This window comes from Marinomonas sp. 63XJN7_7_ISO-PGPR-S23-202, assembly GCF_056173505.1.
This window is the reverse complement of record NZ_CM149677.1, coordinates 2,277,572-2,392,914: the sequence shown is the minus strand read 5'-3', so window position 1 is coordinate 2,392,914 and position 115,343 is coordinate 2,277,572. Positions and strand designations below refer to the sequence as shown.

Genomic DNA, 115,343 nt, shown 5'->3' with positions numbered 1-115,343 from the left:
TGGCAAGCTACCAATAAAATTGGTATCAATACCCTCTTGATTCAAAGTGGGTATGGAACCAGCAGCTAGCAGCACATCTATGTCTCCTGCAATAAATTGTGTCGCTAACTCCCCCCCTATGCCTGTAATCAAATCAATTGACATACCAGGGAATTGCCTTTGAAGTTCTGGCAATACTGAGTCGAGGACTGTTGCCGTCCAAGCAATTCCAACCCCGAGCCTCAATCTACCAGGCGTGCCTGATTTAAGTCTCGTAATATCCTCTAAAGCAAGCCGCTGGCCATGCTTCATCGCATCAGAATAATGATACAGAACCTCACCAGCTTTGGTTGGAATAACACCACGAGGTTGACGAAGAAATAACTCGGTATCCAATTCCTCCTCTAATTGTCGGATACTCATACTCAAAGCAGGTTGAGATATTCCAAACAATTCAGCTGCATGCTTTATATTTCCACTTTCATACACAGCCATGAAATGAAGTAGCCTACGGTTCATCAAAGTCACACTCATATATCAATCTTTCTTATATATAGTTAAATATATTATATTTTTACTTATTCCTACTCCATTGTACAGTCGGACTAGGAGGTACAATCATGCGTACAATATTTGTTCTATTCGACAGTCTTAATAAAAGCGCTATTGGCGCATATGGTGGAACTTCGGTAAAAACCCCGAATTTTGACCGATTCGCCAAAAAGGCGATGACATTTGATCGTCATTACGCAGGATCACTTCCGTGCATGCCTGCACGACGTGATATGCATACAGGACGATTAAACTTCACTCATAGAAGCTGGGGGCCTCTTGAGCCTTTTGATAACTCTTTCGCAGAAATATTGAAAAGCCATGAAATATACACTCACATGGTTAGCGACCACCTTCATTATTTCGAAGACGGTGGCGCAGGATTTCACACAAGATTTAATACTTGGGACTTCATTCGTGGACAGGAGTACGATCCCTGGATCCCCATGGTTAAGCCCCCTCTCGACAGATTTAAGGCAAAGTATGATCAACGCCACTATCCAATGACTCGAGATAGCAAGCGTTTCCAGTCAATGATCAACCGAGAAATGATTAGAGACGAAGACGAGTTTCCATGTCCTAAATGCTTCAAATCCGGATTCGAGTTCTTAGATCTAAATAAAGACGCCGATGATTGGCTATTGATGCTGGAGTGCTTTGACCCACATGAGCCATTTCACGCACCAGAGCGATTTAAAGAAGCTTATGATTGCAATAAAGGCCTTGTGCTCGATTGGCCTCACTATGAACGAGTTGTCGAAAACCCTGAAGATATCGAAATCATACGTGCTAACTATGCAGCATTAGTGGCTATGTGCGACGACTATTTTGGTCAATTGCTAGACTACCTCGACAGATATGATATGTGGAAGGATACGGCCATTGTCCTTAGTACAGATCATGGTTTCCTACTTTCTGAACATGGCTGGTGGGGGAAAATGAGAATGCCATACTACGAAGAGGTTAGCCATCTTCCTCTCATGATTCATGATCCCCGTTATCCAGAAGCAGCAGGTAAACGAACCAATGCCTTAACTCAAACGGCGGACTTAATGCCGACCATGTTAGGCTTTCATGGTGCCGAAGTCCCAAGAGAGATTCGCTCACGCGATTTATCTGAAATATTAGCGAACCCTTCCGACCATGGCCGTGACGTGGCTGTTTTCGGAGTATTCGGTGGGCCCTTAGGCATTACTGATGGCACCCATGTGCTGTATTATTATCCTCTAGACTGGCGTGCAGCTGGCTTGAAAGAATATACCTTGGCTCCCCACCATATGTCTGGAGCTTTCTCCATTAATGAGCTGAAAACAGCGACACTGACTGATGGTTTTGATTTTACAAAAGGCATACCCATTTTATCGATTGAAGCCTTACCTGAAGCCCCTAGAGTCCCTATGAACGATGGTAAGGGGTTTGATGATGTGGGTACAAAACTGTACAACTTATCCGTTGACCCAAAGCAACAAAACCCAATCGAAGACGAGGGCATAACGATTCTGCTTTTAAACAAAGCCATGGATGTCCTTATTGATCACGATACTCCCATCGAAGTGTATCACTGGTATGGTCTTGAGAATTTCTATAAAAACAAAAAAGGAAATGACTAATGAAAATACTCAACAAAATCGCGACAGTTGTTGGAGCTGTCTTATTCACTGGATATGCAATGGCAGGCTATCCAGATCGTAATATAGAAAATATTTATCCATGGGCCCCCGGCGCTACAATGGCGGCTAGTCAAGTAATAGCAGATGCTATGGGAAAGAAGCTTGGTGTGAATATTTCAGTTGTATCTACACCGGGGGCTGGTGGCATTAAGGCATTCGAAACGGCCATGGCAAAGCCAGCAGATGGCTATACGATTATTGATGGCTATGTCGCGCCATTAGTACTTAAACCCATGCAAGGAAGTGTGAAGTGGAAATATACAGACTTCACGCCTCTTTGGTCAGCCACTTCTAACTCGTTTGCTGTTGCTGTTAGGAAAGACGACCCACGTTTTTCGACAATAAATGCGCTGCTTAAATATGCTGCCTCTCACCCTGGTGAACTTCGCTACTCTCCGGGGACTTACAGTGGCCTACCTCATATGGTAATGGCAAAAGTGATGCAGCAAAATCACGCACTAGCGCAAGTAGTACCCTACCCTGAAATCGACACTGCTGTTCGAGACCTTCGGGGAGGAATACTCGACTTTATTGTTATTAACCCCGGTGTTTATAAAATAAACAAAGCTGATGTCAAAATACTCACCGTTCTTTCCACTCTCAAGCGTTCATCAGATACTTATGACGGTGCACCTCTAATTGGGGATTCTGGTATAGATATGGGCATGACCAATCTATCACCTATGGGATGGAATTGGTGGCTTGTTCGCAAGAATACCCCAAAAAATATTGTTACTAAGTTACGCAAAGCCATGGGAGCAGTCGTCAATGACCCCGCAATCCAAGCTAAACTTCTCGATATGGGGTACGTGCCCACCCTATTCTCTCCGGCACAATATTCTGACATTGTCTCCTCAGTAACAAAACAACTTCAAAGCAGCATCAATGCAATAAAATGGGAAAAGACTCAATTATCTAAATTATCTAAATGATTCACCTAGGCGGTCCTAGAATATAGGACCGCATAATTATAATAAAAAGGAGCTAAAAATGAGTCGTATAAAAGCCAATTTTTATGATTGGTTAGTGGGTTCTTTGTTCTTACTCGTACCAATAGTCATATTCTGGCAGAAGGCCACCTCGCTAAAAGCACAGGGGGTAACAACAGGCGGCCCCATGAACAATGCCGCCATGTTTCCAAGTATCATTGCTTGGTTAATGTTGGGATTAGCACTAATCAATCTTTCGGTCGTGTTTTTCAAACATTCACCTAAGCTTTCCTACCCACATACGAAGACGACTAAACTGGCATTACTGTTTACTGCCATTTTTATAGTCTACATAGGATTGCTTCCAACTTTGGGATACCACTTATTAACCCCGATCGCGATTGCTATTCAGCTTAAGATTCTTGGATGTCGCACAAGCTCATCCATACTTGGCGGTCTTTCAATGTCCCTCATTGTGGCAGGAGTATTTCAGGGATTACTGAATGTCATTCTTCCTGTCGGAATTCTAAATTTTACTATTTTTGGCTGATACGATGATTGATATTCTGCTCCAAGGAGCTCCTTTAGTTTTTACATGGGAGTCATTATCTCTCATAACCGCAGGCATTATTGCTGGATTATTTATTGGTGTTCTCCCAGGGCTTGGCCCTCTTATGGGGATTGTATTAATGCTACCTGTAGCTTTTCATCTTCCCCCAATAGCAGCAATGGGAATGCTAATATCTATATATGTAGGAGGATCAGCAGGCGGCTCAATATCTGCCATTTTATTGCGCATTCCGGGAACACCTCTTGCAGCCGCTACTCTTTTTGATGGCTACCCAATGGCCCAAAAAGGACGTGCCCAAGATGCCATTGGCCTATCAATTACCGCTTCGTCACTGGGTGGAATATTAGCAGGATTTATTCTTATATTCTTCTCGCCAATTCTTGCTAAGTTTGCTCTGCGTTTTGGCCCCCCAGAATATGCCGCAATGGCAATGTTGGGCCTTTTGACTATCGCAATTGTTTCAGAGGGGTCTACCATTAAAGGATTGCTAGCTGGTGCATTAGGCCTTGCTATATCGACGATGGGTACAGATCAATTCACTGATGCATACAGATTTACTTTTAATAATATTAACCTAACAAGCGGGCCGCATATAGTACCCGTTGTCGTTGGTCTGTTTGCCCTATCTGAAGTATTCTTCCAAATTGAAAGTGGAAAGCTGCTGGATCGTCCCGAAATTCAAAAGCTAAAAATCTCTTTCCATGCTCTTAGGATGATATTTAGCCACAAAGTAAATTTAATTCGCTCATCGTTAATTGGTACTTTTTTAGGTGCCATTCCTGGGGCGGGAGGTGATGTAAGCGCATTCGTTTCCTATGCAGTAGCGCGCCGAACTGCAAAACCTGAAGAAGGATATGGTGAGGGAGCTGAAGGGGGTGTAGTCGCAACAGAATCCGCCAATAATGGCTGCTGTGGTGGCGCTTTGATACCGTCTATGTCATTAGGCATACCTGGCGATGCATCTACAGCCGTGCTTCTCGCGGCACTTTTCCTATTGGGCTTTTATCCAGGTCCTGAGCTTTTCAGAAGCCACGAGGATATTGCAGGAGGCATTTTCCTAGCCTACTTCCTTGGAAACATCATTTTGCTAATTGTCGGGATTATATTAGTCCCTTACTTTGGCAGTGTTCTTAAAGTTCCAAAAGCTTGGCTTTTACCTGCTGTTTTATTGCTATCAACGATGGGGACTTACGCATTACAAAATTCAACGTTTGACCTTTGGGTTATGTTAGTATTTGGGGTAATTGGATACCTACTGCGTCAGTCGAGATTCCCATTGTCGCCCATCATTATAGGTATCATTTTAGGTCCAGTCTTGGAGAATAATTTCCGACGAACACTGTTAATATCTAGGGATGGCCTAAGCATATTTATAGATAGACCTATCAGCGCTTCGATCCTTGCGATCATTGGACTTATCATTATCTATGCTATCTATTCCAAGGTAAGGTCTAAAGGTCGCACTCAAATAATGGGGTAAAAACCGACTATGTGATGGTAATCATTCCTCAATAATGGCGTTTTCAACCTAAAACGCCATTTTATTTTCTCGCTTTGGCGCACCTCGTTGTGCAAACGATAGGGCTGTTTCAATGCCCCTTAATAAAGACCAGCAATTTTAGGGGTATCATTCAATTGTCTTTGCGTGTTCGGTAATCTTTTTGGCAGGAAAGCCTTTCATTAAATCCGATGCGTTTATTACTGTTCCCGTCATAGTAAAATTTTCTATTTAAATTTTAAAAATACAAACCTAGAGGGTTTGTAGCAAATAGATTGAAGACAAGATTCTTAACCTATTAGACTTAACCTTATGCTTGCTCAGCAACTATCAAGGGTTATTCCCCAAAGACACGTTGATTAGTCGCAGACAGCTACTAAAAGGCTTCTCCTCGAAAGCGAGTGTAGCGGAAATTGAAAAGGCTTTTAACGTTATTGATCCAATGGTGTATGCCCTTCTTATTGGTTGCGTTTGATACTGCCTTAACCAAACACAAAATGGACGTCATGGTGTTCGAATGGACACCACTTGGAAGAAAAATGCCAGAGTATGATCCCATGGAAACCTTGTTGGCAATGATGGTGGAGAGCTCTTTATACGAGCGTGTCTTGTCTGGCTTTCGAGTGGTTTCTTAGCCATTCGGGACACACTTTCTGTGGATGGAACCCTAAACAAAATGCAGCACAAAAATAAGCATGTCTTATGATAAGAAGAATTCAGTTTGAAAGGTGTGTCAGCTAGGTTCCTAGCTGACACAGACCGATAACAATCAGTTCATGTCTGGCTCAAATAAACCGCGTTTCATATAAAACTTGACCCAAACCGCAGCGATAAGGCTAATTACCAGCAATATCCCACCGGTAATGCTATAAACCAGTTTCGTCATTTCCGGGGAAGGAGAATTGTTTAAAGCAATATAAACCATAGCCACAATCCCAAGAATCTGAGGAATTGGGAAGAATGGTGTTTTATAAGGACGATGTAGATTTGGAAGACGACGACGCAACACCATGACATCAATGTGCGCCACAATGTAGGCCAATAACCAGCTCGTTGTCGCAGCAATAACAAGGGTGATTAGTGAATTAATGGAAAAAGACAAAAATGGAATCGCAATTAATACTGCCATTAGCACAATGCCTACCCATGGTGCACCAAAACGGTTAGACGCTTTCAACTGTGGGAAAGCCTGTTTTTGATGGGCCATACCATGTAACATTCTAGGAATAGAAGCCAGAACGGTGTTCATCGTACTGCAGGTTGCCGTTAAGGCCATAATAGTCGCAATGATCATACCGCCTTTACCAAACACAGCGTCCACATAGTTCAGGTATGGAATAGGCGCCGTCGTTAATGTTTCCACATTGACATAAAAACTTGCGCCATACACAAAGAGTAGAAAAATAGTAAAGATGAAAAATAATGACCCATGCATCGCTCTTGGAATATTTTTTGATGGATTTTCGACTTCATTGATCATGGGACAGATAAACTCAACCCCAACCATTAGCCACATAGCCAGTGCAACAAAACCAATAAAACTGCCGTTTATAACCCCAGCAAAACTCCAATCAACATGAGTGCCTGATAGTATCGGATGTGGTTGGCTAATGCCCGTCGCCGCAGACAAACCGACCGTAATCAATGCAAAAACCAAAACAAAAGCCAGTAAGTTTTGTACCTTCGCAAAGATGTCAGCACCCACTAGATTCGTCACACATAGAACCACCAAAATAATCATAGGTACGACTTTAGGCGGAAATACTCCGGGGAAAACCTGATCTAACACACCATCGACCAGAAACATTTCAACCGGAACTGCTAAGAAAGCCACAACGACGTAACCTGCAAATACAGACACAATGGCAGGGAAATGGCCAATCGCCTTTTGCGTGTAAGTTGCCAACGTTCCTTCCTGTGGAAACATAAGCGACAGCTCAGAGAAACTCATGGCATTAAACTGCGCAATAATCAATGCGGTGACCATCGCCGCAATAAATGCCATACCGCCTAAACCAATTCCTTGTGTTGAAGAAATCATTGCTCCTTGAACAATCACAAGCCCAATACAAATTGCCATCATCGTTGGCAAATTCATCTTTTTAATGGGCTTTATGTTGCTTGTTGCGTCCACTTTCGTGTGTGCTGTATCGCTCATCTTATTATTCCTATCTTTTTTATTAGAAACGACCAAACCGGTAAGGACTTAGATCGACAATGGGTAATTAGAGATCAGATGCTCTCCAGCAATAACTACATTCGGGCTATTTAACAAAGACAAAGCCAAGCAGAATAACCTCACTGGATAGTAGAACGTCTTTCTTAGGGTGGATTCCGAAAGTCTAGAACCAGTACACTTGTCTATTTTTTTGGTCATTCTATATAGGAAGCAAAATATGAAAATGTCCCTTTAGTGACATTTTTCTTTTGAGATAGGACGATCTTAGAAAATAAAAAAGCGCCTTAGAGGCGAAGGCGCTTATAAACAAACATAATAATGGAAGGCGGACGTTAGTTTGTCTCGATCACTCTAAAGACGGCTATTGCCGTACACAAACGAGCCATTTTCAACAGAGGCTTGCGGGCCAGGAACTGCCTCTCCCGTTTGTGGTGAGATAGGAAAAATAGCATTGATCTGCCCCGTACCAGAGCTACCAAAGTAGGGCGTCACCACTTCTACTTTTTGATCATAATCCGACCAACCTAATGCCCCCAATAACATGGCGGTATCATGCATAAATCCTTCACCGTGACCTTTTGCGGCGTATTCAGGCAGCATCTCGCAGAATGTTTTCCACTCTGCGTTTTCCCACATTTCAACGACGCGATGATCCAAAGTTTCCAAAAATGGACTCCACACTTTGGTGGAAAAATCTGGGGCTTGGCCATTTTGCGCAAAACGGTGAGAAAGCGAACCGCTAGCGAGGATCGCCACCGTACCATCGTAGTGCTTTTCGATCGCTTCACGAATCGCCCACCCCAAACGAGCCGAGTCATTGAGATAATGCACCGTTAGCAACGCCGATACAGAGACGGCTTTAAAGTGACGGTCTTCATTCATGTATCGCATTGGCACTAATGTTCCGTACTCAGGTGCCAAGGTGGTTGCATCATGGGCTAAGGTTTCCACCCCTTGCTCATTACATACTTGAGCAATGATACGACCCAACTCAGGGTTACCATCTAACTCATACGGCATATTATTGATAAAGTGGGGTAACTCGTTGCTCGTGTACACACCTTCCCAGTGCGGAGCACAATTAATGTGATAATTGGCATTAACCAACCAGTGCGTATCAAACACGACAATGGTATCGACACCCAATTCTCGACAACGTTTCGATATCTCGTAATGCCCGTCAATAGCGGCTTGTCGAAATCCTTTTTTAGGACCATCAAGCTCTGAAAGATACATAGAGGGAACATGCGTTATTTTTGCAGCAAGGGCTAATTTACCCATACATTTTCTCCGCTTTTTATCATAATTATCGATACAAAATTTCAGGTAACACAAGCGCAATGGAACTGACAAATACGATCAACCCCAAGCGAACCATGTCTGCACACCAAAATGGCGTTATACCTTTAAAAATTGTCCCTGCTTTTACATTGTCTAGCACGGCACTGAGAACAAATACATTCATGCCCACAGGCGGTGTAATCAGACTAATTTCCGTTACCACCACCACAACAATGCCAAACCAAACTAAGTCAAAACCTAAGCTTTGTACTAAGGGGTAAAAAATAGGCACGGTTAATAAAATCATTGAAAGGCTTTCGAAGACCATGCCTAAAACGAGATAAATACCGACTATAATCAGAATAACGCCCATTGGCGGTAAATGAAGACTTTTCACAAACGCTAAAAGCTCATCCGGCAACCCAGCCATGGTAATAAAGTCTGAAAAGATCAACGCGCCAATTAGCACGGTGAATAGCATAGCGGTTGTTCTTCCCGTATCAATTAACGCATGAAAAAGGGCCGACCAGCTAAGAGAGCGGCGCATAACGGCAATCAAGAATGCTCCGCCCGCACCAATCCCGGCGGCTTCAGTCGGTGTAAACACCCCAAGATAGATGCCTCCCATCACGATACAGAACAACAAAAGGACGCCCCAGACATTTCGCATGGCGGCAAGACGTTCGGAGAAATTGGCTTTTTCTGCACTAGGGCCGTATTCAGGATGCCTCCAGACAACATAACGAACCGCGGCAAGATAGAGCAAAATGCCTAACAAGCCGGGAAGAAAACCCGCCGCAAACAGCTCACGGATACTGGTTTCCGTTAATAAGCCGTAGATCAATAAGATCACGCTTGGTGGAATCAAGATACCTAACGTAGAACCCGCCGCGATTGAAGCGCTCGCCAAACCGTCTTGGTAGCCATATTTTCTCATCGAGGGCATCGCTACTTTTGCCATGGTGGCCGAGGTTGCTAAACTGGAACCACAGATAGCGGAAAAACCGCCACAAGCAACAATCGTTGCCATCGATAGACCGCCCTTTCGATGTCCTAGAAAAGCATTCGAAGCGCGATAAAGTTCACCAGATAAATTTGCCTTGGTGACGAAATTCCCCATCAGGATAAATAAGGGAATCACAGACAAACTGTACTCTTGGGAAGTGTCGACAATTCGGTTGGCGGCCAATGCAATCGGACCTGTCCAACGAAAATCAAATACATTATCCCACCCCAGTCCTTGTAGGTAAGCAAACCCTGTGATTCCCACCAATCCCATCGCAAAAGCAATTGGCACCCTAAAGACGAGAATTAATAGAAGAAGAATGGAAAAGCCGACTAAAGAATCCAGCATTACGCAGCCTCCTTCTTACGGCAAAATAAGCTTGTGATTGCTTTATAGATCAATATTGCTGCGGTTAAATACATCATGATGGCAATAAATTGAACGAAGTAAGAGACAGGAATAAGAAGAAATTCTGTTACCACGCCGCGACGCAACGAACGTAGTGCTTGGAACCAAATGCGATCCGCCACAAAAATACAGCCAATACCGATAGATAAGCTCATAATGAAAGAACAAGCATTGGCAAACCAATCGGGCAAAACGCGATCTAGAATATCTACCACCACATGCGCCCCCGTCAAAGTGACGACGGGAATTTGACAGAAAACAATGATACCTAACGCCAGCTCCGTTAACTCTGTTGTGCCATTAATAGAGTTACTGAATACATAGCGCCCTATCACATCGCTACACGTCAACACCATAAGTGCAAATAACATAACGGCAGACACGGCTTCAAGGAGAAAGGCCAGCCATTTGGCCAGCCCTAAATCTCCATGATGCTGGTTCACTGCCGTCGTGAGCCATTCATAAGGAGAGCGATACATCGATTACTCCTTATGTTTTGCCGCATATTGCATAGCGGTTTCACGCAAATAAGATAAAGCGGCATCGCCATTAAAGCCTTTTTTATCCACCTTTTTAACCCACGCTGCCGCTACATCATCAATGCGCTGATTCACTTCTTTAGCGAGTGTTGAGTTTGGCTTCACAACGTGAATATTCACACCTGCCTCACGTGCGCTTTGTAATCCCGCAACATCGCCCGCATCCCATGCTTTACCGGCTAAAACAGACAAGACTTCGCCTGATGCTTTGTTAATCGCCTCTTGATCTTGTTGACTCAAATCATCAAAAACATCAGGATTCATGAACATAGAAAAACTGCCCATGTACAAACCATTAGGGAACAGAGTGAGGTCTTTCGTCACCTCTGCCAATCGTAAAGTTTTCATTTCACCGACAGGCAAAAATGCGCCATCAATCACGCCCTGCTGCATCATTTCATAGACTTTAGTGGCTGGCGCACCTACTGGTGTGATATGAAATCGCTCGGCGAGCTGACTTTGTACACCGCCACCGATGCGAATTTTCTTATTTTCTAAATCTTTAATATCATTGATCGGAAAATTAGAGTAGATCTGCCCTGGTCCATGAGTGAAAAGTGCCAATAATTTAAGCCCATCAAATTCATGGGATTTAGCAAAGTATTTTTGATAGGTTTTCCAAAGGGCATAAGAAGCGGCTTCTGCATTCGTTCCAAGCCCTGGTTGTTCAACCACTTGCGGCAATTCAAATCGTCCTGGCACATAGCCATGATAGCTATAACTGGCGTCTACAATGCCATCCTCAACCAGGTTCCACATTGTTTTTGGATGCCCCATACCATAAACAATTTCAACCTTAAGCCGTCCATTCGTCGCTTTGCTAATTGCTTTGCCCCATTCAGGGATAACAACAGCATTCATTGGGTTTGTTGGAGGAAGCCAGCTCGCAACCCGAATGGTCTGAGCAAAAAGATTTGTCGCAAAAAGCAGGGTAACGCAGGTCGTTAATAGGTGTTTCAATTTCATCACAATCTTCCTTTTTTATATTTATGAGTGTCTCGAGTGTGTTTTTGATGACATTACTTAAAAAGCGGATGTATATTGTTTTTATTGAATTTAAGCACGGGGTCCAATTCCGTTAATTCAAATGATATTTGGCAATAGCTGGTATCAGTAATAGGTGCCATAAAGTCGCATAAAATCTTAAAAACATTTTCTGCCACCTCTTGCTTGAGCTCCTGACTTCGACCGTGACCTATTTTGAGATTTAGATTTAACAGGGAGAATTCCTCTCGACCATCTGCCACTCGGAAATGGTCAAGTCGAATCGCACGACTTCTCACCCCGCCAATAGGAAATTGCCCCGTTGATATCACATAATCGTGAAACGCTTTGAACATGGGTTGAAAGTCAATTTTCTCTTCAAGATTGGCTGAGTATTCAATAATAAAATGCGGCATAACGTTTCTCTCTAAACGAAAAAAAGCAGAGAGAACCTCGCCTCTCTGCATGATAATAGTGTCCTAGACACCCCATTTTGGAATGTGATGACTGCCCATACTGATACAGACGTTTTTAGGTTCACAGAAGACTTCGAAACTGTAATCTCCCCCTTCTCGCCCTGTGCCAGACGCTTTCATACCACCAAATGGGGTTCGAAGATCTCGCACGTTTTGGCTGTTAACAAACATCATGCCCGCTTCTACTTGACGCGCAATGCGGTGTACTTTGCTGACATCTTGAGTCCATAAGTAAGAAGCAAGTCCGTAATCATTGTCATTGGCCATCTTCACAACGTCTGCTTCATCTTTGAATGGGATGATCACAGCAACAGGGCCAAAGATTTCTTCTCGGGCAATTCGCATGCTATTGGTGACATCACGGAAGGCGGTTGGACGTACAAAGTGGCCACCTTTAAGATGCTCTGGAAGCTCATCAAGTGGTTTATCAGGGCCCCCTGCAATGAGCTTGGCGCCCTCTTCAATGCCCAACTTGATATAGCCAGTGACCTTTTCCCAATGCGCTTTAGAGATCAATGAGCCCACTTGGGTTTGCATATCGTTTGGATCACCAACTTTAATTTTGGCGGCACGAGCAGCGAAATCATCACAGAACTTGTCGTAAATAGTTTCTTGAACAAACAAACGAGAACCGGCTGTACAGCGTTCACCGTTAATGGAGAAAATGCCGAATACGGCGGCATCTAAAGCACGCTCATAATCGCAATCATCGAAAATCATCACGGGGGATTTACCACCCAGCTCCATGGAGAATTTCTTCAGACCGGCATTCGCAATGATGTGTTTACCCGTTGCCGTGCCGCCAGTAAAAGAAATGGCATTGACGCTTGGGTCCTTAATCAAAGCGTTCCCTGTTGTCCCACCAAAACCATGAACCACATTAAATACGCCCGCAGGAACCCCGGCTTCAAGGGCAATTTTGCCTAAGAAGTCCGTTGTCAAAGGAGACAATTCAGACTGCTTTATAACCGCCGTATTCCCCAATGCAAGACAAGGTGCCGTTTTCCAGGTTCCGGTCATAAAAGGAACGTTCCACGGTGAAATCAAAGCACATACACCAGTTGGCTGGTACAAACTGTAATTCAGCATTTGGTCATCCATTGGATAGGTATGACCGTTCATTTGACGAGACTTCTCGGCAAAGAAATAGAAATTGTTAGACGCTCGTGGCACAAGTGCGTTGCGAGTTTGATAGAGAGGCAACCCCGTATCAGCGGTCTCTAAAGCAGACAATTCATCGACATTCTGAGCAATTAAATCCCCCATTTTTTCAATGATTTTAGAACGCTTAGCAACGGGCATGTTGGCCCAAGCTGGAAACGCAGCTTTTGCAGCGGCAACCGCTTCTGCGACTTGTGTATCGGACGCATGGGCCACTTCGGCAAGCACTTCTCCCGTCGCAGGGTTAAAGGTTTGAAACGTCTCCTTACTTTCAACCCATTTCCCGTTTATCAAATTCTTCATCATTTTTATTCTTCTCCAAGTAAGAAATCGAGTATTTTTTGACTCAACTTAATTAACATGTTAAATAAATTAAACGTAATGACCTTGGAGTGTCAAGTCACTGTGTCAGGAAAAGACAAATAAAGTGCAGTAATTTCCAAAATGGCTTTCAGTGAACGAGAGATGAAATATTGACCTTTGAATAAGACGGATTTATCAAAAGAGGTCCCCTAACAAGAACTTATAATAAGGGCATGAAAAAAATGGTAACGTTAAACTTATACCAATCATTACCGAGCCTGATAGAAAGCATTGGTCAAGAACACTTCTATGACCAAGTTGCCCACTCTATCCAAACCCTTGATGTCATTGATGAGATTAAAATTGTCAGTTACTCGAAAGCGGACAAGCCCGTTCTTCTTGGCGAGTGTCCCATGTCCAAACTGGACAAGATCTATTGCGAATCGGCGTATCTGTTGGACCCAGTTTACGACTTGGTTTGCCAAAAAAACCACAAAGAGATGGTCACTCTCGACAGCCTAGTAACACAGGAGTTTTATCAATCAGCCTACTATGACAGTTTTTACCAACAACTCGGCTGGCAGAATGAGACGAATATCGTGATTGGCACTCAAGATGGTAGAAGCATATGCATTGCGTATTCCACAAACGACAACCACCGAGCACAAAAAGTGGCTTCTGACGAGCTAACCCACACCCTAAACCCAATAAAAACGGCGATTCAAACGCACGAGCGCATTCGCTCAAGCAAGGTCACGGACAAAAAATTAACACTGTCTAAGCCTCAACCTGACTCAAATTTATCCAATTTAACCAAGAGAGAAAAAGAAATCGTTGGGTTTATCTTAGATGGTTTATCTTCCAGCAAGATTGCCAGTAAATGTTTTGTCTCTGAAGGAACCGTCAAGAATCATAGGAAGAATATATACCGCAAGCTCGGTATCAAATCCCAAGCAGAACTCTTCCATCATTTTATCGCTTAAAGTGACCCTCAATGAAGTCAATCCAAAAAATGATCAATAGCCGGATTCTCTTGGAAGCAAAGCGCTTGTTAACATACACAAATAAAAACCTGAAAGAAACTTTTTATACTCTGGGTAACGCTAGTGACCTAATTTGATTCAGAGATTGCTGTAAGTCAACGTTAGTTTCATTTTATAAGAAAGCAGATTGAAGACGCGTTAAAAACATCATTTACTTAACATGTTAATAAAAATAATATTGTTAGGAGATTTTATGGGAAAGTTAAGCATCGCAGCCAAAGTAACTCACGTTCCAACCATGTTGCTCTCTGAACAACCTGGTCGGTTAGAGGGATGTCGACAAGAAGCCATCAATGGCCACAAAGAGATAGCACGTAGAGCGAAGGAAGCCGGTGTCGATACTATTGTTGTCCTTGACACTCATTGGCTCGTCAATGCAGGACATCATATTAATGCAAATCGCCATTACGAGGGAGTCTACACCAGCCATGAATTCCCTCATTTCATTCAAGACCTTGCCTATTCCTATGATGGCAACCCAGAATTGGGCGATCTGATTGCCAATACCGCAACAGAGAAAGGCGTCCATATGATTTCTCATCAAGTAGAAACCTTGGATCTCGAATACGGCACCTTGGTTCCTATGCGCTACATGAACGAGGACAAACATTTCAAAGTTCTTTCGATCGCGGCGTGGTGCACAGTGCATTCCTTAGAAGAATCGCGCCTCATTGGAGAAGCCATTCGCGAGGCAATCGAAAGCAGTGACAATAACGTCATGCTGATTGCTTCTGGCTCTTTATCCCATCAAATATGGGAAAACCATCTTTATGAGCAAAACAATGGCACGTTTACCATTTCGCGGGAGTTCCATCGCCAAGTGGATTTGCGAGTATTGGATCTTTGGCAATCCGGCGAGACACAAACCTTTCTAGATATGCTGCCCGAATACGCTAAATTTTGCTGCGGCGAAGGCGGCATGCATGATACGGCAATGCTCTTTGGCGCCTTAGGTTGGAAAGATTATCAAGGTAAAGCTGAAATTATCACTAACTACTTCCCAAGTTCTGGTACCGGACAAGCAAATGTCCTTTTCCCAATCGAGTGAGACTATGCAACATAAAACAATCATCAAACACACATTAAGCACAACAGCAGCACTACAACTTTGTAGTGTTGCCGTCCAGCATGCAGAAACACTGGGCATTGATATCTGTATAACAGTCGTTTGCCCTTCTGGTAACGTGTTAGCAAGCGCTGCCATGAACCATGCGCCAAGTATTTCCTACGACGTTTCCCGCAAAAAAGCCATTACTGCGGCCTCCTTTAAGATCCCAACAAAGGACTGGCAAACCCGCCTAGCCGATAAAAACAACACGCTTTTCGCACTGCAAAGTGAACCGAATTTCACGTTTTTAGGTGGCGGGTTGCCGATTACGATCGAGGGCAATCTAGTCGGAGCCATTGGCATTTCAGGCGGCAGCGAATTGCAAGATATTGATTGCACGACCAGCGCCATAAACAGCCTTTTCTAAGCGTCTTTATTGGCAGAGATATCGGCATCGAATACTGCCGATGCCGCTATTCTAGGCACAATACAAATAAAAGCGCCTGATGATCACATCAGGCGCTTTCAGTCGATTACTCAGAATTCGGATACAGTTGCGTTATTTAGAACGGTTTACCACTTTACGTAGTGTATTCTCGAGTAAACCTTCCATACCAAACTCTACGCCAATACCGGATCCTTTGTTTCCACCAAATGGCACATGAGGCAACACTTCCGCATGATTATTTACCCACACAGTCCCCGAATCCAGCTGATTCACAACCCATTCCAGCTCAGGAGATTCCTCTCCCCATACCGATCCACCTAGAGCAAACTCTTTATGAATAGCGTGTTTCATCACTTCTTCAAGATCATCGTAAGGAATAACCGGAAGAACGGGGCCAAACTGCTCATCGCATACCACATCAATATCATGGCGCGATGTTTTGATAATCGTCGGTGCGATGAAATAGCCGTTCAAACCTGGTGGAAGCTCTGTCGCAATTACTTCTGCACCAGAAGCTTGTGCGCTTGCAATCATGGCTTTCACTTTCTCGTATTGTGTTTGATTCTGAACTGGGCCGAACGTCACGCCTTCTTTCATGCCCTCGCCAACGACTTGGCTAGCAGCAATCTTAGTTAGCGCATCACACAATGCATCGTACTTAGAGCGATGAACATACAGGCGTTTCAAACAAGCACAAGTTTGACCCATATTGATAAATGAAGACATAAAGATCTTCTCGGCCAATTTATCGATATCGGCGTTTTCCAACACAATGCCTGCGTCATTACCACCAAGCTCTAAAGTTACCTTTTTAAGATCATTCGCTACCAAAGAAGCAATACGCTTACCGACTGGAGTCGAGCCAGTAAACACGATTTTTTTCACATCTGGGTGAGTAACTAAAGGTTCACCCATGCCACCTTCCCCCACAAACGCTTGCACCAAGTTTGGTACAGTATGTTCATTGATGATTTCTGCTAAGCGAATGGTGTTGATAGGCGTTAATGACGAAGGCTTAATGACAACACTGTTCCCTGCTTTGATGGCAGGAATAACATGCCAAATGGCAATCATTAAAGGCCAGTTCCATGGTGTGATAGAAGCCACAACACCAATCGGTGTACGGCGCACCTCTACATGTCTTACGTCACTGTCTTCAATGACTTCTGGGGCTAAATTCAGGTCAGCATTGTAACGAGTCCAAGCCACCGCACCACCTACTTCAAATTGCGCTAATGAAAGCGGCTTACCTTGTTCTGAGGTAATGATTTCAGCAAGTTCTGCACTATTTTCTTCAAGCGCCGCCGCGACTTTATGTAACGCAGCAGATCTCTCCTCATGAGTTTTTTGGCTCCAAACTGAAAATGCAGTCTTTGACTTTTCAATGATGCTATCTAGCTCTTCGACGCTGGAAGCTTCAACACTCTTATAGATTTGTTTTGTGGCTGGGTTAATAACATCAAGGCTCATGAAAACTCCGCTTATTTTTATATTAAAGTTAAAAAAACTAAATGAATACAAGCCCATAAACCATGTCCCTAAAGGGATATTTTATGGCTTTTTAAAACAATAGGATTTCATGAGCTAAGTAAACTCATTATCGTCGTCTCTTATTTTAAAAAGTAACGTTTGGCATTTTTCAGGAATCAAAAACAAGACATTCTAGAAAAGTCCTAAGTTTTGCTCAAAAATAACATTCATAAAAATGTGTGTTCGCCTAATACTGACTCCTATCAGAACAAAAACAAGACAAGGCCAAACTTATGAAACGTGCGAACCCTTTATTAAAAGACCTTCAAGCAGTTCTTCCAGAAATTGCCAAAAATGCGATTAAAACAGAAGAACTAAGAAAAGTACCCGCTGAAAATATCGAACTTTTGAAAAAGATTGGTTTACATAAAGCTTTTCTACCTAAAGCTTATGGCGGTTACGAAATCTCCTTACCTGAATTTGGCGATTGCATTGCCGCTCTTGCTGGCGCCTGTTGCAGTACCGCTTGGGCATTCAGCTTGCTTTGCACCCACAACCATCAACTAGCTATGTTTCCAAAACAACTTCAAGACGAAGTCTGGAAAAACACACCTGATGCCGTTGCCTGCAGCAGTATCGCGCCATTTGGTCACTATGAAGAAGCCGATGGCGGTATCATTTTTAATGGTGACATGAAGTGGAGTAGCGGTTGTGACCACGCACAATGGGCCATTGTGGGCTTTTTAAGAGATAATGCTGAAGGCACAAAAGACTATTGTTTTGCGGTTATTCCAGAATCAGATTACACCATCGATGACGATTGGCACTCCATGGCAATGAAAGGGTCTGGTACGAAAACACTACAGATCAAAGACGCCTTTGTACCCGAACACCGTATTCAAAAAGCCAAAGACATGATGGAAGGTAAATCCGCTGGATATGGCTTGTATCCTGACAGTAACATCTTCTACGCACCATACCGCCCTTACTTCGCCTCAGGTTTTGCTGCGATGGCGCTTGGCACGGCAGAAAGAATGTTAGAAGTTTATAAAGAAGTGACGGCTAACCGAGTACGCGCTTATACCGGCGCTAAAGTGAATGCCGCGATCCCCGCCATCCTTCGCACAGGTGAATCGACTCATCAAATTCTAGCGGCTCGCGCCTTCTTAGAAAAAACTTGGGAAGAACATGCCGAGCATGCCGAAGCACATCGCTATCCAGACCGTCAAACATTAGCGCACTGGAGAACAAACCAGGCCTATGCGGTTAAAATGTGTATCGAAGCCGTTGATCGCATGTTTAGTGCAATCGGTGCCAACAACTGGTTACTAGACAAAGAAGCACAGCGAATATTCCGTGATTGTCATATGTGTGGCGCTCATGCTTATACCGATTACGATGTTTGTGCGCAAATTATTGGTCGTGAGGTTATGGGGTTAGAGCCAGATCCAACTCTACTTTAATAACTACCTACTTTAGTAATTAGGCACACAATATCGAGATACAAGTGTTTAGCCATGATGACTCATGGCTAAACAGAATAGGTATAAATAAGAATAAGAGAGAATTCTATGAACTTCGACCCTAAAGAATTCCGTCGCTGCCTTGGTAATTTTGCCACAGGTGTTACGGTCATTACCGCAAAATCTCCTGACGGTACGAAAGTTGGTGTAACCGCTAACAGCTTTAACTCCGTGTCTCTTGATCCACCATTGGTATTGTGGAGTATCGTTAAAACATCAAGCAGCTATGCCGTATTTGAAAAATCCGATCATTTTACTGTCAATATTTTAGCCGCAGATCAAGTTGATTTATCCAACAATTTTGCGAAACCAAGCGACGATAAATTTGCCCATGTTGAAACTCATCCTGGTGTCGGTGGTGCCCCACTACTCACTAATACGGCGGCCAATTTTCAATGTGAAAAATACCAAGTCGTCGATGGCGGTGATCACTGGATTATGATTGGTAAAGTCGTTGCGTTTGAAAACCATGGTCGTGCGCCATTACTTTATGTTCAGGGTAGCTATGCTGGTGCGATTCCTTTTACCGGCGCCAAAACACCTGCTCTGAATGTGGCATCGGATAAAACATTGGCTCGTTTGCACGACAGTGCTATCTATCTTATGCATAAAGTGCTGCAGAAGGTTCAAGAGAACTATCTACCAAAGCAGTCTGCAACAGGCCTCAGTACCAGCGAAGCTCGATTGCTACTTGTCTTAAGTGATACCACAGGCGTCACCTTAGATGACTTAAGCAATCTGGTGACTATTCCATCCGTGGATGTGACTGATGGCGTTGAAAGCCTAAAAGGTTTTGGCTTGATCAACCATGATTTATCACTGACTGAAAAAGGTCAGGAAATGTCTGAGCGATTATGGGCCATCTCCAATCAGCAACAAGCAGACATCTTTGCAAACTTTAAAGAAGATGAATTAGCCAGTTTTAAGCAGCAACTACAACATTTGCTAAAACAATTGGCTTAATTAACGTCGATTCGTAGTTTTTAAGGTCAAAGATAAAAAATCCCCTCGTGGGATTTTTTTATGCATGTATAATAACTTTTATTTAACACGTTAAGTTATTAGTTGTCTCAATGATTCCCATCCCCTATTTCATTTTGTTAGCGATGTGCAGCCCTATTGCACTTAATGCCATTTTACCTGCTTTACCAGACATTGCTCAGCAACTGGGCATTGACTCATCAACGGTACAATTAAATTACTCCCTCTATCTCGCTGCTCTTGCCCTAGGTCAGTTGTCAGTAGGGGCTGTGATTGCCAGGCTCGGAAACCGATCTACCATACTTTTAGGCATATCTTTCTTTGTTGTCGGTGGGTTAATCGCATTGGTAACCGAGCACTTATTTTTTATGCTATTAGGTCGGATTCTGCAAGGCATTGGCGGCGCGTTTACTCTCTCGATGTCGAGAGCATTACTGGTAGCCAGTTCAGGGGGAAAACTCGCTTCGCAGAAAATGGGCTATGTGGTCATGGCCATCGCGTTATCACAAGGCATTGGCCCATTAATTGGTAGCTCATTAAATACCCATATAGGCTGGCAAGCTATTTTTGCCTTTTCAGCCATTCAAGGGGCTATTTTACTCTTGCTTAGCCTCAAACTGATCAAACCAGAACCCCAAAGGCCTCCAAAGCTGCCATTGAAAATGATGCTCAGTCATTATATGAGCCTCATTCGTCAGCCCGCGTTTAACCGTTACGCCATGGCGAATACTCTTATCGCACTTTGTTTTTATCTGTTCATCAGTGCCTCGCCCTATCTAACCAAAGACTTAAGCAAAAACAGCCTAGCGTATGGCTATTGGTTTATGCTGGTATCTGGAGCCTTTATGCTAGGCGGATACCTAAGTACATTATTAAATAGACGACTTTCGTTGGATAAATCAATTCTCGTTGGAAATAGCTTCTGTATTCTTGGAGCGGTCGCCTTATTAGTACTGCAAATAAGCTTACCAATGAGTTTTGCAACACTCTTTTTGCCCATGTCTATCATTACACTGGGCCGAGGCATAAGCCAACCCAGTTACCAAAGTGCCGCAATAGGAACGGCCAATAAATTATCAGGCATGGCAGCAGGATTACTTGGGTTTCTGCAATTAAGTTTCGGGGCGATCTTTGCTCAAATTGTTCCTTTAATGATTGACCTGCACCCCCATACGATTGCCTTTGCCATCTTAGCTTGTACACTTTTAGCAACCGCTACCCACAGAAACATCCAAACAATGAAATAACAACGTCTTTGTGCACTAACATTTATTTATAAAGCGTATTGGGTATTATCAAAATCATATTTTAGGAATTATCGAGATTACATGAAAAGATTAGAAGACTCCCTGACACTGCAATTATTAAGAGCACGTGAATCATCCATGACCTTTTTTAGACCAGTATTGCAAAAGGCAGGTTTTACAGAACAGCAATGGCGAGTCTTACGCGTGTTAAATGATCATGAAGAGTTAGAAGTCAAACAACTGGCACAACTATGCTGTATTCTTAGCCCAAGTTTGACACGCATTATTACTCGCTTTGAAGAGGATGGCTTCTTGATACGCAAAAAATCGCCGACTGATCAGCGAATTTCCCTGCTGTCACTAACACCTATGGCCAATAAGGTCGTCAAAGAGTTCCGTCCAGAAGTAGATGCAGCATATCAGCGTGTCATCGAAAAGCTAGGTGAAGACAAACTAAAAGAACTTAGCCGACTGTTGAGCGATATTATTGCTTTGGAAAGCTAAAAAAGCAGACATTCAAACACCATAAAACAGGCTGTTTTCTCAGCCTGTTTTTACAAAATATTGGCAAGCGCAGTAGTCGTGCAACAGTCTCAGCTTATAAGTTCTTTGCCAACAAACGATAACTGTCTAAACGATCTGCTTGGCTATGTGTTACAGTAACGAGGGAAATCTCATCGGTGTTAAATGTCTCGGCAAGGGATTCCATTTCATTCCAACATTGTTCTGGTGTGCCAATCGTATAACTGGCTTCAATTCGGTCAAACAAGGCTTGATGAGAGGCTGGCATCCCGCGATATCTATCACGAACTTGGGCTGGCGTTAAAAAGTCCTCCCGCTCACCTATATGCGTGGCAAATTTACGATACACAGCGGTTCCTGCTCGGAGTTTCGCTTCCTCTTCTGTTTCCGCACAAATACAAGCAATCGCCAACATTCTTTGCAATGGACGCTCATGCCCAGCCTGTTGCCACGCTTTCTGATGCGCGTCAAAAATACGCGGATGACAATTTTCAGAGTCAATAAATCGAGCCAAAGCCAAATGATAGCCCAGCTTTCCAGCCAGCTCAGCACTGCCGCCACTTGATCCAAGCATCCATAAATCTGGTACATCGCGCACTTCAGGCATCACATGTATCGAGCTAAAAGGGTGAGCCTCTTTAAAAGAGCCATGAATAAAACTTTCTAGCAATGCCGCTTGTTCGGCATAAAACTGACCATTCGACACTTTATTCGGAAAGGCTAAAGCAGCGGATGTCATAGCCGAACCACCGGGAGCACGACCAACACCAAGGTCAATACGCCCTGGAAAAAGTGATGCCAACATAGAAAAGCATTCCGCCACTTTTAATGGACTATAGTTAGATAGCATCACACCGCCACTACCGACTTTGATACGCTTTGTTATACTGGCCAAATGAGCAACTAAGATTTCAGGGCAAGGGTTAGCAAAATGGACACTATCATGATGTTCTGCTACCCAATAACGGTGATAATTCCATTCATCACAATGTTTTGCTAACTCAACCGTTAACAAAGGAGCGTCTTTTTTATGATGCGAACCATGCACTGGGGTTTGATCAACAACCGATAATCTTATATTCATAGGGTATTCTCTTTATCGAAGTAAATTAGTTAACATGTTAACCTATTTACTTTGATTGATGAAGATTTGATAATAGCAATGTGATTAGTACAAGAATAACTTACTTAGAGATCGTTTCATCATGTCGCAAGCGAAGCCAAGACGAGGTTTGCACAGCGACCGTGCAAAGATCTCACTTTATTTAATTACCAAATATATAGGTGATACTCATGTTAAAGGATATGTCCCTTCTTAAGTCTCGTTGTTTAGTCAATGGCGAGTGGGTTGAAGCAAAAGCAAAAACCACCCACCCTGTTACCAACCCAGCGACAGGTGAAACCATTGTCGAGATTCCTCACCTTTCTCCTGAAGAAATCCCTGCGGTGATCGAAGCTTCTAAAATCGCCCAAAAGAAATGGGCCGCTTTACCAGCTAAAGAACGTTCGGCCGTTTTGCGCCGTTGGTTTACGTTAATCATTGAAAACACCGACGACTTAGCGTTGCTGATGACATCTGAGCAAGGCAAACCTCTAGCGGAAGCCAAAGGTGAAATTGCCTATGCGGCCTCCTTCATTGAATGGTTCGCAGAAGAAGCCAAACGTCTCTATGGCGATACCATTCCGGCACCACGAGCGGATCAACGAATTACCGTTATTCGTCAGCCGATTGGTGTTACGGCGGCCATTACGCCTTGGAACTTTCCAGCGGCCATGATCACACGTAAAGCCGCTCCAGCTTTGGCAGCAGGTTGTTCGATGATTGTTCGCCCTGCTGATTTAACCCCACTTACTGCGTTAGCGCTGGCGGAATTGGCGCAACGTGCTGGAATCCCAGCGGGTGTATTCCAAGTTGTCACAGGCTCTGCAAGCAAAATTGGTAAAGTATTAACTGACAGTCATGTTGTCAGCAAACTGTCTTTTACCGGTTCTACTGAAGTTGGTCGTTTATTAATGGCGCAATGTGCAGACACCATCAAAAAAGTGTCTCTTGAATTAGGTGGCAATGCCCCCTTCATCGTTTTTGACGATGCCGACTTGGATAAAGCCGTTGAAGGCGCAATGGCCTCTAAATATCGTAATGCGGGTCAAACTTGTGTGTGTGCAAACCGTATTCTGGTTCAACGAAGTGTGTATGATGCCTTTGCAGCCAAACTGACTGAAAAGGTAAAAGCCCTAAAAGTGGGTAATGGCACCGAAGCAGGGACAGAGATTGGCCCGATGATTGAAGAAAAAGCCATTTTAAAAGTCGAAGAGCACATCAAAGACGCCGTTAGCAAAGGCGCAACCTTGGTTCATGGTGGGAAGCGTCTAGGTGGCTTATTTATTGAGCCTGCCATTTTGACAGGTGTAACACCTGACATGAATGTCGCTCAAGAAGAAACCTTTGGCCCTCTTGCTCCGCTTTTCCCATTTGATACAGAAGAAGAAGCCATTGCGATGGCCAATGACACTATCTTTGGCTTAGCAGCCTATTTCTACACACGAGACCATGCGCGTATGATTCGCGTATCCGAAGGACTTGAGTATGGCATGGTTGGTCATAACACCGGCCTGATCTCCAATGAAGTCGCCCCTTTCGGTGGTGTGAAGCAATCAGGCTTAGGTCGAGAAGGTTCAAAATATGGTATCGAAGACTATTTAGAGATGAAATACATCTGCAGTTCGATTACATAACAGTATTTCCGACTCTGTGAATTTTTGTCACTCCTCGGGCACTTTTAAGGAAGCACGCCCGAGGAGTTTATTGACAATGACATTTGTATAGAGGGTTTATTCAGTAACCACACACGAATCGTTATACTTTATTGAGAGTGCAATACAAACTTTAGAATAGCAAAACACCCCGATAGGTCTTAAAATTTTCGTATCTGTTTTTAGCAAAAGATAGATTAGCTTTTTTTCAACGATTATTCCTTAAAAGAATATATAATATGATCCATTTTATGACGCAGAATAAACTCATTTAATTCGGTGATTGAAAGTTTTTCTTTTAGCAAAATGGGGGGATAATGCGCTTTCACGTTAAGCTCTTTCAGCCCCATTCCTGTCATAGACCGAATGCTTGATATAGCACTCATTTTATTAAGGCCAAACGAGGTATACCATAAATCAAACCCCTCTCCTTTCGGCATACCTTCAGAAAGAGCAATATCAATGTACATCAACGGACTGTATTCTACTGGCTGCAGCACGACTTGTTCAAAACCTTCCGGTACAGCACGTTTCAACTTATCATCATTCATATCAATCTCAACTTCGAGTAATCATACTATATTAGGAATTAGGAAAAACATGACGAACAAAGGTGGAATGCCCCTCCTTGTTCTGGTCATTGTGTAGGGAAAGACATCATCACAGGCACGGCACATAGTGACAGTCCAAAACTACCACTTCGATGTTAAAAAACAAATATCAAGAACGCAATTACACCTCATTACACGAGATGAACCATCACTTGGGGAAACATCGGCTCGGCCTTGAAGTTCGATCGGGATATCGTTTTTTTCCTGTTATGTTGCTTAGGGAATGGCGTTTTATGCCAGCCCAGAGACCTCCCAGATCCAAGGAAAGGCAAAAATCAGATTGAAACCAAGTATCAAAAATAAGCGCAAAGACTTAGGTTGGATCATTAAGTATTACTTTAAGGTTATGAAGTTGATTAAACGGCAGCTCAGTTCATCTTCCCCATCTGCAGAAAAATTAATAGTAAGTTGTTTTTCGTCCTCACAATAAGCAAATGTTATATCATCGCTTGCGATACCAGCTTGTCTACCTATTTTCTTTCCTTGCGTACTTTTTAGTGCATTATCTGGCAATTGTTCTTTTTCTAATATTTTTATCTTAAGATCTTTCCCTTTGTTACCCACACAAACAAGCTTAAGGTCATCATAATCAGACACGAAGGCTTCAGATAGGGTTAACGATGATGCCTGAGGTGAGATTGTTCCGACTTTAATTTCGCTTTCTTGCAATGAACTGGAAAACCAAAATCCATCTAAACTTTATAGTGTTGACGCTTTCTCTAAAACATCTTTAACTGTAGTTGATGCGTTTACTTCGATAGTAAGTATGCCATCGGTAGCAGACACACTCATTTGACCAGAATTGACCACACTGACTTTTACTTTGGGATTTGATTCCACGCCGTGGTAAAACACATTCAGAACATCTGTATTCGTACTGCCGACTTCACCTTGTAAACTGGTAGAAAAATAAGGAAGACTACTGAATTCTGTTTTCGCAAATACTACGACAGAGTCATTTTCACCTACATTAGGAGCAGCGGATAACTCAAAGCCATCTTTATTATCGTGGGCTTTCCAAGCAGCAGTAACCTCTGAGATCGGCGTTGTATTATTAGGCATTGTCACCATCAATGTGTCGCTATTGACTGCAAACATAACCTGAGCACCAGTATCAATAATAACTTCAAAACTCTTATTCACTTCGTTTTTAATTTTATCATCACTATAAGTCACTTTAAATTGTGAAGTAATGAGAGTTTGAGCAGGAATAGTTACTGTGGACGCATCAGCCAGATCAAGCACCGTGCTGAGTGAGGTATTTAAATAGGGTATAATCCACACCGTATTTTAAATTCTCACTCACTTGCTTTCTAAAAGATTTAAATCCATTGCAAGTAGTATCGGAAATAATAAAACGATTTTACATTTTCAAGCAATGAGTTAAGGCTTCTCTGTATACTTCGGCATTATTAGTATTCTTAAAACAATAAGCCACATCCGTTAGTACCAACAGAGTAATATCTGGATTGGTTTCTAAACTCGTTATCGCGGCGTTATAAGTACTAAAATAAGAATCCACATTGCTATTCACCTTTTTACTAGCAACTAGAGACACGATATAAAAAGGACCACCACTATTATTAAAATACATCTGCATATTGTAATACATGATCTGGCTTAGCTTATTTTTAACTAACTTCGCGATGATAAATTTCTGTTCATCATTATTAATAGTGATGTTTACTTTTTAGCAGATGCGGTGCCGAATAATTTAGCGTATTTCAATAAATTATTAACTTTAATGGATGTTGAAATCACTTTATTATTTTTTCCTCTTCTGGAATTTCTTTTGTCATTCCAATAAAAGCGTGAACTGCGATTATCAACCCAGCTAGAGACATGGGAAAGATTATTTCTTCTTATACATATACACCAGAGGTGGTATAGATCATATACATTACAATACTATTAAATGATATTTAATACCTTACAACTCATATAAAAACATACCCCATATAAAATCAAAAATTCAAAGAGCCGTAAGATAAAATAAATCCACCCTATTTATTTAAATATATAAAAAACACCTATAGCAAAGACAAGAAAACCTTTGACATATACATTTTAAAAAAACCTCTTCAAAAAACACAAAAATCTTTGACAAATACATTTTCATAAAAATCAATACAAAAAAATCATGTAAAAATATTCATAATAAGCACAAAACAACCAATAACACATTGTTTTTAAAAGAAAATATTTAGTGTAATCTTGTGTAATTGAAAGTTATAACTTATTGAATTATCCTAAAAAAACTCGTATTAACCATTATAGAAGGGCATTATTTTGAAAAAGATACTCATTCTTGAAACTGATAAAAAATGGAAAGAAGATTTGACAAAATTAAGCAATCATTATGATGTTTTTTTTCAAAAAAATTATGATTCTTTTCATCTTGAGTTCAATTATGAACCTGAAATAATAATATTAAACCTTCTTAATATACCCAGAGAAGAAATAATAAAAAAAACATTGGACCTGAAATCAAAAGTCAAAAATTCTAAACTGTTAGCTTGGATTAAAAATGATGATAAATTCAAGAAAATCATTTATGAAATTGGTATTAATGACTATCTTTCTTATCCAATAATTCATGATGAAATCGTAAAAAGGATAGAGTATGCATCATTAGAAAAGATCAAAAAAGACCACCAAGAAAAGAGAAAAAATCTTGCAGAAAAAATAAAAGATTATTTAGATGAAAACATGAAAAATGAAATATCCCTAAAAGAGATATCAAAAAAAATGCTGAGTAACAGAAGTAAAATAAGCGATGAATTTAAAAAATCATATAACATGGCCATTTTTAGCTATTTATATGAAATAAGGATTAATGAAGCGGCAAAACTGTTAAAAGAAACCGATTTATCTATTAATGAAATATCTAATGAGGTGGGCTATTTCAATGCTAATAATTTCTCAACGGCTTTTAAGCGAAGCTTTAAAGTATCACCTGCAAAATACAGATATAGAGTTAAAGAAAAGATAATAAAATAAGATAAAGTCGATTAAAATGGTTATGAATAATAAAAACGCTATAGATATATTAAAAATCAACTAAAAAGGCATGAAGAAATAAAATTAAAGCCCTATCACTGTACTGCAGGAAAATTAACCATAGGAGTAGGTAGAAATATAGAAGATATCGGCCTAAGCGAACTAGAAGTTGAGTTTTACTAGGAAATGATATTGATCGCATAACAGAAGAGCTCGTCTCTCACATCCCATTTTTTTCAAATTTAAATGATACAAGGAAAATTGTTTTAATCAATATGGCCTTTAATTTAGGATTACCACGTTTTTTAAAATTTAAAAAATGCTTAATGTTATTGAGGCGGGTAATTTTCAAAAAGCAGCCGACGAAATGCTAAACTCAAGGTGGGCAAATCAAGTACACAATCGAGCCAACGAGCTTGCTACCATAATGCGAGAAGGGAAAATATCAGATTTATAGATATTTAGCAGTGAAATGGTGGGGATTAGGTGGCATCTCCACCAGCCGCACCTCGGCACACAAGTCCACCGCTGTGGCTGCTTCCTTCCGGACCTGACCAGATTAACGGTTTATTGTTGCGAGGGGACCAGCAGAGACACCATAAAGGAGGCTTGTTGACCTTGGGGCGAGATTATACGCATCTAATCTGAGATATCAACACGCTTTTTTAACTTTTTCAAACGCTTAGGCTTTCCTTTCATCAAATAGATGTTTTGGTCCACTCGCCCTTCTCTGCCCTCTACGTCCCTTACTAACTTCACCCTCGACTCCCTGCTAACGAAGAAAAGGCGCTTAATGGGTAAAATGCACTTTCTATCCATGCTCTTAGAAGGCTTGTCTATAGTCGCAAACTCACTGTTTACGGTATTCTTTGCGTATTTGCTGTAATATATGCGCCATTATGAATAAAGGAGTGGCTACTTGAAGCTATTTGTTAACAACCTGACTCAGGTCGATCTATCCTATTTTGATGCCCAACGTGGCCTTTTAGGTGAAAGCTGGCAAACAGACGTCGTGCTAACAGGTAAATTAAACGACGAGAGCATGATTTGCGATTTCAGCATCGTTAAAAAGCAAATTAAAAAATGGTTGGACGAGCATATCGATCATATGCTGGCGATTCCACTGAGTCATCCCAATGCACACCTGACGGATATGACTCAAGACCGAGTGTCCTTTCAATTTGATCACGACGATGGAAGCCGTTTTCGCTGCGATGCCCCCGCACAAGCCATTTGCGCCCTCCCCATGGAGAGTATCACGCCGCAAACCGCCGCCAGTTGGGTAGAATCACAGATTCTGGATTTGTTACCTGCTGAATTAGAAGCGGTCAGTATTCGCTTTACAGCTGAGAATATCGAGGGCGCGCAATACCAATATAGCCACGGGTTGAAAAAACACGCAGGCAATTGTCAACGCATCGCTCATGGCCACCGTTCTACCATTAAGATCTATAGCGATGGTCAGCAAGATAGAGAGTTGGAAAACCAATGGGCAAAGCGTTGGCATGATATCTATCTCGGCACTGAAGACGATCTACTGGGTATCATTGAAGAGCATGGTCACCACTATCACCATTTCGGTTATGTCAGTCAGCAAGGCTTTTTCGAGCTGACCATTAACAGTCAGCAAGTTTATATGCTGACTTGTGACACCACCGTTGAATCCTTGTCTGCCCATATCGCAGAGACACTAGCGGAAGAAAATCCCGGTAAACACATCGAGGTGCATGCCTTTGAAGGGATTGGCAAAGGGGCGATTTCTGAAAAAATATTCCTTAAGGACGTCAACGCATGAGCTTAAAAGACTACGAACACCTAAAAAAAGGTGAGACCTTCTCCCTAGACACTCTCTTTGCGAATTTAAAGACGGACAAAGACGGCCTCGTCGCGGCCATTGCACAGCAACACGATACAGGTGAAGTTCTCATGCTCGCCTATATGAATGAAAAGTCCATTCGTGAAACCCTAGCAACGGGTCAAGTGTGCTATTGGTCACGCTCTCGTCAAACCTACTGGCGCAAAGGTGAAAGCTCTGGTCATCGCCAATCTTTAGTGTCTATGTCCTTTGATTGTGACGGCGATGCCATTTTATTGCAGGTTGATCAAACGGGACCAGCTTGCCATACCAATAGGCGGGATTGCTTCTTCTTTAAAGTAGACGGCGATCATATCGTTGTTGACTCGGCACCAATTGACAAATAAGACAAGCCAGAAAACTCAAGCTTGCTCCTAATAACTTCTTGTTCTTAGGGCAAGTTTGGCGCCCTTCTTTCGCCTATTTGCTATGCTTATCGTGTTATTCTGCTTCTCCATTTTTGACTTCATCACTCTATTTTTATCCCTTCGATTAAGACAAAATCGTCTTTAAGCCATTTTTTAATAGACAATATTATTTGTAAAGTATTAGACTGATTGTGTCTTAAAGGTGTAAATTTATGTAAGTATGTGAATTTTACACGGAAGTAAGAATGATGCCTCATGACAATAACATAACAATAACAAGCCCCCTCTCTTAATGAATATATAAATGACCTTCCCTTAACTAACCAAGATTCCGAAAGGTGTTATTGTGAAAAATATTTCAGTTCGCACCAAGATATTATCAATTATTGCGCTCTTTACCCTCGTCATCATTGGAACCAATCTCAACTCTGCCATTTCTAGCCGTCAGGTATCGTCTGATTTGCAAACCTTATCAAGTCAAAGCTTAGATCTGCTCCGTAATCTCGAAAAAAGTAGGCAGTTATTGCTTCAGCAATCCGTGGAGTTTGAACGCGGGTACTTTCAAGTCTTAATAGCGAAATCCATGGGTAACTATGGTAAGGATAGAATCCAAAAGTCTGAGAGCAAATTTAAAAGTTATACAAACCAACTTTTTGATAGCATCCAGAAAGTAAAAGACACCTTGGCAAACATGCCAAAAAATCAGCGAAAGACGGATCTAGTAACGCAAATCAACGATTTAGAACAGCTCCAAAGCAATTTTTTAAAGGCCTCCCTAGAAACCTATTCATGGTGGGTCAAACTCAATACGATGAAAGCAAACAAACCTAGAAAAGTGGCCGCCGCAACCTTGCAAAAGATCAATGCCACGATGGAAGTCATCCTCCCTGCTATTGATCAATACGATGAAAGCCTCGCTACTGACAAAAAGAAAGAGCTTAATCAAAACATTTATACTGGCTCAGGCATTGCCGGAGCATTGATTATCGTAGGTATTATTATTAGCTGGTTTATTATCAATGGCATCTGTATACCGCTAAAGCAGGCCGTCAAACGGGCGGAAGAAATTGCCTCAGGCGAATTAATCAACACCAGCAATACGCAAAGCAAGCCTCGAAAAGACGAAATAGGGGCACTTGAAAATGCCATGAATAAGTTGGTAGAGCAATTGAACGTCATCCTCCACGAGGTCGCCGAATCCAGTCACAAGCTGACTAGCGCGGCCCATCACCTTAACAACATTACCGACGACTCCTCCAAAATGGTAGAACAGCAGCATCGCGAAACCTCTCAAATTTCGAATGCAGTGCAAGAAATTCAATCTACCGCTACCCATGTGTCTGAATCCACATTTGATGCCCGTAAAGCCGCACAAGTTGCCGAAGAAGCCGCTACGAGTGGTACTAAAATTGTCAATGACACCATAGGTAGTATCACTCAATTGGCACAAGAGCTTGAAAGCTCAGTCAACAGTATTAACGAGCTACACGAAAACACCCATGAAATCAGCAATATTCTAAATGTGATTCTGGACATTGCGGAACGAACGAATTTACTGGCCCTCAATGCGGCCATTGAAGCGGCAAGAGCGGGTGAGCAAGGTCGAGGGTTTGCAGTGGTGGCCGATGAGGTACGCCAGCTTTCCCATAATACCCATGGTGCCACGCAACAAATTGAGCAAATGATCAATCGACTACAAAGCGGCGCTGCCAGTGCCGTTGAATCCATGAACATCAGCCACGGACGCTCGCTTCAAGCTGTCGAACATGTCAAAAACGAAGAAACCTCCCTAGCGAATATTCATCAGTCAGTATCCAAGATACGCGACATGAACGATCGCATTTCCGCCACAGCGGAAGAGCAAGCGCAGGTCACCAAAGAAGTGAGTCAAAACGTGATGAATATTACCGACATCGCCACAAAAACAACCGATTCGATTCACTCCATCAGTGAATCGGCAGAACAATTAGCCGACCTAGCCAGTCAACTTTCCACAAAAATTCGCTATTTTAATGTATAAAATCCTATACAATAATCTAATCACTATATAAGGAAGGTATTTCACCTTCCTATTTTATTTTGGAGATAAGCATAAATGTGTCGCTGGATGGCATATCAAGGTGACCCTGTCTACCTTGAGTCCCTACTATTTGAACCGGACCACTCTCTTATTCATCAAAGCTTAAGTGCTCGAAAATCCGAAGTCACTGTCAACGCAGACGGCTTTGGTCTTGGCTGGTATGACGAACGAGAAGAGCCGGGTCTCTACCATGAGATTTTACCTGCCTGGAGTGATTGCAATCTAAAAAGTCTTGCACGTCATATCAAAAGTGGGTTGTTTTTTGCCCATGTCCGCGCATCAACAGGTACCGCTACCAACCGTTCAAACTGCCACCCTTTTGGCTATAAAAACTGGCTGTTTATGCATAATGGCCAAATTGGTGACTACGAAGCGTTGCGTTGGCATTTGGACCGCTTAATACCCGAGTATTTGTACAATGAGCGCAGAGGCGCAACCGATTCAGAAGTCATTTTTCTTTTGATGGTTGCCAATGGCTTGGAGACGGATCCAGAAAACGCGATATCTAAGACCCTTGAGCAAATTCTCGTGTTGATGGACAGTAAAAACATTACCGAACCGTTTCGCTTTACTGCCGTATTGTCTAACGGAAAAGAGCTGCTTGCCGTGCGTTTTTCCAGCGATGAACATGCCCCCAGCTTATATTGCAAAGCTTTTGAGAAGCACATTGTGATCGGCTCTGAACCTTTGGAACTATCCGGGGAAGGCTGGACCTTGATCCCACAAGGACACATGGCCAGAATCGCAGGCCAACAGTACACAACACAGCCACTGCCCAATTTTCTGACCGAGTTGACCCCTAGATCTCAACAATAAAATAACCCAAGCGTCGTCATGCGAAGCGGGAAACGATACGGAGGCCTTTCTAGCAGGGCCTGATGCCGCTTATATAATGGGTCAAGCCATCAATATTGATGGCGGACTCATTATGTCTTAACCCCGTCACTTAGCCCTCTATTTTAGGGGGCTTTTTGCTTAAGGTTTTCGGCTTTTTTTCCCAGCGCAGTTTGATGTCCACTTGTTGGCGATCATCCCCATCTGATGCACTGACTTTTAAGTACAGTAGCCCTTGAGGGCCAAGGGATAAGGTGCCTTTATCGTCCGAGAATTCTAATTTACCTTTTCCCAACCCTTTGGAGATGGCTTTTAGTACATCCTGAATATCCTCAGGATCAAGCAAAGCTTCGTGTTTAAATTCGGTTTTTGACTTCATGGTTTATCCATAAATGGCACTTAATTCAGTGGGTTTGAGAACTTTCGCGGTAGGGTAATCACAACTTATGCCTATTAATCCCTGCTTTTTATTGATCAAGGTCGCGCCTATCCCGAAGCCTAAGAGCCCTTCTCGCTGGCGAGAGTGTTCATCAAGGGTGATATCGGCTTCAATATGAATCAGGCCTTTTTTGATGGCAATTCGTTGGCCTTCCTGGCGATTGACATGCCCTTGTACCACAAAGTGAATCCCCGCTTTGTGAATGGCATTCACGCCTCGGTCGGTCAAAGGCAAATCCGCATCGCGATATTTGGTTCTGAACGTATTAGCAATGGAGCTATAGTAAAAACCAAAAAGATCCATATGTTTTAAATTGCGATGAAACGCTTTATTGGCATAGGACGTACCATTTTTTAGCAGCAACTCGCCCATGGCATCATCTAAACCAGCGTGTAGAAACAAGAAGGAACCACGTTTTTCCACCAAGCGCATTTTACGGAAAAACCAGTTAAACTCGCCTTTTTTATGCAAAAAAAGCTTTTGGCACTGTAGTGCAGCAGCATAAACATGTCTTAACGATAACCCCACCGTATGACAGTGTTGTTCAAAGCTGTTGGCCTTGTTGTGCATCTTATGCACTTCTCGCTCAACCCCTTCCGCCGTTAAAATCCCTGCGGCATGGTAAGGAAACTCTTTAAACCACTTATCATCGGGAAACAGGATTTTACGACAGGTATCCTCATCAGGAATCTTCTTATCCCACTTAGTGCCTTCTAAATACTCTTCGAACACTTCTTTGAATAAGGGAATGACCTTTTTCCCCATACGAACAAAAAAATGTTGATTACCAATATTATGCTTTGAGCTTTTGAGCGCCAATAACCCCATCAACAAGCGCAAATCATGGTTCCCCGCTAACAAGGTAACTCGAGCACCCAGTTTGTATAAATGCTTCACACTGCGCAAAAGAGACAAATTGCTTGGCCCTTTATCAAGACAATCGCCACCGATAATGATCTCCGTTTTGCGTCCTGCTTTTGTGAGTTTTAAATGCCATAGACCTGCTTTTTTTTGCTGCGCCACCCCAGAGGCGATCAAAGAGGCTTCAAAGGCTGTCGCATCCGCATGGGGATCAGAAATAAACACCACAGGACGCTTTGGCCATTTCAATTTACGCTTGCGAAATCTATCTGGCATTTTGCTGGGTTTCCGAGCAACCGAATTACAAGAACCTTTGTCTTGCGGCCAAGGAGACCATTCTGTGGGCAATCTGGAAATGATGTCACGGTGTTCATGACGCTCTGAGATGACGGGCAGTAAAGACTTTTTATGTGTTTTTTTCGTGGCGGTGTTCTCTTCTACAGTTTGCATGTTAGTTAGGTTCTCGGTTCGGGGCTATCAATCAGGTACATCTTGAATCTGGCGCTGTTTCCACTCTCCATAAAGTCGGTTTGGCGCTTGATTATCGGCCAATTCCATAACAATCGGATGGCCGTAATGCATGCTAAATCGCTTAATATCGCAAAAATTTATGACATTAAGATGACAAGCGCCATGGCGAAACGAGGCGCCATGACCAATAAACAACTTAATGCCAGCTTCAGCCTTTTCATGCCAAGAGCGAATATGATCCGCCACCCGCTTGCCTGCTTGGTTTAATGACTCAGCACCGTCAAAGGGTAAACAATACTCACTATTAGACTTCCAGTTTTCCGGAGGCAAGTCAAACCTTGGATCCAGTGCCAAGATCTGCTCAATTTCTTTGATCGTCAAGTTAGCAACGGCGCCAACGCTACGCTCGCACAAGCTAAACGTACTGTTGATACGAGGTTCGTCTAGAAAAAATGGCAGCAGTTCTTCTATATAAAGCCCTCCCGTCTGGAAGGCTCTTAACAAGGTTGAAGTGTCGACCACAGGGTTCAGTCTTTGATTCGTCTCGGTTAACCATTGAGCAAAAGCCCGCGCCTGACGACGCACCTCCTCTTCTCCTGCCACTGTCAGTGGAAAGGGCTGCAATGCACTGGGTACGTTGGTCAGTTGCTGATAGGCACCGTGGCGAATCAACGCGAATCTTGCTGTCATAACGAATCCATGGTGTCCATCAGAGCAAAGGCTTTATCAAAATCTATTGCCCCCGTTAAACGAAACACTTGTACACCACTCAGCGTATCACAGTATGTCTTCACGGAATCACAGGCATATAAATCCGCAAATGCCCCTGACTCATCCTGATAAAATGGCCCAGGACGTTTACGCAATCCTTCAATGCTATCCGGCGATCTGTTTAAATCCACACGCTCTAACTGCGTTGGCTGGGTTGACTCTAAAGACCAATCCAACATCACCAAATTGCTTAACTTGCCAGTTAGCTCGACACGGTTCGGACCGTATTTATCTTCAATCTGAACATCATATTTTTCTTCCAACTGCCACAAATCTTGTTTCGTCATGGTCAGCAACTCTTCTTGTCTCTTTACCGCTAAAATAGACTTAAGACGCTCAGAGTGCAGTAACGTACCAGGATTCACCCGAGGTAACTTGGCGACCCCTACCGCCTCAACCCCTTCATCAGATTGACGCATCAAAATACGATCATTGGTCACAAATTGCCGACTGGCTTTTTCTAAGCAGCGTAACATCAGGGTAGATTTGCCGCCCCCAGAACCTGCTGCAATGGCCGTGATGTTACCATCCACACTAAAACCCGCTGCATGTCCCAATACAAAGCCATTACGAAGATGAAGGTTTAAAAATTGATTATTAATAAAGTTGATCACCTGTGCCAAATTCGCCAAACAAGGACCAATCACCACCGGGTTTTCAAGTCGCTGCAGCATGAGCATGCCCGTTTTAAACTTTTTAATCCAACGCCCTGCAAACGCACCTTGCTCAGATAGGTAATTTAGATAACCTTCTTTGCGGCCGCGTTTTCCAACCTCTCTTGGCACATCCTGCCACTCGACTGACTCCACTACTTCCTCATGGTCGACCACATACACATCAATAGCGTGGGAGCCCGATTTTCCGTCACGATAACTTTTATAATACTCGTTGAGTTCCGTTAAAACAGCACGGTTGTTACCATGAACTCTTACCGTCAACACACCAAAAATCAGGGTAAGCTGATGCTGACAATCATCCATCATTGTCTTTAATGTAAAATTATCCAGAGGTCCTTGTGTCATACTTTGTTACCCTTTTGACTGTCTATAGAGCTTAGCACATAGTTGGCATAAGCCTCAGCCGCATCTAAATGGCACCCATCTAATGCCCCTTTAAAGCCACCAAAAGCAGAGACCTCAAATACCACTGGACCATCGCCTGTCAATGCAATATCAACGGTGGTAAAACTCAAATCAAAACAGGCTTGAGAACGGTGACCTAATTCAATCAACTCGGCGTCCGGTTCGAACGGTTCATAACGCCCCCCACTGTTGATGGTGGTATTCCAAGCATCGGCACTCCCCACACGGGCATAAGTACAAAAATACTCGCCGCCGATAAACACCATGCCTAGATCACGGCCGTGAAGATTAAGTGCCTGTTGAATATAGAGTAAGGGCTGTTTCTGCTGGTACTCTGCTAGTTGAGCACGCACGGTTTCGTCACTGTCTTCTTCTCGAAGATACACCATGCCACGTGCTTTCGTCGAATATAAAGGTTTCAAAATGGCAGAACCAAATTCACGCACCATCTCAAAGGCCGCTTCAACGGACTCGGTAATGCGTGTCTTTGGCATTGGAATGCCCCCTTGTTGCAATGCCAGCGTACCGCTTAATCGATTAATTAACTTACCCATACTCTGGGTTGGGCTGAACACAGGCACACCTAGTGCTTCAAGATGAGACAAAATATGAATTCTGTCTTCCGTTGTTGGGGAATAAACTTGGCTGATTTTTTTGATAATCACGCCATCCAGTTCCGTCAAATCCAGTCCTTTGCAAAAAACTTTATTCGTATCCAAGTGCAAGGCAATGTCTCTTACGTCCATAACGGCTCGAAAGCCGGTTTTTGCCTCAAGACGATCTGCTAATACTTCAGTAGACCATTTCCCAGGGATACCAATCACGCCAACCTTTAAGTTGTTCAGTTGCTCTGACTTATTCAACATACAATTCCTTAATGGGAAGTTTGAAATTCAGTTCTTGTTCTGTTGTGATTTGCGCCAAATGTTCAAGTAAATAGCGAGCGCGTAAATGCATGCGCGAGGCGAGTTTTTTATCAAAAATAAAACGTGTCGATGTAGCAAATGAACGAGCTAAGCCCGCCGCTAACCTCAACTCAAAATAGTCATCGTTTTGGCGCTTGGCAAAGCGACGGCCAAAATGGTAAATCTGCATGGCACTTTGCATCATGAGTTCTCGGGTAGAGCCACTCAGCACCTGTAAACGATAAATAGACACCATTAACACAGACAAATCTTGCACATAATCAAAATAAGCCGATCGATGAAGATCAATAAAATAAATACGCTTTTCAACAGAATCGTAGATCACATTATCAACATTGAAATCCCCATGAATCAGCACCGAAAAGTTCACTCGCCAATGGGCTTCTTTCTCTCCTACTTTACGCATTAACTCCGCAAAGCTGGGGCGAACTTGCCCACAAATGCGATGCTCTGGCGTGAAAAAATCTGGATGAACCCGAATACTGTCATCAATCCGCTTAGCCAATTGCTGCATAAAGCGAGCTTGGCAATGTTCTGGTGTATACGTCACCTTCCAGATACGATTGAGGGTTTTAAACAGTACAGAAAGCGCGCAATTAACCGTCTCTTTGCGCGCTTCAAAGGCTTTGTCACTGTCATTGTAGGGATCAATGAGTAAAGCTTCTAACGTTTTACCAGGTAAGTGTTCGATTAACAGTGAGGAAGAACGACCATTAGAAGTCGTGTGAGCCAGTACATCAGGGGCAAGTTGAGGATCCACATCGCGCCAGTGCTTCATGCCTTCGACTTCTTCGGCGAGCTTGTTGTGGTCGCCCTCTTTGTAAACCGCCAAAACATCGTTACCCGACTCATCTTTATGGGAAATCGCGGCAATGGCACTGCCTGATCGGGTTAAAGCAAGGCGGCGCACTTTTAAATCGCTCAGGCTGTAATTAAGAGAAGATGCGGAATCACGAAGATGGTCATAGTTCTGTAGACTGACTACTTGGCCTAAGTCTACTTTGATCAAGGACTCACCCACAATGGCTAACTTTTGAATGGCACACTTAAGGGCGTAATTACTCAAGATAGCGGATTTTAATTGTGTATCAGTCAAACGATCCTTCGCCGCTAACGTGACATCTTGAATGTCATCGTACATCACCAATAATCCCTGCGTACTTCGTCCTAGTTTGATACCAATACGACGCTGAGATTTGTCCAACCCCACTTTTACTAGATTAAGGGAGCGATCCATACGTCGCAGTAATTTACTACAAATAAGAGCCCCTGGGTGTTCATAATGATCCTCTAATGTGCCTTCCTGAACACAATCCAGATAATGCTGAGCCACCCCCTCAAGGGCAGCAGCAAGTGAACGAACGGCCTCAACTCGAACCGCATAAGCCGTTCCAGGCTTACGCCGTTTGATCATTTCAGAACATTTTATTTCGACTTTTTCACGTAGGGTTTGCATGTAACCACGACGGGCATATATGCGGGGTAATACATCCGGAGACTGGGTTTTAAAAAACTGATCGACGAGGAAATAATGTTTTTCGACTTCATTTAACAGAAAATAGAGATTCTCTTGGATGACCAAGGGATGCGATGGCATAGTGTCCTACCGTTACAATTTGAAGTTAAGTATAGCACTAAACTCAATAATACAAAGTTACCTTTATATGACAACTTCCTGTTCTTAATAGAGTTATTGATTGGATCGCCCTCTTACCCTTAGCCATTCATGCTTTTACGCGGTACAGTCTACAACAGAAATATGACAAAACGACGCTCTCAAGATTAGGATTTTTCTCGATAAGCATAGGTGGCATCAAATCTCGATTGTATCCAATCACCGCTTAAAATCGGCGCATATTTAGCAGGCTTATCGGCCGAAAAACAGCTAGGCGCACACGCCACATTGGTTTCGTAATCCGGTTCCACAAAGAAAGGAAACGAGTAGCGATCCACACCAGACAAAGGCGATACCACACGATGAGAGGTGGAAACATACTCATCATTCGTCCAGCGCTGCATCAGATCCCCAATGTTCACGACCAAGGCATTTTCAACTGGTGTCGCATCCATCCATTCGCCACGACGATTTTTCACCTGCAATCCACCAATCATGTCTTGTAATAACAAGGTGATACAACCGTAATCCGTATGGGCACCGGCGCCGTTATGATGATCCTCTGCGGGACGGGGTGGGTAATGAATCATGCGTAAAACCGTTACATGATCGGTAAAACACCGAGTAAAAAAATCGGCTTCAAGTTTCAGTGCTTGCGCCATGGCCGTCAGTACCTTTTGAGCCACCTCAAAAGCCGCCACATAATACTCTTGCAAAACCTCAACCACCAGCGGATCGCTCGGATTCTGATTTGGTCCATACATGGTTGGGTATTTGCTCACTAGCGGATGATCTTTTGCTAAGTCCAACGCCATATCGAAAGTCTCTTTCCAATCCGCATGGGACACTTCGTCTAACTGTTCTTCGCCAATGCCGCCATAGCCCCGATGATTGGGACTATTTTTGATATCAATCGCTCGTTTTACCTCGTCAGGCTGTGCAAAAAAACGTTGAGCCGCGCCCATTAATTTTTTCATTAGGGCAGGAGAAAGGCTGGAGTTAACCAAATAAAAAAAGCCAATTTCACGACAGGCGGAGTCCAACGCCTGTATTTCGGCCTGACTCACAGTTTGGTTTGAACTCGTTAATTTTTCAAAATCAATCAATGGGATAGACATGGTTTCTCCAACAATCTAATAACGACAATATATATGTTTGTGATACGAAAGATCTATGAGCGAGAGGACAACTTCACCAGCTGAGTTTGTCGAGGGTTGAATCGTTTCAAACCTTGCTCACCAAAATCCACAAAAATCATTCGCTTACCTTCTTGCTCCTGGCGCACCACGACGCCCTGACCAAATCGATCATGCCGCACCTTATCCCCGGCTTTTAAGCTTTGGGTCTGGTCACTTAGCTGGTGGCGAAAAATCAATCTCGGTGACGAATCAACACGACTCAAATAACGCTGAAACACCGTGCCTTTTGCTGTATCAATGGGCTCATCATTGCTATCTTCGTGCCAACGCTGACAAATATGACTGACGGCGTAAGGCTGAGCTTCAAATACAAAACGTGACAGTGCCATGTTTTTCAACGCAACCTGAGGGATATCTCCCCGCTTCATCCGTTTATTTTCATCTGCCGTAGGCGTTTCTAAAATCACCAATTGCTGCTTAGCCCGAGTAATCGCCACATAAAATAAGCGGCGTTCAGACTGCATTTGGCTGGCGGCCTGTTGGTCAATACGGCTTAAGTCCTCATCGTAATAGGGAAAGCGCCCTTCTTGCAGGCCAGACAATAACACTAAGTCGAACTCCAACCCCTTGGATTTATGAATGGTCATCAGGTGAACACCGTTCGTATCATCGGTGTGTCGTTCATTCAACGCTGCCAACTGAGTTAAAATATCTTGCGCATGCCCACCAACACCGCGCACATAGGCGATAAAAGCATCGCAAGTGGCAATCTTCTCTTGGGTTTGAATATCTTTATTACTGGTGCTTTCAAAGTATCGATAGATCCCCAACTTCTCTAACGTATAGGCTAACCCTTGTGCGGGGTCAGAGCGATACATTGTCAAACTACGCAACCAATCAGCTCGTTCGTAGAGCTTTTTGGCACGCCAGCCATCGGCCTGATCCGCCATGGTATCGATCATTTGAGGCAACAAGTGTGGCGATTGTTTTGCCTGCTGAATCAAGGTTTTTCGTTGTGCCATAGAACCGCCTAAGCTGGGTACACTCAGTAGGAATTCCACATCATCGCGACGAAAGAACAACTCGGGATTATCTAAGCCACCCGCAATCACCCCTAAATACGCCACCAGCATTCGAATCTGGCGGTTTTCCATTAAAGGGGAATCACCATGTAACTGGTAAGGAACGGCTTTGTGCATCAAAGCCAACTGGATAGGCACCATGTCACTGTACAAACGCACCAAAACAGCACTTTCACTCAAGGCTCGCCCTTCTTCGACCCAAGTTTTGAGTTCCCTCAATAGCGCTTTGCCTGTTTTTGGTGCGCGAGCGAACGACACCCGCGTACGATCCCCTTCGCCGATGACCAAGGCATCTGGATCGTTTTCACTGATCACGCTCGATGCCATCAATCCCACAGAATGTCCAAAACGAAAGCTGGTACTGAGTGGGTAAGTTTGCACAGACTGAAAGTCCCTATCAAACTGGGTCGCCATAATATCAGGGCTTGCACCACGCCATTCGTAGATACACTGCTGAACGTCTCCGACAATCATCCATTGACATGACGCGGGATAAAGCATTTTTAGCAACTCGTACTGACAAGGATTAATATCTTGAAACTCATCAATCAACAAATAGCGAAAAGCGGGCACAAAACCTTGTATTTGGTGGCGTTCTTCTTCACTCAACGCAAATAACAATTCATAGGGGTCAGACAATAAATCGGAGAAAAAACGTATATTATGACGTTTACGCAGGCTTTCTAATTCATTATAGAGCGCCGGAAAAAACTGACGTTCTTTCGACCAACCGAGACGATTAAATACCTCTTGGGCGGGCTTAGCAGAGGCTTTCACTTGGTCAATAAACAGCAACACATCTTCAAGCCAGTCCTTTTCATCTTGAAGCGTCACCTTCTCGCCTTTGCGAACTAAGAGACTCATGGCCTCTCGTAACATTTTTACCAAACTAAAATCATCGGTGACTAACTTTGCATTGGGTAACCAACCTTGCTGCTCCATCCGACGACACAGTTTTAAACCAAACCCATGAAACGTCATCACGCTGGGTGAACGCATAAAGCCATTTGAAGACAGGTGTTGACTTAAGCGTTCGGAAAATTCTTCTTGGGCACTTTTGTTAAACATGAACACGCCAATCTGTGAGGCATCCACCCCTTGCATCAACAAATACTCAATGCGCGAAATCAGTGTCGTGGTTTTACCCGCCCCCGCCACGGCAATGACCTTGGCTGGCGTGGTTAAATCGTGTTGCACAACACACTGTTGTTCTTGGGTGAGCTGTCGTGTCTGGCTGGCTTGTTCTGTCACTCAATACTCTCAATACTAAAATACAATCGTTGTCTTCTCTTTGGCCGTTTAAGCCAATCCGCTGCTTCGATATCAGTCCTCAAACAAACGACCAATTTCACGATAAGCAAGATGCTCTCGCCCCGCAATTTTCGCCACAGATTCCCCACACATGACTAATCGGCGCTGGTAACGGGCAAACAATACGCCATTCGTACGTGCCACTAATGGGTAGCGCGAAGCAGTTACATCATCTTCCATTAAATTAACCACTTCACCAATCACCTCTCCAGCTTCCACCTCGTCGCCAATTTGTTTGTTATAGCAAACAATACCCGCACAAGGCGCTTTCACCAGATCCATAGCATCTAATGGATAGTAAACAACCGCTGAATCGTCTCTCTTTGAGCTATCACCTTGAGTAACCTCACCTTGAGTGACCTCTTCGTGAACGACACCACGCAGCACCAGATACTCAAGCAGCGCTTTGGCATCGTGTTCGGCCACCTCATCGGAAATATCATTCTCCCCCCGTAGTTCAATGGTCATCGAACGGCACCCCCACGGGATAAGATGGGCATAGTGCCCTTTCAGCTCACGCCAAACACTTACATTGGTCTCGTCAAATGAGGCCGCGCCCGTTTCTAACTCTGACAAACCGACTTTTGCCCCAAGTAATCCTAACAACGGCTTAAAATAGTCTTCAAATTCTTGTGGCAAATAACCATGAAGCATCGCTTCACCGGAACAATGCAAATCCAATACTTCATCGGCGTCCATAGAGAGCGCCAAAAGTGTCTTCTTCATGCCTTGCAGCTCAGTCATATCCGGCAATTGCTTCAACTCTTCTCGAATGGCTTCACGCACCAGCACTTTATTTTCTTCAACATCCCCTGTAATAGAGGATTGAATACGCTTGGCGACCTGTTGACCGATTTGCGGCCAGTTACGATTAAAGTTGCCGCCCCCATCGGAAAAAGCAAACCGACCGGGGACATAACCATGGAAGTTTTGCGCTAAACCAATTGGATTCGCCACGGGGACAATCACAATTTCCCCTTGAATCAACCCCGCTTCATCGGCTTTTTTTAAATACTTAAGTAACGTATTCAGCAGCAAAAAGCCAGGCCATTCGTCCGCATGCAATCCAGCTTGTAGATAGACTTTTGGTCGAGCACCCTGAACACCAAAATGATGGGCTTTAATAATACGCTGGGTGCCCAGCGAAGCACTGGGTAATACGTGAGAGAAAATCTGATATGACATAAAACCTCATCGTTTAAACATGTCGACCATGGAAAATCGTCATTATTTTACGCTAAATGATTGAACTTATGGATATAAATTGCATCCAACCACTAAACTTACTACTTTATATTTACCTTAATCATCGCTATAAACCAGATACATTAGCTGAGCTTGATTAATCAGCCCCTATAACGCAGGAGCCTTTCTACCATGACGTTTATGAAGACTATAAAGATGGCCAGCTTTTTGTCTGCCAGCCTAATGGCCTTATCACTTTCAAGCAACCTGATGGCACAAAGCTGGTCAGACACCTTAAAAGAAGCCAAAGGTGAAACGGTCTATTTCAATGCTTGGGGAGGCGCAGATAATATTAACGATTATATTCAATGGGCAGCGAGACAAGTCAAAAAGAAATATGACATCACCTTAAAACAGGTCAAACTGAGTGATACTGCAGATGCCGTCAATCGTATTTTGGCCGAAAAAGCAGCGGGCAAAAACACACACGGCTCTGTGGATCTAATCTGGATCAATGGCGAAAACTTTCGAGCAATGAAAGACCATCACCTATTATACGGTCCTTTTAGTCACAATTTGCCCAATTATAAAAAATACGTCGATCCAAACGCACGGGAAAGTTTAACAAACGATTTCGGCACTCCCGTCGATGGGATGGAATCCCCTTGGGGCATGGCGCAAGTCGTTTTTATGTATGACACCGCCACCCTAAAAAAACCACCTAAGTCTATGAAAGCTTTGCTCGCTTACGCCCAAGCCCATCCAGGCCGAGTAACTTATCCTGCACCACCACAATTCTTAGGGGTTACCTTTTTAAAACAAGCCCTATACGAATTAACAAATGATCGTGCTGCACTGCTTAAACCCGTCAATCAAGCGACCTTTCAAAAGGTGACGGCACCTCTTTGGGCGTACCTTGATAAACTCAATAAGGTTGCTTGGCGCGATGGAAAGACCTTCCCAAAAGATTCTCAGGCGATGATGCGTTTATTAAACGATCAAGAAATCGATATTGCGTTTAGTTTCGATGTCTCCGCCGCATCCGTACAAATCGCCAAGGGGAATTTGCCAGACAGCGTTCGCTCTTACGTATTTACCAATGGCACCATTGGCAACACACACTTCTTAGCCATTCCTTACAACAGTAGCGCCAAAGCCGCTGCACAGGTGGTGGCCAACTTTATGCTTTCGCCAGAAGCGCAAATAGAGAAACAAAAACCAACTGTATGGGGGGATTTAAGTGTCTTGTCTTATGCCAAACTCCCGCCAGCCGATCAAGCGAAATTTGATGCCATACCAAAAGGCATCGCCACTCTCAGCATCAAGCAACTAGGCAAAACACTCCCAGAACCTAATAGCACCTGGGTAAATGCCTTAGAAAAAGAATGGCGCAAACGTTATGCCCAATAAGAGGCAAGCCATTGATAGAAGTGAAAACATGAGCAAACCTTTTCCATGCCGTTGAAACACCCAAAGCAGGTTGCAAGTTTGCTGGTTTTTCTACTAGCCATGCCCATTGTCGTGGGGCTAGTCGGCACCGTGTTACCTGCTTTTCAGTATTTTCCGCCCTTAGGTAGCCATCAATTTTCACTCGCCCCTTGGCTCACCCTCTTTCATTCTGAAGAGTTCTACTCAAGCCTTAAACTCACCCTAATTTCTGGCATTGGCGCTCCATTATTAGCGGTTTGGCTGGCCTTATCCTTGCTTGCTTGGGGGTATGAAAAGCCGCTTTTCCGTCGCATTGAAGCCATGCTTGCGCCCATTTTGGCCATCCCCCATGCCGCCATCGCCATTGGCTTGTTGTTTTTACTTAGCCCATCGGGTTGGTTACTTCGCCTCTTTAGCCCTTGGTTAACAGGCTTTGAGCGCCCGCCTAATTGGATCACCACCCAAGACCCCTATGCTCTTTCGCTGATCTTCGCTCTCGTTATCAAAGAGATGCCTTATTTACTGTTTGTCATGTTGGCCAGTTTGCAAACCATACAAGCCAGACAGAGTTTACAAGTGTGTCGGACGCTCGGTTATAGCCGGTTAACCACATGGCGAAAGATCCTGATTCCGCAGCTCTACCCCATTGTGAGACTGCCTATCTTTATCGTCATTGCCTTTAGTCTCACGGTGGTCGATTTGGCTATGATTATCGGACCCAATACTCCCTCCACGCTGTCCGTCACACTGCTACGTTGGTTTAATGCTCCTGACCTTTCTATGCGCTATATCGCCAGTGCGGGTGCGGTGGTATTAATGGTCGTCATTGCCATCGTCTTGGCGGCTTGGGAGTTTGGTCACCGTGTATTACAACAAATGACGACGCCAGAACGCAGTAACGGCAAACGCCAAGGGGCAACAGATTATCTCGTTCAGCTCGGGGCAATGCTCGGCGTCTTATCATTAATCACGGCCTTTTTAGCCCTTTTGGTATTGCCAATGTGGTCGCTAACACGCCGTTGGCGCTTTCCTGATGCCCTGCCCAGTCAATGGACATGGGACAACATCCACAGTGCCATCCCTTTATTAATTCAATTATCCAGCAATACATTACTCATTGCCTTAGCTGCGACGGGTATCGCCTGTTTAATGAGCTTGCTCATGCTGGAAAGCAAACGCGCGTCTTACACTAAAGAGACGCCGCCAAAACACCATCCCTTTGATTGGCTGATCTACGTACCGATTCTGTTACCTCAAGTTGGCTTTCTGTTTGGGGTCTCCGTCCTCATGCTACAAACCAATATCAATGGCTCCTTTTTGGCCATTATCGCCATGCATTTGTTGTATGTATTGCCTTATGTCTATTTGACGTTAAAAGGCCCCTATTTGGCTTACCAAGAAGAGTATCTGTATCAGGCAAACCGCTTACGCTACCAACCTTGGCGCAACTATCTGTTCATTAAACTTGCTATGCTAAAACCCGCCCTCTTTACCGCCTTTGCCATTGGCTTTTCCGTTAGTGTCGCGCAATATTTACCTACCCTGATCGCAGGCGAAGGTCGCCATAGCACACTGACGACGGAAGCCGTGGCAAGAGCCGCTTCAGGCGACCGAAAACAAGTTGGTAGTATGGCCTTATTACAAGCCTTCTTCCCTGTTTTTGTTTTTTGGCTGTCACAACAGCTTCCGCACCATTGGACACAATGGCGGTTGGCGTTAAAAACGTCATTGAGTATGAGGAAAAAATCCTCTATCGATAAAAAGTAACTGTATATAGAGACCTTTGAGCGATGTCACGAGCGACGCCAAGACGCGGCAAAAACAGACGAGAAAGCGGAGTTTATACCTATAAATGAGCATTTTGAGTCTGTTTTTAACAAACTATTGGCAAGCGCAGTAGTCGTGCAAACGTTTCATACAGATAAAATAAGCCAGCAGAAGGACGATAATGTGCTCAGTGTAAACGCGTTTTCCTTGTCATTAGACGGTAAACGACTGATTGACAATTTAAGCTTCAAGATTGAAAGCGGACAAGTTCTCTCCATTATGGGGCCAAGCGGCATTGGCAAATCCAGCTTACTCAACTTTTTGAGCGGCTCACTCACGCCTCATCTTAGCGCCTCAGGTGAGATCTACCTCAAGGATCAAGCCTTGCACTTATTACCCACTCAAGAGCGCCAAGTCGGCTTGCTACAGCAAATGCCTTTGCTCTTTCCACATATGAGCATCATAGAAAATTTACTTTTCGCCATTCCCTCTCGAGTCAAAAAAAGTGAGCGTCAAGTACTTGCTATCAAGGCCCTTGCTCGACTCGATATCGAAAACAAGGCCAATGCCCTACCCAAAGAACTCTCCGGCGGCCAACAAGCTCGTGTCGCCCTGCTGCGCACTCTACTGGCTGAACCAAAATACCTGCTCCTAGACGAACCCTTTAGCAAACTTGATCCTGCTCTTCGACGCGACGTAAGAGCCTTTGTGTTGGACGAAATACGCCAAGCCAACATACCCGCACTGCTTGTCACCCATGATCCTGAGGACGCGAAAGCCATGGAAGGAGAATGTTTGGAATTGAAGAACGTAACAAGTGTTAGCGCGGTGGAATCATAAAAATATTAGACTAATGCAATGTGAAGCTGATATACATTTATGGAAACTGAATGTCAAAAGAGCCATAAAGCAAAGTGAACGGAAGAAGCCCATATGATAAGACGAGCTGAAAAAAGCGATTGCTTAAACTTAGCAGCACTTTCACTACAAGTCTGGCTGAATACTTACGCCACCGAAGGGATTCGAAAAAAGATATCCGAATATGCTTTATCAACATTTACTGAAAGTCATTTTCTTAAGCTACTTGATCAGGCATCGTGCAATATTCTTGTGTATGAAGAGGAAGATCACCTTGTGGGTTTTGTCCTTGTTGATGTTGAGTCTAGGTTCAATGAAAGCTCAATCGCAGGGTATGAAGTGGTAACGCTATATGTCTCCACACGTTTTCAAGGACAAGGCATAGGTAAAAAGCTGCTAAAGGAAATAGAGTCTTTGTATGGCTCGCCTTTTTGGCTATCGACTTGGATAAACAATCACGGAGCCATCGCATTTTATAAAAAACTGGGATTTCAAATCATTGGAGAACTCAATTTTAATCTTGATGGTGAACTCCATAGTAATCATGTACTATCCTATACAGGAAAATAAACAAGGTTAGAAGGGACGACGCTTTGAGTAAAAAACGTTATTCCCCATCAAGTGCCTGATCGTTATTCTTATAATCTGAAAATGAATCTTCAAGGAGCAAAATCTAATGTCTAATTTGCAAGATGAAAAAGCCATCGCGGAAGGCTTCTTAAAAGAAATGCTGAAAGCAGACGAGACGGGTGACTATGAGCTGTTCATAAAACATTATGAAGAAAAAGATCTGGTCGATTTTTCTCGAGCGCGTTTTGAAGATGATATAAAACACATGAACGCGAGAAATGGTAAGAACCTAAGTTACGAGTATTTTGGTTCGTTACAAGGCTACCGTGATGACGATCACGACGGATGCTACCGTTTTGTATGGAAAGGCATTTACGAAAAACGCGAAGGACTTATTGTCATTGGCATTCACCGGAAAAATGATACTTGGTTTGTGAACACATCAACTCTTACGTGTTAAACATAATTTGAATAGCTGCCTTTGGTACAAATACACGACGACACCAAGTAGAACCTCATATTGACTTTTCTGCCGCGACATAACAATGTACTTAGATGGATCTAGATTCAATACCATCACATTCACAGGGAGAACGTTGTGTCGACATTGAATAGAACCAGCTCACTCATTCTGGGAGTCTGTATTATTATTGGCCTGTCTTCTCTGGGCTATCTGCTTGGTCATGCCGCCATCCAATACAAGGAATTAGAGCGAACGGTGACCGTAAAAGGACTATCCGAACGAGAATACAAAGCCGACATTGTTATTTGGCCCATTCAGTTTAATATCGCCGGCAACGACCTTGAAAAAGTGTACGACGAGATTGATAACAACACCGCAAAAATCAAAGCCTTTCTGGAGAAATCAGGCATTGGAGCGAACGAAATCTCTTTCTCTTCTCCCTCAATCATTGATAAATCTGCCCAACAATACGGCAATAACAGCCAAGCTAAATTCAGATATACCGCCACCCAAACCGTCACTGTCTATTCCAAAAATATAGACCTTGTGCGCCGTGTTATGGAGAATATGTCAGACTTAGGAAAACAAGGCATCGTCTTTACTGGCAACAATTATCAGGCGCAAACAGAATACCTTTTCACTCGCCTAAACGAAGTAAAACCCAAAATGATTGAAGAGGCGACCCAAAACGCGCGTAAAGTCGCCGAGAAATTTGCTTCCGACTCAAAAAGCACATTGGGTAAAATTAAAACCGCTTCGCAAGGTCAATTTAGCATTAGCGAAAGAGACAAGAACAACCCTCAAATCAAAAAAGTTAGAGTGGTTTCAACCGTCACTTACTATCTATCAGACTAGTGTTATCCCATATAACGAGAAAGCTCACTCTCTGGAATTGAGGTCAGTAAAGTGACAATTAATCGCAATATTAAACAGCCAAATTACGCTATTCATGATGACATGTATGTTCAGGCGAAAAACCCAGGTTGGGCGGGCTGGAGTGACAACGAGCGACTGGCTAATTCAGAACAGGTAATAATCGATGGCAACTGCTTGCACTGCATTATTGGTGACGATAGACGAACCTTTCTAAAAAAGTACATGACTATTTAGCAGACCTGCGCGAGGGCTCTTTAGCAGACCCGCATGAAGGCGCTTTACAAGAAGCGAGCGTCTTTTTTGTCAGTAGCCTATGTTCAAAAGGCGATAGCTATCAGCTTTTTAAAGATGGTATCGTTTATCGTCATATTAGCTCCGCTGAAGATCTCGTTGCTGAGCTAGAACAATCAGGCTTTAGTATACTAGACATCCAACGCTATGAACGAGAAACAAACGATCACATAACGATTCATGCCGTTAAAAGCGGCTAGGGACAATTTATGGAATCCTTGCCCTATCTAAAAGAAATTGAGCTGAAAAGGAAAACCATCGATTCATTCGATGTCTACCCCTTCTCAATCCCGGCGGTCAAAGAGCTGGATTTTTTAGAATTTGACAAAGAAGTCACCATATTTGTTGGTGAAAATGGCAGTGGTAAATCAACACTGCTCGAAGCCATTGCGGTGGGTCTAGGATTCAACGCCGAAGGCGGCTCGAAGAACTTTCATTTTGGTACTCGTAGTACCCACTCTGAACTACATCGTTACTTGCGATTTTCAAAGTCTTTTAAGCGCTATAAAGATGGTTTTTTTCTTCGGGCAGAAAGCTTCTATAACGTCGCTACCAATATTGACGAGTTAGACGAGGCTGCTTTTCCCTATATTAATCCACCTGCAATTAAAGACAGTTATGGTGGGAAATCGCTACACCATCAATCCCACGGAGAATCCTTTCTATCACTTATGATAAAGCGCTTCTCTGGCGATGGACTTTATCTGCTTGACGAACCGGAAGCGGCTCTTTCACCGACTCGACAACTAGCTATTTTAAGCAGAATGCATCAACTCGTGACACAGCGGTCGCAGTTCATTATGGCAACCCATTCCCCCATTTTAATGGCTTATCCCGGCGCCCAAATTTATCAAATCGACAAGTCGGGACTGTATCCAATAAAATACCAAGATACCGAACATTATGAGGTCACTAAAGCATTTTTAAACAACCCTGAGCCAATGCTAAAAGAGCTGTTTTCTGAGGAATAGCTCCATTGAATTGAATGTTGAACGACTGGGGCGTGAGTAGACCCACAGTATTTTTACAATACGCATTATTACAATAATACTGTCATCTTCTCCACTTGCATGAGGAAATAAATATGCTCTCTTTACTTAGTATCGGTCTCGCTTTCTTTGTGATTGCGGTATCACCTGGACCTGCCACGGTTTCTAATGCCACCGTGGCCATGCGTTTAGGAAGAAAAACCAGCTTAATCTATGGAGCGGGACTATCCACGGGGTTGGTATTTTGGGGCGTTATTGCCGCAAGCGGCCTAGGTGTGGTTCTGCAAAGTTCTGTTTATTTACTTATGGCGCTTAAAGTGTTCGCAGGTCTCTATCTCATCTGGCTAGCTTTTTTATCCGCTAAATCCGCGATACATCCCGACAACGACATGGACCAAGTTGAAATAGGCACAAGATCCCTTATGAGCTGGTTTATTAAAGGCGTCTTCCTCAATGTATCGAACCCTAAAACAGTAATCGCTTGGATGGCCGCGCTGTCCGTAGGCCTAGGAGCTAACGATAGCACGGCGTTTCTTGTACTAGGCGTTTTTGTGTGCGTACTCGTTGGCTTTTTCACGAATGCCCTCTACTCCATTGTGTTTTCTTTGAACGGTGTCATGAATGGCTATAAGAAAGCGAGTCGCTGGATTGATGCCTCTGTTTCAGGGCTTTTTGCATTAGCGGGTATTGGGCTGATTCGCTCTGCCTTTATAAAACAAGTTTGACTCGTCGTGACGCTGGCATTAGCATACTTTTTCTTTTTATATTAAGTACTCTACACCATGAATAAACTCAGTTTTGACCAACTTTCCGCGCTTAGCGATGACGCTCGACTATCACCCCGTCTGCGAATGAATCACAATATTCATAGTGATTTATCAGACCCCGTTCAACGCTTAGCCATCGCGATGGAGCCAGACACCTACATTCGCCCTCATCGCCATATGGAAACATGGGAGCTACTCACAGCATTGCGTGGTCGATTCATCGTCCTGACTTTTGACGATGAGGGCGTAGTGATCAACCGTGCCGTCTTAGGTGAAGAAGACTCCGTTATTGAAACACCTGTTGCGGGCTGGCACGCCGTACTCTCACTGGACACCGATGCGGTCATCTTTGAAGTAAAACAGGGCCCTTATAAAGCTTTCAAAGAAGAGGATTTTGCCCCATGGTCGCCAGCGGCTGACGATGATAATCATAAAGTGTTAATGCGTTGGTACCGCGAGGCCCAAGTAGGACAACGTTGGTCAGGCTGCTAGACTCAAATATAAATCAGGATACCCTGCACTGGCAGGCATTAGACTTATTCATTGTGCAGTTGGAATTACTATGACAGCAGGTAAAATCACCGTTGCTATTGTTTTTGGTGGGCGTTCGGCGGAACATGAAGTTTCCTTACAGTCTGCTCAGAATGTGATTCGTTCTCTTGATCCTGAGCGGTTCACGCCAGTTCTCATTGGCATAGACCGTGATGGACGCTGGTTCCTAAACGAAGAGTCCATAAAGTTATTTCATGCGGATAACCCAAAAGACATTGCTCTTAATGTGTCCTCCCCTCAAGTGGGCCTAATACCCAATGGCCCAGAAAGACAGCTGGTGCGTATGGACAATAAAGAGGCACTTGGGCAAATCGATGTATTATTTCCCGTCCTGCATGGGCCTTATGGCGAAGATGGTGCGGTTCAAGGACTGGCTAAAATGGCGAATCTGCCTTGTGTTGGTGCCGATGTCACCGCCAGTGCAGTCGGCATGGATAAAGACATCATGAAACGTCTACTACGGGATGCTGGCATCCATAACGCGGCGTTTACAACACTCTATCATTGGCAAAAGGAATGGCCGATCGATGAGATCGAAGCCCAATACGGCTACCCGGTGTTTGTCAAACCGTCAAACATGGGGTCTTCCATTGGTGTCAGCCGAGCAAGCGATAAAGAATCCCTGATCCAAGCCATAACCCATGCTTTCCAATTCGATCAAAAAGTACTGGTCGAACAAGCCGTAGACGGACGTGAGCTGGAAGTCGCCATTCTTGGCAACGATCAGGTAATGGCCTCCGGCGTCGGCGAGATCCTTACCCGTGACAAATTTTATAGCTATGAAAGCAAATATCTGGATGCCGATGCCACCGAACTAAACATTCCCGCCGACATTAGCGCAAGCCAAACGGCTAGAATTCAAACCACGGCCATTCAGGTCTATCAGCTACTGGGCTGTTCTGGACTTGCACGGGTAGACATGTTTTTAACACCAGATGATGAGATTTTCATAAATGAAATCAATACATTACCTGGTTTTACCAACATTAGTATGTACCCAAAACTGTGGGAACATTCTGGTCTATCACAGCAGTCACTCGTTACCCAGCTGATAGAGCTTGCCATCGAGCGATTTCAGCAAAAACACAACCTTAAAGTCACCCGATAATAAGACGCACTGATCATTCAGCGCTCCGATGAATTAGAACCTGCCAATGCTTCTCAGCCGGATATTAATCCGGCTGATTCAACAGTGTATAAACACCAATCGCCAAGCCGCCCGATTTATTCAACGCTTTAATGGCGCTTCAGTCGGTGTTTTTTGAGCAAATGCTTTTGTTTCTTCTGTCACCTCTTTACTGCCCGATAAAGGGTAAATATGCCCTTCTTCGCGATAAAATCCCAAGTCCTTTAAGAAATGATTATCTAGGTGACGAAAGGCTCGTTTTGTCCGACGCGTTTCTAGATATTCTTTCGCTAAGTTAAAAAGGGCGATAATACTCATTAGAAATCTCCATAACTGCTTATTGGTATTGAATGCCTCATGTATTGAAACAAGCATAAAACCTCAGGTTAACTTGAGGTCAATAGCAAATACTGGTTTTCTTTCGTTTTAATCAGCACAGTAAAAATGACGCTATTGCTACAGCCAGAATAAGCGGTGACTACTTAAAGAAGTGACGAATAAAGACAGGCTTTCCTTTAGATCACAGTCGAAGCATTGGCAAGCAAATAACGCTTGCGATATTGACTGGGCGTGCAGGCAAACAAGCTCTTAAAGGCAAAAATATAGGCTGAGTCAGACTGGTAACCCAAATCCAAGGCCACTTCATGAACCGCTCGATTTTTTTCAAGTCGCTCTAGCGATAGCACCAATCTAATATTTTGCCGCCATAATGAAAAAGATTGATTGAATTCCCTTGCGCAAAGTCGCGAGAGTGTTCGCTGGGAGGCCCCCACTCTCTGGGCCCATTCTGCTAGGGTGAACGACAGGTCTGGCTTTTGATTTAATTCATTAAAAATAGACAGTAGCCTTCTATCCCTAGGAATCAACAAAGGAATTTCATAGCGTTCAGCAAGGGCTATTTGATCCCACAATACACGCAGCAAATTGGTCGTCATTTGCTGCAAATGGTTGTCCACGCCCTGTTTCACTAATAATACGATGAGTTCTTTTAAAAACGGTGTGACTAAACAGGATTTCGGTTCATTTCCGTAATGCACATGACACTTCGGGTTGAGATAAACCGCTAAAAACTGTGTTCTTGTCACAGAAATGGACTTATGAGTGGTGTGTGCTGGCACAAAGAGTATCCCATTATGCGGAACAATCACGCTTTTATTATCAATAGTTGACTGCAATAGCCCTGAAATAGGAAAGATGATTTGATGCCAAGGATGCTCATGGGGTTGCTCGACAAAATGCGGTGGCATATCCATGGACAACGAAATGACTTGGTGATCGGCAAATTTTTGAATCAATTCGTTCGATTTCATACTTGGCAACTTATCTAGGTTTTATGTCTTATAGTGTAAATTAAGCCACCCTCTTTTCCTATAGCATGATCTCTCCTTAGCAATCTTATCAGTTGCCTTTCTAAATAAACCTAAAGGGAGAAGCCCCATGAGCATGCAAGTCTGGTTAGTGTATTTAATGACAGTCCTCGCTTTTATGTGCATACCGGGACCAAGCCATATTCTTATGCTTTCGAACAGTTTAAGTAACGGCTTTCAGAGATCAACAGCGACAGCCGTGGGAGATCTGTCAGCCAATTTCTTGCAAATGCTTGCCGCAGCGGTTGGATTAGCAAGCCTTCTTCAGTCATCACAAGATTACTTTGTCGCGATCAAATGGGCGGGGGTCGCCTATCTCATCTATGCGGGTATTCGACTATTTTTTGCCAAACATTCTCCGATTAAATCGGCCTCTCAGCGTTCAGCCCCCTCTTTATATTGGCAGGGATTTATCACCTCGGCAGCCAACCCAAAAGCGATCATTTTTTTCGCTGCCTTATTTCCTCAGTTTTTATCGCAATCCCAACCTTTGGCAGCGCAATTTTTCATTCTAAGCATCACTTACCTTACGATTGATGGCTTGTTTTTATGTGGTTACGGCAGGTTTGCTGATTTTCTAGCCGCCAAGTACCGATCTCATCTAGGCCAATATTTCAATCAAATGTCAGGAAGTTTATTTGTCTTAGCCGCCTTTTTGCTTGCCATCAAAAACGTTGCAAGCAAATGATCCGCTCACAGAAAAGACAAGTGAATGAGAAACCGCACAAGAGACAGATGGGAGAAAGCAAATGCAGCTTATATCATTGAACGTATCGCAACCTAAAATGGTTGAACATAATGGGACAAGCGTGCTGACAGGAATCTTTAAACAGCCCTGTACAGGTAAAAAGTTCGTCACAAGCAACAACGTTGAGGGAGATGGACAAGGGGACATGGTAAGACATGGCGGCGTTCACAAAGCAGTCTATGCTTTTTCCTACCATCACTACGATTACTGGCGTCATACTCTCAACAACCAGAACTTAACGCCCGGCGCCTTTGGCGAAAATCTCACGATATCGTGTCTAGATGAGTCCGATATCTTTATTGGCGACCGTTTCCGTTTAGGTGAGTGTCTCTTGGAAGTCAGTCAGCCAAGAATGCCATGTTTTAAACTTGGTATTGCTTTAAACAATGCCCTTGCCATAAAACTCTTTATCGACCATTACTGTACTGGTGTGTATTTTAGAGTGATAGAAGAAGGCTTTATTGAACAAGGTGACGAGCTGATAAAAGTCGGCCAATTAGCCGAATCCGTGAGTGTGAAAACCCTCTTTCAAGCCTTCATGGATAAACAATATAAGAATGCCCATCACATTTTTTCACAGGCTCTTCGTATTAAAGAGTTAGGACCTGAATGGCAAAAAGCACTCGCCAGCCGAGCTCCGTACAGATAAACCGATTAAAACACGATGAGACCTTTGCACGATGTCACGAGCGACACCAAGACGCGGCAAAAACAGACGAGAAAGCAGAGTTTATCGCCATAAATAAGCATTCTGAGTCTGTTTTTAACAAAGTATTGGCAAGCGCAGTAGTCGTGCAAAAGTCTCACTATAGAGCAAAACCATCCATTAACGCTCTATAGTGTTTTAACACCGTCTCCCTTTGATACTCATTTACCTGTGGTGCCGTGGTTTTCTCATTAACAAGTTGCGCAATGCGATCCACTGCGGCAGTGGCTTCCTTTGCAATATCATTTAAATGACTATCATAGAGGTAAGCTGGTCCAAAGAGTTCTGGGTACACTTGTCGAGCAGGCAAAACGGGCACGCACCCAAGAGCAACGGCTTCAAGAACGGCTAGCCCTTGAAATTCATGCAAGGCTGTTGAGAGCACGATATCCGACGTAGCCAGAAAACCAAGATACTCATCTCGACTGGGCGCGTAACCAAATTGACGGATATAGGAAGCAAAGCGACGTTGAATAACCTCAAACGCTTTAGGTATGGTACGAAATTGTTCGCCTAAAATAGCGATTTCAAAATCCACACCTCGGGATTGTAACGACTGCAAAATGGCCAGCAATCGCTCAGGCCCTTTATCAAACTCCCATCGAGCATTCCATACTAATCTAAGCGGAGAATTATTTTGACAGAGAGTTGTTCGGCTCTGTTCTCCCCTCTTTTCCCAATCGATATCAATTGGCACAGGCACAACACGGGCGTTGCCTTCTATGTTACTCAACCAGTCTGGCGAGACGTAATCTGGTAATTTCTTGAGCAAACGACGAGCGCCCTCGAAAAAAGAATGTTTATTAAAATGACTATTAAAGACACACTGATCCGCCGCTAAAGCACTGTATAAAGTAACCATTTGCATTTCAACCAGACCTTGTTGTTTGTCGCTGGCGGGATAGGCAAATTGATTTTCGTGAAAATACAATAACCAAGGAATAGACTGTAAGTTTGGGCAGAGGGCTTTTAGCCCAACGCAATCCGTCATGGAGGTTGCGATGACCAGATCGTACGCTTGTTCAATCGAGGGTTTGAACGCTGCATCAAACGCAAAACTCATGGCATTACCTCGAATACGCCAGGCAAAATGCCTTGGCGGAAGCGCTAGGTAGGTCCAATCATGCTCGCCCAACCCATTCATCAGGCTATTTGCCCAGGCTTTGTGACTGCTCGCCTCATAGGCACTAAGTAGTAATATTCGCACGCCTTGCTTCCGTTTCTTAGGTTAATAGACACCACTGGTTAGGTTAACTGACCGAGTATTTCTGGCCCATCCTCGCTCGCTCGAATATCATAGTGCCATCTTGGACTATTCAAACACGACTTCTCGTAAGGATTTTTTTATGATCATTCAAAAACACGATGTCGATCTTAACACGCCGACAGGCACCATGCGCTGTACTGTCTATCGCCCTCAAGGGGATGGAAAATTCCCTTGTATTATCTTTTACTCTGAAATTTTCCAGCAAACAGCCCCCATTGCCCGCTCTGCAGCGATGATGGCTGGGCATGGTTTCGTGGTTATCGTGCCGGAAGTCTTTCATGAACTAAACCCAATTGGCACTGTATTGGGTTACGATGATCAAGGCAAAGATAAAGGTAACGCTGATAAGTTTACCAAGCCTCTTGAATCTCACGATAGTGATACCGTTGCCATCTTAGACTTTTTTGCTAAAGCAGAGTATTGCACCGGACAGTTTGGCAGCATGGGCGTGTGCTTAGGTGGCCACCTTGCCTACCGCGCCGCGCTTAATCCGCGCATACAAGCGACCTTCTGCCTGTATGCAACAGACATCCACTCGAATACCATCCCTTGCGGTGAAGGTAATGACTCTTTCACTCGTACAGGCGAGATTCAAGGGGAAATTGTCATGGTGTGGGGCAAGCAAGACCCTCACGTGCCCACCGAAGGTCGGCAGAAAATTTATCAACAATTGATCGATACTAATCGTTTATTCAGCTGGCATGAATTTAATGCTCAGCACGCCTTTATGCGCGACGAAGGAGATCGCTATGATCCCGCTCTTGCACTGGAATGCTATATAAAAGCGATAGCCTTATTTCATAGAGCTCTGCATAAGGCCTAATCAAGACGCGAGGTCGGCTTATTGCCCGCCTCGCCATACTGGACGCAGGGTGCATTCACCTACATCACTAGAAATCCACATGTCGCCATCTTGCACCGTCACGTTTAATTGCATAGAACGGGTACATAAGGCTGCCAGCTTTTGCACTTGCGACTCGGCAAATTGCAATACTCGTAGATTATCAAACCGACTGTTTTTACCTTTATTCTGTTCCCACCAAATATCAGACTTATCGTTATAGTTCACAACCACCACTTGCTGAGCGCGACCACAGGCTTTGCGCAGGCGCTTTTCATCTGGCTGACCTAATTCTATCCACATTAAAATGTCGTCTGAAAAATTCTTCTGCCACAGATCCGGTTCATCTTCCGTGCTAATTCCCTTCGTAAAACTTAACTGCTCCGCCCCTTCCTTTTCATCAGCCAATAATGCAAAAGTGGCTAAACGTACCATCATGCGTTCTTCTGTTTCAGAAGGGTGAAGCGCTAAGGTTAAGTCATAACTTTGATAATGCTGACGGTCCATATCGGACACTTGAAGGGAGGCTTTATACACCGTTGCTTTGATTGCCATGCTTGTTCACTTACTGCTAAAAGTGGAAATAGACAAGAACAGAGCACCTGAGAGGATCAACACTGCTCTGCCAATATAAAGATGCGCGTATTGTACAGCAAATGATGCTATTCCGGTAAATTACTCACTAACAACACCATGAAGATGAGGTGCAATATTTCTGACCAAATTTCTGACCAAATGGTTAATAAATATATGAATAAGTCGTCTAAACCCAAGTCTTCTGGAGTATTGCCCATTAAGGCATAACGCACCTTAAATTTTTTTCAGTTATTTATTTATTTTTATTTGACATAAAGCAAAGATTAAGGCGTAATAGGTTTTATTCTATTTAGCCCTAAAATAAATATGGATTTTCAGGCTAAATAGAATATCAAAGATTACATAGAATTTAACGCAATAAACGGAGGAAGTTATTATGATCATTACTAACCATAATCATTTTACTTCCTCAACAGTCAATCGAGAAACCCGATACTGTTAACGTTTTTCGCATAACTTGTTGAATTAATACGTAGAAATGGAGGACGCAATGATGATGAACGCCAAACGTAATAACGTTTCGTCTTCAGTTGCGCCTCGTTTGCATCGTAATAATGAGCAAGCTTTGCACCCTACGCGTTCAATGTCTATGTAATATCACATTGACCGCGGAATTTACGCGGTCTATATCTCTAGGCAAATATTAAACCTCGTAAATTCCGCCAAAATATTATTTTTTGGAGAATTATAATGAGTATCATCGCCCTATTTAACTTAGCAAAAGAATACTTAGAAGCTCGTAGAACCAAACAAGCGTTTCGCCATCTTGATGACCACTTTCTAAAAGATATTGGTTTTCACCGTGAAAATGGCCAAATTCGTCCATTGTCTGGCTCAAAAGACGTCAATCAAGAAACAAACGAGCTTATTCAAGAGCCGCCAGGGAAACACTCGAGTCATAGTTGATTAGATCGTCCTGCTGCCGCAACAAAAAAGCGGCAGCAGGACGGTAAACAACGGCAGGGGGTCAATAGAAAACCGCATCATAAAAGGCAAAGATAAACCTTTAGTGCATTCTATTGATTCTCAACAGCCCCTATGGGCTAAAAAAATCCCGATCCGTTACCTTCTGTCTTTCATATTAAAAAGCAAAAGGTAACAGGTCGGGATTTTTTATTGAATGCCTGACGATATAAGGCATTCAATATGAAGAAACGTGACTATAATAAATTAATTTTTATTTGCTCAGGTACAAAGCCAATTTTCAAGGCCACACTAAGCGCTTGGTCGTATTCTAGAATATTCAGGCAGCCCCCTTGATCATTCTCGATAATATATTCCTGCTGCTCACCATGGCTTGATATTACGACCAAATTTAAATAGGCGATATCATCCTTCGACCGCCTAAATTCGCATCGATCCAATTGACCATTTTTTAGCAACTCAACGGCTTGTTCTAAGCAACACATTGGCTGACCACCCACGCTATGACCTCAAATATAAACGCTCTACTCAGAAAGGATTTATCCATAATCCACCTTTTCGAAAGCAAGTGTATCAGAATGTTCTTTAGAGAAGAAAACTAAGCTCTATTATCACTATAACACTGCTTTTTCTTCTAGCGGCGACTGATGAATGACGTTAACCACCACACCGAGCGACTCAAACCCAGATGCCTTCATAGAAGCCTCCGCTGGGTAAGCCTTATTTTTTGGGCGCAGCAAAACATCGGGTTGTAACATGAGGGCTTGTACCGTGATTTCACCATTCTCACGCGCCAGTACAATATCCCCGCTGCGTGCGGTTAAGGATCGATCCACCACTAAAATATCGCCCGATTGAATGCCAAACTCTTTCATGGCATTACCTTGAGCACGCACAAAAAAGATGGCCATCGAATGTGAACTCGTTGTTTGCATAACGGATTCATCAACGAAGGAGAACTGAGAATGAACCAACGCTTGCGCCCTGCTCATAGCAAGGACAGACGCGGATTCGGAAGAGCCAAGATAAGATACACGCATAACAGTATCACTCATACTTTATATTTTTCCAGAATAAGGTCTGTCATAGAGAATAGCCAAGCGAATTTTTTTCATCACAAAGACCCTCTTTCGCATAAAGATCCTATTTGCAAAAATGCCATTCTGTGTTCTTAGCCTAAACGTCGTCGAAAAGGCGATAAACACGTCATTAAGTCGTTAGAAAGGCTCTCTCGTCTTTACTCATCATTTTTTAAGGGAGCCTTTTTTCTTAGGATAAAAAATCGCCTCACCGCTTAATTGCACAGGGGGAAAGCCGTCGCAGCCATAAAACCCACCACAACCATAGAATCCACAGCAACCGTAAAATCTATGCCCATAATTCATTCCTCCCATCCAAGGCATCCCTCTAAAAAAGTAGGTTCCCATATTTGCCCGCATGTAGGCAGCCAAAAACATATCCGTATTACCAATAATGACGCCATTTGCCCCCAGTGCGGCCGCTCTTCTTTTCAACCCATGGATGGCACTTGCCACAATGGTCTGTCGATCAAAGGTATCAAAGGCAGGTGAGCTAATCGTGCCAATGACTTCATAAGTAAAGTCCGGCGCCTTTTTAAAGACCGTCACCTGGCTTACGTCTATCGGATCTCGGGCATTAGGATACATATCTTGAACGGCACAAGCGGATAAACAACACGTTAGCAACACACAGAAGATTAATCGACCCAGCATTAACACATACTCCCAACCTGTTATTAATAGTCACTAGAATGATCATAAAAAGCACTAATAGCAATCACTAAGCCTAGCGACCTCTTCGTCATGATATATCAGCCAGCTTGTATACGACTAAAGTCGAACTGACGAATGACCTGAAACCAGACACTATAGATTGAACGTCAACGTCAGGGATCGGAAGTAAGACAAAGTCCGAAACCTGATTATGGTGCTAAAACGTTTTTAGGTAAAAATACAATCATTAAAATAAATATAATAAGAAGGTATCTATGGAAAACGTCACGTCTTCAATCAAAAATGTCGATTTGTCAGCCAATCCAGCCCCATTGGGATTGCTTGCTTTTGGTATGACAACCATCTTGTTGAACTTACATAACTCTGGTTTGTTTCCCTTAGGCTCAATGATACTGGCCATGGGGATTTTCTATGGCGGCTTGGCTCAAGTGATTGCTGGCATTATGGAATGGAAAAAAGGCAATACCTTTGGGACTACCGCTTTTATCTCTTACGGTTTTTTCTGGCTAACCTTAGTTGCCCTAATCACTTTACCCAAAATGGGGTTGTCTGATGGGCCCAAAGGCTTATCGATGGTCGCCTATCTCATCCTGTGGGGCGTGTTTACAGGCGGTCTATTTATTGGCACCCTGCGATTAAGCAAATCTCTGCAAGTCGTCTTCGCTACCTTAACCGTTCTGTTTTTCCTACTCGCACTGGGTGATTACACAGGAAGTGCGACTATTGCGCATTTAGCGGGCTATGAAGGACTTATCTGTGGAGCGTCTGCAGTGTATGCAGGGATGTCCCAAATTTGGGATGAGATCTACCAAAAGTAGTCGGTCAACACACTTTCTGACATTACGCCTTCTCTAATGCTCACATTCCATGTGAGCATTAGTTCCTAAAGATCATCATACAAAGTCATGATTTATCCCGACAACAAACCACATCGTGCTGAAGCACGACCTACCAAACCTTAGAACTTTTATAGGCTGGACTTTAGTCAAGGGTCATTGTCGAGATGAATCTCGACCTAAGTCGTAGAGGATTCTGGAATAAGCTATGTTACATTGGCGAATTATCATAATAAGTCTTAGCACAGGTAATGTAATCGATGACGCTTTTTTGGGCCCTATTAGCCATACTTTATATTCTGGGTTTATATTGGATCGCTCTATGGGGAGATAAGGAAAGCCCAACCGCGAAGAAGCTGACTCGACATCCCGTTGTTTACAGCCTTTCACTGGCGATTTACTGTACGGCTTGGACCTTTTACGGCGCGGTTGGCGAAGCTTCTCGGTCTGGTTGGAATTACTTACCCGTTTTACTTGGCCCGATTTTGCTGTACTTGTTTGCCTTTCCGTTTATCCGCAAGATGATTGCCGTCAGTCACAAGCAGAATATCACCTCCATTGTCGACTTTATCTCTTCTCGTTATGGTAAACGGCCATTAACCGCACCTCTGGTGATTTTAATTGCCATGGTGGCCATCATTCCTTACATCGCTTTGCAACTCAAAGCACTGGGCTCTAATTTCGCTTTATTTGTCAATCAGGATGAGCCTTCGGCGAACTTTGTGGTGTTGATCGCAACCATCTTGATTGGCGGATTTGCGATGTTATTTGGCACCCGGAAAGTGGAAGTGACCGAGTATCGCTCTGGCATGATGTTGGCCATAGGGGCGGAGTCTTTGTTTAAACTGATTGCGATTGTCGGTGTGGGGGTCGTGGCCGTCGTCGCAATGAGAAAAAACCTGCCAGAGTTAACCCCTATCACCCTCGACCTAAGTGCATGGCACTCGCATCAGCTTATTTCTTTTTCTTTTGTGATGCAGACCCTCATGTCTGCTGCAGCGGTGATTTGCTTACCAAGACAATTCCATGTCACGGTAGTCGACCATCAGAATAAACGTCAATCCAATATGGCGCGCCTACTGTTTCCTTTGTATTTATTAATCTTTGCGCTGATTATTCCCCCTATTGCGATTGCTGGACAAAGTTTATTCTCAAGTGACATCAATGCCGACACCTATGTGATTCAATTCGCTCTGGCATCGGATAATCTACCCCTGAAGATGCTGATTTTTCTGGGCGGCATGTCTGCTACCACCGCGATGGTCATTATTTCAACCTTTGCCTTAAGCATCATGATCAGTAACGATGTGGTGCTGCCTTTAATGCTGGCGCGCAGCAACGCCCAACAAGCCTTACCCTTTTATAGGCGTCGCATTTTAATCATTCGACGCCTCGCCATGATGGGGATTTTAACCCTGTCCTTTCTGTATTATCAGAAAATGGCAAACAGCGAATCCCTAGCGGGAATTGGCTTAATTGCTTTTTCTTTAGTACTGCAATTACTCCCTTCGGTCATCGGAGGACTCTATTGGAAGCGGGGTCATGCATACGGAGTCTACGCAGGCTTAATTCTGGGCTTTTTATGTTGGAGTGTATTACTCATGATGCCTCTCACAGGCAACATGAACTGGACATTACATGACGAAAAATCTTGGTCCATGTTGCTCAGCCATGGGGCTTTTATTAGTTTAATCGTCAATATCATAGGGTATATCGTCGGCTCTCTCTTATCGACAGAGCGTTTAATTGATCGGATACAAGCCACCGCTTTTGTCAGCCCCACTGCGGAGATTGAGCATCGTTTTTTTAAACCTAAAAGCAAAGCCCTAAACAGTGACCTTTTTGTCCTGTTGGAAACCTTCTTAGGCGCCCAAAAATGCCAACAGGTCCTAAACACCTTTGAAACTGAGCGCGCTCATCACCTTTCTGCCAATATGCCCCCTGATAGCCATTTTATCGATTATTGCGAGCGTATTTTAGGCGGTGTGCTAGGTGGCTCATCGGCACGAACTATTATTAATTCGGTCTTGGTGGATAAGCGTATCAAGGTAGAAGAAATGGTAACCTACCTAGATGAAACCACTCAGGCGATCCAGTTTAATCAAAATTTATTGTTTATTTCGATGGACAATTTAGACCACGGCATCAGTGTGATCGACAAAGAATTACGCATGGTGGCTTGGAACAAAACCTACTTAACACTTTACCCTTATCCAGAAGGGCTCCTGAAAATTGGCTTACCCGTTGAAGACTTAATTCGCCATAATGCTGAGCGCGGAGAATGTGGCGTAGGCGAAGTGGAAGATCTGGTCAACAAACGTTTAGGCTATTTACGCAAAGGCTGCGCCCATCGTTTTTTACGACGCCGAGCCAATGGACAAGTGATTGAAATGGTCGGAAACCCGCTGCCTGGCGGTGGCTTTGTCACCAGTTTTACCGATGTCACGGAGCACATTGAAAGTCAGCAAGCCCTTAAAGAAGCCAATATCGATCTAGAAAAACGCGTTAAAGCCCGTACAGTAGAAGTACAGGGCATCAACCAAGCCTTAATGGAAGAGATAGAGCGTCGTAATATCGCGGAAAAAGCCCTGATAAAAGCCAAAGCGGAAGCCGAGCATGCTAACGCCTCGAAAACCGAATTCTTAGCCCTTGCCAGTCACGACATTCTCCAACCGTTAAACGCAGCAAAACTCTATATGGGGGTGTTGCAATCCAGCGAATTGGCTGCCAATACTGCAAACGTTGTTGATAAATTATCCGACTCCCTCGAGTCGACTGAATCCCTTATTTCTACCCTATTGGAAATCGCACGCTTAGATCAAGGGGCCATTAAACCCAATTTGGTCGATTGTAATTTAGAAGAAATCTTGTCACCTATTATTGCGGAGTTTGGTGTCATTGCTGACAATAAATCCCTCACCTTATCCACTCGTATTTTACCCTTACATGTCCATAGTGATCCGATTTACCTACGCCGTATCATTCAGAACTTTGTCTCCAATGCCGTAAAATACACCGCTAAAGGACGAATTCTTTTATGTACACGTAAGCGCAAAGATTATGTATTACTGCAAGTATGGGACACAGGTATTGGTATTCCCGAATCGGAACAGAAAAAAGTGTTTGACGATTTTTATCGTTGGGAAAACACCAAAGAACAAGGGATGGGGTTAGGATTGGGCCTAGTTCGACGCCTGCAAAGTAAATTAGGTCTGGAAACTCAGTTACGCTCTACTCCAACAAAAGGCAGCTGTTTTTCGATTCGCATTCCTCTTGCCATCCATAAACAGAAAAGCACCCTTAACTCGCCCTTAAAATCGACAGACAAGCTACTTCATCTTGCCCACTGTTACGTCTGGTGCATCGACGACGATCCAAATAACCTCACAGCGATGACCTCTTTATTAAGTCACTGGCAATGTGACTGCCAAACCTTTAAAAGTGCGGCGGATGCCAGACAAGCAGAAGGAGAAGCAGAACTATTGTTAGTCGATTATCAACTGGAACAGGGGCAAGATGGCTTATCGCTTATTCGTGAGCTACGCCACAAGGCCAATAGGGATATCCCAGCGGTACTCATCACCGCACAGCGAGAACCAGAGCTTGTGGATCACTGTAAAGAGAATAACGTGATCTATATGGCTAAGCCGGCTAAACCAGCAAAATTACGCGCTCTGATTCAACACATCCATAAGCAAAGAGAGAGCCAGACAGACACCTTTGTTTAAGCCCTTGAAGATATTGATAGTCCTATAGAACACAAAGTCAGTGAACAAGCTCAATGAATAAGCCCTTATCAGCCTGTATAACACATCAGCTCGAGGTTACGCATCACATCTGCAGCTTTAGCTCACTGGCCACCAGCACCGCTTGTGTACGATTATTAATCTCAAGCTTGCGAAAAATAGCCGTAATGTGGGCTTTTACCGTCGCTTCGGATATGGATAATTCATGGGCAATTTGCTTATTGAGCAGCCCTTCATGAAGATAACAAAGCACTTTATATTGCTGGGGAGTAAGCTCTGCTACTCGATGTTGCATGCTCAAATCCGGGGTAGGTTGGTCTTGTAATGCAGATTGTAGATAATCGGGCAACCAAATATCGCCCGCTAAAATGGCGTGAATCGCACGGCTATAAACCGCTGGTTCACTGGTTTTGGGAATAAACCCCAATGCACCAGCTTCGATGACTTGCGCGACCATCGCGCTATCGTCGCTACCAGAAATCACCGCCACAGGCACATCAGGAAAATCGGTACGAATACGTATCAAGCCAAACAGCTCACCGCTGCCAGGCATCTTTAAATCCAACAAAAGCAGATCGACCTCCTCCATCTCGCTTAAACAGCGCAATGTCGAATCCAAGTCGTCTGCTTCTTCTATGGTAATACCGTTTATTTCTGCACGAAGCGCACCACTTAGTGCGCTTCGGAACAGAGGATGATCATCTGCGATAATAAGTGAAATCACTCACAATCCTTGTTAAAGGTTATTAGGATTTCATATTTAAACGGTTATCGATTAAATCATCAACCACACTTGGGTCCGCCAAGGTACTTGTGTCTCCTAATTGATCCTGTTCATTGGCCGCAATCTTACGCAAAATACGGCGCATAATTTTGCCTGAGCGAGTTTTTGGTAACCCTTTGTTCGCCCACTGAATCAAATCAGGCGTGGCAATAGGCCCTATCTCACTACGCACAAACTGCTTAAGCTCTTTCATCAAGTCATCACTTGGCTGAACACCGTCTACCAAGGTCACGTACACATAAATACCCTGCCCCTTGATGTCGTGTGGATAACCAACCAGTGCGGCTTCTGCAACCGATGGATGAGCGACCAGCGCACTTTCTATCTCAGCGGTACCAAGACGATGGCCAGAGACATTCAATACATCGTCCATGCGACCAGTAATCCAATAGTGACCATCTTCATCCCGGGAAGCACCATCACCAGTGAAATACATGCCTTCAAAAGTACTGAAATAGGTCTGTTCAAAACGCTCATGATCACCATACACAGTACGCGCTTGACCAGGCCAAGAATCGACAATAACTAAGCCGCCTTCAGCAGGTCCGTTGCCTTGCTGCAATTCACCTTGAGCATCGACAAGAGCAGGCTGAACGCCAAACAAAGGCCCAGTACATGACCCAGGCTTCGCATTGGTCTGTACAACACGGGGGGTCATCATCATGCCACCCGTTTCCGTTTGCCACCAAGTATCGACAATCGGACAATTGCTCTTACCAAACTGAGTGAAATACCAAGACCAAGCTTCAGGGTTAATTGGCTCACCCACACTGCCCAATACACGTAACGAATCACGTCGGCTGCTGCTGATTGGCTCATCCCCTTTTGCCATTAAGGCACGAATGGCCGTTGGCGCTGTATAAAGAAGCGACACTTGGTATTTATCCACGACACGACCAATGCGACCAGAATCAGGGTAAGTGGGCACCCCTTCAAACAAGACGCTGGTTGCTCCGTTAACGAGTGGGCCGTAAACCATATAACTGTGTCCGGTAATCCAACCAACATCCGCAGCACACCAATAGACATCGTCTGGTTTTAGATCAAAGGCGACCTCATGGGTCAAAGAGGCGTACACCAAATAGCCGCCCGTGGTGTGCACGACGCCCTTTGGTTTACCCGTTGAACCAGATGTATACAGAATAAACAAAGGATCTTCCGCATTCATAGGTTCAGCCGGACATAAGGTCGACTCTTTTGCTACTTCTGCGGCCCAATCCAAATCGCGCCCTTCCACCCAAGGCACGTCTTTTTGGGTATAACGATAAACCAGAACACACTCAACCGAAGGGCATTTATTGTTCTCAAGAGCAGCATCAACATTATGCTTAAGAGGTATAGTGTTGCCCGCACGACGACCTTCATCTGATGTCATCACCAGTTTAACGCTACTGTCATTCAAGCGATCCGCAATGGCGTTGGCTGAAAAGCCGCCAAAAATGACGGAGTGAATCGCCCCAATACGGGCACAAGCCAACATGCTATAAACGGCCTGCGGAATCATCGGCATATAAATGGCCACTCGATCGCCTTTTTTAATGCCTTGACGTTTCAACACATTAGCAAGTCGACCCACTTCATCATGTAATGTTTGATAGGTAATGGCGCTCTTATCGGCATTTTCGCCATCCCCTTCTAGATAGTAGGCGATTTTATTGGCATGCTTTTCCAAATGACGATCAATACAGTTGTAAGCCGCGTTTAACTCGCCGTCTTCAAACCATTTGATGCTCACGTTGCCACGTGCGAAGGAGGTATTTTTTACTTTGGTGTAGGGAGTAAACCAATCTAGACGTTGGCCTTCTTTTTCCCAGAATGCATCTGGGTTCTGTACTGACTCTTGATAGCGAGCGTTAAACTCCGACTCACTGATATTTGCGTTCTTTACGACTGAATGCGATGGTGACAATGACTCCATGATCCGCTCCATTATTAAAGTTGTTTTGAGGATGCTAAGAGCAACTATAGACAATAAAAAGAGAAGGTCTATTAAACTTTAGTCTTAGAGCCTTAGCTGTATACATAATTGAGTGTCCCATACATCCTCTACTTTGATGCGATCTAAGTCAATATTTCACCAGCACACAAAAAAAGCGTCTCATTTGAAACGCTTTTTGTACACAAAGCTATTTAATCGACCCAATCGCTACGATGACTTTCCTACGTTCGCTTGACGGGCTTGATGAAGTTTTTTGTAGCTTTCAATCAAACGTAAATGAGGCTCGATACCTTCAAGCTGCATGCTGGTTTTTGTGAGGCCATAAAAACGCACCTCACCCGTCACGGAACCTACGACGTTTTCCATCACCTCTTTGCCAAACATGCGATTAAAACTATGAATAAAGTCTTCCAACGCTAACTCATCGTCTAACGTCACTTCTAACACGCAATTCATGGCTTGATAGAAGAGGCCGCGTTTTACGGTGTTGTCATTAAATTGTAGATACTCACCAACTAGCTCTAACGCCTCTTCGTGTTCACCCAGGGCCAAATAAATCAGTATCTTCAGTTCCATGATGGTTAACTGGCCCCACACCGTATTGTCATCAAACACAATACCAATCAGGGTAGCAATGTCGGTGTAGTTATCAAGCTGACTGTCTTCTAAACGCGTCACTAAGTCGGCAAGCTGTTTGTCACTTAACGAATGCAGATTGAGAATATCTTCACGATAATCCAAAGCCTTATTGGTATTATCCCAGACTAAATCTTCCACTGGATACACTTCAGAATAATCTGGAACCAAAATACGGCAAGCGGACGAACCCAAGTCGCTCAGTTCTGCAACATACACCTCTTTGCCTAAGCCTTCCAAGATGCCAAACAGTGCACTGGCCTCTTCCTCACTGGTGCCAGAAAAATCCCACTCACAGAACTCGTAATCCTGCTTATCACTGAAGAAACGCCAAGAGATCACACCTGTAGAATCGATAAAGTGTTCAACAAAGTTTTCAGGCTCACTTACCGCCATGCTGTTAAATGTGGGTTTAGGCACGTCATTCAAACCTTCAAAACTACGGCCTTGCATTAATTCCGTTAGGCTACGCTCCAAAGCCACTTCAAAACTTGGGTGCGCCCCAAATGAGGCAAAGACACCGCCCGTTTTAGGATTCATCAGCGTCACATTCATTACCGGGAATTGCCCCCCTAGGGAAGCGTCTTTCACTAGGATGGGAAAGCCTTGCTCCTCCAGAGCCTGAATTCCTGCCAGGATACTTGGGTATTTTGCCAAGACTTCCATAGGCACATCAGGCAAGACAATTTCGTCTTCGATAATTTGGCGTTTAACGGCACGCTCTAAAATTTCCGATAAACATTGTACTTGTGCTTCTTGTTGGTTATTACCTGCGCTCATGCCATTGCTTAAAAACAAGTTTTCGATCAGGTTTGACGGGAAATACACCGTTTCGCCATCAGACTGGCGTGTATAAGGAATGGCACAAATACCACGCTCTTTATTGCCTGAGTTGGTATCAATTAAATGGGAACCACGCAGCTCGTCATCTGGGTTATAAATGTCCAGGCAGTAATCATCTAAGATGCCTTCTGGCAGAACGTCGTCTTCTGTTAGTGCAAACCATTTTTCATTGGGGTAATGGACAAATTCGCTGTTGGCGATTTCTAGCCCAAAGAATTGATCATTGTAGAAAAAGTTATTGTTCAAACGCTCGATAAATTCACCAAGAGCCGAGCATAATGCACTCTCTTTCGATGCCCCCTTACCATTGGTAAAACACATTGGCGACGCGGCATCACGAATATGCAGCGACCACACATTGGGCACGATATTACGCCATGATGAGATTTCAATCTTCATACCAAGGTCTGCCAGCAGCGACGTCATATTGGCAATGGTTTGTTCTAGTGGTAAGTCTTTCCCAGGAATAAAGGTGTTGGACGAGCCATCGGGCTGCCCCATTAACATCGCGTTAGCATCAGCGTCCAGATTGGCAACGGTTTCAATCTTAAATTCCGGCCCTGTTTGCACCACCTTCTTAACGGTACAGCGTTCAATAGAACGTAAAATTCCTTGGCGATCTTTATCGGATATATCGTCCGGTAACTCGACCTGAATCTGGAAAATTTGATTGTAACGGTCTTCTGGATCGACAATATTATTCTGTGACAAGCGGATATTATCCGTCGAGATATCGCGCGCTTTGCAATACACCTTAACGAAATACGCCGCACACAACGCAGAAGACGCTAAAAAATAATCAAATGGGCTTGGCGCAGAACCATCCCCTTTGTAGCGAATTGGCTGATCGGTGATCACGGTAAAATCATCAAACTTGGCTTCCAGTCTCAGATTGTCGAGAAAATTAACTTTGATTTCCATTAAACAGGGTTTCCACTTGTATATGCGAGTTGCTCAACCAACACCGTTTATCGGCTAGGGTGAGTCATTAGCAGGAATTATCCGTGATAGATGGGGGCCGAGTAAAATCAAATCGGCTTTTTAAGGAAATTAGATGCCATAACAGCCACTTTTCAATAGTGATGGATGCACCACTACTTTGTTTGCATCACTGGTGAAGAGACAATTTTGTTTGATGGGGTGTTTTTCGTAACCAAAGAAATAAAGGCTAGGCCAAACAAAGACCCAATTAGGGTATGAACTGGGAGCGCTGAACGATACGTAAGTAACGGTTCAACCATTAGATTTCTCCCTAGAGCCTAATGCTAGAAATCACCTCAGGTAAAAAGCAGAGCCGCTTTTTGACGTCCGCATGAATTGTCTTGTTAAGTTCATGTGGAAAATCATACGCGTTTATAATGTTATCCATAGCCTGTTATTCCAAGGCTATAAATCACTATCCCTTGATGCTAAAAGACTTTTTTATTAACTACCAGTATATAGTGCGCAATTGAGTTATTTTAAATAGTCCCAAATCTCAATGTGGCAATGTTTCATCTACATCCAAATGCTCCAAGCGTTCTTCAGCAGCGGCACGTTGTCGCAGTAGAAAGCGTTGAAGTTTACCACTGGAGGTCTTTGGTAGTTCGTCTAAGAACTCGATTTCCCTTGGGAAAGCATGAGCGGATAGATGCTGACGAACAAATTGCTGCAATTCCTCCATAAGCATAGACCCAGCCTCGTATTCAGGCTTGATCACAACATAGGCTTTAATGATGCTGCCCCTTTTTTTATCGGGTTTTCCAACCACTGCACTCTCCGTCACGGCGGGATGCTTAAGCAAGGAACTTTCCACATCCACTGGCCCAATTCGGTATCCTGAAGAGGCAATAATGTCATCATCCCGTCCGGCATAAGAATGTGAGCCATCACCATGACTGATCACGATGTCGCCCGTGAGGTAATATTTTCCTCTAAATGGATTCTTCTCTTCCCAGGTGTAACCTTGGAAGAAGAATTGCGGTGACGCTTCAAGGTCAACCGCCAGTTCTCCCGTTTCACTCGGCCCCACTTCATTTAACTGATCATCCAGCGCGACTAAGCGATAACCAGGTAACGGATAACCCATGCAGGCGGTACGTTCCTCATGGTCTAAAGCATGAAAGTTAGCGGACGTCATACCCGTTTCGGTTTGCCCATATTGGTCTTTCACGGAACAGCCAAATGAGCGCTGAACCCAACTAATTACTTCAGGATTTAGTGGTTCACCCGCACTGCTCGCCACTCTAAGATGGATCGCCGCATACTCAGCAAGTTGATTTTCATTAGCCATTAAGAGTCTGTAGGCGGTAGGTGCCGCAGCTAAATTGGTGATGCGGTAATCTTGTAGGAACTTAAAGGTATTATCTGCCGTAAATCCCTGTTCATTAAAATGCGTGGTACAACCTAACAGTAATGGTCCGACCACGGCATAGTACAGCCCATACGCCCAACCTGGATCAGCGACGTTCCAAAAACGATCATCTGGACGTAATTCAATGGCATAAGTCATATAGATCCAAAAAGGGATCAAAGCTTTCGCGGGAATAGACACCCCCTTGGACTTCCCTGTTGTCCCTGAGGTGAACATTTGTAAGAAAGGATCGTCTTTACCAATTAAAACGGGCTCAAACTGGTCCGATTGATTTGATTGAGCCTGATCGAACAAGGCATCCGCCTGAGACGCATAGTGATCGTCAGAATCGGCAATTAATAGCGTTTTTGGCAAAACCTCAATCTCGCCAAGTTTTGGCCATTGGTCGGAGTTGGTAACAATCAGTTTTGTGTTGGCTTGATTCAAACGATATTCAATGGCATCACCACCAAATGCAGTAAACAATGGCTGATACACCGCCCCCACTCTAAGAGTGCCTAATATGGTAATTAACAACTCAGGCGTGCGAGGTAACAGGCCTGCAACTCGATCTCCTTTACCTATGCCTTGAGAATAAAGATAGTTAGCAAATTGTGCCGAACGGTTCTTTAACGTCTTAAAACTCATCTCACCGCTTGAGCCATCTGCTCGTTCATAGCGAAGCGCTATCTTATCGGTACTAGCATAACGGTCACAGATCTCTACACAGACATTTATTCCGGTATCAAGACAGCCAACAAACTGCTCTTCGACCATGGATGAAGAGAATTCTTTAATAAACGTTTCATATTTCATCTTGTTCATGTCTAAGCCCCATAATTTGTTGTTATTTTTATCGTTTGCATAGAGTCTAGCGCGTTAAATAACAAGCTAACGTGGTGCCATACGAATGGCCCCATCAAGTCTAATAACATCGCCATTTAGATAGGAATTACGAATTATATGAGCCGCTAAAGAGGCATACTCTTGCGGATCACCAAACCGTTTGGGATGTTGTACCATCTTAATGAGTGGATCACGCACCTCATTGCTCATTTCTTTCATCATTGGGGTATCGAAAATCCCTGGTGCAATGGTCATAACGCGGATCCCCAGATTCGCCAAATCCCGGGCAACAGGCAACGTCATCCCTACGATACCCGCCTTACTCGCCGCATAGGCGGCTTGACCTACCTGACCGTCATATGCCGCAACTGATGATGTATTGATGATCACACCCCGTTCGCCATCTTCATTCGGCTCATTTTTCGCCATCTGCTCAGCGGCCAAACGTAGCACATTAAATGTCCCCAGCAGATTAATGTTGATGACCTGGGAAAATGCCTGCAAAGAAAGCACACCGTGACGCCCTAGGGTTTTACCACTTGGTGCGATACCAGCGCAGTTGATACAAACATGGATGGCGCCAAAATGATCAACCACCTTTGCGATCCCCGCTTCCACGGCGGCCGTATTAGTGACATCGACGTTGACAAAGATAGCGTGTCCGTTGAGTTGATGAACGAGTGCCTCGCCAGCCTCTTGGTTCAAATCAAAGATGGCTATCTGAGCCCCTTTTTGCACTAATTGTAAACAAGTTACCAATCCAAGGCCGGAAGCTCCGCCTGAGACGATGACCACTTTTTTATTAATATCCATTAGCGAGTCCCTCATGAGACGGTCTCAATTTTTTAAGCGATTTCACGTAATAACTCTCTTGCAATAATGACCCGCTGAATCTCACTGGTTCCTTCATAAATAGAGGTTATCCTTACATCGCGGGTATAGCGCTCTAGTGGAAAATCTTTGATATAACCATAACCGCCCATGAGCTGTAGGGCCGTGTAGCAAGCTTGATTGGCTTTTTCAGAGGCAAATAACTTGGCCATTGAGGCTTCTTTAGAAAAAGGCCGATTTTTTGCTTTCTTATCCGCCGCATTCAACAGCAGCAAACGAGCCGCTTCTAAATCGGTGAAGGCGTCCGCCAGCATCCATTGCAAGCCTTGGAAGTTCGCTAGCTGCTTACCAAATTGCTGACGATCAGTAATATAAACTCGGGCATAATCCATCGCCGCTAGGCCAATTCCCAGAGCCATGGATCCCACGCCAATACGTCCACCCGCCAGTTCCCCCACAGCGATTTTGAAGCCTTGATTAAGCTCACCCATTAATGCGCTTTTAGGAATACGACAGTCTTCAAAAATCACTTCATTCGTGGCCGCAGCGCGTTGCCCCATTTTTCTTTCCGCTTTAGAGATGCTTAAACCCGATGTGTTGTTTTCGACCAGAAAGCAGGAAATCCCTTTGCCTCTAGGCTGACTCTTGTCCGTCACGGCCCAGACGACAAAAACCCCCGCGTACTCAGCACTACTGATAAATTGTTTAGCCCCGTTAAGAACCCACTCTTCCCCATCGAGAAGTGCCGTCGTTTTTATGTTTGAAGGGTCAGAGCCCGCCATGGTTTCTGTCAGGCAAAAGCCACCTGCCGGATACTCACCACTGCACAGTTTGGGTAAGTAGTGTCTCTTTTGCTCTTCAGAGGCAACCGCTTGAATGACTTCGGCAACCATATTGGTCACGGAAAGCGTCAGAGCGGTTGAAGAGCACGCCCTGGCGATTTCGGTAATGGCTAGACTAAATGCCACCGTTCCCGCCGCAGTGCCTCCGTATTCGCTATCGATATTTAAGCCCATGAACCCTAGATCCGCCAATTTCTCTAGGTTTTTAAGAAAGAGCGCTCGATCACCGTCATGATCCAGCTTTTCAGCAACGGGAGCCAACTCAGCCTGAGCAAACTTACGTGCCATATTTTGAATCATTTGTTGGTCTTCCGTTAAGCTCATGTCCATCAGACAAATCTCTTTATAAACTGATTAATCAAAATAACCGCAGCAGAATGTGACGATATAAATGTCCTTCTCTGTGTTTCTTACATGATTTCAATGGCGATCGCCGTCGCTTCCCCTCCGCCAATGCATAAAGATGCCACCCCACGTTGTTTCCCCAATCGTTTAAGAGCATAAATTAGAGTGACCAACACCCGAGCGCCGGAACAGCCAATAGGGTGCCCAAGTGCACACGCACCACCGTGAACATTGACCTTTGCTGGGTCTAATGCCAGCTTTTGTATGGCAAGCATGGTTACCACAGCAAAAGCTTCGTTTATCTCATAAAGATCAACGGCATCGCTGGACCAGGTCACCTTATCCAACAATTTTTGGATGGCAGAAATGGGGGCTATCGAGAATTCGGCAGGAGTTTGGGCATGTGTCATATGTCCAACAATGCGTGCCAATGGCGTTAAGCCTCGGGCTTTGGCTTCCTTTTCAGGCATCAATATGAGCGCCGCCGCCCCATCGGAGATGGAGCTAGAATTGGCTGCCGTGATCGTACCATCCTTTGCAAAAGCGGGACGTAACTGAGGGATTTTATCTGGGCTGGCTTGGCTCGGTTGCTCGTCTGTCGAAACGCTTATCTCACCTTTTCTTGTCTTCAGGGTGACAGGAACAATTTCATTATCGAACCAACCTTCGTTGATCGCTTGGTTGGTGCGACGGAGTGATTCAATGGCAAAGTCATCCATCGCGGCCCTACTGACGTTAAAGCGATCCGCTGTGGCTTGGGCAAAGGCTCCCATTAAACCACCTTCATAGGCATCTTCCAGACCATCAAGGAACATGGAATCCAGCACTTCACCATGTCCCATACGCATGCCACTGCGAACTTTGGGCAATAAATAAGGCGACCGACTCATGTTTTCCATGCCGCCAGCGACCATAATAGTACTTGTACCAGCCTTGATTTGATCATGAGCATCCATTACCGCCTTCATGCCAGACCCACACATTTTATTCACCGTGGTACAAGCAGTAGATTGGGCTAACCCAGCACCAAGTGCCGCCTGACGGGCTGGCGCCTGCCCTAAACCGCCCGCTAATACACACCCCATGATGACTTGATCAATTTCACTGGTCGTCAGACCGGATCGCTCTACGGCCGCTTTGATGGCAGTCGCCCCTAGTTGCGGGGAAGGCACATCGCTCAGAACACCTATTAACCCTCCAATTGGAGTACGGGTCGCGGCAACAATAACAATAGCATCTTGGTTATATGACATGATTTTTCCCTTGATGGGATAGCCCATTCTTTTTATTTTGCTTACTCGTCACTCCCTGACGGCATATCTCTTTATTTTCATTGAGTTTTGTCACCCGATCTTTCAGAGCCATTAAGCTCTGTTTGTCCCATGTATTAGCGGATGGGTTATTGATCGTGATGACAGCCGTTTGACCAGTCACCTCAACGAGTATTTTGTGAGACATGGGCGATACCTTACTTATTTTTTTATGTGGCTCTTGGTTCAGTGTGGCTAAAAAAGAGGTATCCATAAATGACAGAAAGAGACAAAATGAGTCACAGAATGTGACACCCTATTGGCCTATGCACTATTCTATGACCGATGCATTAAGGGACTTTTTATGGCAACCGTTGACAATCACTATGTAAGAGCGGCCTTACGATGTGCTCAACGCCACGGCGTTTCAATAAACCAATTGATGGAAACAATGGGACTCTCTTGGGAGCAACTGGAAACGCCCCAAGGCAGAACCCATGGGGATCAGATGACAAAGTTGGTACAAATGATATGGGCAGAATTAAGAGACGAGTTTATGGGCTGTACTGAACACCCCTGTAAAACTGGCGCTTTTGCCTTTATGACTCGCCATACGATGCATTATGATTCATTAGAAGCCGTCTTAGAACAAGGCATACTGTTCTATAACCTGTTTACGGATGATATCCAGATGAAACTGGTGCAACAGGGAAAAAGCACCAGCATAGAAATTGAATTTGCCCGTCCCGATCTCGACCCAGATCATTATTTTCAAGAGTTTTGGATGGTCATCTGGCACCGCTTTGCCAGTTGGATTATTAATAAGAAAATCCCCTTAATCGAAACCCATTTCACCTATGCCAAACCTCAATATCACGCCGAGCTGAACTACCTATTCCCCTGCCAACATTATTTCAACCGTTCAGTGCTTAAATTCTGTTTTAGCAACGCATTTTTAGCGCAAACGCCTGTCAGAACACAACATGAGCTGTCCCTGTTCCTCAAAAACTCCCCTGCAAACTTAATTACCATTCCAGGAGAAGAACTGAGTTATCAAGGACGCATTCGTTCACTTCTCCTTCATCAAGACAGCAAAGTCCTTAAATGCCCTTCTTTTGAATCGCTTGCCGACGCATTTAATATGACGCCACAGACTCTAAGGCGAAAACTAAAGCAAGAAGGCAGCTCTTATTCCATGTTAAAAGAGGCAATTAGGCGCGATGTATCAATAGAAAAGCTTTTCTCACAAAAGCTAAGCGTCTCAAAAGTCGCTCGCCTACTCGGCTACGCCGAGCCTCGATCCTTTTCAAGAGCCTTTAAAGAATGGACGGGCGCAACACCAACTGACTATATGAAGCAAAGAAAGAAAACAGAGGACTAAACGAGCACCAGTGCTGTTTTCATCCGACGCACATAGCTTGAGGAACAAGCCCGCTATTCTAGGAACTTTTTAATCACCATGTCAGTTTGTTGTTTGCCCGTTGGGTCTGCTTGAGTTTTAAAGCGACATAAATCTTCTGCCCAGCTGGAGGTACGGATACGCAATGGTGGCTCATCTTGTGAAATCACCCCCAGAATAACGTTCGCAACGTCTGTCGGCGTTTGAAAAGAATCCACCTCACCTCTTTCTACCCGACGCTCTCGCCCTCCAACATATTTGGCAAGAATGGGGCTGTATTCATCTTCAATAAAACCGCCTGTTTGCATAATGCGACTCATAACATTATTGACAAATTCGGTACTGATTCCTCCTGGCTCAACTAGACTAAATTTGATGCCAAAAGCCGGCTGCACATAGGTAGCAAGTGATTCGGTATAGCCTTCAACAGCAAATTTCGCCGCGCAATATATTTCATTAAAAGGCTGCCCAACAAGCCCTCCGACAGAACTGACATTGATTATACGACCACTGGATTGTTGTCGCATAACAGGCAAGACCGCACGGGTACAACGCACAACCCCATTAAAATTAATGTCCATGATAGTTTGAACGTCTTCGTCAGTCGCCTGTTCCGTGGTACGCACGTAACCTGCTCCAGCATTATTCACCAGAATATCAATCCGACCATACTCAGCAAGCACGTGTTTAAAACAGGTTTCGACACTTTCAGCGCTTTGCACATCAAGGGGCAAAACGGTGATAGACACCTTCTCACTCTCTGCTTTGCTTAATAACGTGGCTTGTTTGCTAAGATTGCGCATGGTTGCAATGGTAGTGTAACCCTCTTTTGCCAACATAACGGCCAGCTCTAACCCCACCCCTGATGAGGTCCCTGTAATGACAGCGACTTTATTCATTTTTACTCCCCTTATCCTATTGCTCTGGAAAAAATCGATTCTATTAGGCATTATGGAAGTTAGAGTGCGCTCTAAGTCAAGCGTAATATCAAACGATTAAATGGCGACCTTTATGACAAGCTACAATATAAACAAAATGTCCGAAGTGACGGGCCTAAGCCCCCATACACTCAGGTATTACGAAAAAGAATTCATGGTGCTAGATGTGGCACGGGACGCCAGTGGGCACAGGTATTATTCAGAAAATCATGTTAAAGCCATTCACTTTATTTCTGCCCTGCGACGAACTGGTATGCCTATTAGAGAAATAAAGCGCTACATTGAGCTTTATAAATCAGGCTCAAGTACAGTAGAACAAAGACTGGATTTATTAAAACAACATGAGCAACGCGTTGAAGAAGACCTTAAAAAGACCCAACAAAGCTTATTATTGATACAAGAAAAAATTCAGCATTACCATGAGCTTTACGATTTATAAGTGATTATCGTAAAGACTGGTTATGAGTAAATTCCTCAATCGGATAGGCCCCTTTATGGTTTCTCACACTTTAGGCTAAACAACTATTACATTGCTGAACACCTTGTCGCTCACAGAAAGTCTTCTGGGGTTTCAATAAAACCACGTCCAATAGCATGGCAGCGAGTCCTGGAAGGCAAATTCAAACAATCCATATTCAAAAAGTTTCCCTGACCAAATTGCTTAATCCATTGTGATGCTAATCGACCCAAACTTTGTCACTTCTAATATATCAGCTCCCTTCCTCTCTTATTAAGCACGATTGGAGCCAGTAAGAATTATCGCTATATTACCATTTAATTTTCTTTCTTTACTTATAGCCATAACCCCTGCTATTCCAGCAGCGCCTGATGGTTCTAGTACAATGTCATCATTTTCTTCAGCGTCATTCATTGCTTTCAAAATTTGCTGGTCAGTCACAAGAACCATTTCGTCTACAAGCGTTTGTATATCCTCTACAGCCTCAGGAATAGGAACTCTAACCGCTAAACCGTCAGCTACTGTGTCCACAAAGTTCCGTATTATCGGCTTTGACTGCTTCCAACTGGCATACATTGAGTCAGCCCCTTCAGGGACAACAGCAATTATTTTTGTGCCAGGAGATGAAGATTTGATCCATCGAGCAACGCCCCCAACTAGAGCGCCATTTCCCAATGAAATATACACCTCATCAAAATATATCCCACTTTTCACTAGTTCAATGCCAATACTACCTGCGCCTTCAGAAACAGATACATCTTTACCGTCTTCCAAAAAGGCATAATCATGATCAAGACTGTATTTTTTAGCTTGCTTTTTAGCACTATCAAAGTCATCACCAAAGACCATGATTTGGGCACCTAATGATTTAATTTTATTCACTTTTAGTTGATTGGCATTTTGAGAAACAAAAACAGTAAGAGGACGGTGTTGTTTTTTACAGCTCCAAGCCAAAGCTAGCCCCCAATTACCTGCGCTGGCACATACTATAGGGCGTATATCTTTCTGATGTGCTGCCGTAAACATATAATTTTCTGCTCCCCTTGCCTTAAAGCAACCAATAGGATTATGGGTTTCATCTTTTAGCCAAATTTTTACATGGAGTAATTCGCTTAAATAGAACCAATATACTCGGCACTAATTTTCGTATTTTTCCTGTATATTGATAATATTTTCAAATCTAAACTATCCACTTTAACCTCGTATGCAATTATTTAAGGAGTTGTGTCACCATATAGTCAATTTTGAATTAGATCAAAAACCCTATGTTAGGACTGGAACATGATACAGAGCAAGGATACACTTTAAAAACTAAGCCCCCTTATTGCCTCAATGGTAAATTTATCCATTTAGCCAACAAAAACAACAAAGATAGCCCGCGCTCAATGGACTTTTTACTACTTGAAGAACCTATCGACTCAGCCATCTAAGAAGAAGCAGTTGTAATATTCCTTGATATTGTCATCGTTGTCGTTTAATCAGTTGGGCGCACCTAATCTCGGTTTCCTGTACGAAGGTCTCGACCGCCGAAAGTGGCGAGTAGTTGTTTTTACTCATGGAGTAACTTAGTATTAGTGAAGACTAAGCACTATTTTTAATTACACATACATATCGATCTAAACTTTACAATAGAAGATACTAACATTATTTGAAATCCTATTAAATTTCTATAGACGAATCAGCAAAATAGAAACACTTGTAAGGAAAAAATACATTATGCAATCAGCATATAGCAGATTAGTATCTATAAGAATTCGCTGGTATTCATTCTCAACCGCCCGCCTTATCATGAAACATTGGCACTGGGTGATACTTTCTATGCTCTTCATCCCCATGGGAATGCCTTTGATTAGGCTTTTACAATCAGCAGCATTTCCTCTTTTAGCGCTTTTTTCTCCAAACCAGAGCATCTTCTGGTACGTTAGTTATATCCTAATTCTGCAGTTAATTGCTATCACTTGGGTGCTTCTACAAAAAAAATTCATTCAGGGAGGGAAGTTTATGGCATATATCTCTACTCTTCCTATCTCTCATACAACTCATACAAAAGTAAACCTAACACTATTGCTCATGGCCAATAGCATTTTATTAATCATTATGATTAGCGCTGTCTTAATATCCTCTTTTAATATGGTATTGAAAAGCAATTTTGAAATACTATCAATTATCACTTTACTTATATTAACACTCATCGCTCAACTAGCTACTCTAGAAAAAATGCTGACCATTTTGCCTTTAACTTTTTTGGCTGACTGGTTGTTAGCCTTCAGCTTAACCAGCGATAACACTATCACTATTTTTTTAATAAATGGAGGTGGACTGATTTTATCTATTTTCGCAGTTTGCTTGCCCCCTCTTCCCAAACGAGTCAGAAAAAAACCAAATAGGCGCCCCCATGCAGATTCATTTAGCTACAAAAAAAATTTCCTTCCCATCACGCTCATAATTCAATGTAAAACCCTGACAAATAAAATAAGCCATACCATTATACTCATAGGTTCGACACTAAGTTTAACAATAGTAACATTTTTTTATTCTCTCTCATTACCTGCATTGGTATTGATTATGAGTGTTATCGCTTTCATTCTTAGCGGTTTTTATAGGACTCTTTATTCAGCCCATATTCAAATGCATAATTACAGCAACACCTTACCACTGAAGCAATATTTCTGGGCGATACGAGATATGGTTTTCATTACCAGCATAGGAATGATGTATCTAGCTCTGTTATTTTTACCTTTTTTATGGCAATCTCAAACAGGCCTATATAAAACTCTATTCCTTTGTTCTGCCTATATTTTACTGTTGATTACCCTTCGCTTACCTTTATTATATGGAGGTAATCATACAGTCTTGCTCAGTGTTGTACTGACCGTTTGCTGGGCAGGCTCGGTCATCAGCATTATTCTTTAATATGGATTCATCTATGCTAAAATTCGAAAATCTTTATAAGTCCTTTGCTAGCCGCACGATTTTTAACGGTATAAGCCATAGCTTTGACCATGGCACATATGCTCTACAAGGACCAAATGGTGTAGGAAAATCAACGCTACTGAAAATACTTTCTGGTGCCATTTCTGCTGACAAGGGAAGAATTTGGATAAACAATGTTAGTTTAATTGACTCACCAGAACTCGCCCGAAGCTATCTATCTTATGTACCCGATGAAAGTCCAGTCTACCCTTTTATAACAGGCAAAGATTTTCTTGAGTTTGTTGCTTTGGCTAAAAAAACAAAACTTGATCATAAAGTAATAAAAATAGCCGAAAATTTTGATTTAACATCACACTTTGAAAGTCAATTTTCTACTATGTCTATTGGGACACAAAAAAAGTTTATGCTTTGTACTGCATGGATAGGAGACCCAAAAGTATTTTTGATAGATGAACCTAGTAACGCTATTGATGTATTGGCAAGAGCAGAACTCACCAATCTTATTAAAGAAACATCAAAAAATAGCACAATACTGTTTACTTCCCACGATGATGATTTTGTCAAAGCAACACAAGCATCTATTATTTATATGAATGATATTCTATAGCTTATCATCTAAAAACAAACATCACATTTAATAATTTAAATACACAAAATTTAGAGCCAAATCATTTTGTTATCGTCACTCGTATCTAAAAAGTAGCTAGAGCATCAAGTTCGTTTACTAACCACCAATATGTAGCCAACCCCACAAGCCTTGGAACAGAAATGGGTAAGCTGGTCAAAGGATGCTTCTCCAGTGCATCGCGTCGAATGGCTAAAAAGTGGACTCTACCACTGGTTGAGCATCCCAAAGCAGAGCACGACTTGCCGCTGGATGATCCGCAGTGGTTGATTGATCAGCTTATAAAGCGAAAACATGACTAATCGATTTAAGTGTTAACTGAAAAAACTTAAAAAGTGAGCATGCATTCTTCTCATTCGGTCACAAGTGGTTGTTATCTAATGAACATTTTCTAGCAACATCTATCATGTTCTGAATCGTTGGAGTAACTAAGTCTCGTCGCCATACCAGCATCAGTTCTAGTGGTAGGTCGAGATCATCAAGCTCTAGAGCAATAATGCCTGATGGTAGGTTGGACGTCGCCATTCTTGGAACTATGGTACATCCCACCCCCGATGCGACCAAAGACAGCATAGTTGCATTGTCACTTCCTCGTTCAATTACATTTGGAATGAAGTTATTTTGGTGAAAGTGACTAATCAGATGGTCGTGGTAATTGAATGTTGCTTCACGATCAAACCAGATAAAGCCATGCTGACCAATGTCAGCGAGTTTTTTAGGCGGTTTTTTTGCTAACTCAGAATCGCTTTGTGTCACCAAAACTAATCGATCAGTATAAAGTTTGATGGTATCTAGGTTTGAGTCAGGAGGAGGAAAAAACAATAGCCCTACATCCAATTGACCTCGTTGTAGAGCGGTAACTTGCGGGCCAGAAAGCATGGTATTTAATTTCAACATCACTTCTGGAAAGCGAGTGCGAAAGGCCCTAAGGAACTCTGTTACTCCCTTTATCCACAAATGCATGACGGTTATGCCGACAACCAGCTCTCCAATATTGCCTTGATCAATTAGACGCGCTTTCTGTTCAGCTCGCATAAGTTGGTGCAATATTTTTTGTATATCATCATAAAAGGCTTGTCCTGCAGCGGTCACCTTTACGCCTCGTGACATTCTTTTCAGTAGCTTAACCCCTAGCTCTTCTTCTAAAGCACGCACTTGTCGTGTCAAAGCAGGTTGTGCAATGTGGATTCGACGAGCTGCGGCAGAAAAAGAACACTCGTCAACGACGGCAATATAGTAACGAAGCTGTTTTAAATCCATATTAAACTCATTTAGCCATACTTTTTTGGCATGGAGGATGGTCATAATTGATATTTTTATCATAACTTAAGTGATGCTAGATTGAAAAAGTAAACCGTAGATTACTCAAGTAACTGTAAATATTGTTTTATATGTTAGGAGATTGTTATGGAGAGCTTTTTTTCTGATCAGCTAAATGAACTCAAAGCATTGCGACATGATTTTCACCGCAACCCTGAATTGGGTTTCAAAGAAGAGCGAACCGCATCTAAGGTTAAGGAAATTTTAACGACATTAGGCTTTCCGTTTGTTAGTGGTTTAGGGGTTACCGGTATTGTCGCTACAGTTGAAGGTACATTACCTGATAATGGTAAGCGAGTAGGCCTAAGAGCCGATATGGATGCGCTGCCGATGTATGAAAAATCCAATCATGATCACTGTTCGGAAAACCTCGGGTGCATGCATGCATGTGGGCATGATGGACACACCACTATTTTGCTAGCGGTCGCTAAATATCTTGCTGAAAATCGTGATTTTTCTGGCATCATTTATTTGATTTTCCAACCCGCTGAAGAACGTGGTGGTGGTGGCCGTGAAATGGTTAAAGATGGACTGTTTGAGCGGTTCCCAATGGATGCTATTTTTGGCTTACACAACTGGCCTTATATAGATGCAGGAAAAATTGCCGTATTGGATGGTCCTGCTATGTCGTCAGTCGATATTCTTGAGCTTGAAATCAAAGGTGTCGGTGGCCATGGTGGTGCAACGCCTCATCTGACCAAAGATCCTATTCGCATTGCCGGCACTCTCATCCCAGCATTACATTCTATTGTTAGTCGTGAAATAGATCCGCAAGAGCCAGCGGTGCTCAGCTTGTGCTCTATTCAGGCCGGACAGCTTTCAGCCTTTAATGTTATTCCAGATACCGCGCAGTTGAGTGGAACAGTACGTACTTTCTCTAAGGCGGTTCAGGATCGGATACAAGAAAGTGTTGAACGTATTAGTGCTGGCATCGCTGCAAGTTTTGGGGCTGAAATCAAAGTGGATTATCAGCGTATTTTTCCAGCTACCGTTAATGATGTAGAAAAGGCGCAGTTTGTTCGTGACACCATCAAAGCCATCTTTCCAGAAGGCACACTTGATGAGACGGTTAAACCATCCATGGCGGGTGAAGATTTCTCATTTATGCTCAACGCTTGTCCGGGAGCCTATATTTTTCTAGGTAGCGGAAAGGGAGTGAACTCGGAGCCGTTACACAGTCCATTTTTTGACTTCAATGATGATGTCATTCCTATTGGCGGCAAACTTCTTGTCTCTATTGCGCTACGCGCACTCAATGATAATTAGTTCAAAACTTGGCTAATTTAAACAGAGTTAACGCTGTTTTAACTTGGAGAACACTATGAAGCGAAAAACACCAATGCACCCTGTGATGATGCTCTATTTTCTGATTTGCATCTTAGCCTTAATTTGGCCTGGAGCGACCATAGCCAACCGTATTGATCCGATGATTCTAGGGCTACCGTTTATCATATTCTGGTACTTATTATGGTTCTTTATCACATTTATAGGTTTGGTCATCTGCTATCGTACAGAAGAAGGAGATGAATCATGACTTCATCTTCTATGCTAATTACAGCCATTACTGTGGGTTACCTAATTCTGGTTTTGTTTGTTGGGATTTGCGCTAAGCGTGGTCAAAAATCAACATTAGAAAATTATGTGGCTGGTGGCCGACATATGGGTTTTCTGGTGTTGTTCTTTATCTTTGGCGCAGAGATTTTTTCGGCCTTCGCTTTTCTAGGGGCGCCTGGTTGGTCCTACAGTAAGGGTGTGCCTGCTTTATATATATTAAGCTATCTAACATTAGGCACTATTGTATGGTGGTTGATGGCTCCGAGTATTAGTAATGCTGGTCGTAAGAAAGGATTTTTGACTCAGGCTGAGTACCTTAGTGATCGCTACCCTAGTAATATTTTGGCGATAGTTATAGGTGTGGTTAGTTTAGGGGCAATGATTCCCTATCTAACGATTCAGATATCAGGGGCAGGGTTACTTTTCCAGAGTGCGACAGGGGGCGAGGTGCCTTTTTGGGTTGGTTCATTGGCGGCTACTGCCGTGGTGGCTATCTATGTCTTCGTTAGTGGCTTAAGTGGAATCGGCTGGACCAATTTGATCCAGGGACTCATGATGGTTGGTATCGCCTGGTATCTCGGATTAGCAGTACCTGAGCATTTTTTTGGTGGTGTTGGTCCTATGTTTGAACAGCTTAAAGAGCAGGCTCCACAGTATTTAACTATGCCAGGGGCTAAAAACATGGGCTGGGGAGCTTTTTCTACTGCTGTGCTAGTGAGTTCTCTCGGCATCGTGATGTGGCCGCATATTTTTATGAAGTTCTACAGTGCCAAAAATAGTCGAACGCTAAAACGTGTTTTTGTGTTCTATCCGTTATACGCATATATTTTGGTTCCGCTTTTGTTTATCGGCTTTGCTGGTGTATTAGTATTTCAAGTGCAACCTTTGCATAAGGCGGATGAAGTACTGTTGAAATTGGTTGTTGATCAAGGAGCATTTCCACCCTGGATAATTGGTATTGTCTTATCCGGTGCTATGGCTGCTGCAATGTCCACCGCCTCTAATCTAGCTCATAGTAGTGCCTCTATTTTGACACGAGATATAATTTATCGTCTTCCTGGTGGTTCACGCTTAGATGACGGTAAATTACTCATGTTAACCAAGGTTGGGGTGATCATTGTCTCATTGGCTGCTTATGCTTTGGCTATGACGAAACCCACATCATTAGTAGCATTACTACTAGGGGCTTATGGCATTATCGTACAGTTATTACCAATGCTAATTGGTGCGTTATGGTGGAAGCGAGCCTCAACTAAAGGGGCCGTGGCTGGTTTACTCGTTGGGTCTGCACTCACACTGACCTTTCAGTTAAGTTCTTTAACCGCACCTTGGGGATGGAATAGTGGTTTCTTCAGTTTGATCATAAATGCAATTATCTTTGTTGTGATCAGCAAAATGAGCTCAGAATCTCAAACTAATCAGATGGCTAGGGCAGTACCTGAATCTTAACAGGCTATTTACTCTGTAAGAAAAAAGTCTCGCTACAAAGTTGAGGCTTTTTACAACCATTTAGGGTCAGATGCTGAGGTATCCCCACAAAATCTCAATATAGATCAAAAAGTTAGTACAAGAAGGGAACGTTCATAGCCCTTGGTGATCAATTATTTCGCCAAAAAAACTTTCACTGAGAGCTATGAACGCAACCGCTATATTGAACAAAATCCTCCCCATTGTCAGCCCTAACATGCATAAATCTCGGCTTAAAGCCTTATCCGCTTGTGTGCTTAGCCTTGCCGAAGGGAGTTTTTGCTCTGTCACCAATATTGGCAGAGGAATCCGATCAAAGGCCTTTGAGAAGCATCGAATTAAACGTTCAGACAGGCTGTTATCCAATCATTCATTACGCCAAGAGGCCCTGACAATATATGCCTCAATGTGTCAAATATTTATCCCTCAAAAACAGCCAATCATAAGTGTCGATTGGTCAGATCTTGATGCTCGTGGAGAACATTTTTTAATTCGTGCGACAACCGCTTTTGAAGGTCGTCCTATTACGCTCTATGAAGAAGTACACGACAGGCTCACGAAAGAAAAATCAAAGACACATAAGTATTTTTTGAAAAGGCTGAAAGCCCTAATACCAGACACGGCAAAGCCCGTTATTGTTACCGATGCAGGTTTTAAGACACCTTGGCTGGATGCCGTCGCTGATTTGGGGTGGGACTATGTAGGACGAGTGCGTAAGCCACGAAAATACTATGATCAAAAGAAGCAATCGTGGCGTTGCATCTCGACACTTTATCCTAAAGCAAGCTCTCGCCCGAAAAGAATATCACTGATTCATCGCCAAACGAACCCAATCACTAACGAGTTTGTGCTCTATAAAAGTCAGCCAAAAGGGCGTCATTCAACGAATCAAAAAGGCAAAATTAGAACCTCGAAAACTTCTCTTACAGCAGCGAGAGGTGCTAAAGATCCGTGGTTATTAGTATCTTCTCTTCCTGTGAATCGACATTTTTCTAAGCGTTGTGTCAACGCATACAAAACTCGGATGCAAATAGAAGAAGGTTTTCGGGATATGAAAAGCAGTCGTTTTGGTTTGGGATTTGAGCAGAACAATACTCGCAAAATGGATCGGTTGAAAAACCTTATTTTACTGACCACGTTGGCGTCGATGATACTAATTCTTATAGGAAGTGTTGTTGCTTCGAAAGGCTATTCCTACCGATTTCAAAGCAACAGCACGCGAAGTCGCCGAGTTCTGTCTTACTTTTATTTAGGAAAGCGAGCAATCCATACAGACTTAAATATCCCCAAAGCAGACTGGCAAACTGGAATACGACAGTTTGAAGACCAACTTGGGGCCTTGGAATGCTAATTAAATTTGTGAGGATACCTCAGGGTCAGATGAAAAACTAATCTGTTTTTCATCTGACCCGAACTCCGAAAATTTTCATTTGACATCACACTTTGAAAATCAATTCTCTACTATATCTATTGGGACACAAAAAAAGTTTATGCTTTGTACTGCATAAATAGGAGACCCAAAAGTATTTTATTGATGAACCTAGTAACGCTACTGATACATTGGCAAGAGTAGAACTCACCAATCTTATTAAAGAAAAATCAAAAAATAGCAAGATACTGCTTACTTCCCATGATGATGATTTTATAGTTTATCATCTAAAAACAAACATTTTATTCAATAATTTAAACACACAAAATTTAGAGCCAAATCGCTTATAAAAATAGATAGAAAAAATAATCATAAATATCAAGTAAAAACCATTATTGCTTACTAAATAAAATCATAAACAATATTTAATACGCTAAAAAAAATATTAAACAATGAGTCAAACCAATTATTTATAACCTCGTCCATATTCAGCTGATATTTCAGTAATTAGATCATCGATATTATTTAAATTAGAAATCACCACACCTCTCTTTCTATCCAGTGTTTCCAAAATAATTGGTCTAGCACGATCTGGAAATTTCCATATTATTTTTAATAGCTGAGGTACAATGAGTATTTCCGGACAATTTTCAGGAAGCTCAGGCCTCGATTTGAAAAGGTAGATAAAATTTCGTTTGAAACATCGAAAAAGGCAAACTAACCGAGGAACATCAAGAAAAATAATATAATCAGCATTCTCTCTAACTGTCTTCGACACGCCTTCAATTACCCAGCAATCACTACTAATTAAACGCTGCTCGCTATGGATTCTTTCTTCCATTGAAGCCGGAACCCAGCCTTTTTTCCAGACAACACTATCTAAACTTGTAACAGGGATATTCAAAGATTGACCTAGTTTCAAAGCCAACGTTGTTTTTCCCGATCCCGCATTGCCAGTAATATGAATTTTCATCGTACCTCGAAAATATAACGCCCTGTTAAGTAGTGAGGCACGCTACACCAAAGCCTTTGCACTACTCCGTAATCAGAAAACTCACCGCAAACCAAAAATGCCACGCGAGCCAAATCTGCTTGAACAATTTGTTAGGGATATTTTACCAACGTCTCCACTTCGCTTAGGTTTTCAATTTGAAAAATACTGTCTGGAAGGTTTTCCGACGAATGGTAACCTTTAAGTAACACTGACCGCATACCCGAATTTAGTGAGCCAATAGCATCGTTTATAGGATGATCCCCAACATACATGCACTCGTGAGCGCTAAAACTCTGAGATGTCATCGTATCAACAAATATCTCAGAGTTTGGTTTTTTCTTACCAAATTCTCCTGAGCTGACAACTTGGCTAATCAGTGAATAAAATGAAGTAGCTGCTAAAGTTTGTATTCTTGAAGCGTGTGCGCCGTTAGAAATGACACCTAAAAAGTACCTCTGATCGTATAAGCTTTGCAGCAAATTCATAGCACCAACCATTTCTACGGTGCTTTGTGGAAAAACGACTTTCCAAAAGTCAATTAACTCTTGAGCGCTAATCCTAATCTTCCAATTAAGTTGACGACTCAGTTCATAACCAACAGCTTCACTAATTTTTCCGTATTTTGAATCTGTAGCTAAATACCCTCCGTTGTCTACAACCTTAATTATTGAGGAAATACTTTCAGGGCTGGGTTTGTACAAGCAACTACCATATTTTTCTACAAACATAGTTGCAAACCGCTCAATACTCGCTGTGCGATCTACTAACGTATTGTCTAGGTCAAAATATACTGCCTTAATAGCCATGTGCTGTTCTCCCAACGCCAGAATCAGCCGTTTTAGTCGAGGCTTTTTGGCGAGTAAAATCGGCTGCATCCATTTGTTAACTGGTTTCCTGTAAATTATTGAAGCTTATTTCAAATCCTGTATCTGTTTCAATTGCTGACGCGGAAGAAACAGGGTTTATGAAATTTGAGAATTCACCCTGATCTATGATGAACCGTGATGCTTCCTCTGATGAGGATAAATCGAATCCAGAACCACTATTATGTACTGAGATTTGATTTCTCTCATATGTTGATAAATAACGATATGTATCTGGTTCTAATCCAAATACTTTGATCTCTAGTCCATCTGATCGAATAATTCCCAACGCCAATGATTTTAATCTCCGAGACCCGACTGCAGCAATTCGAGGAGTGGAATAGTCATCATGTTCAAAGTCCATGCCGAATAAAACTGATGTTAATGAATCTCTGATACTCATACCTGATTCCAGTTTTTCAAATATAGGATCAGTATGTGTCCCGTTACCAACAACCACAAATTCGGAATTGTGCCGAAGGCAATTGTAACTAATGTAAGGATTGTGATAGATATCTGATTCAGATCCTGGAGTTGGAATGACAGATAAAGCGCCATTTATTTCTTTAATTACCCTATTTGGAAACGAGCGTGAAGACACACGGTACATCAAAGACAAACGATTTGTTTTTGTTATTCCAACTGCTACAATTCTACCAAGATACATTTACCTCTCCTTTTTCCAGTTGACGCTTGTGGCACGGGCGAGTCCAGTGACCACACTTGTGTTATGCATTGTCAAGCTGGCTAGCAAGTAACAGGCTAACAAGTTGTACATTTTGGTCAGCTAAATTTTCCTTTCCACCCGTTTCACGATCAATAGCGCAGATTGTTACATCAACCGTAAAGCCGTCATCACGCAACATTCTAGTAGCATCGAGTATTGCGCCACCACTGGATACTACGTCTTCAACCAACACTATCTTTTTTCCTGTTAAGTCAGTTCCTTCAGCATATTTACACGTGCCATATTCTTTTGGCTCTTTTCGGATAAACGCTGATGGCAGTCCTGAGTGATGACTCATCATAGTTACAATGGGGATACCACCCATTTCTAAACCACAAAGCACTTCGGTGCCGACTGGTATTAGTTTTACCATTTCTTTCGCAATGTCTGAGAGTAGTTCAGGCTCAGCTTCGAACTTGTATTTATCAAAGTATCTATTGCTCATTTTGCCACTGCGGAGTGTGAACTCACCTTCTAATTCTGCAATATTCTTTATTCGTTTAGCGATACTCATTAATCCTCCATTTCCTAAATGCTCTCTTTTTGCATAGAACGCTAAGCTAAGTGCCTGCAAACGCCCCACTAAACCTAACATAACCACCGTAAACACATAAAACTAATTTGAACGAAAGCCGCCCCACGCTTGCTGTCCGTCTTAAGCGCCTTGTATGTGCGAACTTAAAGCGCCACCACGACCTCTATTTCTATTTGCCAATCTGGATGAATTAACTTTGATACTTCAATAAGTGAGCAAGCCGGAAGACATCCATCGTAGAATTGAAAAAGTTGCTCTCGGATTGAGGCTAACAAACCAATATCTCTTACAAATATTATGAGTTTTATTAAATCACTCTTGACCGCTGTTCACATTCAAGAATTGCAGCTATTTGACCCAGAATTTCAGCACTTTACACTACTAAACCCGATGATTGTGCACCTGTTCCGCATGCAGTAAGTCCAGATATATAAAGCGTTTTATTATGCTTTTTCGTATGAACATATGAACCCGCTATTTTGATCTTAATTTCTTACTTTTTTAGCGCGATTCGACTTTTAAGGCAAGACTATTCTCTCAGACTGTAAACTATTTAGGGACAGATGAAAAACTAATCTATGTTTCATCTGACCTCAAATTCTCCGGTGCGCTGTAATCCCTCATATGGCGAGCCTTCGCTTAGCGAAAACACAAAACCACCGATCGACATCATCTGACGCATAATTACTCCTTAGATAAAAATGGAAGGACAGAAACGAAAAAGCCCATCAAGAGATGGACTTGGGGGGAGATTAGAGAGTTTAAGAGCTATTTTAGTCTTACCAAACTAAAGTGGGTTACCTAAAAAATCATAAAACACATCAACTTCGTATTTGAACTTTATTTTTTCTTTCACTCCCAGAATGTTGCTTAATTCAGAAGGAAACACAAGACTACAAGTGGAATCAACTTTTTTTGTCTCACGCATAGCATTCACAAATTTTTTATCCGTTGTTAAGAAGTATTCAATGCCACCTAATTCAGCACTCCAAAAATGAAAAGCATCGATACATTGCGATTCTGATAAATTCTTACAAAGTGATCTATATCTTTCCAATGACCGAATATTACTTTTCATTTGTTCAGGCAATTTACTAGCAACTTTTGATCTTAATATTTCACTTTCCAGATTTGGCGTATTGAGCCAGCTACAAAACTCAATCACACTAGATTTATCTAGATATTTTTCTAAAAAGGATTGAAAAAAAAATGATCTCTCTACAGCAGGAGGGACTTGCATAATTTCTTTTTTATTAAATAGATTACCAAGCTCATTAGAGAAAAGCGATCCAGACCTCTTCCACTCTTCTAAATCTAACTCTATATATCTATATAATTCTATTTTTCCTGCTTCCACAAGGCTTGAAATTGTAGGTAAATATTCAAACTGCTCTTTCTTCCAGCCATCCATTGGAGGCTTCTTTCGAACGTACCCAAAAATTCCATTTCGCTTTTCACCAGTTAAAATATGCCCATCACTAATAATACACTGATCAATAAAAACTGATGTCATCAAGTTCTCCAAAAAACTAACGACTTTAAAATACACATTCATTGATACTAAAAGATTTTCTCGTTTCCTACCAATCCAAATAACAACTAAAACCCACTTTTCGTGGGCTTTTTGTGCATGTTATTTGTACTTAGGTATCGGCCAGTCGTCTAGGAAGGTGCGGTTGGCGTATTCCTTGATGTGGTCGACGTTTTTATTGACCCAGTCGTGGGGGGCGTAGCTGGGCGATTTGTGTTTAGTACATTCGGATGGCTTGTAGCATGTCGTTTAGGTCGCTGGCAGGAAGGTGTTTTTGATCGTGGAGTTGTTTTTGGGCGGGAAATGTTAGGCGCTATTTTTCACCTGACTCCATAGCCCAAGGCTAAAAATATGCAGGTATTGAGCCATCAAGATCCACTGAGCCGTTTGAAATAACCATGCAGTTAGAGCCTTCAATAGGCACAAAGCCAAGCTTGCTATAAAACTGATGACCTATGTCGCTATGTAAATATATGGCTTGGCACTGGTGATTAGCGAACAATTCAGTTTTTACTAAAGAGAACAAGTGAGACGCATACCCTTGTCCTCTTAGATCTTGTGGTGTCGCGACTGATCCCACACCAAAACAAGCCTCTTTGAGTCCAAACATACCGCTATAAACAATGAGAGACGAGACGATTTGATCGTTTTCAATTAGTACATACCAAGTGCCTGCTTGATACTTGTCGCTATTGCGACAGTCTGTTAGATAGTCTTCAAAGGACAGGCCATCATGCCACACGTCAAAGCCCATAGCGTAAATAATGTCTAGCTCATTTGCTTTTGCTTCTCTTAAGTACACTCTTGCAAACCTCCACCCTTAGTAAAACTAGATAGATACTACCTTTATTTCACTCCAAACACCTTTAAACACTAAAGTTTCATCTTTCTTTTGTCGTTTTCTATCACTAGACATACCACGAACCTGTAATTTTATGACATAATTGAGATATCACTTTTAAAATGCATTGTTTGGCGATAAAACAACGCTTGCTACAAAAAATTTTTTTAGCACTTTGTTAGCACTGCACCACCTAGAACGCCAATTTTTAACCCAAAATGACAAGATTAATGCCACAAGAAAGAGCAATAAAATCAGAGTTTAACCCAGTAAAATCAATGGATTCAGTGGATAGGCGCTTTTCTATCGCACCCATGATGGATTGGACTACAAGCGATTACCGAGTATTTGCGAGAACATTAAGCAAGAATACGCTACTGTATACAGAAATGGTCACCACTGGGGCGTTATTGCAGGGCAATAATCCTGAAAGATTCTTACATTATGATGAATGTGAGCATCCTATCGCCTTACAACTCGGCGGTGCTGATGCGGTGGCTCTGGGCAAATGCGCGAAGATGGCGGAAGATTATGGCTACGATGAAGTCAATTTAAACGTCGGTTGTCCGAGTGATCGAGTGCAAAACAGTTTAATTGGCGCTTGTTTAATGGCTTATCCAGACAAGGTAAAAGACGCCATGCGTGCTATGCAGGATGCGTCTAGCCTACCGATCACGGTGAAGCATCGTATCGGGCTCGATGATCAAGAAGAATACAGCGTAGTGCGAGATTTTGTGGGTGATGTGGCAACAACGGGTGTTAAGACCTTTATTGTCCACGCGCGTAATGCCATTTTGGCGGGCTTAAGCCCAAAAGAGAATCGCGAGATTCCTCCATTAAAGTACGATTATGTGTACCAGTTGAAGAAAGATTTCCCAGACCTTGAAATCATTATAAACGGTGGCATTAAAACACTAGAGGAATGCGAACAGCACTTACAATTTGTCGATGGTGTCATGGTGGGTCGCGAGGCGTATCAAAACCCTTGGTTACTGAGCCAAGTGGACAGCCGCCTATTCGGCCAAAATGACCGCTTCGATAACCGCTTTGATGCATTGATGGCCTTTGTGCCTTATGCGAAACAGCAACTCGCCAAAGGCGAGCGTTTGATGCATCTCACTCGCCATATTTTAGGCCTTTTCCAAGGTGAGCCCGGCGGTAAACAATTTCGACGCTACCTTTCTGAGAAAGGTCATAAAGCGGACGCAAATATAGACGTATTATTAGAGGCCATTGACTTGGTCAAACAACACCAACGTAAAGGATAAGAGCAATGAGCAATAAGTTATCTCAATTAAAAGAGTTCACGACCATTGTAGCGGATACGGGTGATATCACGGCAATAAAAGAGTATTTGCCAGAAGATGCCACTACGAACCCTTCTTTGATGCTAAAAGCGTCTCAAATTCCTGAATACGCACCTTTTCTAGATCAAGCCGTTGCATGGGCTAAAGAGCAAAGTAACGACAAAGAGCAACAATTGATCGACGCCAGCGACAAGCTAGCGGTTATCGTCGGTACGGAAATTCTAAAATACGTACCTGGCCGCATTTCCACAGAAGTCGATGCGCGTTTATCTTACGATACCAACGCTACTATTGAAAAAGCCCATCGCTTGATCAAACTCTACGAAGAAGCCGGCGTGTCGCGTGATCGTATTTTGATCAAAACCGCGTCGACTTGGGAAGGTATCAAAGCAGCAGAGCAACTGGAAAAAGACGGCATCAACTGTAACCTAACCTTGTTGTTCTCTTTCGCCCAAGCCCAAGCCTGTGCCGAAGCGGGTGTATTCCTGATCTCGCCATTCGTGGGCCGTATCCTTGACTGGTACAAAAAGTCTACTGGCGAAGAATATACCGCTGAGACGGACCCAGGCGTTGTGTCTGTTACTGAAATTTATAACTACTACAAAGACCACGGCTACAACACCGTTGTGATGGGCGCGAGCTTCCGCAACATTGGTGAGATCGAACAGCTAGCGGGCTGTGACCGATTGACCATTAGCCCTGCTCTACTTGAAGAACTGAAAAAAGACGAAGGGAAGCTAGAGCGTAAATTAATCCCAGCTAAAGAGATTAAACCAGCGCCTGAAGCAATTACTGAACAGGCATTCCGTTGGGCAATGAACGAAGACGCTATGGCAACTGAAAAACTTGCGGAAGGTATCCGCAACTTTGCGGCCGACCAACGTAAGCTAGAAAAAACGCTGGCAGCTATGCTGTAAGCTATCGGCTTAACGGTAATACTATCTAAAACGCGGCTTCGGTCGCGTTTTTTATGTGTCCCATTTATTAATCTCTATAATAATGAGTGACCCTACTCAGGGAGTAATTAACCAGCTATGACAGAATTTGAAAAGATGAAAAGCGGGGAACCATTTAATGGCCTAGATAAAGACCTTAGATTGCGTCGAGAATCCGCTCGCCTTGCTTGCGCTAAATACAACGCTCACCCAAGCAAAGGCAATTTACGTCATATCACCCGCCTCTTTGCTAAGTTTGGCAGTGTCGTCATTGAGCCTGGCTTTCAATGTGATTATGGGACGCAAATTCACATCGGTGAGCGTTGCTATATTAATTTCAATTGTGTGTTTTTAGACAGCGCGGCCATTTATATCGGCAACGATGTACTGATTGGCCCAGGCTGCCACCTTTATGCGGTGGACCATCCACGAGACCCTCAAGCAAGAGCCGACGGAAAGTGCTTTGCCAAACCGATTACCATTGGCAATAACGTCTGGATTGGTGGGGGCGCAAAAATACTTCCAGGGGTAAACATAGGTGATAACGCCATTATCGCAGCAAATGCCGTGGTAAGACGTGATGTTTTACCAAACGAACGCTATATAGGGTGACACCTTCTCTATGAAAAATTTCACTACTAGGCAAGTAATTGGCAATGATTGAGGAACGCCAGCAGTGCAAACAGCATAATGCCATTTTTTATATATACTCGAAGAACATATTTGAGAGATTAACTTGTTATGAAAACTTGGCTGTTATGCATTTCACTTTTGTTGAGCTTGCAAGTAGATGCGCAAATGGTCACCACCAGTGGCCCACTCAAAGTAAAACAGGTCACCCAGTTTAACGGTATTCCTTGGGGAATCGCCCTGCTTAGCAATAAAGAAGCCATTGTCACCATCAAAAAAGGGGAAGCTTACAGAGTTGACCTAAAAAATGGCGCCAAACATGCCCTCAGTGGATTGCCAAAGGTGGATAATCGAGGCCAAGGTGGCTTATTCGATGTGGCCAAAGCTCCTAACTTTGAACAAAGCAAGTTACTCTATTTCACTTATGCCAAACCCACACCAAAAGGCGCAACAACGACTTTGGCTCGTGCCAAATTAGTTGGGAATAAGCTAACAAACTGGCAAGATATTTTTATCTCCGATGCAGCCACTAAAACCAACCGACACTTTGGTGGACGGATTGCCTTCGATGATGCAGGACATGTATTTTTCACTATTGGTGATCGCGGTATAAGAAAGAACGCACAGGATCTAACCAATGATGCTGGTAGCATTTTACGTTTAACGTTGGATGGCAAAGTTCCAGCAGACAATCCATTTATAAACAACAGTCGAGTGAGAAATGAGATTTGGAGCTATGGGCATCGTAATCCCCAGGGTATTTATTACGATACAAAAGATCATAAACTGTGGTCAAACGAACACGGGCCTAGAGGAGGCGATGAAGTCAACTTAATTCGTCGCGGCGCGAATTATGGTTGGCCGATTGTTTCCCATGGCAAAGAGTACATCAACAACAATCCCGTAGGTGAGGCCAAGGAAAAAGACGGCATTGTCAAACCACTCAAAGTCTACATTCCCTCTATCGCCCCTAGCTCACTTATTCGCTATCGGGGAAATTTATTCGCCGACTGGGATGGCAGCTTTTTATCAACAGCTTTAGTACTGAAACACCTCAATCGCATTGAGATGAAAGACAATAATGAAACAAAAGAAACACGCTACCTTGAGTCATTACATGAACGCTTACGCTCCATGGCAGAAAGCAAAGATGGAGCCCTCTATATTGGAACGGATTCAGGCAAGTTACTAAAAGTCACGCCTCTACAATGATTCAGACCAATAAGCGTTTAGCGTCGTACTTAAATACTTTGATGATAGTGCAAGAGCGCTGATATACCCCATAAAACATATCAGCAGCGTTGTTAATCCATCAGCCGATGGCTATAGATTAACAACGCTACTAAGACTAAGCCTCAAGTACCCACTCAACAACCTCATTTCTGAGTGTTTTTTGAACTATCCGTATTTTGTGGGATGGTTTTTTGAGCACTATCAGCCTTTGTTGGTGAAGTGCTTTGTTTATCAGCCTTAACCTTAGCTTCTGCGGGTTGCTTTGGTGTTGTTGTTTTTGCTGGTACTGGATCCCCCCAACTATCTGTCGCTTGAGATTTAGCCGGTATAGGATCGCCCCAGCTATCCGTTGCCTGAGATCCAGAAGAGTTCGAATCTCCCCAGCTATCGGTCGTGGAATCCCCACCCCAACTGTCGGTTGCATCAGATTGCGAGTTTTTCGATGAATTGTCATCCTGTGCTTTATAATCATGGGTTTGGAAGTACACATCACGAACGAAGGTATAGGGATCGCCCACAATCAAGTTTTCAGCCCCTAACAAACTGGCTCGTTTACTGACCGCATGCAAGCCTAATAGGCCCCAACGTTGGTCACGGTTCAGCCCCACTTCATCTTGTGGACGGTAATTACTGTAGTCAACAACCATGCCGCTCGCAGCTCGAACGGTGGATGGCCCAAAGAAGGGTAAAACGAGATAAGGGCCACTGGGAACGCCCCAATATGCCATGGTTTGACCGAAGTTTTCATCGTATTGACGAAGCCCTAATGCGCTTGCCACATCGAATAAGCCGAAAATACCAATCGTGCTGTTAATCACAAAGCGCCAGGTCGACGCGACAAAGCCATTTTTCTTACCTTGCAATGCGTTATTGGTAATGTTCGACACTTCGCCAAGGTTAGAAAAAAAGTTACTCACCCCTCGCCTGACAATTACGGGCGTATAGTCCACATAGCCTTTGGCAATGGGTTTAAAGAAATGGGTATCTAGGGTGGTATTAAAGTTAAATACCTTACGGTTCCAACTTTCCCATGGATCCTGCTTGCTTTCATCTGCTGCCGCAAAAGTGGCTTGGGAGAAAACCAAAAGGCAAGCGATCAATACGCCGCCCACTCGTTGCAAAAGTGAATTTGTCATTAACCTTTCCTAAACCAGTTTTTTAACTTCTTGCCATTGTTTACTAAGCCGTTTATCCGAAATGGGCTCCAGCGTCCCTACCGATTGTGCAAAAAGCGAAATACGGTATTCTTCTAACATCCAGCGATATTTAACCAACTCAGGGTCATATAACGCTTTTTCATCATGGGCTTTCTTTTGTTTAACATAGGTTTGCCATAGCCCCTCTAGTTGGGACACATAACTGTTCTCTTTATTCAAATGATTCTGGAAGCGCTCTAAACGCACTTCGATCCCTTTAAAATAGCGAGGCAGTTGGCTCAACCAAAACAAGGGTGTATTCCCGATAAAACCGGGATAGACTAAGTTTTCGAGCTGCAGTTTAATGTCACCATAGACCCTTGTCCATGGTAATGGAATATTGCCTTTCATTTTCTTGGCAACTCCTTGGTAAGATGACAACACTCTATACAGTTGATTCGCCATTTCATTGCCGACGCTGACCAATTGCTGTTTGTTATCGGCAATGCATGTTTCAAAGTCAGTCTTACGCCGCGGCAGTGTTCGACCATCTAAAAACACTTTATCCAGAATGGCGTTGAGTAGATCGTCTAATAGCAGCTCTTTTTTACCAATGGGTGCAAAAATCAACATGGACTCTTTTAGCTTAGGCAAATTCTTTTGCAAATAGCGCACGTCTTTGTACAAAGTGAGCTTGAGTAACGTAATCACCCCTTTGCGATGGGTTTCGACCGCCGTTTGCTGATCGTCAAACATTTTCAGCGCCACACTTTCCCCTTGAGGCACCAAGGCAGGAAAGGCGGTGACTTTAATCCCCGCCTGCTGGATCTCTTGTCGTTCAGGGATATCTTGATCAGGCCAATGGGTTAAATTCTCTTGCTCGTGCTGTTTGGTACCGAACTTAGCAAAACTTTCTTCTACCAAATCACCAAATTGCGTTTGCAGCTGCGCAAGGTCTTTGCCTATACCAAGCACTTTCCCCCGCTCATCGACCACTTCCAAGTTCAAAGTTAAGTGTGTGTCCAGCTTATCCGAATTCCACTCATTAAGGGGAATATCAATCAAGGTTTCACGTTTTATCTGCAAACTGAGCTGTTCTAGCAAATCTCCCTTATCTTTAGACAAATTGGGATAAATTCGTTCGACAAATTGCGGAATGGGGACAAATCGTCGACGCAAGGCTTTTGGTAGCGCTCTCAAAAGGGCTTCGCAGCGCTCTTTGATAAAACCAGGCACCGCCCAACCTAGATCCTCTAAACTTAACTGACGCAACAAACCAACAGGCACTTTTAGTGTGGCGCCATCGGTTTTTTGGCCCGGTTCAAAGCGATAATCAATCGGTAAGGCCACGCCATTAAGACCATAAGAATCTGGGAACGCCATATCATCAACGTTCACATCCTGATTAATCAGGTCGTCACGGGTCATCACCAAGGCCTCAGGCGAGGTTTTTGCAAAGTACTCCAAGCCTTTTTGGTTATAAACATCTTTGGGGATGCGTTGATCATAAAACTGAAAAACGGCTTCATCGTCCACCAGAATATCGCGAGTTCTCAGTTTGGCCTCTTGTGTTTCTAACTGCTCAACTAACGCCTTATTTTTTCGATAAAAGGCTTGTTTGGAGCGCATCTCTCCTTCTACCAAGCCTTGTCTGATCAAAATTTCACGGGCCTCTGGCTGATTAACACGACCGTAATCAACACGACGCTTGGCAACAATAATCAGCCCGTATAACGACACCTGCTCACTGGCCATCACTCGGCCTTGGTTACGCTCAAAATGGGGATCAAAATATTGGCGCTTCACAAAAGGCTCTGCATACTCTTCGATCCAAGCGGGATCAATACGTGCCGATACGCGAGCATATAACTTACTGGTTTCGACCAACTCCGCTGCCATGATCCATTGCGGTGGCTTTTTGAACAACATGGAACCAGGAAAAATCGATACTTTCCGGGAACGACAGCCAAGCATCTCTTTACTGTCATCCATTTTGTTCGCCACCTGAGTAAACAAACCCGCTAATAAAGAACGGTGGATGGCTTCGTAATTTCGATTTTCATGGCTGACTTCTTTAAAGCCCAATTGCTTGCAGGCGATAATGATCTGACGGTGAATATCGCGCCATTCACGCATCCGCAAAAAATTCAAAAATTGCTTACGGCAATACTGACGTAGTTGATTTTGTGAGAGGGCTTGACGCTGCTCCTCATAGCGCTCCCAGAGATTCAAGAACACGACAAAATCCGAGTCTTCATCTTTGTCTTGAGCATGCGCTTGATCCGATTGCGTTTTTTTATCTTGCGGACGTTCTCGCGGGTCTGGGATCGATAAAGCACTGACGATCACCGAGACTTCTTTCAGCACCGAATGCTGCTGAGCGGCAATCAAAATTCGCCCTAGTTTGGGATCAATCGGCAGCTTAGCAAGCTGACGACCAATAGGCGTCATTTTATCGCCTTTGATTGCTCCCAGCTCGGTCAACGCACGATAACCATCGTTGATCATGCGTTTTTCTGGCATTTCAACAAAGGGAAATTTATCGACTGCACCAAGGCGTAAATTCGCCATTTGCAAAATGACTGAGGCCAAATTGGTACGGAAAATTTCTGGGTCGGTAAACTCTGCCCGAGTGGCAAAATCAGCTTCGTCGTATAAGCGAATACAAATACCATCTGCAACACGACCACAGCGCCCTGCTCGCTGATTTGCACTGGCCTGACTGATTTTCTCAATGGGTAATTGCTGTACTTTTGAACGCACACTGTAGCGGCTAATACGCGCTAAACCTGGGTCGATCACATAACGAATACCTGGTACGGTCAAAGAGGTTTCCGCCACGTTGGTGGATAACACCACTCGACGCCCAGAATGGGACTTAAATATGCGCTGTTGTTCGCTCACACTCAAACGCGCATACAAAGGTAAAACTTCGGTATTGCGTAGCTCAGCGCGGCGCAAAATCTCTGCGGTTTCCCGAATTTCACGTTCACCCGGTAAAAATACCAAGATATCGCCAGCCCCTCGATAACCGGATTGACGCTCTTCTTGAATTAAACTCTCCACCGCATCAAGAATGCCCTGCTCCATACTCTGGTCTTCGTCTAACTCTTCCGAATCGGATTTGCTCAACAAAGGCTGATAACGGATTTCTACCGGATAAGTCCGGCCTGACACTTCAATAATCGGCGCGTTATTAAAATGCTTGGAGAAACGTTCCACATCAATCGTAGCGGAAGTCACGATGACCTTAAGATCAGGACGCTGAGCCAACACGCGCTTAAGATAGCCCAACAAAAAATCAATGTTTAAGCTTCGCTCGTGGGCTTCGTCTATGATGATGGTGTCGTAACGATAAAGCAGGCGATCTTGTTGGATTTCTGCCAACAAAATACCGTCTGTCATTAATTTAATCAGGGTTTTATCATTGCTCTCATCATTGAAACGTACCTGAAAACCAACTTGTTCTCCCAAGGAGACCTGCATTTCATCACTGATACGCTGCGCCACACTACGGGCTGCAATACGCCTTGGTTGTGTGTGTCCAATCAACCCCGCAATGCCGCGTCCGGCCTGTAAACACATTTTAGGAAGCTGCGTGGTTTTACCGGAGCCCGTTTCCCCTGCAATAATAACCACCTGGTTATTCTGGATTGCTTCAATAATCTCTTCAGAACGCGCCGCCACGGGCAAAGATTCGTCATAGGTGACCTTAGGTAAAGCAGCCATGCGAGCTTGGTATAGGGTTTCTGACTGCTCAATCATGGTATTCAATTCAGCTTGCATCCGGTCGAAAGGCAAACCGTCCTTTTGGCGTTTTAAAAGCTGAGCGTGTTTTTGATCAATAAGATGACGATCACGCGTCATTACGTCATTTGTCGGCATGATAAGTAAACTAGTATCCTTTTGCTGGGCGCAGATAATAATTTGCAAAGCAACAAAGCTTGCAAAAACAGTGAATAAGGCGCGCCGTTTCTATCTATATAGTTGTAAATTCTAACATCAATCGTTAAGTAAGGGTTATAGTGAACAGAGTTAAGGGCACATCTATTACGGTGTCACATCCATAACCAGATCAACGAATAAGGAAGCATCATGTCTCAACAAGTATACGACGATAATTCATTGACTATTGGTAACACCCCACTCGTTCGTCTCAACCATATTGGTAAGGGTAATATTTGGGCGAAACTAGAGTCTCGCAACCCTGCTTTCTCGGTAAAATGCCGTATTGGTGCGAACATGGTGTGGGATGCTGAAAAAAAAGGCATTTTAACCAAAGGCAAATCCATCGTTGAGGCGTCCAGTGGTAACACAGGGATCGCATTGTGCTTTGTTGCTGCCTCGCGCGGTTATCCTATTACCATCACCATGCCATCCAGCATGAGCGTTGAGCGCCGCCAAGTAATGAAAGCATTAGGGGCAACTATCGTACTCACTGAGCCTGCTAAAGGCATGAAAGGCGCTATCGAAAAAGCCGAAGAGATTGCACAGGATGACAACTTCGTCCTACTAAAACAATTTGAAAACCCTGCCAACCCAGAAATTCACGAGAAAACCACTGGCCCAGAAATCTGGGAAGATACCAATGGCGACATCGATGTTTTTGTGGCCGGTGTGGGCACAGGGGGTACCATTACAGGAGTCACACGCTATATTAAGAAAGTCCAAGATAAGCCCATCACCAGTGTGGCGGTTGAGCCAGCCAGTTCGCCTGTTATCAGCCAAACCCTTCATGGTGTCACGCCGACACCAGCGCCTCACAAAATCCAAGGTATTGGTGCGGGCTTTATTCCAAAAAACTTAGATCTTTCTTTGGTAGATCGTGTTGAGCAAGTAGAAAATGACGACGCCATTCAAATGGCACGTCGCTTGATGCGAGAAGAAGGTATCTTGTGTGGTATTTCTTGCGGCGCTGCTGTGGTCGCTGCAGAACGCCTGAGCAAACTGGACGAATTTGCTGACAAAAAAATTGTCGTAATACTGCCTGATTCCGGTGAACGTTACCTTTCTACTGCCCTTTTCGAAGGTGAATTCACTGACAATGAATTGGTTCAATAGTCATTAACCAGAACCCAACCCTGCCTCCTCTTTCCCAAGGGTGAGGGGCAAATAGTTCCCTCCCCTTATATCTTCCAAGGGGAGGGCTAGGGAGGGGTTACTGTCTCCTGTTAATGTGGCTTTTTAAGGCCGTAACGAACCATATCCTTACCGTTTTCAAATACCTCATTGGTTACCCAACGACCCAACACCAGCTGCTGATTATCATCCAGCACGGCCACAAATGGACGACCGTTCGCGTTATTCGTCGCCAAAGCAACCCCCGCCGCATTATCAAGCGCCAAACTGCCCGATTCAACCAAACGTAAAAACGCCTCAAGCTCCTCTAGGGTTTCGATTACTTCATTATCATTAATCATTATCACTTCTCTATTACATCAATAATGGTGCTAGAATAACAGTTATCGAAGTTCGATAAAAATAGAAGGACATATCGCCACCTTGTCATTCTGCCTATTTTTAGCTGCTTCGAGGAGGTTCTTCTATACTTAATAAACAACAGGGATGTTGAAGTTGAATAATGTAACAAGACACATTCCTATGTGCCCATTTTTGGTATTAAGTAACCAATACATTTCAATTAATACAGGAGATAGTAAATGTCGAAACTCATTCTTTGTTTAGATGGCGGTGGAATTCGTGGGGCTGCTACCACCCAATTTTTAATGCAAGTTGATCAACTGCTTGGCGAGAAATATCAAAAATCACTGCGTGACTGTGTGGACTTTTATGCTGGAAACAGTACTGGCAGCATCATCGCCTTGGCACTAGCAAACACCAATATGCCGATGCAAGATATTAATGAGTTATATAACGAAGAAACGGCAAAACAAATATTCACAGAAAATCGCGGTTTACTTGAAATTGATGGTGTTAATGCCCCCAAATATGAGGCATCAGGTAAAACCGATACACTGAAATCCAAACTGGGTGAAGCCAAACTAGGTGATGTCAAAGAGGGGAAACATGTACTAGCCATTACTTATGGTGTAGAAAAACGCAGGCCCTTTATTCTTAAATCCACCAAAGACTCTTATCGCGACATACCATCTTACCAAGCAGCTGATGCATCGAGTGCTGCGCCAACGTATTTCCCCACCGTAGAAGCTTATTTCCCCTATGACGAGGAAAATTACTGGTTAGTAGATGGTGGCGTCGTTGCAAACAACCCAACTATGTGTGCTATTGCCGAAGCCAGACGAGAATGGCCAACCGTGCCGATGGATGAACTGAGGGTATTGTCAATTGGCACAGGGACCGTTACTCGCAAGATCAATGGGCCAGAGTCCCGCAAATGGGGGGCGGTGCAATGGATGCTAAAAGGCAACATGATTGATTTACTATCCGATGAAAAGGTAGTCGCCTATCAGGCCATAACCATAACTCGCCCAGGCAATTATATTCGAGTCAATGCAGAAATGCGCTCACAACCCGGTTTACCTAACCCCCCAGACGATGCCATGGACGATATTAGCCAAAGCAATATAAACCGTTTAAAAGACCTAGGGGCTTTTTGGTTTAGCCAATATGGTGAAGCTACCGTTGAATTATTAAATAATAGTTACGCTGGTCCCTCACTTGACCGCATCGATCCAAACACTGGCACACCAGTAATATATAATCCTACAACGTGACAAAATGGCTTATAAGTGGTGTCGTTTGGGATTACGGTAATAAGACTTATAGAAACATCTCTTCGTAATTTTCGATGACTTTTATTGCACTACTGAGATCGTTTTTGACATTAAAGTTATGCCTAAAGGCAATGACTTCGCAACCAGCGGCTCGCCCAGCATTTAATCCTGCTGTGGAGTCCTCAAATATGATCGTTTCATATGGGGAAGCTGATAACTTAGATAACGCTAGTTCGTAAGCCTCAGGATCTGGCTTATGTTTAGTAACATGATCTTGAGTTATTATGATGTCAAAAACGGTTCTCAAATTGAAAGACTCTAGAATATTGTCTACCATCCAAGTAGCCGCAGAGCTGACAACACCACACCTCTTTCCCGCTTGTTTTAAGCGATCAATATAAGCCCTTGCACCTTTGTTCAACTCTAGCTGCTCTTGAAGCATTTTTTCATAGTGACTACGAAAGTGTTTATTAAACGCGGTTAAATCGGGGGAAATCTTTGCTGACTCAAAAAAGTGCCCCGTTACCACCTGCCAATTTTCTCCCATTACGTCTTTGTAAATGTTGTAATCAACATTTGCACCATACTCTGCACAAGCTAAGGCAAGCGCCTTTCCTTTTAGCGGCTCAGAATTCACTAAAGTACCGTCCATATCGAACAAGTACACATCATAGTCTTTCAAATTTAGACTCCATATTAATTTGTGCGAGCTTATATAATGTCTATATAAAAGGGGCATCAGAAACCCCCAATCTTAAAGGCAATTTTTGATGCGCTTGTTAAGTGCGGCTTTTTCCATAAACATCTGTTTGTAAGATTGAGTTTGTAAAGCCTCTTTGGTTAAGCCAAATTTCTGCGCCAGAGCTTCGATCTGAGCTTTATAATCGGGCAGCTTCAACTCATCGTCGGTCATAATGGCAAATTCCGCAAAATCCCCGATGCCCTCTAATGAATCCACCGTAATATGAAACGCTCCGACAAAATAAATACTACGAGTTTTCTGAGCTTTTAACACCACCTCAAAGCCCATGGTTTCTAACATGCTGATGGCATTCGAGGCATTTGTAATATTGGTGGCTTCACACCGATCCGGCTCTGGCCCTTTAACAATCCATAACTTAATGCCGGACGGCTCCATGGTACGGATGCAGATACTTTTATTATCCGCTTCTAAGGACTTATCAGGACGATCAAAATACCAGTCACTTTCAATATTGTCTTGCAGCATAATTTCATGAGGAATGCCACTCAATGTCTTTAGAAATTCAGCTTTTGAGTGTAAGCAGAACTTTAGCTCCACTTCATACTTACCTTGGAAATGCTTGTTTGTCATATAGCGTTTTCGCCCTACAATCAGAATTTTCAGAAGTGTTTTGTTTTACCGCAATAAATGGCCAGCTCTGGTTGATATCCTTTAACGGCGAAACCATCATCCACTACACAAATTAATTTAAAGAGGAAGGATCTTTGATGCGCTTGTTAAGTGCGGATTAATCCCGGAAGCTCTTTCATTGAATGGAAACTAACAACTGACAAAAGTTACCCGCTCAGCAGAGCGGAACTCGCAAACACCAATCGAATCAGAAAAATCCACTCAAACCTGCGACACCAAATCCCCTTTCCCCTAAAAAAGGACAAGACCTAGATTATGCAGTATCTGACAGGTCGTTGGGTTTGATCTGACTAACCACTTCCCCACCTTTAAACACGCATAATTCCCCTTCTAGCATTTGTTGCCAAGTTTCATCATGGGTTAAGGGTTGTGTGGCGATCACGGTAACAACGTCTTTGTCCGTGGTAACCTCTTTAAAATCAACAATCACATCTTCATCGGATAAGGTCGCTTTTCTAAAGGGAGCTCGTCGAGTGATCCAGTGCAGTTTCGTAGTACAAAAGCAATATAGCCGCACGCCATCAGACAGCATCATATTAAAAACCCCCTTGTCCTTAAGTTGTGAGGCAAGTTCAAAGATGCCGACACTTAATACATCCAGTTCTGGCTCAGTATCGCCAAATTGCTGGGAAAGCTGTTCTACAATCCAACAAAAGGCGCGCTCTGAGTCGGTATTGCCAAGGGGTTGATGAATGCCAACGGGCAACCCTTGGAAACCTTCTAATTGCCCATTGTGAGCATAGGACCAGGTTTTGTCCCATAAAATACGACAAAAAGGATGGGTATTGGGTAAGCTCACCATGCCCACGTTCGCTTGACGAATGTGACTGATCACGATGTCACATTTAAGCGACGTTTTACTCATCACTTCAGCCATGTCTGAATCGGCGCTAGGACGCGGATCATGGATGGCCCAGACTTGTCCGTCCCGATACATTGCCATGCCCCAGCCATCTTTGTGAGGTCCCGTTCGGCCACCCCGTGCTCGTAAGCCGGAAAAACTAAAACAAATGTCCGTTGGGACATTGGCACTCATACCTAATAACTCACACATCGTCTAGATCATCATCCTGGAAGTCGTCGTAGCGATTACGACGACGGCTACGTCGAATTACGAAAACTATCACCGCTAACAATAAGACAACCCCAGCAGCAATGCCCAAGTAGACTAGCAAACTGTCGGCACCAAAGGTTTCGGCATCTTGTGCGCTGCCATCCCCTTGGTTATTAACGCCTGCATCATTGGCTGCTTGTTGATTATCCGTTGTCGGAGTATTGCCCACTAATTCAACATTTGGCTCAACCAAAACAGGCGCCACATTTTGTTCAGACTCAACTAACACGGTTGAGGTGGGTGGTGTAGACGAAGCAACACTGCCCTTTTCCACATAAACCGGGTCTGACCCATTGCGGTGGATGGTCCAAGTGGGTGTCCAGTACTCAATACGCGTACCGGACTGGGTAACCCCTATTAATCTTGCCCGAGCCTTGATATTGGAATTGCTAGCAACAGGAATCACTTTATTCCAATCACCATCTTTCAATTTGGCCATTTGATCAAATTGTTTGGTACCATCCGCGAAGGTTAATTCCAAACGCACATTGGAACGTTTAATATCCAGTTTGCCATTAGAGGGGTTAGCAGAGACCGTCACTAAGTTATCACTGCTGCTTTTAATCGAAAAGTTAACAGGCGGTCGGACCGTAAAATATTGACTCATTTTACGATCCAGATTTTTTCCAATAAAGTCCGTTGTTAAAACATACTCACCCGGTTGTGACAGGCCTTCTATGCGATTTTTAAAACGGCCTTTTAAGGGATCCAAATCCGTCTTAAAAATAACGTCCTTGCTGCTACCTACCAGACGGGTCAATATCTGTTCAACATCCCCACGGGGAATTTGTGCGCCTTTTAAAGCCTGATCATCTCTAAACAAAGACGCCGTTGAATAAATAGGCTCGTTAACAAAAGTCACAGGGGCGATTTTGGTCACTTTTAAGTTCAAATCAGAAATCGCTCGCACTTTCACACGGGACAAATTCACATCATCCACGTGCCACTCACCGACTGCCGGATTGGTAATAGTAACCAGCGTAAAATGAGGCCCCTCGCTCACTGAAACATCGGAACGGTTTGATAACACTAAATTTTTGCCATTGGGCTGCACAATCGTCGGCAACCCGCCCGCTTCGTGTAGTGACTCGATGGAAATTTGACTAACGGATGGGTCCACTTTGAAATGGTCATCGATAAGCGGTAGCTCTTGATAAGGCATGCTTTGCGAGAAAATACGATCAAACGCATCCAGCATGTTTTCTGGCACGGCGGCTTCTGTATGGGTTGCGTTGGTTCTAAAAGACAGGTGATCCAATAAGGCTCTATCGGAATACCCTGTTAGTGAGATAGTATGAAGATGAATGCCTCGCTCTTCCAACTGTTTGGTTATGTCCGTCCAAATACGCTGACGGGAGGCTTGGTTCACACTTTCATCCAAGCTTAAATCGACATTGCCATCGGTGATTAAAATCCAATCTTGTTGGAACCCAGGTTTGAGCGAACCAGCAGCGGGCGTCTTCAGTAAAAGATCTAGAATGGACTCCACATCCGTCTTTAAATCCTGTGTCACATAGCTTTTAAGATAATTCGCCAATTTGACTCGGCTGGCTTCCGTGACATCCGTTTCAGGAAATAAAACCCTTGGCTGCTCACCAAAAAGCCAAACACCGATTGTCGCTTTTCCTTCTGGTGCAAGTTGAGATAAAAGCCGAATTGCTTCAGGGGTAATTCTGTCGGGGTCGCTGGTTTGCATACTGCCAGAAGCATCAACCAGAATACGAAATTGCGTATCTGCCCGACTAAGAGAAGACCACGTCGAGACAACAACAAGAGTCAATACTGCATAGACTTTAAACCATTTCACGTCTGATAACTCCTTAGCATGAACACAATAAACGTATCATTTCGCTGAGTCGCTGATCTCAAAAACAGAACTGATTAAACCGTACTAAGCAAGTGTGACCAAGCCAGTGTACGAATCGAACAGCACTAAGACACGGCGTGCCAGCATACAGTGAGTCGCCCTTATCAAGCGGCATCATAAGGTTTCGGCATACCATGAACCCATTTAATCGCATGGGTTTCCCAATCTTCTTCCGCCACCTTATTCTCACTGATCGCATAATCACGAACCGTCAGTCCTTGACGCAACATCTCACGATGACTTCCTACGACCAAGGGATGCCAATTCGGCAAATCCCCTGTTTCTTTTAATACCCGATAGCTACAAGTATCTGGCAGCCAATCAAACTCGTCAATTTGTTCCGGCGTCAACGTAATGCAAGAAGCCACTTTCTCTTGTCGAGTGGCATAGACTGTACATTGACACTGACCAATATCAAGCTGCTCACAGGCCAAATTGGTGTATACAACTTCCCCTGTGTCTTCATCTTCTAACTTTTGCAGACAACACTTACCACATCCATCGCATAGAGATTCCCACTCATCTTTAGACATATCAAACAACGATGTAGTTCGCCAAAATGGCTCATAACGCTTGGCAATCATGGTTAATAAACCGCCTCAGTCGGCGTCTTATACAAATCCAATAAATAGTCTTCTTTCGCAGGTGGTAGCTGCAAATAGAAGCCCTTTTCCTTAATGTCTTGAATGACACTTTCAGCATTGGCTCGTGCCAATTTGCTGTCTTTGGTCAAGAGCATCGTCATGGCACTGATGCCCGAACCAAAACGCGTCATTAGATCCTCAGGAATCTCTTTTAAGCCAACGCGTTTTTCTACATACAAGTACATGCCATCTTTTTTAGAGGAGCGAAATACTTCAACGATCAAGTGCTGTTTCATAGTGTTCTCAAGGTTACGGTTTTTCAGATTTAAAACGTTCTAGAATTGGATTAATAATCGCCTCACGACGCCATCCGGTCATCGCAGGATTGTGCCAATCAATTGGTGTTCCATCAAACAAGTGGCGCACAATAGGATCCAACAGTTTTCGTTTCATCATCGCTTCTGGCGCAATCTGTAACGCTGTGGCTCGTTCTCGCACAAAAGCCTTAATCTCTTTGGTCAGCTCACCGGCTTGAGAAGGCAGTGGCACCTCTAAAGGCAATTGGAACTCGTCACGGGAAAGGCTTTTCACTATGGCCACTTTTTTGAGAATCTCCTCGCCATAAAGACGATGTTGTCGCCCGGTCAACTCTTCCGTGTTGGCGATCGCCTTATGGTGATCGGGTAAATTTTTCCCCAACGCCCACAAGGTTCTGTCTTTCAAGATCTGCCCTTTGGGAACATCTTCCTTACGTGCCTGTTCGTCTCGCCATATGTACAATAAACGCAGCAACGTTAATCCTTCAGGCGAAAGGCGCCAAGCGGCTTTAATACCGTCCCAGTTTTGCTCAGGATCGGCATTCACTTGGTATTGCCATTTCAAGGATTCACAATCCTCAAGCACCCAATCGAGCATGTTTTTTTCTTGTAAACGTGCCACTTGTAGTGGGTATACCTCGGCCAAATACACAACATCCAACGCCGCATAGCGTTTCTGCGCCTCCGTCAATGGCCGCTGAACCCAGTCAGAACGAGTCTCATCTTTTGCCACTTCAATTTGCAAGTATTCTTGGATCAACCTCACATAGCTAAGAGACCATTGCCCTCCCGCGTAGGCTTCACCAATTTGTGTATCGTAAAACGGCGCAGGCAAGACACCTAATAGACGATCAAACACATCTAAATCTTCAGAGCAGGCATGAAATACTTTCATGACAGATGGATTGACCATCAACTCCCGCAAAGGTTCCCACGCATCAATCGTGAGCGGATCGATCAGTACCGCCTTATCCCCTTCACTGATTTGGATAAGCCCTGTTATGGGGAAGTACGTCGTACGACGGATAAATTCCGTATCCACCGCAATAACAGGCAACTCGGTCCAGTACTGACACCATGATGCCAGCGACTCGTTATCATCCACCCAGACAATATTTAAAGCGTGTTCTTGGTTATCCATGCTAGAGTTTTTTCCTACCCTCTAGCGCCAAAGCCAGAGTGTTACCATCTACGTATTCCAGTTCACCGCCCATGGGCACCCCATGAGCGATACGACTAACGTTGATGTTTTTGGATTTAAGTTTTTCAGCGATGTAATGGCAGGTTGCTTCGCCTTCGACCGTTGAGTTGGTTGCGATAATCGCTTCTTCCACATGATTGTATTCGACCATTTTCTCTAGGTGTTCAAGCCCCAGCTCTTCCGGCCCAATACCATCAATGGGAGACAAATGCCCAAGTAAGACAAAATAGCGACCATCAAACGTACCTGCCGACTCAATCGCAATCACATCGGCTGGCGTTTCCACTATACACAGCCTTGTTGCATCGCGCTCTTCATCACGACAAATACTGCACTCGGATTCTTCAGTTAAGGTACGGCAGCTAGAACAGCGGCCGACCTTGTCCAAAGCATTACGTAGTGCACTTGCTAACCTATCCGCCCCTTGATGCTCTCGTTCCAAAAGATATAACGCCATCTTTTGAGCCGATTTAGGGCCAACACCGGGTAAACACCGGAGCGACTCAATCAATTCTTTAATTAAGGGACTAAACAAGCACTTCTCCTAGAACGGCATTTTGAAACCAGGTGGAAGAGACATGCCAGCCGTCGCCGCTTCCATTTTTTCTTTTTGACCCACTTCGATTTTACGAACGGCATCGTTCATCGCAGCGGCCACCAAATCTTCTAGCATTTCTTTGTCGTCTTCAAACAAAGAATCGTCAATGGAAACACGTTTGACATCATGACGGCCTGTCATAACCACTTTCACAAGGCCTGCGCCTGCTTGGCCTTCAACTTCCATATTGGCCACTTCTTCTTGGGCTTTTTGCATGTTTTCTTGCATTTTCTGCGCTTGGCGCATCATGTTACCCATTCCACCTTTAAACATAGTCGTCTCCAATTAAGCTTTCACTTTAACAGTATCATAAATCAGTTGTGCACCCATCGTCTGCGATAGAGCTTGCACAACTGGGTGCGAATTAAGATGATCAATCGCCACTTGCAACGCTTCTGCGCGCTTGCTGGCGGCAAATTCCTCAGCGGTGACTCCCCTAGTATCTTCGACCGTATCGATGATCAAAGGGACATGCAGAGAGAAAAAGTCGCTTAAGGCTCCTTGTATTTGCTCATAGCGTGTTTGGTTCAACATATGGCCATATTCTAATGGCACCTCCAAACGAACCCCTTGCTCGCTGGCGTCAACCAAACTCGAATTCATTAGTATATTTTGTACCAGCCCTGTTAGTGGCAACCTAGGGGCCACCAACCACCACAGCTCCATCGTGAGATTCTGATAGTGGGCAATTTCAGGCAACGGCATCCCTAATGCTGGCTGAGACACTGTATCCTGCTTTCTGTGAGCGGGCACATCGGCCTCAACTTCTTCCGGAGCGGCCGCTTCCTCAGTAGAAGGCTCATCACTATCGGAATGGCCAAGGGCTTCGACTAAATCCGCCGCCGGATTAAAAGGATCAGATACATCGGCAATGGCTCTTTCTTCTGCCTCTTCTTCATCCTCTTCGTCGTCCCCATCCTCTTCTATAGCGGCGGCTTTTACTTTTTCAACGACCGCTTCAATATGCTTGCTCGATGGCAGTATGGCATCTTGCGGCTGACTTTCGTCTGTATCACTTTCCAGCTCTGGCTCCATTTCAGGTTCAGAGGAGGAATCTGTTTTTATTTGAGCGCGCTCACTGGTCGTATTATCGACATCAGATACCGGCGAAACTTCATCATTTTGCGTAGCTTGCGGGACCTGCGGCCCCAGTTCAGGAGAATCTTCCCAAGGGGGACGCTCAGATTCAGGTACTGACTCGCTGATAGGGTTGGACAACTCAGCGTCGTCTCTAGCCGATTCAAAACTGTCTTCGGTCAATTCAGGGCTACTTCCAGTTAACTCTGCTCCGTCTTCGGGTTGCACAGTACTCTGTTCAGACAATTCAGCCTCTGGAGATACTGGCGAATGTGCTTGAGTCGGCCCATCGGCAACGGCTGTCGGCTGGGCAACCTCTGTCTGGTACGATTGCGGCGGAGCGGCATGACTCACTCTCATAGGTGGTGCTGGGCGAAAA

At 43.6% G+C, this 115,343-nt stretch carries 110 protein-coding genes, 1 other RNA gene and 1 pseudogene (2 of these 112 running past the window's edge); 50 read left to right on the top strand and 62 right to left on the bottom strand.

Features of this window, described 5'->3' with window-relative positions; translation table 11 throughout:
* Nucleotides 1–513, bottom strand: the 5' portion of a protein-coding gene (locus AC0VYG_RS11050; RefSeq protein ID WP_475432318.1) for a LysR family transcriptional regulator. Its footprint begins 402 nt before the window's first position; the window shows 513 of its 915 coding nt (coding positions 1–513); it begins with the start codon at nucleotides 511–513; its stop codon lies off the left edge, out of view.
* An 86-nt stretch (nucleotides 514–599) separates the two neighbouring features.
* Here AC0VYG_RS11050 and AC0VYG_RS11045 point away from each other — a divergent pair, with 86 nt between their 5' ends.
* The 5 genes from AC0VYG_RS11045 to AC0VYG_RS11025 all read left to right on the top strand — a co-directional run bounded on the left by AC0VYG_RS11045 (nucleotide 600) and on the right by AC0VYG_RS11025 (nucleotide 5,834).
* Nucleotides 600–2,141: a sulfatase gene (locus AC0VYG_RS11045; RefSeq protein ID WP_475432317.1), complete on the top strand. Its 1,542-nt coding sequence runs from the start codon at nucleotides 600–602 to the stop codon at nucleotides 2,139–2,141.
* Entirely contained in the window at nucleotides 2,141–3,133 is a 993-nt protein-coding gene (locus AC0VYG_RS11040; RefSeq protein ID WP_475432316.1) for a Bug family tripartite tricarboxylate transporter substrate binding protein, read from the top strand. Before AC0VYG_RS11045 ends, AC0VYG_RS11040 begins: the two co-directional genes overlap by 1 nt.
* Nucleotides 3,134–3,191: 58 nt before the next feature.
* Nucleotides 3,192–3,680 (top strand): tripartite tricarboxylate transporter TctB family protein, encoded by a 489-nt coding sequence (locus AC0VYG_RS11035; RefSeq protein WP_475432315.1) that lies wholly within the window; start codon nucleotides 3,192–3,194, stop codon nucleotides 3,678–3,680.
* A gap of 4 nt (nucleotides 3,681–3,684) precedes the next feature.
* The gene (locus AC0VYG_RS11030) at nucleotides 3,685–5,181 is read left to right on the top strand and encodes a tripartite tricarboxylate transporter permease (RefSeq protein WP_475432314.1); all 1,497 of its coding nucleotides are present in this window, start codon (nucleotides 3,685–3,687) and stop codon (nucleotides 5,179–5,181) included.
* A 431-nt stretch (nucleotides 5,182–5,612) separates the two neighbouring features.
* Nucleotides 5,613–5,834 (top strand): hypothetical protein, encoded by a 222-nt coding sequence (locus AC0VYG_RS11025; RefSeq protein WP_475432313.1) that lies wholly within the window; start codon nucleotides 5,613–5,615, stop codon nucleotides 5,832–5,834.
* 134 nt (nucleotides 5,835–5,968) lie between these two features.
* Here the strand turns inward: AC0VYG_RS11025 and AC0VYG_RS11020 are convergent, their stop codons facing one another.
* The 7 genes from AC0VYG_RS11020 to hpaE all read right to left on the bottom strand — a co-directional run bounded on the left by AC0VYG_RS11020 (nucleotide 5,969) and on the right by hpaE (nucleotide 13,539).
* Nucleotides 5,969–7,357 carry an APC family permease gene (locus AC0VYG_RS11020; protein ID WP_475432312.1) on the bottom strand — a complete coding sequence of 463 codons (1,389 nt, stop codon included), beginning with the start codon at nucleotides 7,355–7,357 and terminating at the stop codon, nucleotides 5,969–5,971.
* Nucleotides 7,358–7,729: 372 nt separating this feature from the next.
* A complete protein-coding gene (hpaD, locus tag AC0VYG_RS11015; RefSeq protein WP_475432311.1) occupies nucleotides 7,730–8,659 on the bottom strand; it encodes a 3,4-dihydroxyphenylacetate 2,3-dioxygenase in 930 nt (309 codons plus the stop codon).
* A gap of 25 nt (nucleotides 8,660–8,684) precedes the next feature.
* Entirely contained in the window at nucleotides 8,685–10,013 is a 1,329-nt protein-coding gene (locus tag AC0VYG_RS11010) for a TRAP transporter large permease (RefSeq protein ID WP_475432310.1), read from the bottom strand.
* Nucleotides 10,013–10,552, bottom strand: coding sequence for a TRAP transporter small permease (locus AC0VYG_RS11005; protein ID WP_067342930.1), 540 nt, complete (start codon nucleotides 10,550–10,552; stop codon nucleotides 10,013–10,015). The genes AC0VYG_RS11010 and AC0VYG_RS11005 overlap by 1 nt, the downstream gene beginning before the upstream one ends.
* Before the next feature lie 3 nt (nucleotides 10,553–10,555).
* Nucleotides 10,556–11,578 (bottom strand): TRAP transporter substrate-binding protein, encoded by a 1,023-nt coding sequence (locus tag AC0VYG_RS11000; protein ID WP_475432309.1) that lies wholly within the window; start codon nucleotides 11,576–11,578, stop codon nucleotides 10,556–10,558.
* 53 nt (nucleotides 11,579–11,631) lie between these two features.
* Nucleotides 11,632–12,012, bottom strand: a complete 381-nt coding sequence (locus AC0VYG_RS10995) for a 5-carboxymethyl-2-hydroxymuconate Delta-isomerase (protein WP_067021183.1) — start codon at nucleotides 12,010–12,012, stop codon at nucleotides 11,632–11,634.
* Between the two features lie 63 nt (nucleotides 12,013–12,075).
* Nucleotides 12,076–13,539 carry a 5-carboxymethyl-2-hydroxymuconate semialdehyde dehydrogenase gene (gene hpaE, locus AC0VYG_RS10990; protein ID WP_475432308.1) on the bottom strand — a complete coding sequence of 488 codons (1,464 nt, stop codon included), beginning with the start codon at nucleotides 13,537–13,539 and terminating at the stop codon, nucleotides 12,076–12,078.
* Between the two features lie 239 nt (nucleotides 13,540–13,778).
* Between hpaE and AC0VYG_RS10985 the strand changes: the two genes are divergently transcribed.
* From AC0VYG_RS10985 to AC0VYG_RS10975, 3 genes are all read left to right on the top strand, one after another.
* Nucleotides 13,779–14,519, top strand: coding sequence for a helix-turn-helix domain-containing protein (locus AC0VYG_RS10985; RefSeq protein ID WP_475432307.1), 741 nt, complete (start codon nucleotides 13,779–13,781; stop codon nucleotides 14,517–14,519).
* 253 nt (nucleotides 14,520–14,772) lie between these two features.
* Nucleotides 14,773–15,627: a 3,4-dihydroxyphenylacetate 2,3-dioxygenase gene (hpaD, locus tag AC0VYG_RS10980; protein ID WP_475432306.1), complete on the top strand. Its 855-nt coding sequence runs from the start codon at nucleotides 14,773–14,775 to the stop codon at nucleotides 15,625–15,627.
* A 4-nt stretch (nucleotides 15,628–15,631) separates the two neighbouring features.
* Complete coding sequence (locus AC0VYG_RS10975) at nucleotides 15,632–16,054, top strand: GlcG/HbpS family heme-binding protein (RefSeq protein ID WP_475432305.1); 423 nt, start codon at nucleotides 15,632–15,634, stop codon at nucleotides 16,052–16,054.
* A gap of 132 nt (nucleotides 16,055–16,186) precedes the next feature.
* On the opposite strand, the gene AC0VYG_RS10970 is transcribed toward AC0VYG_RS10975, so the two are convergent.
* Nucleotides 16,187–17,545, bottom strand: coding sequence for an aldehyde dehydrogenase family protein (locus AC0VYG_RS10970; protein ID WP_475432304.1), 1,359 nt, complete (start codon nucleotides 17,543–17,545; stop codon nucleotides 16,187–16,189).
* A 293-nt stretch (nucleotides 17,546–17,838) separates the two neighbouring features.
* Here AC0VYG_RS10970 and AC0VYG_RS10965 point away from each other — a divergent pair, with 293 nt between their 5' ends.
* The 4 genes from AC0VYG_RS10965 (at nucleotide 17,839) to hpaR (ending at nucleotide 21,800) form a co-directional block, all read left to right on the top strand.
* Nucleotides 17,839–19,008, top strand: coding sequence for a p-hydroxyphenylacetate 3-hydroxylase oxygenase component (locus tag AC0VYG_RS10965; protein WP_475432303.1), 1,170 nt, complete (start codon nucleotides 17,839–17,841; stop codon nucleotides 19,006–19,008).
* A gap of 108 nt (nucleotides 19,009–19,116) precedes the next feature.
* Nucleotides 19,117–20,031 (top strand): p-hydroxyphenylacetate 3-hydroxylase reductase component, encoded by a 915-nt coding sequence (locus tag AC0VYG_RS10960; RefSeq protein ID WP_475432302.1) that lies wholly within the window; start codon nucleotides 19,117–19,119, stop codon nucleotides 20,029–20,031.
* Nucleotides 20,032–20,141: 110 nt separating this feature from the next.
* Nucleotides 20,142–21,296 (top strand): MFS transporter, encoded by a 1,155-nt coding sequence (locus AC0VYG_RS10955; protein WP_475432301.1) that lies wholly within the window; start codon nucleotides 20,142–20,144, stop codon nucleotides 21,294–21,296.
* A gap of 81 nt (nucleotides 21,297–21,377) precedes the next feature.
* Nucleotides 21,378–21,800, top strand: coding sequence for a homoprotocatechuate degradation operon regulator HpaR (gene hpaR, locus AC0VYG_RS10950; RefSeq protein ID WP_199478672.1), 423 nt, complete (start codon nucleotides 21,378–21,380; stop codon nucleotides 21,798–21,800).
* A gap of 94 nt (nucleotides 21,801–21,894) precedes the next feature.
* Here hpaR and AC0VYG_RS10945 read toward each other — a convergent pair whose 3' ends face one another.
* Entirely contained in the window at nucleotides 21,895–22,902 is a 1,008-nt protein-coding gene (locus AC0VYG_RS10945; RefSeq protein ID WP_475432300.1) for an MsnO8 family LLM class oxidoreductase, read from the bottom strand.
* 209 nt (nucleotides 22,903–23,111) lie between these two features.
* Between AC0VYG_RS10945 and AC0VYG_RS10940 the strand changes: the two genes are divergently transcribed.
* Nucleotides 23,112–24,554 (top strand): NAD-dependent succinate-semialdehyde dehydrogenase, encoded by a 1,443-nt coding sequence (locus AC0VYG_RS10940; RefSeq protein ID WP_475432299.1) that lies wholly within the window; start codon nucleotides 23,112–23,114, stop codon nucleotides 24,552–24,554.
* Nucleotides 24,555–24,787: 233 nt separating this feature from the next.
* Here AC0VYG_RS10940 and AC0VYG_RS10935 read toward each other — a convergent pair whose 3' ends face one another.
* From AC0VYG_RS10935 to AC0VYG_RS10920, 4 genes are all read right to left on the bottom strand, one after another.
* Complete coding sequence (locus AC0VYG_RS10935; protein ID WP_199478667.1) at nucleotides 24,788–25,123, bottom strand: ribosomal protein L7/L12; 336 nt, start codon at nucleotides 25,121–25,123, stop codon at nucleotides 24,788–24,790.
* A 393-nt stretch (nucleotides 25,124–25,516) separates the two neighbouring features.
* A complete protein-coding gene (locus AC0VYG_RS10930) occupies nucleotides 25,517–25,780 on the bottom strand; it encodes a hypothetical protein (RefSeq protein ID WP_475432298.1) in 264 nt (87 codons plus the stop codon).
* Between the two features lie 102 nt (nucleotides 25,781–25,882).
* Nucleotides 25,883–26,467: a hypothetical protein gene (locus AC0VYG_RS10925; protein WP_475432297.1), complete on the bottom strand. Its 585-nt coding sequence runs from the start codon at nucleotides 26,465–26,467 to the stop codon at nucleotides 25,883–25,885.
* Between the two features lie 79 nt (nucleotides 26,468–26,546).
* Nucleotides 26,547–26,705, bottom strand: a complete 159-nt coding sequence (locus AC0VYG_RS10920; protein ID WP_475432296.1) for a hypothetical protein — start codon at nucleotides 26,703–26,705, stop codon at nucleotides 26,547–26,549.
* A 767-nt stretch (nucleotides 26,706–27,472) separates the two neighbouring features.
* Between AC0VYG_RS10920 and AC0VYG_RS10915 the strand changes: the two genes are divergently transcribed.
* Nucleotides 27,473–28,183, top strand: coding sequence for a helix-turn-helix transcriptional regulator (locus AC0VYG_RS10915; protein ID WP_475432295.1), 711 nt, complete (start codon nucleotides 27,473–27,475; stop codon nucleotides 28,181–28,183).
* Between the two features lie 493 nt (nucleotides 28,184–28,676).
* Here the strand turns inward: AC0VYG_RS10915 and ffs are convergent.
* Nucleotides 28,677–28,773, bottom strand: an RNA gene (gene ffs, locus AC0VYG_RS10910) — signal recognition particle sRNA small type.
* Between the two features lie 329 nt (nucleotides 28,774–29,102).
* Here ffs and AC0VYG_RS10905 point away from each other — a divergent pair.
* From AC0VYG_RS10905 to AC0VYG_RS10890, 4 genes are all read left to right on the top strand, one after another.
* Nucleotides 29,103–29,978, top strand: coding sequence for a hypothetical protein (locus AC0VYG_RS10905; protein ID WP_475432294.1), 876 nt, complete (start codon nucleotides 29,103–29,105; stop codon nucleotides 29,976–29,978).
* A complete protein-coding gene (gene hisI / locus AC0VYG_RS10900; protein ID WP_475432293.1) occupies nucleotides 29,975–30,385 on the top strand; it encodes a phosphoribosyl-AMP cyclohydrolase in 411 nt (136 codons plus the stop codon). Before AC0VYG_RS10905 ends, hisI begins: the two co-directional genes overlap by 4 nt.
* A gap of 367 nt (nucleotides 30,386–30,752) precedes the next feature.
* Nucleotides 30,753–32,426 (top strand): methyl-accepting chemotaxis protein, encoded by a 1,674-nt coding sequence (locus AC0VYG_RS10895; RefSeq protein WP_475432292.1) that lies wholly within the window; start codon nucleotides 30,753–30,755, stop codon nucleotides 32,424–32,426.
* An 87-nt stretch (nucleotides 32,427–32,513) separates the two neighbouring features.
* Nucleotides 32,514–33,302: a class II glutamine amidotransferase gene (locus AC0VYG_RS10890; RefSeq protein WP_475432291.1), complete on the top strand. Its 789-nt coding sequence runs from the start codon at nucleotides 32,514–32,516 to the stop codon at nucleotides 33,300–33,302.
* A 130-nt stretch (nucleotides 33,303–33,432) separates the two neighbouring features.
* On the opposite strand, the gene AC0VYG_RS10885 is transcribed toward AC0VYG_RS10890, so the two are convergent.
* The 9 genes from AC0VYG_RS10885 to AC0VYG_RS10845 form a co-directional block, all read right to left on the bottom strand.
* Entirely contained in the window at nucleotides 33,433–33,699 is a 267-nt protein-coding gene (locus tag AC0VYG_RS10885) for an amphi-Trp domain-containing protein (RefSeq protein ID WP_199476865.1), read from the bottom strand.
* A 3-nt stretch (nucleotides 33,700–33,702) separates the two neighbouring features.
* Complete coding sequence (locus AC0VYG_RS10880; protein WP_475432290.1) at nucleotides 33,703–35,070, bottom strand: metallophosphoesterase; 1,368 nt, start codon at nucleotides 35,068–35,070, stop codon at nucleotides 33,703–33,705.
* Between the two features lie 27 nt (nucleotides 35,071–35,097).
* Nucleotides 35,098–35,781, bottom strand: a complete 684-nt coding sequence (locus tag AC0VYG_RS10875; RefSeq protein WP_475432289.1) for a histidine phosphatase family protein — start codon at nucleotides 35,779–35,781, stop codon at nucleotides 35,098–35,100.
* Nucleotides 35,778–36,884, bottom strand: a complete 1,107-nt coding sequence (locus AC0VYG_RS10870) for an HprK-related kinase B (protein WP_475432288.1) — start codon at nucleotides 36,882–36,884, stop codon at nucleotides 35,778–35,780. Before AC0VYG_RS10870 ends, AC0VYG_RS10875 begins: the two co-directional genes overlap by 4 nt.
* Nucleotides 36,881–37,810: a GAK system ATP-grasp enzyme gene (locus AC0VYG_RS10865; protein ID WP_475432287.1), complete on the bottom strand. Its 930-nt coding sequence runs from the start codon at nucleotides 37,808–37,810 to the stop codon at nucleotides 36,881–36,883. Before AC0VYG_RS10865 ends, AC0VYG_RS10870 begins: the two co-directional genes overlap by 4 nt.
* Nucleotides 37,800–39,467, bottom strand: a complete 1,668-nt coding sequence (locus AC0VYG_RS10860; RefSeq protein WP_475432286.1) for a phosphotransferase — start codon at nucleotides 39,465–39,467, stop codon at nucleotides 37,800–37,802. Before AC0VYG_RS10860 ends, AC0VYG_RS10865 begins: the two co-directional genes overlap by 11 nt.
* A 185-nt stretch (nucleotides 39,468–39,652) precedes the next feature.
* Nucleotides 39,653–40,603, bottom strand: coding sequence for an isopenicillin N synthase family dioxygenase (locus tag AC0VYG_RS10855; protein WP_475432285.1), 951 nt, complete (start codon nucleotides 40,601–40,603; stop codon nucleotides 39,653–39,655).
* Nucleotides 40,604–40,656: 53 nt separating this feature from the next.
* Nucleotides 40,657–42,957, bottom strand: a complete 2,301-nt coding sequence (locus AC0VYG_RS10850; protein ID WP_475432284.1) for an ATP-dependent helicase — start codon at nucleotides 42,955–42,957, stop codon at nucleotides 40,657–40,659.
* 72 nt (nucleotides 42,958–43,029) lie between these two features.
* Entirely contained in the window at nucleotides 43,030–44,202 is a 1,173-nt protein-coding gene (locus AC0VYG_RS10845; RefSeq protein WP_475432283.1) for a M14 family zinc carboxypeptidase, read from the bottom strand.
* 192 nt (nucleotides 44,203–44,394) lie between these two features.
* On the opposite strand from AC0VYG_RS10845, the gene AC0VYG_RS10840 reads away from it, so the two are divergent.
* From AC0VYG_RS10840 to ddlA, 11 genes are all read left to right on the top strand, one after another.
* A complete protein-coding gene (locus tag AC0VYG_RS10840; protein ID WP_475432282.1) occupies nucleotides 44,395–45,612 on the top strand; it encodes an ABC transporter substrate-binding protein in 1,218 nt (405 codons plus the stop codon).
* Nucleotides 45,613–45,657: 45 nt separating this feature from the next.
* A complete protein-coding gene (locus AC0VYG_RS10835; protein WP_475432281.1) occupies nucleotides 45,658–47,397 on the top strand; it encodes an ABC transporter permease in 1,740 nt (579 codons plus the stop codon).
* Nucleotides 47,398–47,580: 183 nt separating this feature from the next.
* Entirely contained in the window at nucleotides 47,581–48,237 is a 657-nt protein-coding gene (locus AC0VYG_RS10830; protein WP_475432280.1) for an ATP-binding cassette domain-containing protein, read from the top strand.
* Nucleotides 48,238–48,330: 93 nt separating this feature from the next.
* A complete protein-coding gene (locus tag AC0VYG_RS10825; protein WP_475432279.1) occupies nucleotides 48,331–48,825 on the top strand; it encodes an N-acetyltransferase family protein in 495 nt (164 codons plus the stop codon).
* A gap of 106 nt (nucleotides 48,826–48,931) precedes the next feature.
* Nucleotides 48,932–49,285, top strand: coding sequence for a hypothetical protein (locus tag AC0VYG_RS10820; RefSeq protein WP_199476854.1), 354 nt, complete (start codon nucleotides 48,932–48,934; stop codon nucleotides 49,283–49,285).
* Nucleotides 49,286–49,423: 138 nt separating this feature from the next.
* Nucleotides 49,424–50,143: an SIMPL domain-containing protein gene (locus AC0VYG_RS10815; protein ID WP_475432278.1), complete on the top strand. Its 720-nt coding sequence runs from the start codon at nucleotides 49,424–49,426 to the stop codon at nucleotides 50,141–50,143.
* Nucleotides 50,144–50,194: 51 nt separating this feature from the next.
* Nucleotides 50,195–50,398, top strand: a complete 204-nt coding sequence (locus AC0VYG_RS10810; protein WP_475432277.1) for a hypothetical protein — start codon at nucleotides 50,195–50,197, stop codon at nucleotides 50,396–50,398.
* A 266-nt stretch (nucleotides 50,399–50,664) separates the two neighbouring features.
* Entirely contained in the window at nucleotides 50,665–51,426 is a 762-nt protein-coding gene (locus AC0VYG_RS10805) for an AAA family ATPase (protein ID WP_475432276.1), read from the top strand.
* A gap of 113 nt (nucleotides 51,427–51,539) precedes the next feature.
* Complete coding sequence (locus tag AC0VYG_RS10800) at nucleotides 51,540–52,169, top strand: LysE family translocator (protein ID WP_475432275.1); 630 nt, start codon at nucleotides 51,540–51,542, stop codon at nucleotides 52,167–52,169.
* A gap of 57 nt (nucleotides 52,170–52,226) precedes the next feature.
* Nucleotides 52,227–52,703: a WbuC family cupin fold metalloprotein gene (locus tag AC0VYG_RS10795; RefSeq protein WP_199476850.1), complete on the top strand. Its 477-nt coding sequence runs from the start codon at nucleotides 52,227–52,229 to the stop codon at nucleotides 52,701–52,703.
* Nucleotides 52,704–52,773: 70 nt separating this feature from the next.
* Complete coding sequence (gene ddlA / locus AC0VYG_RS10790; protein WP_475432274.1) at nucleotides 52,774–53,871, top strand: D-alanine--D-alanine ligase; 1,098 nt, start codon at nucleotides 52,774–52,776, stop codon at nucleotides 53,869–53,871.
* 120 nt (nucleotides 53,872–53,991) lie between these two features.
* Here the strand turns inward: ddlA and AC0VYG_RS10785 are convergent, their stop codons facing one another.
* Together AC0VYG_RS10785 and AC0VYG_RS10780 are read right to left on the bottom strand one after the other, a co-directional pair.
* Nucleotides 53,992–54,207: a DUF1127 domain-containing protein gene (locus AC0VYG_RS10785; protein WP_199476848.1), complete on the bottom strand. Its 216-nt coding sequence runs from the start codon at nucleotides 54,205–54,207 to the stop codon at nucleotides 53,992–53,994.
* Nucleotides 54,208–54,404: 197 nt separating this feature from the next.
* Entirely contained in the window at nucleotides 54,405–55,199 is a 795-nt protein-coding gene (locus AC0VYG_RS10780) for a helix-turn-helix domain-containing protein (protein WP_475432273.1), read from the bottom strand.
* A 127-nt stretch (nucleotides 55,200–55,326) separates the two neighbouring features.
* Between AC0VYG_RS10780 and AC0VYG_RS10775 the strand changes: the two genes are divergently transcribed.
* Complete coding sequence (locus AC0VYG_RS10775; protein ID WP_475432272.1) at nucleotides 55,327–55,944, top strand: LysE family translocator; 618 nt, start codon at nucleotides 55,327–55,329, stop codon at nucleotides 55,942–55,944.
* A 61-nt stretch (nucleotides 55,945–56,005) separates the two neighbouring features.
* Nucleotides 56,006–56,653, top strand: a complete 648-nt coding sequence (locus AC0VYG_RS10770) for an MOSC domain-containing protein (RefSeq protein ID WP_475432271.1) — start codon at nucleotides 56,006–56,008, stop codon at nucleotides 56,651–56,653.
* Nucleotides 56,654–56,810: 157 nt separating this feature from the next.
* Here the strand turns inward: AC0VYG_RS10770 and AC0VYG_RS10765 are convergent, their stop codons facing one another.
* Complete coding sequence (locus AC0VYG_RS10765; protein WP_475432270.1) at nucleotides 56,811–57,917, bottom strand: tRNA-queuosine alpha-mannosyltransferase domain-containing protein; 1,107 nt, start codon at nucleotides 57,915–57,917, stop codon at nucleotides 56,811–56,813.
* Between the two features lie 139 nt (nucleotides 57,918–58,056).
* Here AC0VYG_RS10765 and AC0VYG_RS10760 point away from each other — a divergent pair, with 139 nt between their 5' ends.
* A complete protein-coding gene (locus AC0VYG_RS10760; protein WP_475432269.1) occupies nucleotides 58,057–58,800 on the top strand; it encodes a dienelactone hydrolase family protein in 744 nt (247 codons plus the stop codon).
* A gap of 18 nt (nucleotides 58,801–58,818) precedes the next feature.
* On the opposite strand, the gene AC0VYG_RS10755 is transcribed toward AC0VYG_RS10760, so the two are convergent.
* On the bottom strand, nucleotides 58,819–59,373 hold the full coding sequence (locus AC0VYG_RS10755; RefSeq protein ID WP_475432268.1) for a YaeQ family protein: 555 nt from the start codon (nucleotides 59,371–59,373) through the stop codon (nucleotides 58,819–58,821).
* Between the two features lie 732 nt (nucleotides 59,374–60,105).
* On the opposite strand from AC0VYG_RS10755, the gene AC0VYG_RS10750 reads away from it, so the two are divergent.
* Nucleotides 60,106–60,321: a YjiS-like domain-containing protein gene (locus tag AC0VYG_RS10750; RefSeq protein ID WP_475432267.1), complete on the top strand. Its 216-nt coding sequence runs from the start codon at nucleotides 60,106–60,108 to the stop codon at nucleotides 60,319–60,321.
* Nucleotides 60,322–60,575: 254 nt separating this feature from the next.
* Here AC0VYG_RS10750 and AC0VYG_RS10745 read toward each other — a convergent pair whose 3' ends face one another.
* The 3 genes from AC0VYG_RS10745 to AC0VYG_RS10735 all read right to left on the bottom strand — a co-directional run bounded on the left by AC0VYG_RS10745 (nucleotide 60,576) and on the right by AC0VYG_RS10735 (nucleotide 62,072).
* Nucleotides 60,576–60,824, bottom strand: a complete 249-nt coding sequence (locus tag AC0VYG_RS10745; RefSeq protein WP_475432266.1) for a hypothetical protein — start codon at nucleotides 60,822–60,824, stop codon at nucleotides 60,576–60,578.
* Nucleotides 60,825–60,953: 129 nt separating this feature from the next.
* Entirely contained in the window at nucleotides 60,954–61,394 is a 441-nt protein-coding gene (locus tag AC0VYG_RS10740) for a LexA family protein (RefSeq protein ID WP_475432265.1), read from the bottom strand.
* A 189-nt stretch (nucleotides 61,395–61,583) separates the two neighbouring features.
* The gene (locus AC0VYG_RS10735; protein WP_475432264.1) at nucleotides 61,584–62,072 is read right to left on the bottom strand and encodes a hypothetical protein; all 489 of its coding nucleotides are present in this window, start codon (nucleotides 62,070–62,072) and stop codon (nucleotides 61,584–61,586) included.
* Nucleotides 62,073–62,347: 275 nt separating this feature from the next.
* Here AC0VYG_RS10735 and AC0VYG_RS10730 point away from each other — a divergent pair, with 275 nt between their 5' ends.
* Together AC0VYG_RS10730 and AC0VYG_RS10725 are read left to right on the top strand one after the other, a co-directional pair.
* Nucleotides 62,348–62,911 carry an acetate uptake transporter gene (locus AC0VYG_RS10730; RefSeq protein ID WP_475432263.1) on the top strand — a complete coding sequence of 188 codons (564 nt, stop codon included), beginning with the start codon at nucleotides 62,348–62,350 and terminating at the stop codon, nucleotides 62,909–62,911.
* A gap of 278 nt (nucleotides 62,912–63,189) precedes the next feature.
* Entirely contained in the window at nucleotides 63,190–66,657 is a 3,468-nt protein-coding gene (locus AC0VYG_RS10725) for a PAS domain-containing hybrid sensor histidine kinase/response regulator (protein ID WP_475432262.1), read from the top strand.
* A gap of 103 nt (nucleotides 66,658–66,760) precedes the next feature.
* Here the strand turns inward: AC0VYG_RS10725 and AC0VYG_RS10720 are convergent, their stop codons facing one another.
* From AC0VYG_RS10720 to AC0VYG_RS10685, 8 genes are all read right to left on the bottom strand, one after another.
* The gene (locus AC0VYG_RS10720; RefSeq protein ID WP_199476837.1) at nucleotides 66,761–67,399 is read right to left on the bottom strand and encodes a LuxR C-terminal-related transcriptional regulator; all 639 of its coding nucleotides are present in this window, start codon (nucleotides 67,397–67,399) and stop codon (nucleotides 66,761–66,763) included.
* A 22-nt stretch (nucleotides 67,400–67,421) separates the two neighbouring features.
* Entirely contained in the window at nucleotides 67,422–69,377 is a 1,956-nt protein-coding gene (gene acs / locus AC0VYG_RS10715) for an acetate--CoA ligase (protein ID WP_475432261.1), read from the bottom strand.
* A 228-nt stretch (nucleotides 69,378–69,605) separates the two neighbouring features.
* A complete protein-coding gene (locus tag AC0VYG_RS10710) occupies nucleotides 69,606–71,798 on the bottom strand; it encodes an OsmC domain/YcaO domain-containing protein (protein WP_475432260.1) in 2,193 nt (730 codons plus the stop codon).
* 556 nt (nucleotides 71,799–72,354) lie between these two features.
* Nucleotides 72,355–74,034: an AMP-binding protein gene (locus AC0VYG_RS10705; RefSeq protein WP_475432259.1), complete on the bottom strand. Its 1,680-nt coding sequence runs from the start codon at nucleotides 74,032–74,034 to the stop codon at nucleotides 72,355–72,357.
* 66 nt (nucleotides 74,035–74,100) lie between these two features.
* Entirely contained in the window at nucleotides 74,101–74,868 is a 768-nt protein-coding gene (locus AC0VYG_RS10700; RefSeq protein WP_475432258.1) for a 3-hydroxyacyl-CoA dehydrogenase, read from the bottom strand.
* 32 nt (nucleotides 74,869–74,900) lie between these two features.
* A complete protein-coding gene (locus AC0VYG_RS10695) occupies nucleotides 74,901–76,058 on the bottom strand; it encodes an acyl-CoA dehydrogenase family protein (RefSeq protein WP_475432257.1) in 1,158 nt (385 codons plus the stop codon).
* A gap of 80 nt (nucleotides 76,059–76,138) precedes the next feature.
* Nucleotides 76,139–77,326, bottom strand: a complete 1,188-nt coding sequence (locus AC0VYG_RS10690) for a thiolase family protein (RefSeq protein WP_475432256.1) — start codon at nucleotides 77,324–77,326, stop codon at nucleotides 76,139–76,141.
* The gene (locus AC0VYG_RS10685; protein WP_475432255.1) at nucleotides 77,316–77,531 is read right to left on the bottom strand and encodes a hypothetical protein; all 216 of its coding nucleotides are present in this window, start codon (nucleotides 77,529–77,531) and stop codon (nucleotides 77,316–77,318) included. The genes AC0VYG_RS10690 and AC0VYG_RS10685 overlap by 11 nt, the downstream gene beginning before the upstream one ends.
* A gap of 156 nt (nucleotides 77,532–77,687) precedes the next feature.
* Here AC0VYG_RS10685 and AC0VYG_RS10680 point away from each other — a divergent pair, with 156 nt between their 5' ends.
* Nucleotides 77,688–78,704, top strand: coding sequence for an AraC family transcriptional regulator (locus tag AC0VYG_RS10680; protein ID WP_475432254.1), 1,017 nt, complete (start codon nucleotides 77,688–77,690; stop codon nucleotides 78,702–78,704).
* Nucleotides 78,705–78,757: 53 nt separating this feature from the next.
* Here the strand turns inward: AC0VYG_RS10680 and AC0VYG_RS10675 are convergent, their stop codons facing one another.
* Nucleotides 78,758–79,621: an SDR family oxidoreductase gene (locus tag AC0VYG_RS10675; RefSeq protein ID WP_475432253.1), complete on the bottom strand. Its 864-nt coding sequence runs from the start codon at nucleotides 79,619–79,621 to the stop codon at nucleotides 78,758–78,760.
* Nucleotides 79,622–79,733: 112 nt separating this feature from the next.
* Here AC0VYG_RS10675 and AC0VYG_RS10670 point away from each other — a divergent pair, with 112 nt between their 5' ends.
* Nucleotides 79,734–80,099 carry a MerR family transcriptional regulator gene (locus AC0VYG_RS10670; RefSeq protein ID WP_475432252.1) on the top strand — a complete coding sequence of 122 codons (366 nt, stop codon included), beginning with the start codon at nucleotides 79,734–79,736 and terminating at the stop codon, nucleotides 80,097–80,099.
* Nucleotides 80,100–80,390: 291 nt separating this feature from the next.
* On the opposite strand, the pseudogene AC0VYG_RS10665 reads toward AC0VYG_RS10670, so the two are convergent.
* Nucleotides 80,391–81,224, bottom strand: a pseudogene (locus AC0VYG_RS10665) (threonine ammonia-lyase); the annotation flags it as partial.
* A gap of 609 nt (nucleotides 81,225–81,833) precedes the next feature.
* Here AC0VYG_RS10665 and AC0VYG_RS10660 point away from each other — a divergent pair.
* The 3 genes from AC0VYG_RS10660 (at nucleotide 81,834) to AC0VYG_RS10650 (ending at nucleotide 83,978) form a co-directional block, all read left to right on the top strand.
* Nucleotides 81,834–83,030, top strand: a complete 1,197-nt coding sequence (locus tag AC0VYG_RS10660) for a hypothetical protein (protein WP_475432251.1) — start codon at nucleotides 81,834–81,836, stop codon at nucleotides 83,028–83,030.
* Between the two features lie 13 nt (nucleotides 83,031–83,043).
* Complete coding sequence (locus tag AC0VYG_RS10655) at nucleotides 83,044–83,658, top strand: ATP-binding cassette domain-containing protein (protein WP_475432250.1); 615 nt, start codon at nucleotides 83,044–83,046, stop codon at nucleotides 83,656–83,658.
* A 161-nt stretch (nucleotides 83,659–83,819) separates the two neighbouring features.
* On the top strand, nucleotides 83,820–83,978 hold the full coding sequence (locus AC0VYG_RS10650; RefSeq protein ID WP_475432249.1) for a hypothetical protein: 159 nt from the start codon (nucleotides 83,820–83,822) through the stop codon (nucleotides 83,976–83,978).
* Nucleotides 83,979–84,036: 58 nt separating this feature from the next.
* On the opposite strand, the gene AC0VYG_RS10645 is transcribed toward AC0VYG_RS10650, so the two are convergent.
* Complete coding sequence (locus AC0VYG_RS10645) at nucleotides 84,037–84,936, bottom strand: LysR family transcriptional regulator (RefSeq protein WP_475432248.1); 900 nt, start codon at nucleotides 84,934–84,936, stop codon at nucleotides 84,037–84,039.
* A 147-nt stretch (nucleotides 84,937–85,083) separates the two neighbouring features.
* Between AC0VYG_RS10645 and AC0VYG_RS10640 the strand changes: the two genes are divergently transcribed.
* From AC0VYG_RS10640 to AC0VYG_RS10625, 4 genes are all read left to right on the top strand, one after another.
* On the top strand, nucleotides 85,084–86,262 hold the full coding sequence (locus AC0VYG_RS10640) for a M20 aminoacylase family protein (protein WP_475432247.1): 1,179 nt from the start codon (nucleotides 85,084–85,086) through the stop codon (nucleotides 86,260–86,262).
* A 55-nt stretch (nucleotides 86,263–86,317) separates the two neighbouring features.
* The gene (locus tag AC0VYG_RS10635; protein WP_475432246.1) at nucleotides 86,318–86,530 is read left to right on the top strand and encodes a DUF3311 domain-containing protein; all 213 of its coding nucleotides are present in this window, start codon (nucleotides 86,318–86,320) and stop codon (nucleotides 86,528–86,530) included.
* Entirely contained in the window at nucleotides 86,527–87,999 is a 1,473-nt protein-coding gene (locus AC0VYG_RS10630; protein ID WP_475432245.1) for a sodium:solute symporter family protein, read from the top strand. The genes AC0VYG_RS10635 and AC0VYG_RS10630 overlap by 4 nt, the downstream gene beginning before the upstream one ends.
* Before the next feature lie 184 nt (nucleotides 88,000–88,183).
* Complete coding sequence (locus AC0VYG_RS10625; protein WP_475429539.1) at nucleotides 88,184–89,368, top strand: IS4 family transposase; 1,185 nt, start codon at nucleotides 88,184–88,186, stop codon at nucleotides 89,366–89,368.
* 484 nt (nucleotides 89,369–89,852) lie between these two features.
* Here the strand turns inward: AC0VYG_RS10625 and AC0VYG_RS10620 are convergent, their stop codons facing one another.
* The 7 genes from AC0VYG_RS10620 to AC0VYG_RS10590 all read right to left on the bottom strand — a co-directional run bounded on the left by AC0VYG_RS10620 (nucleotide 89,853) and on the right by AC0VYG_RS10590 (nucleotide 94,838).
* Nucleotides 89,853–90,359, bottom strand: a complete 507-nt coding sequence (locus AC0VYG_RS10620; protein WP_475432244.1) for a P-loop NTPase family protein — start codon at nucleotides 90,357–90,359, stop codon at nucleotides 89,853–89,855.
* Between the two features lie 131 nt (nucleotides 90,360–90,490).
* Nucleotides 90,491–91,186 carry an HAD family hydrolase gene (locus AC0VYG_RS10615; protein WP_475432243.1) on the bottom strand — a complete coding sequence of 232 codons (696 nt, stop codon included), beginning with the start codon at nucleotides 91,184–91,186 and terminating at the stop codon, nucleotides 90,491–90,493.
* A 76-nt stretch (nucleotides 91,187–91,262) separates the two neighbouring features.
* Complete coding sequence (locus AC0VYG_RS10610) at nucleotides 91,263–91,910, bottom strand: IMP cyclohydrolase (RefSeq protein WP_475432242.1); 648 nt, start codon at nucleotides 91,908–91,910, stop codon at nucleotides 91,263–91,265.
* A gap of 61 nt (nucleotides 91,911–91,971) precedes the next feature.
* Nucleotides 91,972–92,565, bottom strand: a complete 594-nt coding sequence (pyrE, locus tag AC0VYG_RS10605) for an orotate phosphoribosyltransferase (RefSeq protein WP_475432241.1) — start codon at nucleotides 92,563–92,565, stop codon at nucleotides 91,972–91,974.
* Between the two features lie 83 nt (nucleotides 92,566–92,648).
* Nucleotides 92,649–92,813 carry a RidA family protein gene (locus tag AC0VYG_RS10600; RefSeq protein WP_475432536.1) on the bottom strand — a complete coding sequence of 55 codons (165 nt, stop codon included), beginning with the start codon at nucleotides 92,811–92,813 and terminating at the stop codon, nucleotides 92,649–92,651.
* A gap of 479 nt (nucleotides 92,814–93,292) precedes the next feature.
* On the bottom strand, nucleotides 93,293–94,018 hold the full coding sequence (locus AC0VYG_RS10595) for a hypothetical protein (protein WP_475432240.1): 726 nt from the start codon (nucleotides 94,016–94,018) through the stop codon (nucleotides 93,293–93,295).
* 361 nt (nucleotides 94,019–94,379) lie between these two features.
* Entirely contained in the window at nucleotides 94,380–94,838 is a 459-nt protein-coding gene (locus tag AC0VYG_RS10590) for a GNAT family N-acetyltransferase (protein ID WP_475432239.1), read from the bottom strand.
* 269 nt (nucleotides 94,839–95,107) lie between these two features.
* Here AC0VYG_RS10590 and dusA point away from each other — a divergent pair, with 269 nt between their 5' ends.
* The 4 genes from dusA to AC0VYG_RS10570 all read left to right on the top strand — a co-directional run bounded on the left by dusA (nucleotide 95,108) and on the right by AC0VYG_RS10570 (nucleotide 98,961).
* Nucleotides 95,108–96,145, top strand: coding sequence for a tRNA dihydrouridine(20/20a) synthase DusA (dusA, locus tag AC0VYG_RS10585; protein ID WP_475432238.1), 1,038 nt, complete (start codon nucleotides 95,108–95,110; stop codon nucleotides 96,143–96,145).
* Nucleotides 96,146–96,150: 5 nt separating this feature from the next.
* The gene (gene tal / locus AC0VYG_RS10580; protein ID WP_199476826.1) at nucleotides 96,151–97,101 is read left to right on the top strand and encodes a transaldolase; all 951 of its coding nucleotides are present in this window, start codon (nucleotides 96,151–96,153) and stop codon (nucleotides 97,099–97,101) included.
* Between the two features lie 117 nt (nucleotides 97,102–97,218).
* Nucleotides 97,219–97,731: a sugar O-acetyltransferase gene (locus AC0VYG_RS10575; RefSeq protein ID WP_475432237.1), complete on the top strand. Its 513-nt coding sequence runs from the start codon at nucleotides 97,219–97,221 to the stop codon at nucleotides 97,729–97,731.
* Nucleotides 97,732–97,860: 129 nt separating this feature from the next.
* Nucleotides 97,861–98,961 carry a PQQ-dependent sugar dehydrogenase gene (locus AC0VYG_RS10570; protein WP_475432236.1) on the top strand — a complete coding sequence of 367 codons (1,101 nt, stop codon included), beginning with the start codon at nucleotides 97,861–97,863 and terminating at the stop codon, nucleotides 98,959–98,961.
* 164 nt (nucleotides 98,962–99,125) lie between these two features.
* Here the strand turns inward: AC0VYG_RS10570 and AC0VYG_RS10565 are convergent, their stop codons facing one another.
* Nucleotides 99,126–100,118: an MlaA family lipoprotein gene (locus AC0VYG_RS10565; RefSeq protein ID WP_475432235.1), complete on the bottom strand. Its 993-nt coding sequence runs from the start codon at nucleotides 100,116–100,118 to the stop codon at nucleotides 99,126–99,128.
* A gap of 9 nt (nucleotides 100,119–100,127) precedes the next feature.
* Nucleotides 100,128–104,003, bottom strand: coding sequence for an ATP-dependent RNA helicase HrpA (hrpA, locus tag AC0VYG_RS10560; protein WP_475432234.1), 3,876 nt, complete (start codon nucleotides 104,001–104,003; stop codon nucleotides 100,128–100,130).
* Nucleotides 104,004–104,213: 210 nt separating this feature from the next.
* Between hrpA and cysK the strand changes: the two genes are divergently transcribed.
* The gene (cysK, locus tag AC0VYG_RS10555; protein WP_067017363.1) at nucleotides 104,214–105,179 is read left to right on the top strand and encodes a cysteine synthase A; all 966 of its coding nucleotides are present in this window, start codon (nucleotides 104,214–104,216) and stop codon (nucleotides 105,177–105,179) included.
* Nucleotides 105,180–105,289: 110 nt separating this feature from the next.
* Here cysK and AC0VYG_RS10550 read toward each other — a convergent pair whose 3' ends face one another.
* Complete coding sequence (locus AC0VYG_RS10550) at nucleotides 105,290–105,538, bottom strand: hypothetical protein (protein WP_475432233.1); 249 nt, start codon at nucleotides 105,536–105,538, stop codon at nucleotides 105,290–105,292.
* Between the two features lie 240 nt (nucleotides 105,539–105,778).
* On the opposite strand from AC0VYG_RS10550, the gene AC0VYG_RS10545 reads away from it, so the two are divergent.
* On the top strand, nucleotides 105,779–106,813 hold the full coding sequence (locus AC0VYG_RS10545) for a patatin-like phospholipase family protein (RefSeq protein ID WP_475432232.1): 1,035 nt from the start codon (nucleotides 105,779–105,781) through the stop codon (nucleotides 106,811–106,813).
* Between the two features lie 46 nt (nucleotides 106,814–106,859).
* Here the strand turns inward: AC0VYG_RS10545 and AC0VYG_RS10540 are convergent, their stop codons facing one another.
* The 10 genes from AC0VYG_RS10540 to dnaX form a co-directional block, all read right to left on the bottom strand.
* Nucleotides 106,860–107,495 (bottom strand): HAD family hydrolase, encoded by a 636-nt coding sequence (locus AC0VYG_RS10540; RefSeq protein ID WP_475432231.1) that lies wholly within the window; start codon nucleotides 107,493–107,495, stop codon nucleotides 106,860–106,862.
* A gap of 72 nt (nucleotides 107,496–107,567) precedes the next feature.
* Nucleotides 107,568–108,146 (bottom strand): class IV adenylate cyclase, encoded by a 579-nt coding sequence (cyaB, locus tag AC0VYG_RS10535; RefSeq protein ID WP_475432230.1) that lies wholly within the window; start codon nucleotides 108,144–108,146, stop codon nucleotides 107,568–107,570.
* 313 nt (nucleotides 108,147–108,459) lie between these two features.
* Entirely contained in the window at nucleotides 108,460–109,260 is an 801-nt protein-coding gene (locus AC0VYG_RS10530) for a class II glutamine amidotransferase (protein WP_475432229.1), read from the bottom strand.
* Nucleotides 109,253–111,127, bottom strand: a complete 1,875-nt coding sequence (locus AC0VYG_RS10525) for a vWA domain-containing protein (RefSeq protein ID WP_475432228.1) — start codon at nucleotides 111,125–111,127, stop codon at nucleotides 109,253–109,255. Before AC0VYG_RS10525 ends, AC0VYG_RS10530 begins: the two co-directional genes overlap by 8 nt.
* Nucleotides 111,128–111,291: 164 nt before the next feature.
* A complete protein-coding gene (locus tag AC0VYG_RS10520) occupies nucleotides 111,292–111,771 on the bottom strand; it encodes a YcgN family cysteine cluster protein (RefSeq protein ID WP_475432227.1) in 480 nt (159 codons plus the stop codon).
* Nucleotides 111,772–111,773: 2 nt separating this feature from the next.
* Entirely contained in the window at nucleotides 111,774–112,067 is a 294-nt protein-coding gene (locus AC0VYG_RS10515) for a YcgL domain-containing protein (RefSeq protein WP_475432226.1), read from the bottom strand.
* Between the two features lie 13 nt (nucleotides 112,068–112,080).
* Entirely contained in the window at nucleotides 112,081–113,229 is a 1,149-nt protein-coding gene (rnd, locus tag AC0VYG_RS10510) for a ribonuclease D (protein ID WP_475432225.1), read from the bottom strand.
* A gap of 1 nt (nucleotide 113,230) precedes the next feature.
* Nucleotides 113,231–113,824 (bottom strand): recombination mediator RecR, encoded by a 594-nt coding sequence (recR, locus tag AC0VYG_RS10505; protein ID WP_475432224.1) that lies wholly within the window; start codon nucleotides 113,822–113,824, stop codon nucleotides 113,231–113,233.
* A gap of 9 nt (nucleotides 113,825–113,833) precedes the next feature.
* The gene (locus AC0VYG_RS10500; RefSeq protein ID WP_067017341.1) at nucleotides 113,834–114,160 is read right to left on the bottom strand and encodes a YbaB/EbfC family nucleoid-associated protein; all 327 of its coding nucleotides are present in this window, start codon (nucleotides 114,158–114,160) and stop codon (nucleotides 113,834–113,836) included.
* A gap of 12 nt (nucleotides 114,161–114,172) precedes the next feature.
* Nucleotides 114,173–115,343, bottom strand: the 3' portion of a protein-coding gene (gene dnaX / locus AC0VYG_RS10495) for a DNA polymerase III subunit gamma/tau (RefSeq protein ID WP_475432223.1). The gene runs 1,073 nt beyond the window's last position; 1,171 of the gene's 2,244 nt are visible here — the last part of the coding sequence; its start codon lies beyond the right edge, outside the window; it ends in the stop codon at nucleotides 114,173–114,175.

What these genes read in the sequence shown, in the direction of transcription:
- AC0VYG_RS11045 (WP_475432317.1), top strand. Translation starts at nt 600, where the DNA reads ATGCGTACAATATTTGTTCTATTCGACAGTCTTAATAAAAGCGCTATT.
- AC0VYG_RS11040 (WP_475432316.1), top strand. Translation starts at nt 2,141, where the DNA reads ATGAAAATACTCAACAAAATCGCGACAGTTGTTGGAGCTGTCTTATTC.
- AC0VYG_RS11035 (WP_475432315.1), top strand. Translation starts at nt 3,192, where the DNA reads ATGAGTCGTATAAAAGCCAATTTTTATGATTGGTTAGTGGGTTCTTTG.
- AC0VYG_RS11030 (WP_475432314.1), top strand. Translation starts at nt 3,685, where the DNA reads ATGATTGATATTCTGCTCCAAGGAGCTCCTTTAGTTTTTACATGGGAG.
- AC0VYG_RS11020 (WP_475432312.1), bottom strand. Translation starts at nt 7,357, where the DNA reads ATGAGCGATACAGCACACACGAAAGTGGACGCAACAAGCAACATAAAG.
- hpaD (WP_475432311.1), bottom strand. Translation starts at nt 8,659, where the DNA reads ATGGGTAAATTAGCCCTTGCTGCAAAAATAACGCATGTTCCCTCTATG.
- AC0VYG_RS11010 (WP_475432310.1), bottom strand. Translation starts at nt 10,013, where the DNA reads ATGCTGGATTCTTTAGTCGGCTTTTCCATTCTTCTTCTATTAATTCTC.
- AC0VYG_RS11005 (WP_067342930.1), bottom strand. Translation starts at nt 10,552, where the DNA reads ATGTATCGCTCTCCTTATGAATGGCTCACGACGGCAGTGAACCAGCAT.
- AC0VYG_RS11000 (WP_475432309.1), bottom strand. Translation starts at nt 11,578, where the DNA reads ATGAAATTGAAACACCTATTAACGACCTGCGTTACCCTGCTTTTTGCG.
- AC0VYG_RS10995 (WP_067021183.1), bottom strand. Translation starts at nt 12,012, where the DNA reads ATGCCGCATTTTATTATTGAATACTCAGCCAATCTTGAAGAGAAAATT.
- hpaE (WP_475432308.1), bottom strand. Translation starts at nt 13,539, where the DNA reads ATGATGAAGAATTTGATAAACGGGAAATGGGTTGAAAGTAAGGAGACG.
- AC0VYG_RS10985 (WP_475432307.1), top strand. Translation starts at nt 13,779, where the DNA reads ATGGTAACGTTAAACTTATACCAATCATTACCGAGCCTGATAGAAAGC.
- hpaD (WP_475432306.1), top strand. Translation starts at nt 14,773, where the DNA reads ATGGGAAAGTTAAGCATCGCAGCCAAAGTAACTCACGTTCCAACCATG.
- AC0VYG_RS10975 (WP_475432305.1), top strand. Translation starts at nt 15,632, where the DNA reads ATGCAACATAAAACAATCATCAAACACACATTAAGCACAACAGCAGCA.
- AC0VYG_RS10970 (WP_475432304.1), bottom strand. Translation starts at nt 17,545, where the DNA reads ATGAGCCTTGATGTTATTAACCCAGCCACAAAACAAATCTATAAGAGT.
- AC0VYG_RS10965 (WP_475432303.1), top strand. Translation starts at nt 17,839, where the DNA reads ATGAAACGTGCGAACCCTTTATTAAAAGACCTTCAAGCAGTTCTTCCA.
- AC0VYG_RS10960 (WP_475432302.1), top strand. Translation starts at nt 19,117, where the DNA reads ATGAACTTCGACCCTAAAGAATTCCGTCGCTGCCTTGGTAATTTTGCC.
- AC0VYG_RS10955 (WP_475432301.1), top strand. Translation starts at nt 20,142, where the DNA reads ATGATTCCCATCCCCTATTTCATTTTGTTAGCGATGTGCAGCCCTATT.
- hpaR (WP_199478672.1), top strand. Translation starts at nt 21,378, where the DNA reads ATGAAAAGATTAGAAGACTCCCTGACACTGCAATTATTAAGAGCACGT.
- AC0VYG_RS10945 (WP_475432300.1), bottom strand. Translation starts at nt 22,902, where the DNA reads ATGAATATAAGATTATCGGTTGTTGATCAAACCCCAGTGCATGGTTCG.
- AC0VYG_RS10940 (WP_475432299.1), top strand. Translation starts at nt 23,112, where the DNA reads ATGTTAAAGGATATGTCCCTTCTTAAGTCTCGTTGTTTAGTCAATGGC.
- AC0VYG_RS10935 (WP_199478667.1), bottom strand. Translation starts at nt 25,123, where the DNA reads ATGAATGATGATAAGTTGAAACGTGCTGTACCGGAAGGTTTTGAACAA.
- hisI (WP_475432293.1), top strand. Translation starts at nt 29,975, where the DNA reads ATGAGCTTAAAAGACTACGAACACCTAAAAAAAGGTGAGACCTTCTCC.
- AC0VYG_RS10890 (WP_475432291.1), top strand. Translation starts at nt 32,514, where the DNA reads ATGGCATATCAAGGTGACCCTGTCTACCTTGAGTCCCTACTATTTGAA.
- AC0VYG_RS10885 (WP_199476865.1), bottom strand. Translation starts at nt 33,699, where the DNA reads ATGAAGTCAAAAACCGAATTTAAACACGAAGCTTTGCTTGATCCTGAG.
- AC0VYG_RS10880 (WP_475432290.1), bottom strand. Translation starts at nt 35,070, where the DNA reads ATGCAAACTGTAGAAGAGAACACCGCCACGAAAAAAACACATAAAAAG.
- AC0VYG_RS10875 (WP_475432289.1), bottom strand. Translation starts at nt 35,781, where the DNA reads ATGACAGCAAGATTCGCGTTGATTCGCCACGGTGCCTATCAGCAACTG.
- AC0VYG_RS10870 (WP_475432288.1), bottom strand. Translation starts at nt 36,884, where the DNA reads ATGACACAAGGACCTCTGGATAATTTTACATTAAAGACAATGATGGAT.
- AC0VYG_RS10865 (WP_475432287.1), bottom strand. Translation starts at nt 37,810, where the DNA reads ATGTTGAATAAGTCAGAGCAACTGAACAACTTAAAGGTTGGCGTGATT.
- AC0VYG_RS10860 (WP_475432286.1), bottom strand. Translation starts at nt 39,467, where the DNA reads ATGCCATCGCATCCCTTGGTCATCCAAGAGAATCTCTATTTTCTGTTA.
- AC0VYG_RS10855 (WP_475432285.1), bottom strand. Translation starts at nt 40,603, where the DNA reads ATGTCTATCCCATTGATTGATTTTGAAAAATTAACGAGTTCAAACCAA.
- AC0VYG_RS10845 (WP_475432283.1), bottom strand. Translation starts at nt 44,202, where the DNA reads ATGTCATATCAGATTTTCTCTCACGTATTACCCAGTGCTTCGCTGGGC.
- AC0VYG_RS10840 (WP_475432282.1), top strand. Translation starts at nt 44,395, where the DNA reads ATGACGTTTATGAAGACTATAAAGATGGCCAGCTTTTTGTCTGCCAGC.
- AC0VYG_RS10835 (WP_475432281.1), top strand. Translation starts at nt 45,658, where the DNA reads ATGCCGTTGAAACACCCAAAGCAGGTTGCAAGTTTGCTGGTTTTTCTA.
- AC0VYG_RS10825 (WP_475432279.1), top strand. Translation starts at nt 48,331, where the DNA reads ATGATAAGACGAGCTGAAAAAAGCGATTGCTTAAACTTAGCAGCACTT.
- AC0VYG_RS10820 (WP_199476854.1), top strand. Translation starts at nt 48,932, where the DNA reads ATGTCTAATTTGCAAGATGAAAAAGCCATCGCGGAAGGCTTCTTAAAA.
- AC0VYG_RS10805 (WP_475432276.1), top strand. Translation starts at nt 50,665, where the DNA reads ATGGAATCCTTGCCCTATCTAAAAGAAATTGAGCTGAAAAGGAAAACC.
- AC0VYG_RS10800 (WP_475432275.1), top strand. Translation starts at nt 51,540, where the DNA reads ATGCTCTCTTTACTTAGTATCGGTCTCGCTTTCTTTGTGATTGCGGTA.
- AC0VYG_RS10795 (WP_199476850.1), top strand. Translation starts at nt 52,227, where the DNA reads ATGAATAAACTCAGTTTTGACCAACTTTCCGCGCTTAGCGATGACGCT.
- ddlA (WP_475432274.1), top strand. Translation starts at nt 52,774, where the DNA reads ATGACAGCAGGTAAAATCACCGTTGCTATTGTTTTTGGTGGGCGTTCG.
- AC0VYG_RS10785 (WP_199476848.1), bottom strand. Translation starts at nt 54,207, where the DNA reads ATGAGTATTATCGCCCTTTTTAACTTAGCGAAAGAATATCTAGAAACG.
- AC0VYG_RS10780 (WP_475432273.1), bottom strand. Translation starts at nt 55,199, where the DNA reads ATGAAATCGAACGAATTGATTCAAAAATTTGCCGATCACCAAGTCATT.
- AC0VYG_RS10775 (WP_475432272.1), top strand. Translation starts at nt 55,327, where the DNA reads ATGAGCATGCAAGTCTGGTTAGTGTATTTAATGACAGTCCTCGCTTTT.
- AC0VYG_RS10770 (WP_475432271.1), top strand. Translation starts at nt 56,006, where the DNA reads ATGCAGCTTATATCATTGAACGTATCGCAACCTAAAATGGTTGAACAT.
- AC0VYG_RS10760 (WP_475432269.1), top strand. Translation starts at nt 58,057, where the DNA reads ATGATCATTCAAAAACACGATGTCGATCTTAACACGCCGACAGGCACC.
- AC0VYG_RS10755 (WP_475432268.1), bottom strand. Translation starts at nt 59,373, where the DNA reads ATGGCAATCAAAGCAACGGTGTATAAAGCCTCCCTTCAAGTGTCCGAT.
- AC0VYG_RS10750 (WP_475432267.1), top strand. Translation starts at nt 60,106, where the DNA reads ATGAGTATCATCGCCCTATTTAACTTAGCAAAAGAATACTTAGAAGCT.
- AC0VYG_RS10745 (WP_475432266.1), bottom strand. Translation starts at nt 60,824, where the DNA reads ATGTGTTGCTTAGAACAAGCCGTTGAGTTGCTAAAAAATGGTCAATTG.
- AC0VYG_RS10740 (WP_475432265.1), bottom strand. Translation starts at nt 61,394, where the DNA reads ATGAGTGATACTGTTATGCGTGTATCTTATCTTGGCTCTTCCGAATCC.
- AC0VYG_RS10735 (WP_475432264.1), bottom strand. Translation starts at nt 62,072, where the DNA reads ATGCTGGGTCGATTAATCTTCTGTGTGTTGCTAACGTGTTGTTTATCC.
- AC0VYG_RS10730 (WP_475432263.1), top strand. Translation starts at nt 62,348, where the DNA reads ATGGAAAACGTCACGTCTTCAATCAAAAATGTCGATTTGTCAGCCAAT.
- AC0VYG_RS10725 (WP_475432262.1), top strand. Translation starts at nt 63,190, where the DNA reads ATGACGCTTTTTTGGGCCCTATTAGCCATACTTTATATTCTGGGTTTA.
- acs (WP_475432261.1), bottom strand. Translation starts at nt 69,377, where the DNA reads ATGGAGTCATTGTCACCATCGCATTCAGTCGTAAAGAACGCAAATATC.
- AC0VYG_RS10710 (WP_475432260.1), bottom strand. Translation starts at nt 71,798, where the DNA reads ATGGAAATCAAAGTTAATTTTCTCGACAATCTGAGACTGGAAGCCAAG.
- AC0VYG_RS10705 (WP_475432259.1), bottom strand. Translation starts at nt 74,034, where the DNA reads ATGAACAAGATGAAATATGAAACGTTTATTAAAGAATTCTCTTCATCC.
- AC0VYG_RS10700 (WP_475432258.1), bottom strand. Translation starts at nt 74,868, where the DNA reads ATGGATATTAATAAAAAAGTGGTCATCGTCTCAGGCGGAGCTTCCGGC.
- AC0VYG_RS10695 (WP_475432257.1), bottom strand. Translation starts at nt 76,058, where the DNA reads ATGGACATGAGCTTAACGGAAGACCAACAAATGATTCAAAATATGGCA.
- AC0VYG_RS10690 (WP_475432256.1), bottom strand. Translation starts at nt 77,326, where the DNA reads ATGTCATATAACCAAGATGCTATTGTTATTGTTGCCGCGACCCGTACT.
- AC0VYG_RS10685 (WP_475432255.1), bottom strand. Translation starts at nt 77,531, where the DNA reads ATGTCTCACAAAATACTCGTTGAGGTGACTGGTCAAACGGCTGTCATC.
- AC0VYG_RS10680 (WP_475432254.1), top strand. Translation starts at nt 77,688, where the DNA reads ATGGCAACCGTTGACAATCACTATGTAAGAGCGGCCTTACGATGTGCT.
- AC0VYG_RS10675 (WP_475432253.1), bottom strand. Translation starts at nt 79,621, where the DNA reads ATGAATAAAGTCGCTGTCATTACAGGGACCTCATCAGGGGTGGGGTTA.
- AC0VYG_RS10670 (WP_475432252.1), top strand. Translation starts at nt 79,734, where the DNA reads ATGACAAGCTACAATATAAACAAAATGTCCGAAGTGACGGGCCTAAGC.
- AC0VYG_RS10660 (WP_475432251.1), top strand. Translation starts at nt 81,834, where the DNA reads ATGCAATCAGCATATAGCAGATTAGTATCTATAAGAATTCGCTGGTAT.
- AC0VYG_RS10655 (WP_475432250.1), top strand. Translation starts at nt 83,044, where the DNA reads ATGCTAAAATTCGAAAATCTTTATAAGTCCTTTGCTAGCCGCACGATT.
- AC0VYG_RS10650 (WP_475432249.1), top strand. Translation starts at nt 83,820, where the DNA reads ATGGGTAAGCTGGTCAAAGGATGCTTCTCCAGTGCATCGCGTCGAATG.
- AC0VYG_RS10645 (WP_475432248.1), bottom strand. Translation starts at nt 84,936, where the DNA reads ATGGATTTAAAACAGCTTCGTTACTATATTGCCGTCGTTGACGAGTGT.
- AC0VYG_RS10640 (WP_475432247.1), top strand. Translation starts at nt 85,084, where the DNA reads ATGGAGAGCTTTTTTTCTGATCAGCTAAATGAACTCAAAGCATTGCGA.
- AC0VYG_RS10635 (WP_475432246.1), top strand. Translation starts at nt 86,318, where the DNA reads ATGAAGCGAAAAACACCAATGCACCCTGTGATGATGCTCTATTTTCTG.
- AC0VYG_RS10630 (WP_475432245.1), top strand. Translation starts at nt 86,527, where the DNA reads ATGACTTCATCTTCTATGCTAATTACAGCCATTACTGTGGGTTACCTA.
- AC0VYG_RS10625 (WP_475429539.1), top strand. Translation starts at nt 88,184, where the DNA reads ATGAACGCAACCGCTATATTGAACAAAATCCTCCCCATTGTCAGCCCT.
- AC0VYG_RS10620 (WP_475432244.1), bottom strand. Translation starts at nt 90,359, where the DNA reads ATGAAAATTCATATTACTGGCAATGCGGGATCGGGAAAAACAACGTTG.
- AC0VYG_RS10615 (WP_475432243.1), bottom strand. Translation starts at nt 91,186, where the DNA reads ATGGCTATTAAGGCAGTATATTTTGACCTAGACAATACGTTAGTAGAT.
- AC0VYG_RS10610 (WP_475432242.1), bottom strand. Translation starts at nt 91,910, where the DNA reads ATGTATCTTGGTAGAATTGTAGCAGTTGGAATAACAAAAACAAATCGT.
- pyrE (WP_475432241.1), bottom strand. Translation starts at nt 92,565, where the DNA reads ATGTTAGGTTTAGTGGGGCGTTTGCAGGCACTTAGCTTAGCGTTCTAT.
- AC0VYG_RS10595 (WP_475432240.1), bottom strand. Translation starts at nt 94,018, where the DNA reads ATGACATCAGTTTTTATTGATCAGTGTATTATTAGTGATGGGCATATT.
- dusA (WP_475432238.1), top strand. Translation starts at nt 95,108, where the DNA reads ATGCCACAAGAAAGAGCAATAAAATCAGAGTTTAACCCAGTAAAATCA.
- tal (WP_199476826.1), top strand. Translation starts at nt 96,151, where the DNA reads ATGAGCAATAAGTTATCTCAATTAAAAGAGTTCACGACCATTGTAGCG.
- AC0VYG_RS10575 (WP_475432237.1), top strand. Translation starts at nt 97,219, where the DNA reads ATGACAGAATTTGAAAAGATGAAAAGCGGGGAACCATTTAATGGCCTA.
- AC0VYG_RS10570 (WP_475432236.1), top strand. Translation starts at nt 97,861, where the DNA reads ATGAAAACTTGGCTGTTATGCATTTCACTTTTGTTGAGCTTGCAAGTA.
- AC0VYG_RS10565 (WP_475432235.1), bottom strand. Translation starts at nt 100,118, where the DNA reads ATGACAAATTCACTTTTGCAACGAGTGGGCGGCGTATTGATCGCTTGC.
- hrpA (WP_475432234.1), bottom strand. Translation starts at nt 104,003, where the DNA reads ATGCCGACAAATGACGTAATGACGCGTGATCGTCATCTTATTGATCAA.
- cysK (WP_067017363.1), top strand. Translation starts at nt 104,214, where the DNA reads ATGTCTCAACAAGTATACGACGATAATTCATTGACTATTGGTAACACC.
- AC0VYG_RS10550 (WP_475432233.1), bottom strand. Translation starts at nt 105,538, where the DNA reads ATGATTAATGATAATGAAGTAATCGAAACCCTAGAGGAGCTTGAGGCG.
- AC0VYG_RS10545 (WP_475432232.1), top strand. Translation starts at nt 105,779, where the DNA reads ATGTCGAAACTCATTCTTTGTTTAGATGGCGGTGGAATTCGTGGGGCT.
- cyaB (WP_475432230.1), bottom strand. Translation starts at nt 108,146, where the DNA reads ATGACAAACAAGCATTTCCAAGGTAAGTATGAAGTGGAGCTAAAGTTC.
- AC0VYG_RS10530 (WP_475432229.1), bottom strand. Translation starts at nt 109,260, where the DNA reads ATGTGTGAGTTATTAGGTATGAGTGCCAATGTCCCAACGGACATTTGT.
- AC0VYG_RS10520 (WP_475432227.1), bottom strand. Translation starts at nt 111,771, where the DNA reads ATGATTGCCAAGCGTTATGAGCCATTTTGGCGAACTACATCGTTGTTT.
- AC0VYG_RS10515 (WP_475432226.1), bottom strand. Translation starts at nt 112,067, where the DNA reads ATGAAACAGCACTTGATCGTTGAAGTATTTCGCTCCTCTAAAAAAGAT.
- rnd (WP_475432225.1), bottom strand. Translation starts at nt 113,229, where the DNA reads ATGGATAACCAAGAACACGCTTTAAATATTGTCTGGGTGGATGATAAC.
- AC0VYG_RS10500 (WP_067017341.1), bottom strand. Translation starts at nt 114,160, where the DNA reads ATGTTTAAAGGTGGAATGGGTAACATGATGCGCCAAGCGCAGAAAATG.